This is a genomic window from Rhizobium sp. USDA 3886 (genome assembly GCF_056279785.1).
Map to the genome: position 1 here is coordinate 1,616,003 of NZ_JBWCDC010000001.1, position 114,526 is coordinate 1,730,528.

General features: G+C 60.7%; 102 protein-coding genes, 1 tRNA gene and 5 pseudogenes (2 of these 108 cut by a window edge). 40 read left to right on the top strand and 68 right to left on the bottom strand.

What is annotated here, in order from left to right:
- The 7 genes from ACZ9BX_RS08480 to ACZ9BX_RS08510 form a co-directional block, all read right to left on the bottom strand.
- Positions 1-106 carry the 5' end (the start) of an AAA family ATPase gene (locus tag ACZ9BX_RS08480; protein ID WP_476217108.1) on the bottom strand. The gene continues 608 nt to the left of window position 1, outside the view, so the window shows 106 of its 714 coding nt (coding positions 1-106); the start codon lies at positions 104-106; the stop codon falls past the left edge of the window.
- 226 nt (positions 107-332) lie between these two features.
- Complete coding sequence (locus ACZ9BX_RS08485) at positions 333-1,487, bottom strand: iron-containing alcohol dehydrogenase (protein ID WP_476217109.1); 1,155 nt, start codon at positions 1,485-1,487, stop codon at positions 333-335.
- Positions 1,484-2,869 (bottom strand): aldehyde dehydrogenase family protein, encoded by a 1,386-nt coding sequence (locus ACZ9BX_RS08490; protein ID WP_476217111.1) that lies wholly within the window; start codon positions 2,867-2,869, stop codon positions 1,484-1,486. Before ACZ9BX_RS08490 ends, ACZ9BX_RS08485 begins: the two co-directional genes overlap by 4 nt.
- Before the next feature lie 18 nt (positions 2,870-2,887).
- Entirely contained in the window at positions 2,888-3,073 is a 186-nt protein-coding gene (locus tag ACZ9BX_RS08495; RefSeq protein ID WP_476217113.1) for a PIN domain-containing protein, read from the bottom strand.
- Between the two features lie 228 nt (positions 3,074-3,301).
- Positions 3,302-4,672, bottom strand: coding sequence for a glutamine synthetase family protein (locus ACZ9BX_RS08500; protein ID WP_476217115.1), 1,371 nt, complete (start codon positions 4,670-4,672; stop codon positions 3,302-3,304).
- Between the two features lie 148 nt (positions 4,673-4,820).
- Complete coding sequence (locus ACZ9BX_RS08505; RefSeq protein WP_476217117.1) at positions 4,821-6,368, bottom strand: amino acid permease; 1,548 nt, start codon at positions 6,366-6,368, stop codon at positions 4,821-4,823.
- A gap of 124 nt (positions 6,369-6,492) precedes the next feature.
- Positions 6,493-7,260 (bottom strand): N-formylglutamate amidohydrolase, encoded by a 768-nt coding sequence (locus tag ACZ9BX_RS08510; protein WP_476217119.1) that lies wholly within the window; start codon positions 7,258-7,260, stop codon positions 6,493-6,495.
- Positions 7,261-7,440: 180 nt separating this feature from the next.
- On the opposite strand from ACZ9BX_RS08510, the gene ACZ9BX_RS08515 reads away from it, so the two are divergent.
- The 7 genes and pseudogenes from ACZ9BX_RS08515 to ACZ9BX_RS08545 all read left to right on the top strand — a co-directional run bounded on the left by ACZ9BX_RS08515 (position 7,441) and on the right by ACZ9BX_RS08545 (position 14,530).
- Positions 7,441-8,313 (top strand): MurR/RpiR family transcriptional regulator, encoded by an 873-nt coding sequence (locus tag ACZ9BX_RS08515; RefSeq protein WP_027508689.1) that lies wholly within the window; start codon positions 7,441-7,443, stop codon positions 8,311-8,313.
- A 191-nt stretch (positions 8,314-8,504) separates the two neighbouring features.
- The gene (locus tag ACZ9BX_RS08520) at positions 8,505-9,608 is read left to right on the top strand and encodes an ABC transporter substrate-binding protein (RefSeq protein WP_476217121.1); all 1,104 of its coding nucleotides are present in this window, start codon (positions 8,505-8,507) and stop codon (positions 9,606-9,608) included.
- A 78-nt stretch (positions 9,609-9,686) separates the two neighbouring features.
- Positions 9,687-10,580 (top strand): ABC transporter permease, encoded by an 894-nt coding sequence (locus ACZ9BX_RS08525; RefSeq protein WP_022714326.1) that lies wholly within the window; start codon positions 9,687-9,689, stop codon positions 10,578-10,580.
- Positions 10,577-11,362 (top strand): ABC transporter permease, encoded by a 786-nt coding sequence (locus ACZ9BX_RS08530; RefSeq protein WP_476217123.1) that lies wholly within the window; start codon positions 10,577-10,579, stop codon positions 11,360-11,362. The genes ACZ9BX_RS08525 and ACZ9BX_RS08530 overlap by 4 nt, the downstream gene beginning before the upstream one ends.
- 6 nt (positions 11,363-11,368) lie before the next feature.
- Positions 11,369-12,431 (top strand): annotated as a pseudogene (locus tag ACZ9BX_RS08535) (ABC transporter ATP-binding protein).
- Positions 12,432-12,819: 388 nt separating this feature from the next.
- Entirely contained in the window at positions 12,820-14,163 is a 1,344-nt protein-coding gene (locus ACZ9BX_RS08540) for an MFS transporter (protein ID WP_476217125.1), read from the top strand.
- 61 nt (positions 14,164-14,224) lie between these two features.
- Positions 14,225-14,530 carry an NIPSNAP family protein gene (locus ACZ9BX_RS08545; protein WP_027508683.1) on the top strand — a complete coding sequence of 102 codons (306 nt, stop codon included), beginning with the start codon at positions 14,225-14,227 and terminating at the stop codon, positions 14,528-14,530.
- Between the two features lie 26 nt (positions 14,531-14,556).
- Here the strand turns inward: ACZ9BX_RS08545 and ACZ9BX_RS08550 are convergent, their stop codons facing one another.
- The 5 genes from ACZ9BX_RS08550 to ACZ9BX_RS08570 all read right to left on the bottom strand — a co-directional run bounded on the left by ACZ9BX_RS08550 (position 14,557) and on the right by ACZ9BX_RS08570 (position 19,890).
- On the bottom strand, positions 14,557-15,558 hold the full coding sequence (locus tag ACZ9BX_RS08550) for an ABC transporter ATP-binding protein (RefSeq protein WP_132568770.1): 1,002 nt from the start codon (positions 15,556-15,558) through the stop codon (positions 14,557-14,559).
- An 11-nt stretch (positions 15,559-15,569) separates the two neighbouring features.
- Positions 15,570-16,634 (bottom strand): Gfo/Idh/MocA family protein, encoded by a 1,065-nt coding sequence (locus ACZ9BX_RS08555; protein WP_476217128.1) that lies wholly within the window; start codon positions 16,632-16,634, stop codon positions 15,570-15,572.
- On the bottom strand, positions 16,631-17,473 hold the full coding sequence (locus tag ACZ9BX_RS08560; protein WP_476217130.1) for a carbohydrate ABC transporter permease: 843 nt from the start codon (positions 17,471-17,473) through the stop codon (positions 16,631-16,633). Before ACZ9BX_RS08560 ends, ACZ9BX_RS08555 begins: the two co-directional genes overlap by 4 nt.
- A 12-nt stretch (positions 17,474-17,485) precedes the next feature.
- On the bottom strand, positions 17,486-18,430 hold the full coding sequence (locus ACZ9BX_RS08565) for a carbohydrate ABC transporter permease (RefSeq protein WP_476217132.1): 945 nt from the start codon (positions 18,428-18,430) through the stop codon (positions 17,486-17,488).
- A 200-nt stretch (positions 18,431-18,630) separates the two neighbouring features.
- Positions 18,631-19,890, bottom strand: a complete 1,260-nt coding sequence (locus tag ACZ9BX_RS08570; RefSeq protein ID WP_476217134.1) for an ABC transporter substrate-binding protein — start codon at positions 19,888-19,890, stop codon at positions 18,631-18,633.
- A 520-nt stretch (positions 19,891-20,410) separates the two neighbouring features.
- Between ACZ9BX_RS08570 and ACZ9BX_RS08575 the strand changes: the two genes are divergently transcribed.
- The 3 genes from ACZ9BX_RS08575 to ACZ9BX_RS08585 are packed head-to-tail and all read left to right on the top strand — an operon-like array spanning position 20,411 to position 22,382.
- Positions 20,411-21,295, top strand: a complete 885-nt coding sequence (locus ACZ9BX_RS08575; RefSeq protein WP_476217136.1) for a glucosamine kinase nucleotide-binding domain-containing protein — start codon at positions 20,411-20,413, stop codon at positions 21,293-21,295.
- The gene (locus tag ACZ9BX_RS08580) at positions 21,292-22,056 is read left to right on the top strand and encodes a GntR family transcriptional regulator (RefSeq protein WP_027508676.1); all 765 of its coding nucleotides are present in this window, start codon (positions 21,292-21,294) and stop codon (positions 22,054-22,056) included. Before ACZ9BX_RS08575 ends, ACZ9BX_RS08580 begins: the two co-directional genes overlap by 4 nt.
- Before the next feature lie 2 nt (positions 22,057-22,058).
- On the top strand, positions 22,059-22,382 hold the full coding sequence (locus tag ACZ9BX_RS08585; RefSeq protein WP_476217137.1) for a type II toxin-antitoxin system prevent-host-death family antitoxin: 324 nt from the start codon (positions 22,059-22,061) through the stop codon (positions 22,380-22,382).
- Between the two features lie 527 nt (positions 22,383-22,909).
- Here the strand turns inward: ACZ9BX_RS08585 and metH are convergent.
- Entirely contained in the window at positions 22,910-26,683 is a 3,774-nt protein-coding gene (gene metH, locus ACZ9BX_RS08590) for a methionine synthase (protein WP_476217139.1), read from the bottom strand.
- Between the two features lie 174 nt (positions 26,684-26,857).
- On the opposite strand from metH, the gene ACZ9BX_RS08595 reads away from it, so the two are divergent.
- A complete protein-coding gene (locus ACZ9BX_RS08595; protein ID WP_476217140.1) occupies positions 26,858-28,117 on the top strand; it encodes an AGE family epimerase/isomerase in 1,260 nt (419 codons plus the stop codon).
- 63 nt (positions 28,118-28,180) lie between these two features.
- Here ACZ9BX_RS08595 and ACZ9BX_RS08600 read toward each other — a convergent pair whose 3' ends face one another.
- The 4 genes from ACZ9BX_RS08600 to ACZ9BX_RS08615 all read right to left on the bottom strand — a co-directional run bounded on the left by ACZ9BX_RS08600 (position 28,181) and on the right by ACZ9BX_RS08615 (position 30,589).
- Positions 28,181-28,669, bottom strand: a complete 489-nt coding sequence (locus tag ACZ9BX_RS08600) for a heme-degrading domain-containing protein (protein ID WP_476217142.1) — start codon at positions 28,667-28,669, stop codon at positions 28,181-28,183.
- Between the two features lie 87 nt (positions 28,670-28,756).
- Positions 28,757-29,158 (bottom strand): DUF4174 domain-containing protein, encoded by a 402-nt coding sequence (locus tag ACZ9BX_RS08605; protein ID WP_027508671.1) that lies wholly within the window; start codon positions 29,156-29,158, stop codon positions 28,757-28,759.
- 95 nt (positions 29,159-29,253) lie between these two features.
- Positions 29,254-29,637 (bottom strand): BRA0787 family protein, encoded by a 384-nt coding sequence (locus tag ACZ9BX_RS08610; RefSeq protein WP_027508670.1) that lies wholly within the window; start codon positions 29,635-29,637, stop codon positions 29,254-29,256.
- Between the two features lie 241 nt (positions 29,638-29,878).
- Complete coding sequence (locus ACZ9BX_RS08615) at positions 29,879-30,589, bottom strand: SIMPL domain-containing protein (RefSeq protein ID WP_476219933.1); 711 nt, start codon at positions 30,587-30,589, stop codon at positions 29,879-29,881.
- A gap of 191 nt (positions 30,590-30,780) precedes the next feature.
- Between ACZ9BX_RS08615 and ACZ9BX_RS08620 the strand changes: the two genes are divergently transcribed.
- Positions 30,781-30,856 (top strand) — tRNA-Ile (locus ACZ9BX_RS08620).
- Between the two features lie 378 nt (positions 30,857-31,234).
- On the opposite strand, the gene ACZ9BX_RS08625 is transcribed toward ACZ9BX_RS08620, so the two are convergent.
- Positions 31,235-31,657: a hypothetical protein gene (locus ACZ9BX_RS08625; protein WP_476217145.1), complete on the bottom strand. Its 423-nt coding sequence runs from the start codon at positions 31,655-31,657 to the stop codon at positions 31,235-31,237.
- Between the two features lie 11 nt (positions 31,658-31,668).
- On the opposite strand from ACZ9BX_RS08625, the pseudogene ACZ9BX_RS08630 reads away from it, so the two are divergent.
- A pseudogene (locus ACZ9BX_RS08630) lies at positions 31,669-31,831 on the top strand (IS5/IS1182 family transposase); the annotation flags it as partial.
- A 76-nt stretch (positions 31,832-31,907) separates the two neighbouring features.
- Here ACZ9BX_RS08630 and ACZ9BX_RS08635 read toward each other — a convergent pair.
- The 3 genes and pseudogenes from ACZ9BX_RS08635 to ACZ9BX_RS08645 form a co-directional block, all read right to left on the bottom strand.
- Entirely contained in the window at positions 31,908-32,519 is a 612-nt protein-coding gene (locus tag ACZ9BX_RS08635; RefSeq protein WP_476217147.1) for a hypothetical protein, read from the bottom strand.
- Positions 32,520-32,936: 417 nt separating this feature from the next.
- Positions 32,937-33,282, bottom strand: a pseudogene (locus ACZ9BX_RS08640) (DDE-type integrase/transposase/recombinase); the annotation flags it as partial.
- Positions 33,283-33,314: 32 nt separating this feature from the next.
- Positions 33,315-33,575 (bottom strand): TFIIB-type zinc ribbon-containing protein, encoded by a 261-nt coding sequence (locus ACZ9BX_RS08645; protein WP_476217149.1) that lies wholly within the window; start codon positions 33,573-33,575, stop codon positions 33,315-33,317.
- Positions 33,576-33,799: 224 nt separating this feature from the next.
- Between ACZ9BX_RS08645 and ACZ9BX_RS08650 the strand changes: the two genes are divergently transcribed.
- Positions 33,800-34,735 carry a HEPN domain-containing protein gene (locus ACZ9BX_RS08650; protein ID WP_476217151.1) on the top strand — a complete coding sequence of 312 codons (936 nt, stop codon included), beginning with the start codon at positions 33,800-33,802 and terminating at the stop codon, positions 34,733-34,735.
- Between the two features lie 46 nt (positions 34,736-34,781).
- Here ACZ9BX_RS08650 and ACZ9BX_RS08655 read toward each other — a convergent pair whose 3' ends face one another.
- The 12 genes from ACZ9BX_RS08655 to ACZ9BX_RS08710 form a co-directional block, all read right to left on the bottom strand.
- Positions 34,782-36,947: a glycosyltransferase family 2 protein gene (locus tag ACZ9BX_RS08655; RefSeq protein WP_476217153.1), complete on the bottom strand. Its 2,166-nt coding sequence runs from the start codon at positions 36,945-36,947 to the stop codon at positions 34,782-34,784.
- Positions 36,932-38,236: a hypothetical protein gene (locus tag ACZ9BX_RS08660; protein WP_476217155.1), complete on the bottom strand. Its 1,305-nt coding sequence runs from the start codon at positions 38,234-38,236 to the stop codon at positions 36,932-36,934. The genes ACZ9BX_RS08655 and ACZ9BX_RS08660 overlap by 16 nt, the downstream gene beginning before the upstream one ends.
- A gap of 35 nt (positions 38,237-38,271) precedes the next feature.
- A complete protein-coding gene (locus ACZ9BX_RS08665) occupies positions 38,272-39,657 on the bottom strand; it encodes an HlyD family secretion protein (RefSeq protein ID WP_476217157.1) in 1,386 nt (461 codons plus the stop codon).
- 403 nt (positions 39,658-40,060) lie between these two features.
- Positions 40,061-40,333, bottom strand: a complete 273-nt coding sequence (locus ACZ9BX_RS08670; RefSeq protein ID WP_476217159.1) for a hypothetical protein — start codon at positions 40,331-40,333, stop codon at positions 40,061-40,063.
- A 481-nt stretch (positions 40,334-40,814) separates the two neighbouring features.
- Entirely contained in the window at positions 40,815-42,470 is a 1,656-nt protein-coding gene (locus ACZ9BX_RS08675) for a GMC family oxidoreductase (protein ID WP_476217161.1), read from the bottom strand.
- 14 nt (positions 42,471-42,484) lie between these two features.
- Positions 42,485-43,261: a 3-ketoacyl-ACP reductase gene (locus ACZ9BX_RS08680; protein ID WP_476217162.1), complete on the bottom strand. Its 777-nt coding sequence runs from the start codon at positions 43,259-43,261 to the stop codon at positions 42,485-42,487.
- Complete coding sequence (locus tag ACZ9BX_RS08685) at positions 43,261-44,766, bottom strand: GMC oxidoreductase (protein WP_476217164.1); 1,506 nt, start codon at positions 44,764-44,766, stop codon at positions 43,261-43,263. The genes ACZ9BX_RS08680 and ACZ9BX_RS08685 overlap by 1 nt, the downstream gene beginning before the upstream one ends.
- 30 nt (positions 44,767-44,796) lie before the next feature.
- Positions 44,797-46,305, bottom strand: a complete 1,509-nt coding sequence (locus tag ACZ9BX_RS08690; protein WP_476217166.1) for an aldehyde dehydrogenase family protein — start codon at positions 46,303-46,305, stop codon at positions 44,797-44,799.
- Positions 46,305-47,078, bottom strand: coding sequence for an enoyl-CoA hydratase/isomerase family protein (locus ACZ9BX_RS08695; protein ID WP_476217167.1), 774 nt, complete (start codon positions 47,076-47,078; stop codon positions 46,305-46,307). Before ACZ9BX_RS08695 ends, ACZ9BX_RS08690 begins: the two co-directional genes overlap by 1 nt.
- A complete protein-coding gene (locus ACZ9BX_RS08700; RefSeq protein ID WP_476217169.1) occupies positions 47,071-48,684 on the bottom strand; it encodes an acyl CoA:acetate/3-ketoacid CoA transferase in 1,614 nt (537 codons plus the stop codon). The genes ACZ9BX_RS08695 and ACZ9BX_RS08700 overlap by 8 nt, the downstream gene beginning before the upstream one ends.
- Position 48,685: 1 nt before the next feature.
- A complete protein-coding gene (locus ACZ9BX_RS08705; RefSeq protein WP_476217171.1) occupies positions 48,686-49,687 on the bottom strand; it encodes a Gfo/Idh/MocA family protein in 1,002 nt (333 codons plus the stop codon).
- A complete protein-coding gene (locus tag ACZ9BX_RS08710) occupies positions 49,684-50,721 on the bottom strand; it encodes a LacI family DNA-binding transcriptional regulator (RefSeq protein WP_476217173.1) in 1,038 nt (345 codons plus the stop codon). The genes ACZ9BX_RS08705 and ACZ9BX_RS08710 overlap by 4 nt, the downstream gene beginning before the upstream one ends.
- 126 nt (positions 50,722-50,847) lie before the next feature.
- Between ACZ9BX_RS08710 and ACZ9BX_RS08715 the strand changes: the two genes are divergently transcribed.
- Positions 50,848-51,048, top strand: coding sequence for a hypothetical protein (locus ACZ9BX_RS08715; protein WP_476217175.1), 201 nt, complete (start codon positions 50,848-50,850; stop codon positions 51,046-51,048).
- 64 nt (positions 51,049-51,112) lie between these two features.
- Here ACZ9BX_RS08715 and ACZ9BX_RS08720 read toward each other — a convergent pair whose 3' ends face one another.
- From ACZ9BX_RS08720 to ACZ9BX_RS08730, 3 genes are all read right to left on the bottom strand, one after another.
- Positions 51,113-51,427: a hypothetical protein gene (locus ACZ9BX_RS08720; RefSeq protein WP_476217177.1), complete on the bottom strand. Its 315-nt coding sequence runs from the start codon at positions 51,425-51,427 to the stop codon at positions 51,113-51,115.
- A 106-nt stretch (positions 51,428-51,533) separates the two neighbouring features.
- Positions 51,534-51,956: a secondary thiamine-phosphate synthase enzyme YjbQ gene (locus ACZ9BX_RS08725; RefSeq protein ID WP_476217178.1), complete on the bottom strand. Its 423-nt coding sequence runs from the start codon at positions 51,954-51,956 to the stop codon at positions 51,534-51,536.
- Positions 51,957-51,968: 12 nt separating this feature from the next.
- On the bottom strand, positions 51,969-52,322 hold the full coding sequence (locus ACZ9BX_RS08730; RefSeq protein WP_132568376.1) for a DUF1428 domain-containing protein: 354 nt from the start codon (positions 52,320-52,322) through the stop codon (positions 51,969-51,971).
- Positions 52,323-52,713: 391 nt separating this feature from the next.
- Between ACZ9BX_RS08730 and ACZ9BX_RS08735 the strand changes: the two genes are divergently transcribed.
- The 3 genes from ACZ9BX_RS08735 (at position 52,714) to ACZ9BX_RS08745 (ending at position 55,743) form a co-directional block, all read left to right on the top strand.
- Positions 52,714-53,712 (top strand): ABC transporter substrate-binding protein, encoded by a 999-nt coding sequence (locus ACZ9BX_RS08735; protein ID WP_132568377.1) that lies wholly within the window; start codon positions 52,714-52,716, stop codon positions 53,710-53,712.
- Positions 53,713-53,831: 119 nt separating this feature from the next.
- A complete protein-coding gene (locus tag ACZ9BX_RS08740; RefSeq protein WP_027508644.1) occupies positions 53,832-54,719 on the top strand; it encodes an ABC transporter permease in 888 nt (295 codons plus the stop codon).
- Complete coding sequence (locus ACZ9BX_RS08745; protein ID WP_086994908.1) at positions 54,712-55,743, top strand: quaternary amine ABC transporter ATP-binding protein; 1,032 nt, start codon at positions 54,712-54,714, stop codon at positions 55,741-55,743. The genes ACZ9BX_RS08740 and ACZ9BX_RS08745 overlap by 8 nt, the downstream gene beginning before the upstream one ends.
- On the opposite strand, the gene ACZ9BX_RS08750 is transcribed toward ACZ9BX_RS08745, so the two are convergent.
- The 11 genes and pseudogenes from ACZ9BX_RS08750 to ACZ9BX_RS08800 all read right to left on the bottom strand — a co-directional run bounded on the left by ACZ9BX_RS08750 (position 55,740) and on the right by ACZ9BX_RS08800 (position 66,031).
- On the bottom strand, positions 55,740-56,138 hold the full coding sequence (locus ACZ9BX_RS08750; RefSeq protein WP_476217182.1) for a DUF427 domain-containing protein: 399 nt from the start codon (positions 56,136-56,138) through the stop codon (positions 55,740-55,742). The two genes, ACZ9BX_RS08745 and ACZ9BX_RS08750, sit on opposite strands and share 4 nt — an antisense overlap.
- A 70-nt stretch (positions 56,139-56,208) precedes the next feature.
- Positions 56,209-57,099 carry a DMT family transporter gene (locus ACZ9BX_RS08755; protein ID WP_476217184.1) on the bottom strand — a complete coding sequence of 297 codons (891 nt, stop codon included), beginning with the start codon at positions 57,097-57,099 and terminating at the stop codon, positions 56,209-56,211.
- A 71-nt stretch (positions 57,100-57,170) separates the two neighbouring features.
- The gene (locus ACZ9BX_RS08760) at positions 57,171-57,977 is read right to left on the bottom strand and encodes an AraC family transcriptional regulator (protein WP_476217186.1); all 807 of its coding nucleotides are present in this window, start codon (positions 57,975-57,977) and stop codon (positions 57,171-57,173) included.
- A 64-nt stretch (positions 57,978-58,041) separates the two neighbouring features.
- Entirely contained in the window at positions 58,042-58,203 is a 162-nt protein-coding gene (locus ACZ9BX_RS08765) for a hypothetical protein (protein WP_476217188.1), read from the bottom strand.
- 86 nt (positions 58,204-58,289) lie between these two features.
- A complete protein-coding gene (locus ACZ9BX_RS08770) occupies positions 58,290-59,453 on the bottom strand; it encodes a DUF930 domain-containing protein (RefSeq protein WP_476217190.1) in 1,164 nt (387 codons plus the stop codon).
- Between the two features lie 170 nt (positions 59,454-59,623).
- On the bottom strand, positions 59,624-59,917 hold the full coding sequence (locus ACZ9BX_RS08775) for a GYD domain-containing protein (RefSeq protein ID WP_022714277.1): 294 nt from the start codon (positions 59,915-59,917) through the stop codon (positions 59,624-59,626).
- 219 nt (positions 59,918-60,136) lie between these two features.
- A complete protein-coding gene (gene rpoD, locus ACZ9BX_RS08780; protein ID WP_027508638.1) occupies positions 60,137-62,191 on the bottom strand; it encodes an RNA polymerase sigma factor RpoD in 2,055 nt (684 codons plus the stop codon).
- A 439-nt stretch (positions 62,192-62,630) separates the two neighbouring features.
- Positions 62,631-62,979: pseudogene (locus ACZ9BX_RS08785) on the bottom strand (GFA family protein).
- A 10-nt stretch (positions 62,980-62,989) separates the two neighbouring features.
- Positions 62,990-64,027, bottom strand: a complete 1,038-nt coding sequence (gene tdh / locus ACZ9BX_RS08790) for an L-threonine 3-dehydrogenase (RefSeq protein ID WP_476217191.1) — start codon at positions 64,025-64,027, stop codon at positions 62,990-62,992.
- Positions 64,028-64,048: 21 nt separating this feature from the next.
- Positions 64,049-65,236 carry a glycine C-acetyltransferase gene (locus ACZ9BX_RS08795; RefSeq protein WP_476217193.1) on the bottom strand — a complete coding sequence of 396 codons (1,188 nt, stop codon included), beginning with the start codon at positions 65,234-65,236 and terminating at the stop codon, positions 64,049-64,051.
- 66 nt (positions 65,237-65,302) lie between these two features.
- Positions 65,303-66,031 carry a class I SAM-dependent methyltransferase gene (locus tag ACZ9BX_RS08800; RefSeq protein WP_476217195.1) on the bottom strand — a complete coding sequence of 243 codons (729 nt, stop codon included), beginning with the start codon at positions 66,029-66,031 and terminating at the stop codon, positions 65,303-65,305.
- A 174-nt stretch (positions 66,032-66,205) separates the two neighbouring features.
- Here ACZ9BX_RS08800 and ACZ9BX_RS08805 point away from each other — a divergent pair, with 174 nt between their 5' ends.
- Positions 66,206-66,976: an SDR family oxidoreductase gene (locus ACZ9BX_RS08805; RefSeq protein ID WP_476217197.1), complete on the top strand. Its 771-nt coding sequence runs from the start codon at positions 66,206-66,208 to the stop codon at positions 66,974-66,976.
- Positions 66,977-67,036: 60 nt separating this feature from the next.
- Here ACZ9BX_RS08805 and ACZ9BX_RS08810 read toward each other — a convergent pair.
- From ACZ9BX_RS08810 to dnaG, 3 genes and pseudogenes are all read right to left on the bottom strand, one after another.
- Positions 67,037-67,497 (bottom strand): annotated as a pseudogene (locus ACZ9BX_RS08810) (cupin domain-containing protein).
- A 98-nt stretch (positions 67,498-67,595) separates the two neighbouring features.
- Positions 67,596-69,437: a DNA helicase RecQ gene (gene recQ, locus ACZ9BX_RS08815; protein ID WP_476217199.1), complete on the bottom strand. Its 1,842-nt coding sequence runs from the start codon at positions 69,435-69,437 to the stop codon at positions 67,596-67,598.
- A 14-nt stretch (positions 69,438-69,451) separates the two neighbouring features.
- A complete protein-coding gene (dnaG, locus tag ACZ9BX_RS08820; RefSeq protein WP_476217201.1) occupies positions 69,452-71,437 on the bottom strand; it encodes a DNA primase in 1,986 nt (661 codons plus the stop codon).
- Between the two features lie 665 nt (positions 71,438-72,102).
- Here dnaG and ACZ9BX_RS08825 point away from each other — a divergent pair.
- Positions 72,103-72,960 carry a hypothetical protein gene (locus tag ACZ9BX_RS08825; RefSeq protein WP_027508630.1) on the top strand — a complete coding sequence of 286 codons (858 nt, stop codon included), beginning with the start codon at positions 72,103-72,105 and terminating at the stop codon, positions 72,958-72,960.
- A gap of 1 nt (position 72,961) precedes the next feature.
- Here ACZ9BX_RS08825 and ACZ9BX_RS08830 read toward each other — a convergent pair whose 3' ends face one another.
- Positions 72,962-73,414 carry a GatB/YqeY domain-containing protein gene (locus tag ACZ9BX_RS08830; protein WP_027508629.1) on the bottom strand — a complete coding sequence of 151 codons (453 nt, stop codon included), beginning with the start codon at positions 73,412-73,414 and terminating at the stop codon, positions 72,962-72,964.
- Positions 73,415-73,688: 274 nt separating this feature from the next.
- On the opposite strand from ACZ9BX_RS08830, the gene carA reads away from it, so the two are divergent.
- A complete protein-coding gene (carA, locus tag ACZ9BX_RS08835) occupies positions 73,689-74,894 on the top strand; it encodes a glutamine-hydrolyzing carbamoyl-phosphate synthase small subunit (RefSeq protein ID WP_476219934.1) in 1,206 nt (401 codons plus the stop codon).
- 237 nt (positions 74,895-75,131) lie between these two features.
- On the opposite strand, the gene aspS is transcribed toward carA, so the two are convergent.
- On the bottom strand, positions 75,132-76,922 hold the full coding sequence (gene aspS, locus ACZ9BX_RS08840) for an aspartate--tRNA ligase (protein WP_027508627.1): 1,791 nt from the start codon (positions 76,920-76,922) through the stop codon (positions 75,132-75,134).
- Positions 76,923-77,180: 258 nt separating this feature from the next.
- Here aspS and ACZ9BX_RS08845 point away from each other — a divergent pair, with 258 nt between their 5' ends.
- From ACZ9BX_RS08845 to ACZ9BX_RS08860, 4 genes are all read left to right on the top strand, one after another.
- Positions 77,181-78,572 carry a multicopper oxidase family protein gene (locus tag ACZ9BX_RS08845; RefSeq protein ID WP_476217205.1) on the top strand — a complete coding sequence of 464 codons (1,392 nt, stop codon included), beginning with the start codon at positions 77,181-77,183 and terminating at the stop codon, positions 78,570-78,572.
- 470 nt (positions 78,573-79,042) lie between these two features.
- Positions 79,043-80,188, top strand: coding sequence for a ribonuclease D (gene rnd, locus ACZ9BX_RS08850; protein WP_476217207.1), 1,146 nt, complete (start codon positions 79,043-79,045; stop codon positions 80,186-80,188).
- A 92-nt stretch (positions 80,189-80,280) separates the two neighbouring features.
- Complete coding sequence (locus tag ACZ9BX_RS08855; RefSeq protein WP_132568392.1) at positions 80,281-81,345, top strand: adenylate/guanylate cyclase domain-containing protein; 1,065 nt, start codon at positions 80,281-80,283, stop codon at positions 81,343-81,345.
- 54 nt (positions 81,346-81,399) lie between these two features.
- Positions 81,400-82,758: an esterase-like activity of phytase family protein gene (locus ACZ9BX_RS08860; protein ID WP_476217209.1), complete on the top strand. Its 1,359-nt coding sequence runs from the start codon at positions 81,400-81,402 to the stop codon at positions 82,756-82,758.
- 108 nt (positions 82,759-82,866) lie between these two features.
- Here ACZ9BX_RS08860 and ACZ9BX_RS08865 read toward each other — a convergent pair whose 3' ends face one another.
- From ACZ9BX_RS08865 to ACZ9BX_RS08885, 5 genes are all read right to left on the bottom strand, one after another.
- Complete coding sequence (locus tag ACZ9BX_RS08865) at positions 82,867-83,745, bottom strand: aldo/keto reductase family oxidoreductase (RefSeq protein ID WP_476217211.1); 879 nt, start codon at positions 83,743-83,745, stop codon at positions 82,867-82,869.
- Between the two features lie 179 nt (positions 83,746-83,924).
- Positions 83,925-85,448 carry an exopolyphosphatase gene (gene ppx, locus ACZ9BX_RS08870; protein ID WP_476217213.1) on the bottom strand — a complete coding sequence of 508 codons (1,524 nt, stop codon included), beginning with the start codon at positions 85,446-85,448 and terminating at the stop codon, positions 83,925-83,927.
- A gap of 12 nt (positions 85,449-85,460) precedes the next feature.
- On the bottom strand, positions 85,461-87,665 hold the full coding sequence (locus tag ACZ9BX_RS08875; RefSeq protein ID WP_476219935.1) for an RNA degradosome polyphosphate kinase: 2,205 nt from the start codon (positions 87,663-87,665) through the stop codon (positions 85,461-85,463).
- Positions 87,666-87,731: 66 nt separating this feature from the next.
- Positions 87,732-88,430 carry a DnaA regulatory inactivator HdaA gene (gene hdaA, locus ACZ9BX_RS08880; RefSeq protein WP_027508620.1) on the bottom strand — a complete coding sequence of 233 codons (699 nt, stop codon included), beginning with the start codon at positions 88,428-88,430 and terminating at the stop codon, positions 87,732-87,734.
- On the bottom strand, positions 88,427-89,548 hold the full coding sequence (locus ACZ9BX_RS08885) for an AI-2E family transporter (RefSeq protein ID WP_476217214.1): 1,122 nt from the start codon (positions 89,546-89,548) through the stop codon (positions 88,427-88,429). The genes hdaA and ACZ9BX_RS08885 overlap by 4 nt, the downstream gene beginning before the upstream one ends.
- A gap of 240 nt (positions 89,549-89,788) precedes the next feature.
- Here ACZ9BX_RS08885 and purM point away from each other — a divergent pair, with 240 nt between their 5' ends.
- A complete protein-coding gene (gene purM / locus ACZ9BX_RS08890) occupies positions 89,789-90,862 on the top strand; it encodes a phosphoribosylformylglycinamidine cyclo-ligase (protein WP_476217216.1) in 1,074 nt (357 codons plus the stop codon).
- Positions 90,859-91,521, top strand: coding sequence for a phosphoribosylglycinamide formyltransferase (gene purN / locus ACZ9BX_RS08895; RefSeq protein WP_476217218.1), 663 nt, complete (start codon positions 90,859-90,861; stop codon positions 91,519-91,521). The genes purM and purN overlap by 4 nt, the downstream gene beginning before the upstream one ends.
- A 5-nt stretch (positions 91,522-91,526) precedes the next feature.
- On the opposite strand, the gene ACZ9BX_RS08900 is transcribed toward purN, so the two are convergent.
- The 4 genes from ACZ9BX_RS08900 to ACZ9BX_RS08915 all read right to left on the bottom strand — a co-directional run bounded on the left by ACZ9BX_RS08900 (position 91,527) and on the right by ACZ9BX_RS08915 (position 95,892).
- Positions 91,527-92,690 carry an alpha-D-ribose 1-methylphosphonate 5-triphosphate diphosphatase gene (locus ACZ9BX_RS08900; RefSeq protein ID WP_476217220.1) on the bottom strand — a complete coding sequence of 388 codons (1,164 nt, stop codon included), beginning with the start codon at positions 92,688-92,690 and terminating at the stop codon, positions 91,527-91,529.
- 178 nt (positions 92,691-92,868) lie between these two features.
- A complete protein-coding gene (locus ACZ9BX_RS08905) occupies positions 92,869-93,036 on the bottom strand; it encodes a hypothetical protein (protein WP_476217222.1) in 168 nt (55 codons plus the stop codon).
- Positions 93,037-93,163: 127 nt separating this feature from the next.
- Positions 93,164-93,757 carry an NUDIX domain-containing protein gene (locus tag ACZ9BX_RS08910; protein ID WP_476217223.1) on the bottom strand — a complete coding sequence of 198 codons (594 nt, stop codon included), beginning with the start codon at positions 93,755-93,757 and terminating at the stop codon, positions 93,164-93,166.
- Positions 93,754-95,892, bottom strand: coding sequence for a molybdopterin-containing oxidoreductase family protein (locus ACZ9BX_RS08915; RefSeq protein WP_476217225.1), 2,139 nt, complete (start codon positions 95,890-95,892; stop codon positions 93,754-93,756). The genes ACZ9BX_RS08910 and ACZ9BX_RS08915 overlap by 4 nt, the downstream gene beginning before the upstream one ends.
- Positions 95,893-95,975: 83 nt before the next feature.
- Here ACZ9BX_RS08915 and ACZ9BX_RS08920 point away from each other — a divergent pair, with 83 nt between their 5' ends.
- Both ACZ9BX_RS08920 and ACZ9BX_RS08925 read left to right on the top strand, forming a co-directional pair.
- Entirely contained in the window at positions 95,976-96,848 is an 873-nt protein-coding gene (locus ACZ9BX_RS08920) for a 23S rRNA (adenine(2030)-N(6))-methyltransferase RlmJ (protein WP_476217227.1), read from the top strand.
- A gap of 56 nt (positions 96,849-96,904) precedes the next feature.
- Entirely contained in the window at positions 96,905-97,501 is a 597-nt protein-coding gene (locus ACZ9BX_RS08925) for a glutathione S-transferase (protein ID WP_132568404.1), read from the top strand.
- Between the two features lie 51 nt (positions 97,502-97,552).
- Here the strand turns inward: ACZ9BX_RS08925 and ACZ9BX_RS08930 are convergent, their stop codons facing one another.
- Positions 97,553-98,188 carry an outer membrane protein gene (locus ACZ9BX_RS08930; RefSeq protein WP_132568405.1) on the bottom strand — a complete coding sequence of 212 codons (636 nt, stop codon included), beginning with the start codon at positions 98,186-98,188 and terminating at the stop codon, positions 97,553-97,555.
- A gap of 366 nt (positions 98,189-98,554) precedes the next feature.
- Here ACZ9BX_RS08930 and ACZ9BX_RS08935 point away from each other — a divergent pair, with 366 nt between their 5' ends.
- The 5 genes from ACZ9BX_RS08935 to ACZ9BX_RS08955 all read left to right on the top strand — a co-directional run bounded on the left by ACZ9BX_RS08935 (position 98,555) and on the right by ACZ9BX_RS08955 (position 103,036).
- A complete protein-coding gene (locus tag ACZ9BX_RS08935) occupies positions 98,555-99,322 on the top strand; it encodes an SDR family oxidoreductase (RefSeq protein WP_476217228.1) in 768 nt (255 codons plus the stop codon).
- Positions 99,319-101,358 (top strand): excinuclease ABC subunit UvrC, encoded by a 2,040-nt coding sequence (gene uvrC / locus ACZ9BX_RS08940; protein ID WP_476217230.1) that lies wholly within the window; start codon positions 99,319-99,321, stop codon positions 101,356-101,358. The genes ACZ9BX_RS08935 and uvrC overlap by 4 nt, the downstream gene beginning before the upstream one ends.
- Positions 101,359-101,469: 111 nt before the next feature.
- Positions 101,470-102,060, top strand: coding sequence for a CDP-diacylglycerol--glycerol-3-phosphate 3-phosphatidyltransferase (pgsA, locus tag ACZ9BX_RS08945; protein ID WP_132568408.1), 591 nt, complete (start codon positions 101,470-101,472; stop codon positions 102,058-102,060).
- A complete protein-coding gene (gene moaD, locus ACZ9BX_RS08950) occupies positions 102,057-102,311 on the top strand; it encodes a molybdopterin converting factor subunit 1 (protein ID WP_027507354.1) in 255 nt (84 codons plus the stop codon). The genes pgsA and moaD overlap by 4 nt, the downstream gene beginning before the upstream one ends.
- Before the next feature lie 263 nt (positions 102,312-102,574).
- Complete coding sequence (locus ACZ9BX_RS08955; RefSeq protein WP_476217234.1) at positions 102,575-103,036, top strand: molybdenum cofactor biosynthesis protein MoaE; 462 nt, start codon at positions 102,575-102,577, stop codon at positions 103,034-103,036.
- Here the strand turns inward: ACZ9BX_RS08955 and ACZ9BX_RS08960 are convergent, their stop codons facing one another.
- Positions 103,037-103,933 (bottom strand): branched-chain amino acid ABC transporter permease, encoded by an 897-nt coding sequence (locus ACZ9BX_RS08960; protein WP_476217236.1) that lies wholly within the window; start codon positions 103,931-103,933, stop codon positions 103,037-103,039.
- A 64-nt stretch (positions 103,934-103,997) separates the two neighbouring features.
- Here ACZ9BX_RS08960 and ACZ9BX_RS08965 point away from each other — a divergent pair, with 64 nt between their 5' ends.
- Together ACZ9BX_RS08965 and ACZ9BX_RS08970 are read left to right on the top strand one after the other, a co-directional pair.
- Positions 103,998-104,543, top strand: coding sequence for a CGNR zinc finger domain-containing protein (locus ACZ9BX_RS08965; protein ID WP_476217238.1), 546 nt, complete (start codon positions 103,998-104,000; stop codon positions 104,541-104,543).
- Positions 104,540-105,046, top strand: coding sequence for a hypothetical protein (locus ACZ9BX_RS08970; RefSeq protein ID WP_476217240.1), 507 nt, complete (start codon positions 104,540-104,542; stop codon positions 105,044-105,046). Before ACZ9BX_RS08965 ends, ACZ9BX_RS08970 begins: the two co-directional genes overlap by 4 nt.
- 74 nt (positions 105,047-105,120) lie before the next feature.
- Here the strand turns inward: ACZ9BX_RS08970 and ndk are convergent, their stop codons facing one another.
- From ndk to ACZ9BX_RS08985, 3 genes are all read right to left on the bottom strand, one after another.
- A complete protein-coding gene (gene ndk / locus ACZ9BX_RS08975) occupies positions 105,121-105,543 on the bottom strand; it encodes a nucleoside-diphosphate kinase (RefSeq protein WP_027507359.1) in 423 nt (140 codons plus the stop codon).
- 83 nt (positions 105,544-105,626) lie between these two features.
- Entirely contained in the window at positions 105,627-106,316 is a 690-nt protein-coding gene (locus ACZ9BX_RS08980; protein WP_132568414.1) for a glutathione S-transferase family protein, read from the bottom strand.
- A gap of 106 nt (positions 106,317-106,422) precedes the next feature.
- Positions 106,423-107,637 (bottom strand): RNA-guided endonuclease InsQ/TnpB family protein, encoded by a 1,215-nt coding sequence (locus ACZ9BX_RS08985; RefSeq protein ID WP_476217243.1) that lies wholly within the window; start codon positions 107,635-107,637, stop codon positions 106,423-106,425.
- Positions 107,638-107,974: 337 nt separating this feature from the next.
- Here ACZ9BX_RS08985 and ACZ9BX_RS08990 point away from each other — a divergent pair, with 337 nt between their 5' ends.
- The 4 genes from ACZ9BX_RS08990 (at position 107,975) to ACZ9BX_RS09005 (ending at position 112,634) form a co-directional block, all read left to right on the top strand.
- Positions 107,975-109,021 carry a GGDEF domain-containing protein gene (locus ACZ9BX_RS08990; protein ID WP_476217245.1) on the top strand — a complete coding sequence of 349 codons (1,047 nt, stop codon included), beginning with the start codon at positions 107,975-107,977 and terminating at the stop codon, positions 109,019-109,021.
- A 49-nt stretch (positions 109,022-109,070) separates the two neighbouring features.
- Entirely contained in the window at positions 109,071-110,954 is a 1,884-nt protein-coding gene (locus tag ACZ9BX_RS08995; RefSeq protein ID WP_476217247.1) for an ABC-F family ATP-binding cassette domain-containing protein, read from the top strand.
- A 118-nt stretch (positions 110,955-111,072) separates the two neighbouring features.
- Positions 111,073-111,999 (top strand): Gfo/Idh/MocA family protein, encoded by a 927-nt coding sequence (locus tag ACZ9BX_RS09000; RefSeq protein ID WP_476217249.1) that lies wholly within the window; start codon positions 111,073-111,075, stop codon positions 111,997-111,999.
- A gap of 83 nt (positions 112,000-112,082) precedes the next feature.
- A complete protein-coding gene (locus ACZ9BX_RS09005) occupies positions 112,083-112,634 on the top strand; it encodes a GrpB family protein (protein ID WP_476217251.1) in 552 nt (183 codons plus the stop codon).
- 10 nt (positions 112,635-112,644) lie between these two features.
- Here the strand turns inward: ACZ9BX_RS09005 and ACZ9BX_RS09010 are convergent, their stop codons facing one another.
- Both ACZ9BX_RS09010 and ACZ9BX_RS09015 read right to left on the bottom strand, forming a co-directional pair.
- On the bottom strand, positions 112,645-113,094 hold the full coding sequence (locus tag ACZ9BX_RS09010; RefSeq protein WP_476217253.1) for a DNA polymerase III subunit chi: 450 nt from the start codon (positions 113,092-113,094) through the stop codon (positions 112,645-112,647).
- A gap of 8 nt (positions 113,095-113,102) precedes the next feature.
- A protein-coding gene (locus ACZ9BX_RS09015) for a leucyl aminopeptidase (RefSeq protein WP_476217255.1) crosses the window boundary here: on the bottom strand, positions 113,103-114,526 show its 3' portion. 70 nt of this gene lie beyond the right edge of the window; 1,424 of the gene's 1,494 nt are visible here — the last part of the coding sequence; its start codon lies beyond the right edge, outside the window; it ends in the stop codon at positions 113,103-113,105.

Genomic DNA, 114,526 nt, shown 5'->3' on the forward strand with positions numbered 1-114,526 from the left:
GGATGGTGATCCGATAGCCTTTGCGGGCAAGTTCCGTCGCGAGCAGAAGAACGGCCGTGGTCTTGCCGGCCCCGCCCTTGGTGTTTGCAAATGTGATGACTGCCATATTCGTTCCTCGAAGATGTCGCGAGCCGGATATCGCTCTTTTGCGCACTCTCGGGTTCATCGTGCGGTTAACGTATCCTTTCCGATGATGGTTAACAAAATCCAAACAAACGTGCCGAAATTGCAGTCCGCATTTTTCACATCCCTAAAAGTTGGGATGCCGGAAAATGAAAAAAGCCCGGAAAGCTTGGGCTTTCCGGGCCAGTTTGACGGTCCGCCTTATGTGATCAGAAGCAGTCTTTGAAAAGCGTCTTGGTATTTTCGAGCGTCATCAGGACGGGATTACCGCCCGCGCTCGGATCTTCGATTGCCATCGCCGAGAGCTCATCGATCCTATCCGGTGCGATTCCCATCGCCGAAAGATTCTCCGGAACCCCGAGCTCGCCCCGAAGTTTCAGGACATAGTCGTAGAAGCCGTCGAAGCCGCCGGAAATGCCGAGATAGGCCGCGGCGCGTGCGATCTTCTCTTCGATGGCGGCGCGGTTGAAGCGCAGGACGGCCGGCATCACCACGGCATTCGTCATGCCGTGATGCGTGTTGTAGACAGCGCCGATCGGATGTGACAGCGCATGGATGGCGCCGAGGCCCTTCTGGAAGGCGACAGCACCCATGGCGGCTGCCGCCATCATGTTGGCGCGGGCTTCGAGGTCGGTTCCTTCCTTATAGGCACGCGGCAGGAATTCCTTGACGAGGCGCATGCCTTCCAGCGCGATGCCGGCCGACATCGGGTGGTAGAAGGGCGAGGAATAGGCTTCCAGGCAATGCGCAAAAGCATCCATGCCGGTGCCGGCGGTGATGATCTTCGGCATGCCGACCGTCAGTTCCGGATCGGAGATGACGACGCCCGGCAGGAACTTCGGATGGAAGATGATCTTCTTCACATGCGTGGCGGAATTGGTGATGACGCTCGCGCGGCCGACTTCCGAACCGGTGCCGGCCGTCGTCGGCACGGCAACAATCGGCGCAATGCCTTCGACGCTCGCACGCGTCCACCAGTCGCCGATATCCTCGAAATCCCAGACAGGGCGCGTCTGGCCGGCCATGAAGGCGACGCACTTGCCGAGATCAAGGCCCGAACCGCCGCCGAAGGCGACGACGCCGTCGTGGCCACCGTCCTTGAAGGCCTTCACGCCGGCGTCAAGGTTCTTCTCGTTCGGGTTCGGATCGACGTCGGCGAAGATCGCCCGGCCGAGGCCGGCGTCTTCCAAAATGTCGAGCGCATTCTTGGTGATCGCCATCGAAGCCAGGCCGCGATCGGTGACCAACAGCGGCTTTTTCATACCGAGGCTATTGCAGGCCTCCGCCAGTTCCTTGATGCGGCCCCGCCCCAGCTTGACGGCGGTCGGATAGCTCCAGTTGGCTGTGATGTTGCTGCTGCTCATGCTGTGACTTTCTTCAGGTGATAGGATTTCGGACGCGTCAGGTTGTGGAAGCCGATGATCGAGAGCGAGCCGCCGCGACCGGTTTCCTTGACGCCGGTCCAGCAAAGCGCCGGATCGAGATAGTCGGCACGGTTCATGAAGACGGTGCCGGTTTCGATTTCGCGGCCGAGCCGCCCTGCCCGCTCCGGATCCTTCGTCCAGAGCGACGCCGTCAGCCCGTACTGGCTGTCGTTCATCAGCGCGATCGCTTCCTCGTCGTTCTTGACCTTCATGATGCCGACGGCCGGACCAAAGGTTTCCTCGCGCATGAAGGCCATCGAGTGATCGACATCGACGAGGATCTGCGGTGCGAGATAGGCGCCGCCGTCATCGGCCGGGAAGAGCTTCGGATCGACCAGCGCCTTGGCGCCTTTCGAGACCGCATCGGCGATCTGCCCGCGCACAACCTTGGCGAAGCGCTTGTTCGCCATCGGCCCAAGCGAAGTCTCCGGATCGAGCGGATTGCCGAGTTTGTAATTGGAAACCCAGGCGACCGATTTTTCGACGAAACTGTCATAGAGCGACTCGTGCACGTAGATACGCTCGATGCCGCAGCAGCATTGGCCGGAATTATAGGTCGCGCCGTCCATCAGCGTATCGACGGCCGCATCGAGATCGGCGTCTTCCATGACGTAGCCCGGATCCTTGCCGCCAAGTTCGAGGCCGAGGCCCGTAAAGGTGCCGGCTGCAGCCCGCTCCATCGAACGCCCGCCTTCGACCGAACCGGTGAAGTTGATGAAATTGAAGCTACCTGCGGCAATCAGCGCAGAGGTCGTTTCGTGATCGAGGAACACATTCTGGAAGACATCTTCTGGAACTCCTGCCTCGACAAACGCCTGAACCAGCCGCTCACCGACGAGCAGCGTCTGCGATGCATGCTTCAGCACAACGGCATTACCGGCCATCAGCGCCGGAGCGATCGTGTTGATCGCCGTCATATAGGGATAGTTCCAGGGGGCAATGACGAAGACGACGCCATGCGCTTCACGCTCGATGCGACGTTCGAAACTCGCGCTGTCCTCGACCACCATGGGCGCCAGCGCATCGGCGGCGATCGAAGCGACATAGTTGGAGCGTTCGTTGAAGCCGCGATACTCACCGCCATACTTGACGGGCCGACCCATCTGCCAGGCAAGCTCCGGCACGACAATATCCGACATTTCGTTGAGCCGCGCGACACCCTTGAGCACGAGCTGGACGCGGTCCTCCAGCGGCCGTTTCGCCCAGGCCTTCTGCGCCTTACGGGCGCGGGCGACAGCTTCCTTTGCCGCCTCCAGCGAGAGCGCCGGGCGCTCCGCGTAAACCGATCCGTCGACCGGCGAAATGCATTGGATCATTGGCATTCTCTTCTAACTCCAGTTCTAACAGGCCAGGGTTTTCATATGGCCGGCGGCGCCATAGGCGAGGATCGCGCTATCGCGGGTCATGATGGTCAGGTCGTGCTCGCGTCCAGTGGCAATCATGATACGGTCGATCGGATCCTTATGCAGAGACTGCGGAGGGAAGGAGGACGCGATGAAGATATCGGCGGCGACCTGCTGCTCCATGACCTTCGCCTCCGAGTCATCCTGCGTTCATCCTTCAAAAGGCGCGATACGGCGCTCTCGTCGGGTCTGAGAGCACGTCCAGATCACCTTAGCTCATCGCCTGCTTGCTAAGCTGCTCGATAAACCAATCAGCATCGATTTCAACCTTCAGCATTGTCGCCCCCACTTATGCGAAAATCTCAACAAATATCGCAATTCATGGCAATTTCGACAACACGAATCGCAACATCACGCCCTTTCAAAGCCTCTCGCCACTTCCCAATCCGTCACGCGACGATCGTACTCCTCCTGCTCCCATTCGGCAGCGCGCGTGTAATGGTCGATGACGTCGTCGCCGAAAGCCTCGCGCAGCATCTTCGATTCCGTCATGGCGACTGCTGCAGCACGAAGCGTGTGTGGAATCTCGCGGATATCGCGCGCGCCATAGGCATCGCCAACGAATGGCGCTTCGAGTTCGAGCCTGTTCTCAATCCCGTCGATGCCAGCCGCAAGCAGTGCTGCGAAAGCGAGATAGGGATTGAGATCCGAACCGCCGACGCGGCATTCGATGCGGATCGCCTTGGTGTCGTCGCCGCATAGGCGATAGCCGGCCGTGCGGTTGTCCTTGCTCCAGATTGCCTTGGTCGGTGCGAAGGTACCGGCCATGAAGCGCTTGTAGGAATTGATATAGGGCGCGAGGAAATAGGTGATCTCGCTCGCGTGGGCGAGAAGGCCCGCCACATAGTTCCGCATCAGCGGCGACATGCCGTATGTACCCGCCTCGTCGAAGAACAACGGCGTCTTGCCGTCGGTGCTCCAGAGCGACTGGTGAATGTGCGAAGAACTGCCAGCGGACGTATAGCTCCATTTGGCGAGGAACGTGATCGCCTTGCCCTTCGACCAGGCAATCTCCTTGCAGCCGTTCTTGATGATGGCGTGGCGGTCGGCCATCGTCAGCGCGTCGGCGTAGCGAACGTTGATTTCCTCCTGCCCCGCCGAAGCCTCGCCCTTGGAATTCTCGACCGGAATGCCTGCGCCCTGCAGGCCGGTGCGGATCGCCCGCATCACCTCCTCTTCCTTGGTCGTCTGGAAGATGTGGTAATCCTCGTTGTAGGCGCTGGCGAGCTTGAGATTGCGGTAGCCGGCGGCATGCGCGGCTTCGTAGGTCTGGTCGAAAAGGAAGAATTCCAGCTCGGAGGCCATGAAGGCCTTCATGCCCATGTCTTCGAGGCGCTTCACCTGCTTCTTCAGGATCGCCCGCGGCGAATGGGCCACTTCTTCGTGCGTGTGATGATCGAGCAGGTCGCAAAGGACGAGCGCCGTGCCTTCGAGCCAGGGAATGCGGCGCAGCGTGGAAAGGTCCGGCTTCATCGTATAGTCGCCGTAACCCTTCTCCCAGCTCGTCGCCTTGTAACCGGAGACGGTTTCCATCTCCATGTCGGTGGCGACGAGATAATTGCAGCTATGGGTTTCCTTCCAGGCGCTTTCGATGAAATATTCCGCCTGGAAGCGTTTGCCCATCAGGCGGCCCTGCATGTCCACCTGGCATGCGAGAACCGTATCGATGCGCCCTTCGGCCACGTCCTGCTTGAGATCGTCGAGAGTGTAGCTGTTGCTCATGATTGTCCGCCTGAACTTTTGAATTGGAAACTCGGGGCAACGAAACGGCATGGCGCGACCGGCTTGGTTGGCCAGATGCCTTTTCGTTGAACCGGTGATGGGGCCGCTGAACGGCGGCCCCGCCACCTGAGGGGGAAGCCTCGGTTTATTAAGCTTCGCCGACCGCCTTTTCAGCAGCGACGATTTCAGCTTGGCGCTTGGCGACTTCCTCGCCGATCGGCGGGCCCTTGAAGCGGCGCTTTTCGAAGCCGTACCAGACGACGCCCGTCAGAATCAGGAAGCCGACGGTGATGTAGAGCGCCCAGTCGTTCGGCGGCTGGATGCCGAGGGCGAAAATCAGCACCATCGCAATGATCGAGAGCACGGCAAAGAGCTTGAACATCCCCTCGCCGAGGTTCCACGGACCCATCTTGTCCCACTTCGACGTGCCCCAGGCGAAGAGGCCGAGCGTGATCGGAATCGCGAAGGAGAAGAAGAGGAAGATGACAGTGCACGAGACGACGATGGTGTAAACCGGCGTTTCGCCGATCGAAACGAGCGACGACCCCCAGACGAAGAGGACGGAGAGAATAGAACCCGTCCAGATCGCGGCAACCGGCGTGCGGTGCTTCGGGCTGACCTTCGACAGCGCCTTGGATGCCGGCAGACCGCCGTCACGCGAGAAAGCGAAGATCATGCGGGAAACCGAGGTCACCGTTGCAAGGCCGCACAGCCACTGGCTGACCAGAATGGCAAGATACAGGATGTCCTTGACGATCGGGTTCACCTGGCTGTCCATCGCCCAAAAGAACACGTTCCAGCCCTGCTTGGCGGCTTCATCCATATTGGGCAGCATCAGGACGAACGAGCAAAGCATGATGTAACCGAAGAGCGCCGACCAGAGCACGGAGGAAATCATGCCGCGCGGCACGGAATGGGCCGCCTTCACGGTTTCTTCCGACGTATGCGCCGACGCATCATAGCCGGTGATCGTGTAGATCGGCAGCAGCAGCCCGAGCAGGAACACCCAGGTGCCGGATGTGGCAGGCCAGACATTGCCCCCGGTTTCGCCCGAATAGTTGGAGAAGGTGAAGAGACGGCCGAACTCGTAGGACGGAGCAGCGATCAGGCAAACCGCGGCAAGCGCGATCGCCGTTGCGAAGATCAGGTAGCCAGAGAAGTCCGTGAGCTTGGCAGTCAGGCCGATGCCCATATGGTTCACAAGCGCCTGCGCACCGGTGATGATGATCAGAAAGACGAGGCGAACGAGGGTCGTGTCCGTCAGCCCGAAATAGCTCGTGCCGAAGGAACCCATAAAGAAATAGTAGGTGCCGACGTTGATGGCGCCAAGCACCGTCACAAGGCCGAGTAGGTTGAACCAGGCGGTCAGCCAGCCGGTGAAGCGATTGCCGAGGATGGAGCCCCAGTGATAGAGACCGCCCGCGGTCGGATAGGCCGAGCTGATCTGCGCCATGGCGACGGCGAAGACGAGCGAAATGAAGCAGCCGAGAGGCCAGCCGATGCCGATCGCAGCGCCGCCCGCGCCGGCAGTCGCCTGCGCCAGCGAATTGATGCCGCCGGAAAGAATGCAGATGATCGAGAAGGAGACGGCGAAGTTCGAGAACGAACTCATTCGCCTTTCCAGCTCCTGGGCATAGCCCATGGAATGCAGGATGTTCATATCCTGCTTTTTATCAAGTTCGGTATAGTCCGACATGACTTCCCCCTGTTCGACGATCAGCAGCGGAATTGCCGCCGATCCAGTGCCAAAGTTGCCCGCGGCTGTTCGCCATACGGGCCGATCGCAGTTAGACTGCTCCCTGGGGTCTTTTCTTTTATAGTCAGGCTTCCAGGCTTTGCTGGAGGAGCCCTTTCAGATAGTCGGCCATGACCCCTTGGCCGGCATCGTCGCTGATAAGGTCATTGCGGACCTCGATCATTACATTGCGGAGCCCGTTCGAAAGCCCGTGCAGGATCAGCGTGTGCGTTACGCCGTCTTGAGGACCGTAGGGCTCGTTGCGTTCGGTTTTGTAGAGCGGCGCCTCGACCGCGCCTGCCAGCATAAGGTCTGCCAGGCGGCTGTCGGCATCGTGCAGGATGCCGAGTTCGACCGCGCGCTCCTTGCCATTATAGACCGGTGTAAAACTGTGAACAGTGACGATCACCGTCTCCTGCCCCCGTCCTTGCCTGTCCTTTATGAGGCCGCGCACCGCATCGTGAAAAGGAAGGTAGAGCGCTTCGGTGCGGGCTCGCCGCTCCTCCGCGCTCAGATTTTGATTGCCGGGAATGGCGTAAATCTCGCTTTTCTCTGGCATCGCGGCGGGCGATTCCGGCGGGCGGTTACAGTCGTAGATCAGCCGTGAGAAGCGCTGGAAGACAAGCGTCGCGTCGAGCGCGGTCGAGATGCCGCGCGCAACCGCCAGAGCGCCCGGATCCCAGGCGATGTGGCTCTTCAACGCTTCCTCGGAGAGGCCGAGATCGCCGAACTGCTCGGGCAGCGTCCACGAAGCGTGTTCACAGATGACCAGCAACGGGCTCTTGCCGTGCGGCCGCTCGATGCCGACGCAGTTTCCATCCGCTTCGCTTAGAATCTTGAACTGAGTGAGCACGTGCCCGCGCCTGCCATTCTCTTAATAAAATCCTACAAGAAAAGAATTCTTCAGTATTCCGGCAGTGTCAAGCGCGCGCTGAAAATTTCTTTTCACGATAGTAGTTGACATGGATTGTGACAGCGTTGTTAACTTTGGGTGGGAAAGTGGCACAAGACCAATCCCGGGGAGCAAGATCGAGTGAACGCTGCGTCGAAGACGGTTTCGGACGTCATCCATTCGCATTTCGAAGCGCTGACACGCGCCGAGAAGCAATTGGCCGAGAGTCTGCTGGATAACTATCCCGTTTCAGGGCTGGGCAGCATCACCACGATAGCCGAAAACGCCGGCGTCTCGACGCCGACCGTTGTTCGCATGGTCCAAAAGCTCGGTTTCAAGGGCTACCCGGATTTCCAGGCGCATCTGCATCAGGAAGTCGAAGCGACGATCTCCAACCCGATCGCCAAGCACGACCGGTGGGCCTCCAATGCGCCGGGCACCCACATCCTCAACCGTTTTGCCGATGCCATCATCGGAAACCTGCGGCAGACGCTGAGCGGTCTCGACACGGCAACCTTCAACAGCGCGGCTGCTCTGCTTTCGGATCGCAAACGCGGCCTCTATTTCGTCGGCGGCCGCATCACCGGCGCGCTTGCCGAATATTTCTTCACCCATATGCAGGTCATCCGGCCGAATACCGCTCTTCTGTCGTCCAACTCGTCGAGCTGGCCGCAATATGTTCTGAACATGAATGCCGGCGATCTGCTGATCATCTTCGATATCCGCCGCTACGAGCAGGAGATGGTGAGCCTTGCCCAGGCCGCCCGCACGCGCGGCGCCGAGATCATCGTCTTTACGGACCAATGGGGATCGCCGGCGGCAAAGCTCGCAAGACACGCCTTCCGCGTCCAGATCGAGGCGCCGTCGGCCTGGGATTCCTCGGTCGTCACGCTCTTCATCATCGAAGCGCTCATCGAAGCAGTCCAGAATTCGACTTGGGACGAGACGAAGGAGCGCATGAAAACACTGGAGGGCCTGTTCGAGCAGACCAAGCTCTTTCGAAAACCTGGCTAGGAGGAGAGAGCAGGAACCAACAAAGACAAAGAGGCTGCATGAAAGAAATAGAACAGCGTGTCGCAAACGAAACAGAGTTCGAGAAATGCTGAAAATCGTAAGAAGAACGAACGTCACGCAACCGTCATACAAGCTTCATGCAACGCCAGTAACAGCATCGCCGGACCACTAAAAACCGAAGGAGAACAACAGTGATCTCTAACATTTCTCGACTACTCTCGCTTTCTACTGCCATCGTCGTCGCTTCGACTGCGATCGCGGCAGCAGAACCGAGCGCCGAACTCATCGCTGCCGCCAAGAAGGAAGGCACACTGACGACCATCGCCCTCCCGCACAACTGGTGCGGCTACGGCGACGTCATTGCCGGCTTCAAGGCCAAGTACGGCATCGACGTCAACGAACTGAACCCGGACGCAGGTTCGGGCGACGAAATCGAAGCCATCAAGGCCAACAAGGGCAACACCGGCCCGCAGGCTCCGGACGTCATCGACGTCGGTCTCTCCTTCGGCCCGTCGGCCAAGGCTGAAGGTCTCATCCAGCCCTACAAGGTCTCCACCTGGGATTCCATTCCGGACTCCGCCAAGGACGCCGACGGCTTCTGGTACGGCGACTACTACGGCGTTCTCTCGTTCGTCGTGAACACAGACATCGTCAAGAACGTCCCGAAGGATTGGGCTGACCTGAAAAAGCCTGAATACGCCAACACGGTTTCGCTCGCCGGCGATCCGCGGGCGTCGAACCAGGCTGTTCAGGCCGTCTACGCCGCTGGCCTCGCCGCCGGCGAAAAGGATGCCACGAAGGCTGGTGAAGCAGGTCTTGCCTACTTCGCAGAGCTCAACAAGGCCGGCAACCTCGTTCCGGTCATCGGCAAGTCCGCGTCGCTCGCTCAGGGTTCCACCCCGGTCGTCGTCGCCTGGGACTATAACGGCCTTGCATGGCGCGACAGCCTCAATGGCAACCCGCCGGTTGAAGTCGTCGTTCCGGCGTCGGGCGTCGTTGCCGGTGTCTACGTCCAGGCGATCTCCGCCTTCGCTCCGCACCCGAATGCTGCCAAGCTCTGGATGGAATACCTCTATTCCGACGAAGGTCAGCTCGGCTGGCTGAAGGGCTATTGCCACCCGATCCGCTTCAACGATCTGGCTGCAAAGGGTAAGGTTCCGAAGGAACTGCTCGACAAGCTGCCGCCGGCTGAAAGCTATGCCAAGGCTGCCTTCCCGACGCTCGACGAGCAGGCCGCAGGCAAGACCGCCATCACCACCAAGTGGGACAGCGTCGTCGGCGCCAACGTTCAGTAAGGCATGACATCCTGCCTCCCCGCCGTTATGAGCGGGGAGGCATTTTCTTTCACTCCGACGCCCCCGGATGAGCTTCGCATGAGCACCGTTTCAACGCCTATGGCGAGCACCGCCCCGCTGATCAACAAGGATCGCGTGATAGACTGGCTGGGTATCGCGCCCTTCGTCATCTTCGCTCTGCTGTTTCTGATCATCCCCACGCTTTATCTCGTCGTCGGCGCCTTCCTCACGCCGGAAGGCGAATTCACCTTCAAGAATATCGGCGATCTCTTCACGCCGTCGATCATGAGCGCCTACTGGATCAGCATCCGGGTATCCGTGGCTTCCGCTCTCGGCGGCGCGCTGATCGGCTTTTTCCTGGCTTGGGCAGTCGTTCTCGGCGGCCTGCCCTCCTCGGTCCGCTCGACGCTTCTGACCTTCTCCGGCGTGGCCTCGAACTTTGCCGGCGTGCCGCTTGCCTTCTCGTTCCTGGCGACGCTCGGCCGCACCGGCCTCGTCACCATCTTCCTGCGCGACTGGTTCGGCTTCAATCTCTACGGCACCGGCTTCAACCTTTTGTCCTTCTTCGGTCTCACCATCACCTACATGTATTTCCAGATCCCGCTGATGGTGCTGATCCTCACGCCGGCGCTCGACGGCATGAAGAAGGAATGGCGCGAGGCCGCTGAAATTCTCGGCGCCACGAACCGCCAGTATTGGACGATGGTTGCCCTGCCGATCCTCTGGCCGAGCCTGCTCGGCACCACGCTGCTGCTTTTCGCAAACGCCTTCGGCGCCATTGCCACAGCCTATGCGCTGACCGGCAGCTCGCTGAACATCGTTCCGATCCTGCTTTACGCGCAAATCCGCGGCGATGTCCTTCACAATCCAAACCTTGGCTATGCGATCGCGCTCGGCATGATCGTCATCACCGGCGTCTCTAACGTCCTTTACCTGATGCTGCGCATGCGCGCTGAACGGTGGCAGAAATGAAAGCTCAACGTCTCGGCGCCTGGATCGCCATCTTTCTGGGTGCATCCTATTTCATCATTCCGCTGATCGGCACGATCGAGTTTTCGCTGCGAATGCGCCGCGGCGAATACAGCCTCGACGCCTATCAGTCGGTCTTTTCCGACATCCAGTTCCGCGAAACCTTCGGCTACTCCATGCTGATGGCTCTTTTGACGATCGTCTTCGGCATGTTGCTCGTCGTGCCGACGGCCTATTGGGTTCGCCTGCGCCTGCCGCAGATGCGCCCGATCGTCGAATTCGTGACGCTGCTGCCGCTGGTCATTCCGGCGATCGTCATCGTCTTCGGCTATCTGCGCATGTACAATTCATCATCGGTTCTGCCGTTGACGGGTTATACGACCGGCACGAACATCCTGCTCGTCTGCTCCTATATCACGCTGTCGCTGCCCTATATGTACCGTGCCGTCGACACCGCCATGCGCGCCATCGACGTGCGCACGCTGACGGAGGCCGCCGAAAGCCTCGGCGCAAGCTGGCCGACCATCATGTTCCGGTGCATCTTCCCGAATGTGATGAGCGGCGTGCTGTCCGGCGCCTTCATCACGCTCGCGATCGTCATGGGCGAATTCACGATGGCGGCACTCCTCAACCGGCCGGCCTTCGGGCCGTACCTACAGCTCGTCGGCGCCAACAAAGCTTACGAGCCGTCGGCGCTCGCCGTCATCGCCTTCTCGATCACATGGCTCTGCATGGGTCTGCTGAACCTCATCTCCCGCTTCCAAAAATCCGCCCCCGCAAGGTAACTGGCCATGTCATTCCTCACGCTGACCAATCTTCAGAAGTCCTTCGGCCAGGTTCAGGTCGTCCATAATTTCAACATGAGCATCGAGAAGGGCGAATTCGTCTCCTTCCTCGGGCCATCGGGCTGCGGCAAGACCACGGTACTGCGCATGATCGCCGGCTTCGAAACGCCGACCGGCGGCAGCCTCTTCATCAACGGCAAGGATCAGCGCCCGCTGAAGCCGAACCAGCGCAACATCGGCATGGTCTTCCAGGCCTACGCGCTGTTCCCAAACATGAACGTGCACGACAACGTCGCCTTCGGCCTCAAGGTCGCGGGCATGCCGAAGGCCGATATCGATGCGCGCGTGAAAGAGATGCTGAGCCTCATCCGCCTCGATCATCTCGCAGATCGCTTCCCCTACCAGATGTCCGGCGGCCAGCAGCAGCGCGTGGCGCTTGCCCGTGCGCTCGCGGTCAAGCCGCAGGTTCTGCTGCTCGACGAGCCGCTCTCCGCGCTCGACGCGAAGATCCGCGTCTCGCTGCGCGAAGAAATCCGCCTCATCCAGCAGAAGCTCGGCATCACCACCATCTTCGTGACGCACGATCAGGAAGAGGCGCTGTCGATCTCCGACCGTATCGTCGTCATGAACGGCGGCAAGGCGGGATCAGATCGGCACACCCTTCGAGGTCTACAATACGCCCGCGACCCGTTTCGTCGCCTCCTTCGTCGGCACGCTGAACATGATCGAGGCGCAGGTCATCGATCCGGCGGCGAACCGCATCCAGATCGGCGACCAGGGCGTGACGCTCAAGCAGTCGCTCGCAGCCTATAAGGCGGGCGATACCGTCTCGCTGGCGCTCCGTCCGGAAGCGGGCTCGCTTTCCGACAGCGTCAAGAGCGATACGGCGCTGACCGGCCAGGTCATCTCCGCCCACTTCCTCGGCTCCGTCATCCGCACCCGCATGAACGTCGGCGGCAACGTCATTTCCTTCGACATGTTCAACAGCCCGGGTATCACCCCGCCGCAGGCCGGCGAAACCGTCACGCTCCGCTTCATGGCCGCCGACCTGCTCGTCGTCCGCGATTGATCGTGCGAGCCGAAGGTCTGCTCGGCAAAGGCTTGATTGGCTGTTTCGATGTGTCCGTCTAATGCTATGTTGAAGGCATGCCCCGCGGCGCTGCGATAGCCAGAGCAGAGGCGCCTTTCGGGAGGATTTGGCACGTCGAGTAGAGATGCCGACCGAGAGCCAGAATCCCGACCGCGCGCCGGATCTGGGTGAACCCAGCGTCACCGGGAGATCAGAGATTGCTTAGACCACTGAGCGCTAACTGATATTCCCTTCCGGTGCGTCGCGCCTCCTTCATTTCCAAACATCTTCAACAATCGTGATGCCGCCATCAGTAAAAAGCGCTTGAACTGACGGGCGCCATGCCGCATGGACCGAACGATCCCCGTCCATCAAAAGGCGCAGCCTCATGTCTCCCACCACGACGCCCGCCGCGGCCCCTCGCCGTCTCACCTCCCAGGATTTCCGCACGCTCGGCCTTTCGGCTCTCGGCGGCGCGCTGGAATTCTACGACTTCATCATCTTCGTGTTCTTTGCCACCGTCATCGGCCACCTGTTTTTTCCGCCGGACATGCCGGATTGGCTGGTAACGATCCAGACCTTCGGCATCTTCGCCGCCGGCTATCTCGTCCGTCCGCTTGGCGGTATCGTGCTTGCGCATTTCGGCGACCGCTTCGGCCGGAAGCGCGTCTTCGCCTTCTCGATCCTGCTCATGGCGCTTTCGACCCTCGGCATGGCGGCCATGCCGACCTATGCCTCGATCGGGGTCGCCGCTCCCGTCCTGCTGATCCTGATGCGCATGTTGCAGGGTGCCGCAATCGGCGGTGAAGTACCGGGCGCCTGGACCTTCGTCGCCGAACACGTCCCCTTCCGCCGCGTCGGCTTTGCCTGCGGCTTGCTCTGCTCTGGCCTGACGCTCGGCATCCTGCTAGGTTCCTTCATCGCGACGATCATCAATTCGATCTTCACGCCGGAGGATGTCGCTGCCTATGCCTGGCGCATCCCCTTCTTCATCGGCGGCGTCTTCGGCCTCGTCGCCGTCTATCTCCGCCGCTGGCTGCAGGAAACGCCGATCTTCGCCGAAATGAAGCGGAGCCGTTCGCTGGTACCGGAACTGCCGCTGAAAGCGGTTCTCCGCGATCATCCGCGCGGCGTGGTCATCTCGATGCTGCTGACATGGATCCTGTCGGCAGGCATCGTCGTCACGACGCTGATGACCGCGACCTTCCTGCAGAAGCTTTACGGCTATACCGCCCAGCAATCGCTTGCCGCGACAAGCTTCGGCACGCTGTTTTTGATCTTCGGCACGGCAGCCGCCGGCGCGATCATCGACCGGATCGGCTCCGGCAGGTTCTTCACCGTCGCAAGCATCTTCTTCGGCGTCGCGACCTTCGCATTCTACACCTATGCCGCCGTCTCGCTGACCATACTCCTCGTGCTTTACGCGATCATGGGCCTTGCCGTCGGCATGGTTGGCGCCGTGCCCTACGTGATGGTCCGGGCCTTCCCGGCCCGCGTCCGCTTCACGGGCCTCTCATTTTCATACAACGTCTCCTACGCGATTTTCGGCGGTCTTACGCCGCTCGCAGTCGCTTCGCTTCTGCCGATCAACCCGATGGCGCATGCCTATTACCTGCTCTTCATCGCAGCGCTCGCCTTTGTTCTCGGGCTTTACCTGATGGCCAAGGGCGACAGCGTCGAAGCCGAAGTCGGCATCGAGGAACTCACCGAGCGGCTTGCGGCAAGCTCGTAAGCCACATCCCCAACGGCCGGACAGCAGTTTGCCCGGCAAATCATCATTCGAGGATATTTCAATGATTACCTGCCATTTGCGCTACGTCCTCGACCCTTACAAGGTCGCGGAATTCGAGGAATACGCCCGGCTCTGGATTCCGATCGTCAATCGGATGGGCGGCACTCATCACGGCTACTTCCTGCCGTCGGAAGGCGCCAACAACATTGCCGTTGCCCTCTTTTCGTTCCCGAGCCTTGCCGCCTACGAGGATTATCGCACGCGCATGGCGACGGACCCCGAATGCCAGGCGGCCTTCGAGCTCGACCGCCACAACCGCAGCATCATCAGCTACGAACGAAGCTTCATGCGGCCCGTCCTCGGATGAGCTGAAGATAACCGTATGAAGAAGCCCTAACGGATCGCCTGCTCGTTCTCATCAAAGCGATGCATATGCGCCTTGTCCGGCGTCGCGTAGACGATCTCGTCGGGCTCGTACTGGTGTTCGCCGAAGAGGCGCGCCGTCAGCAGGCCGCATTGGTCGGACTCCAGATAGACGATCGTATCGGCACCGAGATGTTCGACATGCACGATTTTCGCCTTCCAGGTCCCCTGCTCGCGCGAAAGCGTCAAATGCTCGGGACGAACGCCGATCGTCTTCGCCTCCCCGTCGCCGAGCTTTTCCGCCGGAATCAAGTTCATCATCGGCGAGCCGATGAAGCCTGCGACGAAGACGTTGGCCGGACGGTTGTAGAGTTCCATCGGCGAACCGACCTGCTCGATCGCACCGGCGTTCAGCACGACGATCTTGTCGGCCAGCGTCATCGCCTCGACCTGGTCGTGGGTGACGTAGATCATCGTCGCCTTCAGGCTGCGGTGCAACCGGGCAATCTCGAGGCGTGTCTGGACGCGCAACGCCGCATCGAGGTTCGACAGCGGCTCGTCGAAGAGGAAGAGTTCCGGTTCGCGCACGATGGCGCGGCCGATCGCAACGCGCTGCCGCTGGCCGCCGGAGAGTTCGGCCGGGCGGCGCGCGAGATAGGGCTCCAGCGACAACATTGACGATGCCTTGCCGACGCGCATCTCGATCTGGTCCTTCGGCATTCCCGCCTGCTTCAGGCCAAGACCCATATTGTCCTTTACGGTCAGGTGGGGATAGAGCGCGTAGGATTGGAAGACCATCGCGATGCCGCGTTTGGCAGGCGGCGTCAAGGTTTCGTCCTTGCCGTTGATGAGGACGGCGCCGGACGTCACGTCCTCAAGGCCGGCGATGCTGCGCAACAGGGTCGATTTTCCGCAGCCGGACGGTCCGACGAAGATGACGAATTCGCCGTCCTTGACCTCAAGGTCGATGCCCTTCAGCACTTCATGCGTACCATAAGTCTTGCGGATGGATTTGAGTTGAAGCGATCCCACTAGTCGTTCCCTTACAGTTTGACCGGTTGCCCGGTGCGCACGCTCTCATCGGCGGCGAGGCAGATGCGCAGCGACGCGACGGCATCTGCCATGTGGCGGTTGAGGTCGATATCCTCGCGGATGGCTTTCAGCACGAAGGCCTGCTCACGGTCGCAGAGCTCCTGATGGCCCGGTTCGCCCGCCATCGTCATGTCCTGATCCGGCGTAATGAACTTGCCGTCCGGCCCGGTCTCGGCGCTATGGAGCCGGATAACTGAGGTCTTGGTGTGCGTGTCGATATCATCCGATTTCGCGTTCGGATCCATGACGATGGAAACGGCACCCTTCGGGGACATGACATCCTTCACGAAGAACGCCGTCTCCGAGATCATCGGCCCCCAGCCGGCCTCGTACCAGCCGACGGAGCCGTCTTCGAAGATCACCTGCAGCTGGCCGTAATTGTACATATCCGGCGCGATCTCGTCGGAAAGCCGCAGGCCCATGCCGCGCACTTCGACCGGCTTCGCGTCGGTGATCTGGCACATGACGTCGACATAATGCACGCCGCAATCGACAATCGGCGACGTTGTCTGCATCAGCGATTTGTGCGTCTCCCAGGTCGGGCCGCTGGATTGCTGATTGAGGTTCATGCGGAACACGTAGGGCGGCCCAAGTTTCCGCGCTTCCTCGATCAGCTTTATCCAGGATGGATGATGGCGAAGAATGTAGCCGATCACCAGCTTCCGCCCGGATTTCTTCGCAGCCGCTACGACGCGCTCGGCGTCAGCAACAGTCGTTGCCAGCGGCTTCTCCACGAAGACATCGCAGCCCGCCTCGAACGCGGCGACCGCATAATCGGCATGGCTGTCGGAATAGGTGCAGATGGCGCAGAGATCGGGCTTCAGTTCGGCCAGCGCCGTCTCGAAATCCGGACGGATCGTGTAGCCCTCAAGCTCCTCCGGCAACGTCGGCTTCGATCGGTTGACGAGACCGGCGATCTCGAAGCCCGGATTGTTGTGATAGGCGAGCGCATGGCTGCGGCCCATATTGCCAAGCCCCGCGACGAGAACGCGGACTGGCTTCTGCGAAACGGTCATTTCACTGCTCCAGACGTGATGCCACGGATAAGCTGCCGCGAGAAGATGACGTAAAGCACGAGGATCGGCAGGATCGCCAGCGAAAGTGCTGCCAGAACGGCGTTCCAATTGGTGACGAACTGGCCGATGAAGATCTGCGAGCCGAGCGTGACGGTCTTGGTGGATTCAGCCGGCGCCAGGATCAGCGGGAACCAGAGATCATTCCAGATGGGAATCATCGTGAAGACCGCAACCGTCGCCATCGCCGGGCGCACGAGCGGCAGCACGAGGCGGAAGAAGATCGCATATTCTGAAAGGCCGTCGATGCGCCCAGCGTTCTTCAGGTCATCGGAAACGGTGCGCATAAATTCCGACAGGATGAAGATCGCCAGCGGGATGCCCTGCGCGGTATAGACGAGAACCAGCGCCGTCAGCGTATTGACGAGGCCGGCGGCCACCATGCCCTGGAGGATGGCGACGGTGCCAAGGCGGATCGGGATCATGATTCCGATCGCCATGTAGAGGCCCAAGAGCGTGTTGCCGCGGAACCGGTATTCGGACAAGGCGAACGCCGCCATCGCACCGAACAGCAGCACGAAGAAGATCGAAACGACCGTCACGATGAAGCTGTTCTGGAAATAGGTTGCGAAATCGCCCTGCCCCAGCACCGTCTGATAGCCGACAAGGCTGAAGGTCGAGGGCGTCGGCACCTGCAGCGGCGAGCGGAAGATCGCGTTGCGGTCCTTAAACGAGTTGATGATCGTCAGAAACACCGGAAAGATGGCGACGAGCGTATAGCCGATCAAAGCCAAATGCACGAGGCCGGCGCGGAGGGGGGATGTGCGTGCTCTATTGGACATGGACCACGCTCCTTAGAATTGATACCGGCGCATGCGCCGCTGGATTGCGAAAAGATAGAAAGAGACGCCGGCGAGGATGATCAGGAACATCACCGTCGCGATCGTCGCCCCCATGGACCGGTCGCCGAGCTGCAGCTGGAAGCCGAAGAAGGTGCGGTAAAGCAGCGTTCCCAGGATGTCGGTTGACTTATCGGGGCCGGCAAGCGCGCCCTGCACCGTGTAGATCAAGTCGAAGGCGTTGAAATTACCGACGAAGGTCAGGATCGAAATGATGCCGATCGCCGGCAGGATGAGCGGCAGCTTGATCTTCCAGAACTGTGCCCAGCCGGTGATGCCATCGCATTCCGCAGCCTCGATTACCTCTTCCGGAATGCTAAGCAGCGCCGCATAGATCAGCATCATCGGGATACCGATATATTGCCAGTTGGAGATCAGCGACACGGCGACCAGCGCCGGACCGGACTGGCCGAGCCAGGGCGCGAAGAAGGACTTCATGCCGACAAGGCCCATCAGCCAAGGCGCGACACCCCAGATCGGCGAGAGGATCAGCTTCCAGATGAAGCCGACGATCACGAAGGACAAGAGCGTCGGTAGGAACATCGCCGTGCGGTAGAAGGCAACAAAACGCAACCGCGGCGTCGAAAGCAAGGCCGCCAGAGCGATGCCGATCGGGTTTTGCACGCACATATGGATGGCGAAGAAGATCAGGTTGTTGACAAGCGCATTCCAGAAGTCATGCGCCCAGCGCGGATCGCCGAACAGCACCTTGTAGTTCGCAAGGCCGACGAAGGCGGGCGTGCCGTCGACGATGTTGTAGAACGAAAGCCTGAGCGTTTCGATCAGCGGCAGGACCATGATCGCCGAATAGACGACGATTGCCGGGAGAAGAAAGACGCCGATATGCCAGCGCACCGGGCGCCTGATCGGTATCGCGGTTGCCGCTGTCAGATCGGTCATTGTTCTGGCTCGCTTTGCTTTGTTCTCTCCCCTCGTCCCTGTCCTCGGGTTTATTTCCGGGAATCACACAGGGATCCAGTTGCGCCGCGTTGGCGGCACGGGAGACTCTTCTCACGCGAAAGACTTCGCGTGGCTGGCTTCCTGTGACGAGCACAGGAATGAGGGCGGCGAAATCGCCGCCCTGCCTAATCGACGCCGGCCTATTTGCTCGGCTTGTACCAGCCGTCGAGACCCTTCTGGAGCTTTTCGGCAGCCACTTCCGGCGTGTCGGTGCCGTTGATGACATTGGCCGATTCGACCCAGGTTTCGTTTTCCAGATTCGGCGTACCGCGCGACAGGATCTGGTAGGTCGAGCGGACGGTCGACTTGTACGGGCCGCGCCAGGAAACGAATTCCTGTGCCAACGGATCGCTCATTTTCACCGGGTTGGAGTTCAGGCTGAAGAAGCCCGGCAGCGAGTTCGCGTAGATGTCTGCGAATTCGGAGGAGGCAACCCAGCTCAGGAACTTCTTGGCTTCTTCGGCATGCGCGCTCTTCATGTTGAGACCGACGCCGATATCGGGATGATCGGAGATGTACCCGGTGTCGCCGGCCTTCGGAACCGGCGGCGGGAATGCGCCCATCTTGAACTGCGCCTGGCTGTTGAACAGCGAAATTTCCCAGGAACCAGCCGGGTAGATCGCCGCACGGCCGAGCGTGAAGAGGTTCTGGCTGTCGGAATAGGTCTGCGCTTCGAAGCCATCGCCGAGATAAGGCTTCCACTTGGCGAGTTCCTTGTAGGGCTCGACCCACTCGGCATCCGTCAGCTTCTTCTTGCCTTCGATCAAGGCCATGCGGCCCTCTTCGCCCTTCCAATAGTTCGGGCCGATGTTCTGGTAGCCCATGGTCGCGGCCTCCCAGAGGTCCTTCGTGCCCATTGCCATCGGAATGTAGGTGCCGTCCGCCTTGATCTTTTCGAGAGCGGCGTAGAACTCGTCCTGCGTCTTCGGAACGGCGATGCCGAGCTTTTCGAAGGCATCCTTGTTGTAGATGAAGCCGTGGATGACCGAAGCCATCGGTACGCAGAAGGTGGACTTGCCGTCGTCGGTCGACCAGGCAGCCTTCGCAACCGGCGTGAAGTTTTCCATGCCTGGCAGGCTGGTGAGATCGGCAAGCTGCTTCTTGTTGAAGAGTTCGAGCGAAGCGTCGAACGGACGGCAGGTGATGATGTCGCCTGCAGAGCCGGCATCGAGCTTGGCATTCAGCGAGGCGTTGTATTCCGTCGGAGCGGTCGGCGAGAAGACGAGCTTGATGCCCGGGTTCTTGGCTTCGAAGGCCGGAATGATCTTTTCCTGCCAGATCTGCAGGTCGTCGTTACGCCAGCTTTCGATCGTCAGCGTGACGTCCGCAGCATAGGCAAAGCCAGCAGACGTGAGCAGACTGGAGGCAAGCAGCAGGCTTTTCAGAGCAGTGTTTTTCATTTCCCTCTCCTGTTTTAAGCGCCGCAAGGCGCTATCTTGGTTCTGATACAAGCAGTTGGCGTGCCTGAGGTTTACACCCAACGCCACCTTGGTGGGGCCGCCAGCAACTGCCGGCCCCGGAAGTTCGACGGACACGGAAAGCAAAGACGCCCCCGGCCAGTATGCGCCCTCCCAATACGCTGAACTGGGCGCGATATTCTCGTAAGGAAAAAGCTGCGGCGGTCTGATCTCCCATGAAGCGCGCAATCGTGATGCGATCTTTCTTAAGACACCAGCAGATCATTTTAGCGCCGGTTTCTATCTGCCTCTAGGTGCTGTTCCCTTTTCCGGAATTAAGTCCAAAAAAATACCAATTGTCCAGCCAAATTTAACTTTTGGCGCATACAAATTTCGTTTAAAAATTTTATCATTTAAAATCAAATAGATAAAACGGCGAAATTTTCGAGCCAATTCTGCTTGGTAAATGGTATTTTTTTGGTATTGTAGTAAAAACCAAGGGAATGCGGCATTCGGAGGTTCGATGACGGAACTTGCAATCGGCATAGACGGAGGCGGATCTGGCTGCCGTGCTGCAGTTGCGGACGGGAGGGGCAACGTTCTGGGCCGCGGCAAGGCGGGGCCTGCCAACATCCTTTCCGATCTCGACAACTCTCTCCTCAATATCGTGGAGTCAGCGCGCGAGGCTCTGCGGGATGCGGGCCTGCCTGCTGAAACCGTTTCCAAGGTCTCCGCTGTCGTCGGCGTCGCGGGAGCCAATGTCGGCGACTACGCAACCCGCATCGACCGCGCCCTGCCCTTTGCGGACGGCCATGTCGTCACCGATGCTCTGATCGCGCTTCAGGGCGCGCTTGGCGATTCCGACGGCGTCATCGGCGCCTTCGGCACCGGCTCGGTCTATAATGCACGCCGAGACGGCAAATTGCGCGGCATTGGCGGCTGGGGATTCGTCGTCGGCGACCAGGCAAGCGGCGCGCGCCTCGGCCGCGACCTATTGGAAAGGTCCCTGCTCGCCTACGACACGGTGCGTCCGTCGTCGCCGCTGACCGCAAGGCTGATGTCTGAATACGGCGGCAACCCCGAACGCGTCGTCGAATTCGCCCATACCGCAAAGCCCAAGGATTTCGCACGCTATGCGCCGCTGGTCTTCGACTATGCCGCCCAAGACGACGAGATCGCAATTGCCATCGTTAAGGACGCCGCAGCGGCGATCGGCGAGAACTTGGACACCCTCCTCTGGCCGCAATGCCCGGCGATCTGCCTGCTCGGCGGCCTCGCAAAGGCCTATGGACCCTGGCTTGCGGAGCGGCATAAGGCACTGCTTGCAGAGCCGAAAGGCGACGTCCTCCAGGGCGCGATCGATCTCGCAGTAAAATTTCTCCAGGAGCGACAGAAGGGTGCGGCATGACGGATGATTTCGCCAGCATCCTTTCGCCCGAGCGCCTCCAGGCCGGCGGCAGCGGCCCGCTCTATGTCAAGCTGCGCCGCACCCTTGAAGAGGCCATCCGCGCCGGCACGCTCGGCCATGGCGATGCCTTGCCGCCGGAGCGCGACATCGCGGAGTTTGCGACCGTCAGCCGCGTTACAGTCCGCAAGGCGATAGACGAACTCGTTGCGGACGGCCTGCTCGTGCGCCGCCACGGCTCCGGCACATTCGTGGCCAAGCCGGTCTCGAAGGTCGAACAGCGGCTGTCCCAACTCACCTCCTTCACCGAGGATATGGCCCGCCGCGGCATGACCTCGCGCTCCGAATGGCTGCACAAAGGCATTCACACCCCCTCGCCCGACGAGATGATGATTCTCGGCCTCGCCGCCGATATCAAGGTCTCGCGGCTGAGCCGCCTGCGCATTGCCGACGATCAGCCTCTGGCGATCGAGAATGCTAGTGTTTCCGGCGAATTCCTGCCGGACCCTTTCGTGGTGACGACATCGCTTTATGCCGAACTCGAGCGGCGTCAAGTTCGTCCCGTCCGTGCGGTGCAGCGCATCTCGGCCACCAACATGAAGGAAGCCGACGCCCATCTCCTTGGCGTCCCCGTTGGTGCCGCCGGCCTGTCGATCGAACGTATCTCCTATCTCGGCTCGGGGCGGGCCGTCGAATTCACCCGCTCGCTCTATCGTGGGGACGCGTATGATTTCGTGGCAGAACTGACGATCGGGGCAAGCTGAGCTTGGGCGTAAAACATCTTCGCAGAAAATCCGGATTATACGATAATTCGGATTTAGAGCTTATTAGAAAGACCATGACCCAAACCACCGCATTGGAATTTCAGCGCAATATCGGCGAATTCCAGCATCAGGCGCAGCGGGAGCCCGTCGAGATCATCCGGCACGGACGCCGCGAATTCGTTCTGAAGTCAGCCGAACATTATGATTGGCTAAAGGCCGCCGCGAAACGCACGCACCGCACCGCCGACGCTTTTTCCATTGTCATCGACGCCGTCGAGCGCGCTGAAATGGATCCTGCTCATTCAGATCTCGATGAATTGCTGTAGACCCGCATGGCATCGATTCCGAACCGGAACCGGGACTTGTCATCCGTTACGATTATCTGTGGTCCCGTGAAGCCCTTTCTGGCAGACATCAAGGGAAGGACAGACCGCCATGTCTCGTCGCTGCAAGCGACAGCGGCAGCCAGCCCCGTTATGTCGTTCTCTTGCCAATCACTCATAAACCGCCATCCGGAAGCACGGTCGGTGTCGAAATACCGTTGAAAGTAAAGCAGGCAATCGGTCTCCACGATGAGCCGAGGTGGGTCATCGTCTCAGAATACAATGTCGACGAATGGCCGAATGGCGGACTGTCACCAGTGCCTGGCAGCGAGGAAACATTCGCTTACGGTTTCATTCCTCCAGGCCTCTTTGGCTCGGTCAAAGCCAAATTCCTCGAACTTGCGCGGGTAACGAGACAGCCTCGGTACGCCGGTGACCGAGACTTGTCTTCCGATTCAAATAGATAAACCCGTAAATGAATCACTTTCCGGATTTTTTGAATCGACGTCTGAACATAGCACGCTCCGCCCTTACGCCGCGTCGTCGATCTGCTCAGCCGCCTTGCGCGGCACATAGTTGAGCACCGGCCCTAGCCAGCGTTCCACTTCGGAAATCTCCATGCCCTTACGCGCAGCATAATCCTCGACCTGGTCACGCTCCACCTTGGCGACGCCGAAATAGTAGCTGTCGGGGTGGCCGATATAGAGGCCGGAGACCGAAGAACCGGGCCACATCGCGTAGCTTTCCGTCAGCTTCACGCCGGCTGCTTTCTCAGCGTCGAGCAGGCGGAAGAGCGTTGCCTTTTCAGTGTGGTCGGGCTGCGCCGGATAGCCAGGTGCGGGGCGGATGCCGGCATATTCCTCGGTGATGAGTTGCTCGTTGCTGAGCGTCTCGTCTTTGGCATAGCCCCAGTATTCACGGCGGACCCGTTCGTGCATGCGCTCGGCAAAGGCCTCCGCAAAGCGGTCGGCGATCGCCTTGACGAGGATCGAGGAGTAGTCGTCGTTCGCCCGCTCGAAGCGCTCGGCAATGGCGATTTCCTCGATACCCGCCGTCACCACGAATCCGCCGACATAATCCTCGACACCGCTCGAAACCGGCGCGACGAAATCCGACAGCGCCACGTTCGGGCGGCCGTCGCGCTTCGAAAGCTGCTGGCGGAGCGTATAGAAGGTTGCAAGCTCTCTGTTGCGCGCCTCATCCGTGAAGAGACGGATATCGTCACCGACAGCGCCAGCCGGCCAGAAGCCGATCACGGCGCGCGGGCGGAACCACTTCTCGTCGATCACCTTCTTCAGCATCGCCTGCGCATCTACCCAGAGCGCTCGCGCCGCTTCGCCCTGCTTCTCGTCTTCGAGGATCGCGGGATAACGGCCACGCAATTCCCAGGTCTGGAAGAACGGCGTCCAGTCGATGTACTTGGCGATTTCCGCCAGATCGTAGTCCTCGAACACCTTGGTGCCGATGAACTGCGGCCTGGTCGGCTTGTGGGCGGCCCAATCCACCTGCTGCGCATTCTCGCGGGCGCGAGGGAGCGGCAGGCGAACCTTCTCCGCTTCGCTGCGCGCATGGGCGGCAGCAACCTTGGCATATTCGCCGCGAATGTCATCGATATAGGACTGGCGCGTATCCGGAGAAAGCAAGGACGAGACGACGCCGACGGCACGGCTCGCATCCGTCACATAAACCGTCTGGCCCTTGTTGTAGCCCGGATGGATCTTCACAGCCGTATGAACGCGGCTCGTCGTCGCGCCGCCGATCAGCAGCGGGATATCGAAGCCCTCACGTTCCATCTCGGCTGCCACATGCACCATCTCGTCAAGCGAAGGCGTAATGAGACCCGAAAGGCCGATGACATCGACCTTCTCGGCCACCGCCGTCTCGAGGATTTTCGTCGCCGGCACCATCACGCCGAGGTCGATGATCTCGTAATTGTTGCAGGCAAGTACGACGCCGACGATGTTCTTGCCGATATCGTGCACATCGCCCTTGACGGTCGCCATCAGGATCTTGCCGGCAGTCTTCCTCTCATCGCCGCCGTTCAGGCGCTTTTCCTCTTCCATGTAAGGCAGCAGCACGGCGACCGCCTGCTTCATGACGCGCGCCGACTTGACGACCTGCGGCAGGAACATCTTGCCCGAGCCGAAGAGATCGCCGACCACGTTCATGCCGGCCATCAGTGGGCCCTCGATGACATGCAGCGGACGCGCCGCCTTCTGGCGGGCCTCCTCGGTATCGGCCTCGATATATTCGGTGATGCCGTTGACCAGGGCGTGTTCAAGACGCTTCTCGACCGTCCATTCGCGCCAGGAAAGATCCTGAACCCTGGCTTCCTTGGTCCCTGAACCGCGGAAACGTTCGGCGACCTCGAGCAGGCGCTCGGTACCATCCGGACGGCGGTTCAAAACGACGTCCTCGCAGGCCTCGCGCAGTTCCGGATCTATCTGGTCGTAGACCGCGAGCTGGCCGGCATTGACGATGCCCATGTCCATACCAGCCTGGATGGCGTGGTAGAGGAATACGGCATGCATCGCCTCGCGCACCGGCTCGTTGCCCCGGAACGAGAATGACAGGTTGGAAACGCCGCCGGAAATGTGCACCAGCGGCATGCGCTGACGGATCGTGCGCGTCGCCTCGATGAAATCGACGCCGTAGTTGTTGTGCTCCTCAATGCCGGTCGCGACCGCGAAGATGTTCGGATCGAAGATGATGTCTTCAGGCGGAAAGCCCGCCTTCTCGGTCAACAGCTTATAGGCGCGCGTGCAGATTTCCACCTTGCGCTTGTAAGAATCCGCCTGCCCCGTCTCGTCGAACGCCATGACGACGACGGCCGCGCCATAGCGGTGCAGCAGCTTCGCCTGGGCAAGGAAATTCTCCTCGCCTTCCTTCAGCGAGATCGAATTGACGATCGGCTTGCCCTGGACGCATTTCAGGCCCGACTCGATGATCGAGAACTTCGACGAATCGATCATTACCGGCACGCGGGCAATATCCGGCTCGGCGGCAATCAGATGCAGGAACTCGACCATCGCCTTTTCCGAATCGATCAGGCCCTCGTCCATGTTGATGTCGATGACCTGAGCGCCGTTTTCGACCTGATCGCGCGCCACATCGAGCGCCGCATTGTAGTCGGCATTGGTGATCAGCTTGCGGAAGCGAGCCGAACCGGTGACGTTGGTGCGCTCGCCGACGTTGACGAACGGGATATCCTTGGTCAGCTCGAAGGGCTCGAGGCCGGAAAGCGACATGAACGGCCGGTGCTCCGGGATCGGCCGCGGCTTGTACTTGGCGACCGTTTCGGCGATCGCGTGGATATGCTCCGGCGTCGAGCCGCAGCAGCCGCCGACGATATTGACGAGGCCCTCGCGCGCGAAGCTGTCGATCTGTGCGGCCATCAGCTCCGGCGTTTCGTCGTACTGGCCGAATTCGTTCGGCAGGCCGGCATTCGGATAGGCGCAGACGAAGACGTCGGCAACGCCCGAAAGCTCCTGCAGGTGCGGACGCATCGCATTGGCGCCGAGCGCGCAGTTGAGACCGATCGTAAATGGATTGGCGTGGCGCACCGAATTCCAGAAGGCCGATGGCGTCTGGCCGGACAGCGTGCGGCCGGAAAGGTCGGTGATCGTGCCGGAGATCATCACCGGCAGGCGGATGCCCTTCGCTTCGAACCGTTCCTCGCAGGCAAAGATCGCTGCCTTGGCGTTCAGCGTGTCGAAAATGGTCTCGATGAGGATGATGTCGGCGCCGCCATCGATGAGGCCGTCGATCTGCTCGCCATAGGCGATACGCAGTTCATCGAAGCTGATCGCACGGAAACCGGGATTGTTGACGTCAGGCGAAATCGAGGCGGTACGGTTCGTCGGGCCGATGGCGCCGGCGACGAAACGGCGGCGGCCATCCTCTCGCTCGGCTCGGATCGCCGCGCGGCGCACGATCTCAGCGCCCTCCTTGTTCAGCGCGTAGACTTCGCCTTCCATCTGATAATCGGCCTGCGCGATGCGGGTCGAGGAGAAGGTATTGGTTTCGAGAATATCCGCACCGGCCTTGGCGTATTTGTAGTGGATTTCCTCGAGCGCCTCCGGCTGCGTCAAGATCAGAAGGTCGTTATTGCCCTTCTGGTGACAGGCGCAGCCGATGAAGCGCTCGCCCCGGAACTGGTCCTCATCGTAGCCAAGGCCCTGGATCTGCGTGCCCATGGCGCCGTCAAGAACGAGGATTCGCTCGCTTGCGGCTTTCCGCAGAGCTGCAAAGACTTCGCTGCCGTCGCGTTTTGCCCCTTCGGGACCGAAAAGATTGTCGAACACGGGCGGACTCCTTGACGTCGTTTAAAGACCAAAGTGACCAAATCACATAAAGATATCTTTATGTCAATATATGCCTGGCGTTTAATGCTTTGCAAGGCTTGGCGGGTGACAGACTCGAGCGTGCCCTATATAGGCCTTTTCGCAAGGCGTTGTGCACGAAATGGGAGGAGTAACATGGCACCTGCAATCGGCGGCACCGGGCTCGGAAACTGGAGCGCCCGTGCCTATCACCGGAACTGGCTTCTTGCCCAGGCGAACGGCCTTTTCGATTTCTTCCAGCACAATTCTATCAATCCCAAAGGCGGCTTCTACGATCTCGACGATCATGGCAAGCCGCTTGATGCCGAGGGACAGGTTCGCAGCATCCATATCGCATCGCGCGCAGTCCATTGCTTCTCGATCGGCGTCCTTCTTGGCCGTCCGGGTGCCGCCGGCGTCGTCGATCATGGCATGGACTATCTCTGGAACCATCACCGCGACAAGAAGAACGGCGGTTATTTCTGGTCGCTGGACAACGATGGTCCCATTGATTCCAACAAGCAGGGCTACGGCCACGCCTTCGTGCTGTTGGCCGCATCCTCAGCGAAAACTGTCGGCCATCCGCTGGCCGACGGCATGCTGGCCGACATTACGGAAATCCTAAACACGAAGTTCTGGGAGGCGCAGCACGGCGCCATCGCCGAAGAATTCACCGCCGACTGGCAGCCGCTCGACGGCGGCGCCTATCGCGGCCAGAACTCCAACATGCATCTGACCGAAGCGCTGATGGCCGCCTTCGAGGCCACCGGCGACAAGGACTATCTCGCCAAGGCCGAAAGCATCGCCGATCTCGTCATCCTCCGCGCGGCCGGTTCCGTCGGCTGGCGCGTTGCAGAACACTTCAGCGCCGATTGGGCCCTCGACAAGAATTACTATCATCCGAACGAAATGTTCCGTCCCGCCGGCACCACACCCGGCCACTGGCTGGAATGGGCTCGCCTCATCCTGCAGCTGTGGTCGCTCGGCGGCAAGCGCCACGACTGGATGCCAGATGCCGCCAAGGGCCTCTTCTCGCAGTCCATGGCGCTCGGCTGGGACAGCAGCAAAGGCGGCTTCTTCTATACGCTCGATTGGGACGATAAGCCCGCCAAGCGCAACAAGCTCTGGTGGCCCGCCTGCGAGGGTGCCGCCGCCGCCCACTTCCTCAACGAGCACCTGCCGAGCGACTTCCACGAGCAAAGCTACCGCAAGATCTGGAATGTCATCGAACGCGCCTTCATAGACCACGAGAACGGCGGCTGGCACGAAGAGCTGACGGAAGACCTCGTTCCCTCCCACAGCCTCTTTCCCGGCAAGGGCGATATCTACCATGCCCTCCAGGCCTGCCTCATTCCGCTCTTCCCGGCGGCCGGCAGCCTGACCAAGGGGATTATCGAAGCCGGCGGGAGGGTTTGAAGCAAGTTGCGGCATAAGACCGGTGGGGTGCAAGGCATCCCCTGCGCCCCACAGTTAAATCCCTCAGCTCAACCGCAAGGAATCCAAATCCTTCGCCAGCATCAGCGATAGCGCCTCGACGACGAGATTGTGGTCGTCGCGTTGCGGCAGGCCCGAGACCGTGACGGCGCCGATGCAGCCGGTCCCTTTGACGTTGATCGGGAAACTGCCGCCATGCGGCGCGTAGTCGGCACCAGAAAGCCCGTTGCCCTCGACCGTCTTGCCGTCTTTCTGCAGCTTCAGGCCGCAGGCATAGCTGCTCTTGAAATAGCGGAACACCATGTTGCGCTTGCGGCGCACCCACTGGACGTTGTCGGGTGTTGCACCGGGCAGTGCCGCATAAAAGGCCGGCATTGAATGGAGCGTTACGTCGATTGCCACGCCGAGGCCGCGTTCGGTCGAAAGTTCCTGCAGCAGCTTGCCGAGCTGCCAGGCGGTCGCAAGATCGAAGGTATCGAAACTCAGCACCTTTTCCTGCTCCGCGATCCGGCCGAGATCCTCCTCGATGGTCATAGCCCTACTCCTCTTCTGCAATCGGACGGCAGAAAACATCCGCATGCGGAGCCGAAAAGTAAAGCAAAATCGTGGTGATACCGGCGATCAATGCGGCATCGACGACAGCGCCCCGATAATTTCCGCCGGTTGCATGGGTTCGCTGGAACGCAGCTTCACCTTGCCGTCGCGATCGAGCAGCACGAGCCCGAACTCGCCAGGCCGCGGTCCTTCGAGGCCGTCGCGGATGTCGTCGGCATCGAGCTCGTAGGAGCCTTCGAAAAGCGGGAACACCCCGCCGCCGGCAATGCTGAACACCTCGATATCCTCCTCGATGAAGCGCAGATGCGAGGTGCGCAGCAGTTCGTCCTGAACGGTCGCGCGATCATCATCCGCATCCGCGAATATGATGAGCAGCCGTTTGTAGCCGATGAACGGTTTGAGACAGTCCGGCGAAACGGGCGCACGCGGCGCCGGACCCATGATTTCGCGTATGATTGATTTTAGCATGGGGCTCACATCCTTCGTATCTGTCTTCAACGATTGGAAGTGAGACCGGTTCCCTGCCGGGTGGGGACCGCGGTCCGGCCGCGATCCCTCAAGGCTCATTCGGGCGGTTTGCGTTCGGCCGTGCGGCTGGTGACGGCGACGATATCGGCGCCGCCATTGGCAAGAAGGCGTTTGCGCACCAACACGCGCATGACGCGGGCGGCCGTCGAGAAGCTCATCTGATCGAGCGGACCCTCGCCTTCCCAGGGTTTGGTCAGTCTTTCGGTAACGGCGCCGACAATGTTCATCGGCACGATATCGTCGCATTCGCGCATGGCTTCGAAGACGAGGCTGATGGGGATGACCCGGCCTTCGAACGTGACGATCGGTTCGGTAAGTTCCGTATCCCATTCCTCGAAGGCATAGAGCGCTTCGCGGAAGAGTTCCTGAAGGGTGATCGGCGCGTGTCCGTTGTGAAGTGGCGGCAAGGCATTCGTCATGTCTGTCTCCTCTCGTGGATTAAGCCAGTTCCTCCTCATCGGCCGGGATCGAAGCAGGACACACAGAACCCCAGGGGTTCTCTCCGGACCGAATAACACGATCGATTTTATAGTGTAACACTCGCGTGATAAAGCGATTTATGCCCGCCGGGCTGCCTACAGCCCCATGGAAACGGATAAGCCGTTGATATCGCTCAAGGACGTCAACGGCTTTTTTTCACTTTGAAGTGGAGATTTGAGCTTACTGTTCGAGCGCGAAGGTCACGTTGACCGTAACATTATAGGTGTTTTCACCGCCCTGGACCGGCACGGCAGCGTCGCTCGCCTCCTTCATCATCGCCGCGCGATAGACCGGCTGCGGCAGCGGCCGAACGTTGTTTTCACTGATCTCGATGATGCGGCCGAGCTTCACGCCGGCAGCCTCCGTCAGCGTCTTTGCCTTCTTGATCGCCGCCGCAACGGCATCCTTGCGAGCCGCTTCGATCACTGCCTCTGGCTTGTCGTTGGTGAACTGGATGTCGCCGCCCTGGTTGATGCCGAGCGTCACGGCCTGGTCGATGATGCCGCCCAGCTCGCCAAGATCGCGCACACGCACCGTCAGCCCGTTCGAAACCTGGTAGCCGATCAGCTCCGGCGGTTTCGGCTGGCCATCGGTGTTCTGCGGATAGTTATACTGCGGCTGCACCGAAAAGCCCGATGTCTGCAGATCCTTGTCGGCAATCCCGCCCTTCTTCAGCGCTGCCAGGACACTCGCCATCGCCTTGTTGTTCTCGTCGAGCGCTTCGCGCGCCGTCTTCGCCTGCTTGACGACGGCAAGGTTGAGCACAGCCATATCCGGCGCCACCGCCGACTGGCCCTCGCCCGAGACCATGACCACCGCCTCGCGCGGCTTCGATTCGTCCGCCGCCGAAGCCGTAGCCCCCGCAAGCGCGGCCGGCATGCCGATCAGCATGCCGAAAGCCAGGTTCCTGATAGTCCGCAGCGCCATTTTTTCACTCCTTGGTTGTCGCCATTTCACCTCATTCTTTGCCGATTGATTGTGAAGCTATTGCGGCAGCGTCTTGTCGCTGCATGTGAATTACGCTAGAGCGAAACCGCACCGGGGAACCATTGCCCCGCTGCCCGCGCGGCAAAGCCACGCAAGGGCCTGTAGCTCAATGGTTAGAGCCGGCGGCTCATAACCGCTTGGTTGGGGGTTCGAGTCCCTCCGGGCCCACCATAATTCTCAATAAGCAGTTGATTTTCCTCCTCATTTTCCTTGTTTTTGTCCCACTTTTCAAAGTTGGCCTCCGAAAGTGGGACATTTCTGTTCTCGTTTTGGTCGGGTATCAAGAGCTTTTCGGCGTAGCCTGAGAGCTTCTTGCTGACCTCGTCGTCCAACCGAAGATCGATTTGAGCTGGTCGATGGTCGCTCCGTTTTCGGCGGCGATTGAAGCCCGCTTCTCGCAAGCCGTGCGCCGAGCAATGGAAATGGCAAGCCTCGTCGCACCATTGGCGCATCTTATTTCCCAATCCTTTGTCGGAGAACGGCTTGCTGTATTCAGTGACTAGGAACGTGAGTCGACTAGCCGGCACATGCGCGAGTTCGCCCAACAGATTAGGCAGTACCGGAATGTTGACATCCACGCGGCTTGCCGGGCCGAATCCCAATCCAGCCGTCGCTCAGGTGTTGCCGCCCTAATATGGCAGCATCAGATAGCCGCAGCCCGGTAAACATGAAAATTGCCAGCGCCAGGCGCGCAGTAGTCCCCGGCTGGTGACAAGCCTCGTATTGCTCTGTCTCCTCAAGCGTCCATGTGTGAAACCCGTCGCCGGACTTCAGCCGCTTGATGCCGTTACAGGGATGCGTCTTTGCCTCGCCAACCTCAATTGCCCCATCGAAAAGAGCGCTGATTGCCTTCACTATTTTGTTGCCCGCGCCGGGAGCATCTATGCGGGTGTCGCGGATCGCAGCCACATGCTTGCGCTCAAGATGCTCAAAGGGCTTGTCGCCGTGCTTGATGCAGATTGCATCTGGCACGGATGCATGGCGGCGAGATCATTGCCCATCCTCTGACCGACCAAGACACAGGCGATGCTTTTCAGGTGGACCACTGCTCGGCCAGATCGGGGTCCGACCGGACAGTTCACTGCCGACGACGCCTATGGCGGAAAGCCAACCTACGATGCCGTCATCAACCACAGCGCTGCTGCCCATCCGGCGAGGGGTCCCGCACCTGTGGGACACGGACCGCCGCGAACGTCGTCGGATTGGAGATGAAGAAGGTCCTTCAGAAATTGAACCGCACGCCGACGACATTTGCACTGGAGCCGCCGTGCATGTCGCCGAGCGTCCCCCAGGCTCCGGACCGGTGGTGTATCCGCCAGAAGAAATCGACGTCGGGCATGGCGTTGAAGGAAAGGTTCAACTCGGGGCCGAGATAGAACAGCGTTCTGGCGTCCCCGTTATCCTCCAGCTCGTTCTTGCGCTCCCGTCCCTCCTGGGTATGCGTCACATGGCTGATGCCAAACGTAAAGGCTGGTGAGATACGGACGGTATCACCAATCTCGAAACCGTCGTAGCGACCGACGACGCCGCCCCATAATTCCGCATTCGGATGCCCGCCGTATCTCCCGGCAAGCCCCGCTTCCAGTCCGAACCTGAAGGAGCCCATCCTAGCCGGGAAGTACTGGTAGCCGAGGCCGAAGATCGGGAGGTCTTCGTATGTGACGCCGAAAGGATTGGATGCCTGGAGGATGTCGGCGTCGACCATCGTGCCGCCGAAGGCGAATACCGACTGATTGACGTCGCGATTCTGCGCCTGCGCGTCGGTTGTTCCCAAGAACGGCATCGTGGCAGCGCCGAGCAGCAGAGCAAGCGGGATGGCGTTTGAAGGCTTCATATCGGATCGTTTCCTGGACTTCATTTTTTCTCTAGGGCGCGCATTCACCGAGAGCTCTGGAACGGCTCCTGACTGGGCGGAAGACACCTTCCGCTAGCCCCTGCATGCGGCCCCGCAGTATCGTCAACGGAGTCCTTCGGGGGATCGCGGAATTTTACCATCGACGTGCTCACGCCATTTTGCCATTCCCAATCTAGAAAATGTTCCATTTTGCAACGCGTTGCAAATCCCGTTTGAATGGCTGGAAGAACGACGTTTCAGAACTGCTTCTCATCGGGGTCTGTTGGCCAGGCAACCGACGATGAAAGCCCGGCCACGAAGTCGATTGACTGCCGGTGCGGCATGCTCTGCCGCCTGGCTTCAACAGACGTGCCGGCGATCGTCGGCGGAGAGGACCCGGTCGCTTTTGCCGCCCTTGAAGCGGGCCTGCTGCTGGAGGATGTTTTTGCCCGGTGGTCTGGTCGCCTCTTTCTTCAGCGTCAGGTGCATGCGCTCATGCCGGCCGTTTTGTTGGGGACGGCCCGGCCTGATGCGCTCCAGCGTGATCCCGAGCCTCAGCCACCACACCGACAGCTTCGACAGATTGTAGAGCCCGTTTGGGCTGGCGAAAGGCAAGCCGTTGTCGCTGCGGATCGCCGTCGGCAGGCCGCATTCGGTAAACAGCCGCCGAAACGCGTCGAAGACCAGCCCGTTCTCGCGTCGACTCAAAGGCTTCGCAGGCGAGAAGATAACGCGACGCCTGGTCGGTGACCGTCAGCGGGTACGCGGGTGTCACGGATCGCCGGAACCGGAGCCTTAAAAGTCGAAAATCTCTCCGAGAAAGCCGCCTTTTTTCTTCTTATAGGGCTGCGACGCGTGCGTGCTCCCGTGCGTCCCGTATCGCTCCTGTTCCCTCTGCGGCTCGCGGTACGGCGCAGGCTCACCACTAGAGCGTTCGATGATTTTGTCTAGCTCGCCGCGGTCCAACCAAACGCCTCGGCACTTCGGGCAGTAGTCGATCTCGATTCCCTGGCGATCACTCATCACCAAGTCGGACTGATCAATCGGACATTTCATCGCTAATTCCTTTAGATGTCAGGGGTTGAATATGGGGCTCCAACCGCCACACACAAGAGCACTACCTAAGCTTGGCGATCTCAAGTTTGTGGATGAGCATTTTTTTCTTAGGGGGGCGCGCGTTTTTGTCTTGCGACTTCCTGGTCAACAAATAGCAATTGGTTGCATTTATTAATGCATTCGCGTAAAGAGTTTAGATGCACAACAACCGATGAGCCGCTACGATGGATACGATTCCCACCGAAGGCTTCGACGCGGCAGTGACTCTGACAGACCATCTCGACCACCTGCCCGACAAGAAGCGCCGGGAGCTTGCCCGGGTTCTGCAGATCCTGTTTTTCGAGGTCGAGCAGTTCCGCGCCTTCAAGCTGTCCGGAAAGAAGGCGGCCGGCAAGGTCCTCAAGGTCATTCTTTACGGCTCGTTTTCCCGCGGTGACTGGGTCGAGGATCGCTCAAGCGGCTACCGCTCCGACTATGATCTTCTCATCGTCGTCAACACCAAGAGCTTTGCCGAAGAGCATGAGCTGTGGGAGGCGCTGGAAGAACGGCTGTTGCAGGAGCAGATCAGCCACCGGATCGAAACGCCGGTGATCCCGATCGTGCACTGCCTTTCGGACGTCAACGACCAGTTGGCACGGGGCCGGCCGTTCTTTACCGACATCGCCAGAGACGGCATCGTGCTCTACGAGGAGCCCGGCCATCCCCTCGCCCAGGCGAAGGCGCTGACACCGGAGGAGGCAAGGGTTGAAGCACAGCGGTATTTCGATGAATGGTTCTACGGCGCTCAACGGATGCTTCACCTCGCGCTAGAAGCTTGCCACAACAATTTCTCGAACGAAGCGGCCTTTCTTCTTCATCAAACAACCGAGCGCCTTTATCACTGCGTGCTTCTCGTCCGAACCCTGTACAGCCCAAAGTCTCACCGCATCAAGGTGCTGCGCTCGCAAGCCGAGAGCGCCGATGCGCGGCTGGTTTCCGCCTGGCCGCGCGACACGCGTTTTGCCCGCCGTTGCTTTGAGCTTTTGTCTCGCGCGTACGTCGAGGCGAGGTACTCGTCGAAATACACAATCAGCGATGAGGAGCTGCAATGGCTTGTCACTCACGTGAAGGACTTGCAGGCGCTCGTTGAGGAGATCTGCAAGGAGCGCCTGAACGGGTGAAACTGCCGTATAGTTCGATGCAACCGACTCCCCCGCGCAATCATATTCACTCCGCTAGCGGCGCAGCACTCGCCGCTCCGATCTGCAAAGGCGGCACCCTTGGTGCAAGGCCACGCGGCCTCTGCCACCGTCGCCGCGCCTGCCGCGATCTAACGCTGACGGCGTGCTTCTCGATGCCCTTGGCGAGTTTCGACGGGCGGTCGAACATACGGCGCCAGAGGCCGCGGATGGCGGCGATCGGATAGGCGCGGGCGGGCATAGCCTGCGGCATTTCGCTGAACAGGCGCTGGATCATCTTCCGGCGGATCTCTTCGGCGGTCTGCCGGATCTCCCAGTCATATCGGCGGTCGCGGACGGCGACGATTGAGATGGATAGGCCGAGGCGCACCCTGTCCGCGCCCGTCACCCTGCCTGCAACGTCGAAGTCAGCAAAAGGAGAAAAGATCAGGATGTCGCCCGGGCGAACCTGCCCTGCCGCCCGCCCGTCATGCAACGTGATCTCGGCCTTGCTGATTGAAATGGTGTCGACAGTGCAAGGGGTGGAATTGCCGTCGCGTGCAAGATTTGCCTGCCGGGCAAGCGGAAACTGGATGCTATCCAGCGGTTCGCGCGGAAGTTCGATGCAGACGAGCAGGGAAACGAAGGCATAGACCATGACGACCATGCCCCAGGCGACGCTGAAGCCGTCGAGGTCGTTGTAGGTGCCCATCAGGGGGCCATTCAGCATGCCCACGAAGGTCAGGATGATGACCAGGAGGAACGTGCCGGCGATCGGGTAGAGGATATCGACGCGCGCCCGGTCCTCCCCCTTAGCCGTAACCTTGAACGGCCGCCCGAACGGATGGATGAGGGCGTGAAGCAGGGCGATGGTGATGGGGATCGCCGACACCATCTGCGACACCTCGGTAAAGAGCGGCATGCTGCGCCGGCCGGAAACCCAGGCATGAAAGGCCCACATGCCGCCGACCATCGGCAGCGCATAGAGAAAGAAGGCTTCCGGCTCCATCTGGATCGCCGGCAGGCCAAGGAAATAATAGAGGATCGGCGCCGCCATCAAAAGCAGGATGAACGGGCGGCAGAACCAGAACAGCAGTCCGTGGAAATAATGCAGCCGCTGCAAGAAGGTATAGCCACGGCCGAAGAACGGGCCGTCCCGGAGCAGCGCGACCTGAATGGTCCCGAGGCACCAGCGGCAGCGCTGGGTAATATAGCCGGAAAGGCTTTCGGCCGAGAGGCCGACGCTGAGGCGTTCGTTCAGCCAGCGAGTCTTCAAGCCTTTCTGCAGCAGCCGATAGGTGAGATGGATATCTTCCGTCACCGTTTCCTGCGGCATGCCGCCGATCATGCCGAGCGCATCGCGGCGCACGATGCAGGAGGTGCCGACGCAAAAGGCAGCTCCCCATCCGTCCTTCGAGGGCTGCATGACATCGAAGAAAATGCGCTGATCATCGACCCATGCCTTCGATGCCAGGAGGTTATGTTGGACGGGGTCGGCATTGTAGTAGAACTGCGGCGTCTGGATGAGCCCGATTTCCGGATCGGCGAACTGACCGACGGTGCGCTTCAGGATGGCGCGCTGCGGCGCGAAATCGGCGTCGAGAATGAGGATATAGGGCGCGTTCGTCTCCCTGGCCGATTGCCGGATGGCATTGTTGAGATTGCCGCCCTTGGCGCCGACATTGTCGCTACGCCGCAGATATCGCACGCCGACCTCGGTGCAATAATCCTCCAGCCAGTCGCGGCGTCCGTCGTCCAGCACCCACACGGTGAAATTCTGGTAATCGATCGCCTTCGCGGCAAGGATCGTGCGCTCCAGAATGGAGAGCTCTTCGTTATAGGTACAGATGAAGACATCGACGGCTGGCGGCGATGCGGAGCCGGCGATGAAGAGCTCGCTCGCATCCGCAGCTGCACTGTGGTCGGTCCGCCGGAAGAAGAAGACGATCGAAAGCACCGTATAGAAGATGACGACGATCTCGAAGCAGAGATAGGCCCGCGGCCACAGCGCATAGGCGCTCCATTCGAAGTCCGGCAGCGTTTTGGTGACGCGGAAATAGAGATAATTCAACAACATGACGATGAGGATCGCGCCGAATATGACGCGGTCTTTACCCCGGCGGCTATCGAGCAGCCAGGCGCAGCCCATGATGAGCGCAAGCGCCAGAAGCGAGAAGAGAATGGCGTCCGATAGAGTCACTACTTCGGGGGACATGGGCTATCCTTGCTGATCAACGCCTGGCCCGCGCGGCCGAAGAAAGGGTTGAGATCGAGCGCGGCAAGCACGGCCCAGCCGGTCGCCCCGACATGCGGAAGACGGTAATATTTGAAATCGCCGGGCGAGGAGTTGGGGCCAACCTGAAGGCCGGTGGAAAGCTGCTCGTTGACCGTTGCATAGATAAGGCTGCCAGGCGTGAGCTGAGCGGCGATGGTCTTGAACAAAGGCTCGGCTTTTTCCGGCTGTCCGGCAAGACGCAGGACGAGTGCCGCCTGCGCGGTACCTTCGAGCCAGACGCCGTCCCGGTCACTGTTGAAGTCGAAACCGCCATCGACGCCATGGTTCAACTCAGTCCATTCCATGACTCGCCCGGCCTTTGTCTTGAAATCCGGCACGGCAATCAGCGGCCACAGTTCGGCATCGAGCCCCGACATTTCGACGTTCGGCGCGTTGCTGCCGGGCACGCTGCCGATGTAGAAGCGCCCCTCGTCGTCGTTCCACATCGCATGAAGGAACTTGAGCGCAGTGTCGCCGCGATGGGTCCAGTCGCCACCGGCGTCCAGGCGCGCAAGCCAGCTATCCGCGGCGTAGACGTCCAGATTATGTTCCGTCGATTTCCAGGTCAGGCGCTCGGGCGCCGGCTCGTGGCCGAAGAAGCCGCCGAAATAGCCCGGGTTTTGTGGATCTGCCGTGCTGCGGTGGATCCAGTCCATGATCTTGCGCGCGGTATCGAGATAGGCAGGCTGCTCCGTCTCCTCGTAGGCCATCAGCAGCGCCAGCGCGCCCCATGCCGTGCTGCCCGTCGCACTGCCGACCTGGTAGCCGTCCTCGATCCAGGAATTGCTGGCAGCGCTCCAATAGCCGGGCAGCAACATTCCCTCCTTGCCCGGCATGACCGGGCCGGACCGGTAGGCATTCCTCAGTCGCCCGTCATGATAGTGGCGGTCCGTCTCCACAGCGAGCACCAGAGCATCGGCGATGCGGCGGGCTTCGGCTTTCCGCTTGCAGCCGTAAAGCGCCATCAGTGCGAGCGCGTTGTCATAGGTGAAGCCGGTGTTTTCCAGAGCTGGATGCAGCGCCGAACCACCGTTTGCCGGTTCGAAACTGCGCAGGACGAAGGGCTGTCCCGGATCGCCGCCCATCTGGGCAGCCAGACCGTCGCAAAGCGTGCAGGCAAGCTCCTGATGTTCGCTATCGGCGAGCACAGGGAATGCCGGCAGGACGATCACGGTCGCTGCGAGCAGCAGCAAGCGTCCCTTGGTCATGGTCGATCTCAGATGCTTCATTGTTGACCCTCGTCAATGCAGCGGCGAAACCGGCGTTACGGATTGGCGGGTTCGGCGGCGGCGGAGCGCGGCGCCGTAGCCTTGTCGAAAAGCGTGGACGCGGAAAGCATGGCGCTCTGCGACGCCAGCCTGCTCATCGCCAGCGTCGAATAGCGGGTGATCCGTGAGACGATCGTCTCGCCCAATGAGACGATCACATCCTCGCCGACGTGGCACCCGAAGAATTTGTCGTTGTTCTGCTGCGCTGGACCGCCGCCCACGCCGGCAGGCTCGTCGATTTTGACGAGCACGTAGACCTCATGGCCTTCGGCTTCCGGAAATTTCGCATAGTAGCGATTTTCCGGGCCTGAGTTGAAGTAGCGCACGATCTTGTAGATATGGGCGTCGCGCTTGACGCCGAGGCTGCGGAAATTGACCATCGCCGGCATGCCGATTTCCAGCGATGTCACGTCGCGGCTGCGATAGACGGCGGCGGCAAAGGCCTCGTTGCAATCCAGCGATTTTGCCACCGGCTGACCCTGCATCACGAAATCGCCGAAGGATGCGTCGACGCTGACGATCTGGCCATGGCGTTCGGCGACGACCTCGGCCGCACCAGTCTTGCCGAGCCGCCCCTCCTCCCGCGCAATCAGGTTTTCGACCTGCTGCTTGCGTTCCGTCATCTGGTTGATCTCGATATTGTCTTCGGCGATCTCGCCGGCAAGCTTCGTGCGCTGCATTTCAAGCGTCAGCAGATTGGCGGCAACGGTACCGCCCGTGTAGATGTCGCGTTCGACGAGCGACAGGACAATCTCGTCGCGGCGCAGTTCGCCGCGTGCGGAGTCGAGTTCGTACTGCGCAGCGTTGCGCTTCTGGCGTTGTGGTTCGATGCTCGCCTCGGAGATCAGTTTCTTCGTGAGAAGCACCAGCTGCCTCTGCAGCAGAGCGTTCTGTTCATTGAGGCGCGCCTCGTAGGTCTGCACGTTGTAACGGGCATTTTCGATGACCGCCGAAAGCTCGCTGATCACGCCGTTCTTGACGTCCGCGATCTGGCCCTTGACCTTCTGGAGCTGGCCGGTGCGCTCCTGAACGACGCTTCTCGTATTGTTCAGCTTTTCGGTGAGATCGAGCTTCTCGAGCCGCAAGCCCGTCAGCGACGTCTGGTCCTGGTTGGGATTGGACACGGTCGCCATCACGTCGCCGAGCTTGACGACCTGTCCGACCTGCAGGGAAATCCTGTCCACCCTGCCGTAGATCGGCGAGGCGATCATTTGCACCGGCGCATTGATGACGGCGCGCGTGGAGACAATGAAAAACTGATTGGGGATCATCGCCATGGCGATAACGAAAATCAGCATAAAGGCAAACACATAACCAAGTGCCCTTGATACTGAAAGTATCTTATGATCACGCGGATCAAGCACTATAGTTTCGTCCTTCATTTTCGTCATTCCTGAATTTTTACACTGCAGGTCGAAGTGAAGGGCGTTTCCATGTATATTTTTTATTTCTTATGTTTTATATCGATGAAATTCTAGTATGCAAATGAATTTTTTTCTGCAATGCCGTTGCTTAGTTTCAGTATCAGTACGATCAACATCGGTGAGACTACTATGGACATATATTGTCTTAAGTAATTCACACAATTATTGCGCGCAAATTTGGATGGAATCGAATTTCATCCATCCAACCATTGTTTTAATTTGTCTTTGATTTTGCGGTGATTTTTGTGACGCACCTGAAGAGACAGCCGACACGGCGCCTCATCCCTCATCTGTCGAAGCGGGGCCGTACACAATCAGAAAAAGAGAAGCCCGCCATCTCAGAAAATTGGCGGGCTTTTTATTACTTTACTGCTGCGCCGGAGGCGTTGCCGGCGGGGTTGCAGGTGCCGGTTCCGTAGCCGGCGGTGTTGCCGGTGCCGGAGTTGCCGGGGCCGGAGTTGCCGGGGCCGGGGTTGCCGGGGCCGGCTCTGTGGCTGGCGGCGTTGCCGGCGCAGTTGACGTTGCCGGCGGCGTTGTCGTTTCGCCGGCTGGGGGTGCGCCCGCGCGCGGCCAGTAAATTGCGGCCAAGGCTATGATTACAACAACAGCCGCGATGCCGATCCACATCGCCCATGGTGAGCGGCGGTCGCTGCCCGGAGTGCCGCGGGCATCTTGGCCAGGCCTATTAAAATCATTGGTCATAGTAGTCCTCCTGTACACTCTAAAACTACCAAGTGCATAAAAGGTTCCATGCTGCGTTATGATGCGATGCTCGACTAGTGCAAGCCACCACAGTTCGGACGTTATACTTCTTCAGGCTTCCGGACAGGAGCGCCTGCTGCGCATCGCATCAGAAGCGATTATACCATCTTTTCGCCCTTCCCATCGCAAAAAGGAGGAACTCTATATTCGAAAGGTGATTTGCACCGGTACCGATGCCGTGGCAGCATTCACCTCCAGCGTTGCGGCCTAGCCGATAGCGCGACTGTCACCGAACAAGCATGAAACCGCGCCCGTGGGAGGGAACCATGTCCGATCAACTGCCGATGTTCATCCTGCAATCGATCGTCATCTTCGGTCTCGTCGGCGCGCTCTTCATTCGCGCCTGATCCCGTCTACCGGACCTCCGCCCTTGCTCTCGGCCGCGTATCGTTGCGTTCCCAGGAGAAGATGGCGCGTGGCAAAGGCGCCCGCCCGCGTATGATGTCGGCTCCTTTCTCGCCGACCATGATCGTCGGACCATTGGTGTTGCACGAGGGAACACGCGGCATGACGGAGCTGTCGCACACCCGCAGTCCCTCCAAACCCCTCACCTTCAGATCGAGCCCCACTACGGCCATCCCATCCGTGCCCATCTTGCAGGTGCCGACCGGATGGTGGTCCGTCTTGGCATTGGCGCAGCCATAGTCGAAAAGCTGCTCGTCGGTGACGGCGCCGGCTCCGGGGAGCTTCTCCTCCAGCACATAGGGCTTCAACGCCGCCTGCTGCATGATCTCCCGGGCGATCTTCAAGCCCTCGATCGACATCTTCCGGTCATGCGGATCACTCCAGTACTTCGGGTCGATCAACGGCGCAGCCGCCGGGTCGGCGGATGAGAGGCGCACTGTACCGCGCGAGCGGGGATGCAGATAAGCGGAATTCAGAGTCACCCCGGCATTCTTCAGCCGGGCAACGCCCGCCTCGATGCCGGAGCCGAGGCCGAGATGGAACTGGACATCCGGCGAGCGCGCGTTCGGATCCGCATACCAGAAACCACCGGTCTCGAAGAGCGACGAGGCCACCGGGCCTGAACGGAAGAGCAGATACTGCAACCCCGCCCAAAGCGTGCGGTGCAGCTTGGCGACGCCGTCGTAGGTGTGGTCGCCGGTGCATTCGGCAATGACGAAGAGATCGAGATGATCCTGCAAATTGCCGCCGACGCCGGGCAGGTCATGCTTCACATCGACGCCAACAGCTTTCAGATGATCCGCAGGCCCGATGCCCGATTGCAGCAGCAGCTTCGGCGAGCCGATCGCACCAGACGAAACAAGGACTTCACGCGCGGCCCGGATGATCTCGATGCCGTTGCGCGCGACAACTTCGACGCCGACCGCTCTCGTTCCTTCGATCACGATCCTGGCAACGCGGGCATTCATCCGGATGGTGAGGTTCGTTCGGTCCCTGATCGGGGACAAATAGCCGAGCGAGGCGGAAGAACGGCGGCGGTTTCGCTGCGTCAGCTGGTAGAAGCCGACGCCCGCCTGCTGCCGGCCGTTGAAATCCTGGTTGTAGGGAATGCCAAGTTCCTGCCCCGCACGGATATAGGCATCGCAGATCGGTAGCGTTGAAACCGGCATCGACACCCCGAGCGGCCCGCCATAGGAATGGTAGTCGTCGGCAAAACGCTCATTGTCCTCGGAGCGTTTGAAATAGGGCAGAACGGAGCGGTAGTCCCAGCCCTCGCAACCGTCCTCGCTCGCCCAGAGATCGTAGTCTGCGGCATTGCCACGGGTATAGAGCTGCGCGTTGATCGAGGAGCCGCCACCGATGACTTTGGCCTGGGTATAGCGCAGCACCCTGCCCTTCATGTGCGTTTGCGGCACCGTCTCCCAACCCCAGCTGGCGACGCCCTTCGTCATCTTGGCAAAGCCTGCCGGCATATGGAACAGCGGGCTCCAATCGCTGCCGCCTGCTTCGAGCAGCAGCACTTTGACGTCGGGATCCTCCGTCAGCCGGTTGGCGAGCACGCAGCCCGCCGGGCCTCCGCCGGTGATGATGTAGTCGTATGCCATCGCAACTCCCCCGCTCAAAGGCGGCCGATCGAAAGCCCGCCGCCGGCATCGATCACCGAGCCCGTGGCAAAGCCGAAACTTCCCGAAGCCAGCGCTGCGACGATCGCGCCGATGTCCTCAGCCTCTCCCCAACGTTTCATTGGAACGAGCCCGCCTGCAATCAGCGCATCATATTGTTCAGAAACCTTCTCGGTCATCGCCGTGCGGATGATGCCGGGCCGCACCTCGAAGACGCCGATGCCGCTTTCGGCAAGCCGCACCGCCAGCCCCTTGGTGAAGGCTGAAAGTCCGGCCTTGCTGATGCAGTAATCAAGACGCTCCGGCGATGTCAGCTCCGAGGATGCCGAGGTGATGTTGATGATCGAACGGGTCGCCTGCCTGGCGCCGCTCGTGAGCATCGCCTTGACGACCGCCTGCGTGAAGAACACCGTTCCCCGTAGATTGACGTCGAGCACAGTGTCAAAATTCTCCGGCTTCAGCTCGAGGAAGTCGCCGCGCACCACTGAGCCGATGCCGGCATTGTTCACCAGGCAGTTGATCGCCCCGAATGTCTGCAGGACTTCGTCGACCGTTGCAGCATACCCGCCAACGTCCGCCAGATCGGCCTGCAGATAGACGGCCTTGGCGCCGAGCGAGCGCAATGCCTCGACCACCGGATCGTTCGGCCGGTCATCCTCTATTCCGGTGATCGCGACGTCATGCCCCGTCTTCGCCAGTGCCTCGGCGATCGCCAATCCGATGCCACATCTCCCGCCGGTGACAAGCGCAACCGGCCGCCTTCTCTGCGCCATCACGCTAGATCCTTTTGCATGATATGTTCTCCGACGCGCAGCGCCTGTGCTGCCACCGTCAGTGCCGGATTGACGGCGGCGGACGTCGGCAGGTAGCTCGCATCGACGACGAAGAGGTTCGGATGGTCGTAGGCCCGGCACCAGATGTCGAGCGGCGCTGCCGCCGGATCGTTGCCGATCTTGATCGTGCCGCATTGATGCGACGGCGTCCGCTTGTCGAAGGGCCGGGAGAGAACCAGCGGAAAGCCTGCCGCCCGAAGCGCCTGCTTCAGCTTCTTCACCAGCATCAGATGCGCCGGCCAGTTCGTCCGCACCCACTGCAGAAGGATACGGTCGCCGTCGACCATAATGCGGCTTTCGGGATGCGGAACGTCCTCGCTCATCGCGTAGAAATCGATCGCGTGCACCGACAGTTGGTTCAGCATCCATTCCGGCACCGACGGCATATTGGCCTTCAGGATGGTGCCAGACACGCGGCCGAGCAGTTGTACGTTGCCGAGCGGCGGCCCGCCCTCGCCGTCCGAGAGGTAGTAGTCGTTGAAGCCGAAGGTCTTCTGATAGATGGACGTATTTCGAAAGCCTGGCGAGACCGCGATCACCGCGCTCGAATTGTGGTTCATGAAATTGCGGCCGACCTGATCCGAGCTGTTGGCGAGCCCTTTCGGATGCGTGTCATCTGCCGAGCGCAGCAGCAGGACGGCAGATTGCACCGCGCCTGCGGAAAGGATCACGAGCTTCGGAGAGACCGTCTCCTCGGCACCATCCTTTCGGTAATGAACCGTCTCGATGCGCTTGCCGTCCGCCGCCGTTCGAAGCCGCGTCACCTGCGATCCGGTCTGCAGCCGAACGTTCGGATGCTGCAGCGCCAGCGCGAGGCCGATCGTCTCGGCATCCATCTTTCCGTCGAAACTGTTCGGATGTGCGTCCCAGGGGGTCTTCGCCTTGGCAAGCCAGCGCTCGATATCGATGCCGAGCGGCAGCGAATAGGGATGCAGGCCGTTCCGCTTCATCCGCTCGCGCACAAGCGCGATCGGCGGCTCGTCAGGCACCGGCGGAAAGGCATAATTTTGCGAATGCACCGGTTCCGTAGGATCCTCGCCGACTTGCCCGCGCACTTGGTAGAGGTGCTCCGCCCGGCTGTACCAAGGCTCCAGCTCTTCATAGGCAAACGGCCATGCAGGCGAGATGCCCTCGAGATGTCGCATCTCGGAAAAGTCCTCGCGCCGGTAGCGCACCATGACCGCCCCGAAGAATTTCGAATTGCCTCCGACATTATAGTAGTTGCCGGGATTGAACGGCTTGCCGTCCATCTCGTACCAGGATTCCTTCGGCCGGAAGTGGCCGCGCTGGAAGATCGCGCGCTGGTCGCGGTTTTCCGGCCGGTCCTCGATATGCCCGCCTGCCTCAAGGATAAGGATGTCAGCGCCCGAAGGCGCAAGCGCCGCGGCGACGGTCGCCCCGCCGATTCCCGAGCCGATAATGACGATGTCCGCCTGCTTCACCAAGCGATCCTCCCAGAACGCAATGCCTGCGGCTCAGCGCGGCATCCACCAGCCCGTCCGGGCGCCGATATGCATGTTGAGCGTCTTGGTCTCCGTATAGTCCTCTACCGCATGCCGCCCGAGTTCGCGGCCAAGGCCGGATTGGCGATAGCCGCCAAACGGCAGTTCCGCCGCACCATCCATGAAGGTGTTCATCCAGATCGTGCCCGCCCTCACCTTGCGGCCGATCGTCAGGCAGGTGTCGAAGTCGCGGCTCCAGACGCCGGCCGAAAGGCCATAGTCGACGGCATTGGCGATGCGGATTGCATCCTCGACGCTTTCGAACGTCAACACCGAAAGCACCGGCCCGAACACTTCCTCACGGGCCACAGCCATATCCGGCTTGACGCCGGAAAGGATCGTCGGCGCCATGTACTGGCCGAAGCCGAAATCGATATGGCTGCCGCCAAGGGCGATACTTGCACCGCTGCCTGCCGCGGCAGAAACATAACCCTGAACCTTCTCCAGATGCTGCGGCGTGATGATCGCGCCCACCTGCGTCGACGGGTCCAGCGGATCACCGACCTTCACCTTCTGCGACAGAGCCGCCACGCGCGAAGTCACTTCTTCCGCAATGTCGCGATGCAGGATCAGGCGCGAACCGGCATTGCAGCATTCGCCCGCGTTGAAATAGGCGCCGAAGACGGCGGCATCAATGAAGGCGTCGAGATCGGCATCCGGGAACACGATCTGCGGATTCTTGCCGCCAAGCTCCAGCGAAACCTTCTTCAGGGTCTTTGCGGCATTTTCCATCGTCAGCCGGCCGACGCCGGTGGAACCGGTAAAGGAGACCATATCGACATCCGCATGCCCGGTCATCGTTCCACCGATGGCTACACCCGTGCCGACGATGATGTTGACGACACCTTCTGGAACGCCAGCCTCCATCAGGATTTCGCCGAGTACGAGCGTCGAGCCGGAGGTGAGCTCCGACGGCTTGACGACCGCGGTGCAGCCCGCCGCAAGCGCAAAGGGCAGTTTCTGGCTGACAATCAGGAACGGGAAGTTCCAGGGCGTGATGATCGAGACGACACCGACGGCCTCCCGCAACACGACGCCGAGCGTGCCGTCGCCGAGCGTATTGTAGCTCTCGCCGTGCAGATCGCGGGCAAGCGCTGCCGCATAGCGCCAGATGTCGGCGGCACCGGCGATCTCACCTTTCACCTGCGTGATCGGCTTGCCGGCTTCGATCGCATCGAGATAGGCAAGCTCACCGGCACGCGCGGCGATCATATCCGCGGCCTTGAGCAGAATACCGGAGCGTTCGGAGGCCGTCATGCGCGGCCAGGGACCGTGATCGAAGGCCTTTCGGGCGGCGGCGATCGCCTTCACCGCATCATCCCTGGTCGCCGCCTTGTAGCGGCTGACGACGACGCCATGGCTCGGCGCCACACGCTCGATCGTGCCTGCCTCAACGCCCTCCACCCACTTGCCGTCGATCAGCATGCTGAACTCGCGCACCTTCGCGTCCGCCAGCTTCTGCGGCTTCACCAGCACCGTCATCACCATTCTCCATTGAATTGAGCTGGGCGCTTTTCGGCAAATGCCGCAACGCCCTCTTTGAGATCGCCGGTCTTGGCAGCCAGGATCGACCCTAGCGCCTCGACGGCCGCGCCATTGTCCTCACCATTCGCCGATGCGATGAGAAGCTTCGAGATCTCAAGTGCGGCCGGACCACGCTGAGCAATCCGCGCCGCGTGGTCCTTCGCCGCGGCAAGCGAAGTGCCGGTCTCGACGACGGCATCGACAATACCGTTCGCTCGCGCCTCCTCCGCCGAAAACATCTCGCCGCCGAGCACCATTCGGCGAACGATCTGCGCGCCGAAGCGCTTGACCAGTCGCTGCGTGCCGGACCAGCCGGGTATCATGCCGAGACCCGTTTCCGGCAGGCCGATCCTGATCTGCGTTTCGGCGATGCGGATATCGGCAGCGCCCGCCAATTCCAAACCACCGCCGAGCGCATGACCGTTCAGCGCCGCAATCACCGGCATGCGCAGCGTCGCTAGCCGCTCGAAAACGCGGTGCCCGAAGCGCACCCAGGCATGACCGAATTCATTGGCCTCCATGCCGCCCCAGGCCTTGATGTCGCCGCCCGCAGAAAAGGCCTTGCCCTCGCCCGTCAGGATAGCGACGCGGACGGTGGCATTCGCCTCCACCTCGTCGCAGGCCGCGGCCAACGCCTTCAGCATGTCGATATCGAAGGCATTGAGCTTTTCCGGCCGCGAGACGGTCATGACCGCGATCTGACCTTCGATTGAAACCTTTACCTCACCCATGGAACGCCCCTTCCAGAACCCGCTGCGGCTTCTGCGAGAGCTTGAGACCGATCGGCGCCTCGCCGAACAGAGCGGCATCCATCACCTTCAGATTGTCGGAAACGACCAGCGGAAACTCCGACTGATCGAGAATGTGCGCCTGCAGGTCGACGCCGGGCGCGATCTCCGTCAGCACAACACCCTCCGGCGTCAGCTTCAGCACGCACCGCTCGGTGACATAGGTGACATCCTGCCCCTGGGTCACGCCGCGCGGACCGGAGAAGGTCACATGCTCCACCGTATTGACGAGCTTCTTCAACTTGCCTTCTTTCTCGATCACCAGCCTGCCGTTCTCGACGCCGAGCTTTGCACCAGCATTGAACATGCCCGAGAAGACGATCTTCTTCGCCCGCGCTGTAATATCGACGAAGCCGCCGGCGCCCGCCGTCACATGCGGACGGAAGGAGAGCTTGGAGACGTTGACCGAGCCGTCGCGGCCGATCTCCAGGAAGGACAGCAGCGAGGCGTCGAAGCCGCCGCCCTGGAAATAGGTGAACTGATAGGGCGACGGCATGAAGGCGTCGGCATTCGAGGCGCAGCCGAAGGCAAAGTCGAGCAGCGGAACGCCGCCGACGGCACCCTGCTCGATCACCCATGTCACCGCCCCGTGAAGTCCTTCTTCCAAGAGAATGCGCGGCACGTTGGCCGAAATCCCAAAGCCGAGATTGACGGCACTGCCGCCCTGCAGTTCTTGCGCGACTCGGCGTGCAATCGCCTTCTGGATATTGAATTCCGGCAAGCGGAACGTATCGAGCGGCCGGAAGATTTCGCCGGAGATCGCTGGATCGTAAAGCGTCTGCGTCGTCTGCTTCTGGTCGGGATCGACCACGATGTAATCGACAAGCACGCCGGGAACACGCACGTCATGCGGCTTCAGCGACCCTTCCTTGGTGATCCGCTTTACCTGCGCGATGACGATGCCGCCGTTGTTGCGAGCGGCGAGCGCCTGGTCGAGGCCGCCGAGATAGGCGCCTTCGTGTTCATAGCTGAGATTACCACGCTCATCCGCCGTCGTCGCCCGGATGATCGCCACCTGCGGCGCGAGCGCCTTGAAGAACAGCCAATCCTCGCTCTCGAAGCTGATCTTCTTGACGATTGGCTCAGCGGCAGCCTTCGCATTCATGGCGCAGCCTTCGCGCGCCGGATCAACGAAGGTTTCGAGTCCCACCTTGGTCATCACCCCCGGCCGCTTGGCGGCTGCCTCGCGGTGCATGTCGAAGAGGATGCCCGAAGGCACGTTATAGGCGGCGATCTCGTCGTTGCCGATCATCTGCCAAATCAGCGGCGGCTCCGCGCTGGACGGGCCGGAGGGATAGGAGCCGCCGATGATCTTCTTCAGCAGGCCCTTCTTCGCGATGTAATCCACGCCCTTGATGCCGCTCATGTCGCCCGCCGCAATCGGGTGCAGCGTCGTCAGATCGCGCGGATGGCCGGTCGCTTCGAAACGCTCGCCGATCGCCTTCAGCATCAGGTCCGGGCAGCCGAGGCCGCTGGACGACGAGACCGAGACGATTGCGCCGTCGGGGATCAGCGCTGCGGCTTCGGCGGGTGTTACGTGCTTGTCCATGTCAAAGCCCCGGCTCGATCTTGACTGCCTTGCCGGTTCTTGCGGACTCGACGATGGCAAGGCCCGTCGCGAGCGACCAGACGCCGTCTTCGCCCGTCGCCGCCGGCTTGCCCTTCCCGGCAACCGCATCGTGGAAGGCCCTAAGAGCCACCTCGTAGAGATTGGTGTTTTCGCATTCGAGTTCGGTTTCGCCGTCCGCATTCCGCAACGTCACGCGGCCGACCGGACGCTGGGTCATGACGTTATGGGCCACGAGCGATCCCTCGCTGCCATGCACCTCGAAACCGGTCTCGGCGTATTTCGTGGTGAAACCGTCATGGAACTGCGCGATGACGCCGGACTTGAAGCGCAGCACGCCCATGACGGCATCCTCCAGCCCGACCTTGCCCATGCCGCCGCTCTGGCCGAAGGCGATTGCCTCCACCGGATCGTCGCCGAGCACGAAGCGCAGCGTATCGGCATCGTGCACGCTGATATCAAGAATGACGCCGCCGCCCGCCTCCGGCCGGTCGAGCCGCCAGCCCTGCAGATGCGGAGGCAGATAGACCGCATGAAAAACGCGGGCGCCGAGCGACTTGCCGATCCTGCCCGCTGCAATCGCATCGCGCATGGCGCGGTGGGTGGAAGCATTGCGCAGGTGGTGGTTCGTCGCCATCACCACGCCCGCCTCCCTTGCCGCCTTCACCATGGCGTTCGCATCCGCCAGGCTGATCGCCAGCGGCTTCTCGCAAAGCACATGCTTGCCCGCCCGGATCGCCGCCAGCGCCTGGTCGCGATGCAGCTCGTTGGTGGTCGAGATGTAGACCGCCTCGACATCCGGGTCATTGACGAGGCCGGCGACGCTGGTCACCGATTTCTTGATGCCGTACTCGGCCGCGTGAGCCTTGCCGCGCGCCGCATCCGTGCTCATCACGGAGACGGCCTCGCCGCCGGCTGCGCGGATCGCATCGATCATCCATTCCCTGGCGATCGTGCTGGCACCGATCAAACCCCACTTCGTCATCGCACTCCTCCATGAATGCCTGTGCCGCAGCTTTGACGGACGACGAGGCGCACGCTGCTGACCAGCGCTTCCGGCTCCGCCGCCCCCGAATTGATCTGCTTCAGCAGCAACTGCGCCGCCCGGCGCCCCATGCCTTGCGGATCGACGGAAACGGTCGTCAGCGCTGGCACCGCCGTCTTTGCCTCGATAACATCGTCGAAACCGATCATCGCGAAATCGGCGCCCGGCTCCATCCTGCGGCTTCGAAGCCCGTCGCAAACGCCGAAGGCGACCGCATCGTTGAAACAGACCGCAGCCGTCGGCGGGTCGGCAAGCCGCATCGCCCGCTCGATCGCCTCGACGCCGCCCGCCCGCGAGGGCGCCGCCCCGATGAGCAGATCCACGTCGAAATCCAGTCCTGCCTCGATCAGCGCGTCGCGATACCCCGTAAAGCGCTCGGTGAAGACAGCGGTATCCGGAAAGCCGCCAAGAAAGGCGATGCTGCGATGGCCGAGCTTTGCAAGGTGCGCGACGGAGGCGGCCGCTCCCGCGTGATTATCCGATGTCAGCGACGAAACCCGCGCGCCGGGCACATTGCGCACAGCCATCACAACGGGAATCCCGGCATTGGAAAGCGGCCAGAAATCCGCAGCCTCAGTGCCTCGCGCCGGCGAAATGATGAGCCCGGAAATCCCATGTTCGCGCATCGATGCAATGACCTCGCGCTGCCGGTCGATATTCTCGCCGGTATTGGCGAGAAACTGCACGTAACCTGCCGATTGCATGACACTGTCGATGCCGACGGCGAGTTCGGCGAAGAAACTGTTCGTCAGGTCGTTGACGACCATGCCGACGATTTTCGACTTGGCATTTGCCTGCCTCAGATTGGCAGCGCCGCGATTATAGACATAACCAAGTTCGCGGATCGCGGCATTCACTTTCGCCCGCGTCGTCTCGTTGACGAGCGAGCTTCCCTGCAGCACGAGCGATACGGTCGACTTCGAAACGCCGGCGGCGTTCGCAATGTCGATGACGGTCGCCCGCTCCCTGCTCATGATTGCTCCTCCAAGAATACGCGAAGTAAATTGGAACGTTCCAAATTTGTCAAGAAATGAATTACTTTGCAGTCATATCTTTCTCAGATCGATTTGGAACGTTCTAAACCGAGGTGATAAGTCCGTGTGAAAAAAGATATCCTCGAACACAAAAGCGTACCGGAATTGACAAAAGTGCACTTTGCAGCCGTACTCGACGGTACTAGTGAAATGAGCGTCGCTTCTTCTTTTCCCCGAAGCGGCCTAGAACTCAGCCTCGCCCGTCGCGAGGCTTTTTTCATTTTTTGCAGCCGGAATCCCGGCAATAAAAAACCGCCCTTGCCATGATCCGAGGAGAATTGGCAAAGGCGGTTCTTGTGCCGCCGCGTCAGGAAAGACCGGCGGCTGCTACTTAGCGGCGGATCAGCGGGCAGCCGCGGACATTCGCAAAGGTCATGCGGTCCCAACCGCGGCGGTCACGGCCGGCAACGACGACGCGGCGCGGCGTGACATTGACGACGCGCACGTCGCGCAGGCCGGACCAGCGAGCCGCGCGGACAGCCATGACCGGCGAGCAGCCGCGGTAGACCGGCGGCGGACGATGGTACTGGGCGTCGACGATAAAGCCGCGCTCCGGCCCTGCCGCCGCAGCGGTGGAGACGGTGGCGGGGATCGAAGCAATGGCAAGAAATGCGGCAAACGACGCTTTGGCAATGAAATTGGTCATTGGAGACTTCCCTCGTTTCAATGGACGCTCAAACTCCCTTTCGGGGATGATTAGACCATAGAGGGCCAAAGCTGAACGATGTTCGAATTGCGCATTCAGGCTCTGTTCACGCGCTGAGATGCAGCACGATTTCGCGGTGATGGGGACGGTCTCGATGCTCGAAGAGAAAGAGACCCTGCCAGGTGCCGAGCACCATCCTGCCGTTCGTAACGGGAATGCCGAACGAAACCTGTGTCAACGCCGCCTTGATATGGGCGGGCATGTCGTCCGGGCCTTCAGTCGTATGGACGATCCAGCGCATCGACGGGTCCGATGAAGCCGGCACGAGCCGGCGGAAGAAGGCACTCAGGTCCGTCTGCACATCGGGGTCCGCATTTTCCTGGATCAGCAGCGAACAAGAGGTGTGGCGCACGAAGATCGTGAGCAGGCCTTCGTCCACGCCGCTTGCGCCGACGAAAGCTGCGGCCTGGTCCGTGAACTCGTAAAGACCCTGGCCGCGGGTCGGGATGCTGATCGTCGTCTGGGGCACCGAACTCCTCTTTCAAAGTTCGACGAGGGTTTCAAAACCGCCGTAGATCAACCGCTTGCCATCAAAAACCGTTTTCCATTCATCGCCCTGCAGGCGTGGATCGGACATGACCTTGGCGACTATATCGTCGCGTTCCTTCCTCGATCCATAGACGATCCAGGAAAACACGACCACTTCATCCTCCTTCGCCATCACCGCACGCGGAAACGAGGTGAGTTCTCCATAGGGCACGTCGTCGGCAAGGCACTCGACATATTTCTGTGCACCATGCTCCTTCCAGATCGAGCCGGCTAAATTCGACAATTTCTTGTAAGCCTCGATATTGGCTTTCGGAACAGCCACCAGGAATCCGTCGATGTAAGGCATTGTCGTTCTCCTATCTTCTGTTGACGATCATAGGACGAATAGCGGACGCAAAGGCCGACAGTCTCGATGAGAAAGTATGCGTGATCCGACTATGTTCCAGTCCTGCAGCGTCCCGACCTTGGCGAGATCAGGGAAAAGACCCGTCCCCGTCTGAAGGATCCGCTGGCCGACCGTGGTGAATGCGCAGGCGCAATTTTGCGACTAATGGAACGATTGTTCCGATCGCGACAACGCGCTCAAATGCTCATTGAAAGAAAGCGTCAATGCGCCATTTTCTGGCGTAAACGGAATGGTGCATGGCAACTGAAAACATGCTCAATAGGCGTGCTGGCGGACGCGGTGCCGCAGGCGCCCGGGTTCACGTTACACCGCGACCAGAGGGAACAAGAAAATGAAAGCACTTTTGGCCTCAACCGTCCTTGCTGCCGGCCTGTTCGGCCTTGGGGGCGTGGCTTCGGCCGCCGAATGCGGAAATGTGACCATCGCAAGCATGAACTGGCAATCCGCCGAAGTTGCCGCAAACCTCGACAAGATCATCCTCGAGGAAGGCTATGGATGCACCGCCGAGATCGTCAGCGGCGATACGGTACCGACGCTCACCTCCATGGCTGAAAAGGGTGAGCCGGACATCGCGCCGGAAGCCTGGGTCAGCCTTCAGCCGGAACTCGTGAAACGCGGCCTCGAAGGCGGCAAGGTGGTCGCTGCCGCGAAGATCCTTTCGGACGGCGCGATCCAGGGCTGGTGGATCCCCAAGTACATCGCTGAAGCGCATCCCGACATCAAGACGATCCCTGATCTCTTCAAACATCCCGAACTCTTCCCCGCCCCGGAAGACAAGAGCAAGGGCGCCGTCTTCAATGGCCCGCAAGGCTGGGGCGGAACGGTCGTGACCTCGCAGCTCTTCAAGGCCTATGGCGGCGACAAGGCCGGCTTCACGCTGGTGGATACAGGCTCGGCAGCGGGCCTCGATGGCTCGATCGCCAAGGCCTACGAAGGCAAGCAGCCCTGGGTCGGCTACTACTGGGCCCCGACCTCCCTGCTCGGCAAATATGAAATGGTAAAGCTCGGCTACGGCGCTGAATATGATGCGGCGGAATGGAAGCGCTGTACCTCAGTTGCCGATTGCGCCGATCCGAAGCCGAACGCCTGGCCGGCTGACGACGTTCAGACGCTTGTGAGCAAGACATTCGCCGATCGCGCCGGTCCTGCCATGGATTATCTCAACAAGCGCGCCTGGACGAACGATACCGTCAACAAGCTGATCGCCTGGATGACCGACAACCAGGCCACCGGCGAAGATGGCGCCAAGCACTTCCTCAAGGAAAACGAAGCCCTGTGGAAGGAATGGGTCTCTCCGGAGGTCGCCGAGAAGATCAAGGCTTCCCTCTGATCCCCGATGATCCGCAAGCAGGCGGCGCCTTGACAGCAAGGCACCGCCCGCCCGATCTTTTCAAGCGACGGCCATAAGAAGAACAGGCCCGCCGCCGCTTTAGCCATGGGGAACGAGACATGGACTGGCTCTGGAAATTTCCAACAATGGATGCCGATACGCTGCGTATCTTGAAAAAGAACGTGGACGAAGGCTTTCGCGCTTTTACCCGCGCTTACGGCGACAGCATCGAAGGGCTGTTCAGCCCGCTGCAAAGCTTTCTGATCTGGGCTGAAAGGCTGCTCACCGGCGCGCCATGGCCGCTGGTGATCCTAATTGTCGCCGGCATTGCCTGGCTTGGGAGCCGCAATTGGAAGATCGTCATCGGCTGCGCCGCGACGCTTCTCCTGATCGGCTGGTTCGACATGTGGGAAGACACGATGAAGACCGTTTCGATGATCTTCGTCTGTACTGTGATTTCAATCGCGATCGGCATTCCGATCGGCATCGGCATGTCGCGTTCCAACCGGCTCCAGAACGCCGTCAATCCGGTGCTCGACGTCATGCAGACCATGCCGAGCTTCGTCTATCTGATCCCCGTCGTCATGCTGCTCGGCATCGGCCGCGTGCCTGGGGTGATCGCCGTCGTTATTTACGCCTTGCCGCCGATGATACGCCTCACCAATCTCGGCATCCGCATGGTCGACAAGGACGTTCTCGAAGCGGCCGACGCCTTCGGCTCATCGAGCTGGCAGAAACTGCGCAACGTCCAGCTGCCGCTTGCCCTGCCGACCATCATGGCGGGCATCAACCAGACAATCATGATGGCGCTCGCCATGGTGGTCATCGCCTCGATGATCGGCGTCCAGGGCCTTGGACAGCCGGTCCTCAAGGCCATCGCCAACCAGTACTTCACCCTCGGCGTCTTCAACGGTCTCGCCATCGTCGGCATCGCCATCATCTTCGACCGCATCAGCCAGGCCTATGGCCTCAGGCTGCAGAAGCACCGGGAAATCGTGCATGGCTAGCCAATCGATCGAAATACGCAATCTCTACAAGATCTTCGGTCCGCGTGGCGACGATTTCATCCAGGCGGTCACCAAGGGCATGTCGAAAACCGAGCTCAACAAGAAGCACGGGCACGTCCTCGGCCTCAAGGATATCAACATCTCGATCCCCGGCGGCAGCATCACCGTCATCATGGGGCTTTCCGGCTCCGGCAAGTCGACACTGATCCGCCACATCAACCGCCTGATCGACCCGACGGCCGGCGAGGTGCTTTATGGCGATACCGACATCTGCAAGATGGGCGAAGAGGAACTCCGCGAATTCCGCCGCCGCAGAACGGCGATGGTGTTCCAGAAGTTCGGCCTGCTGCCGCATCGCAACGTGCTGCAGAACACCGTCTACGGGCTAGAAATCCAAGGCGTCCCGAAGGCGGAACGCGAAGAGCGCGCCAATGTCTGGATCAAGCGCGTCGGCCTCGATGGCTTTGCCGGACATTACCCTAACCAGCTTTCGGGCGGCATGCAGCAGCGTGTCGGCCTGGCCCGCGCGCTCACCAATGACGCGGAGATCCTGCTGATGGACGAGGCCTTTTCCGCCCTCGACCCGCTGATCCGCGTCGATATGCAGGGCGTTCTGCTCGACCTGCAGAAGGAGTTGAAGAAGACGGTGGTCTTCATCACCCATGATCTCGATGAAGCATTGCGGCTTGGCGACAAGGTCGCCATTCTGCGCGATGGCGAGGTCATCCAGCAGGGAAGTGCGGCCGACATCGTGCTCAATCCCGCGGACGGCTACATCGAGGCCTTCGTCAAGGAAGTGAACCGCAGCCGCGTCATCCGGATCGAGGCGCTGATGGAACCGCTCAGCAATCCTGCAAGCGACACGGTGATCCGCATCCCCGGCCAATCGACGGTAGAGGAAGGAATGCGGATGATGACCGAAAGCAATGTCACCCACGCGACCGTCACCGGCGCCGACGGGCGGCCAGCCGGCCGCGTCTCGCTGGAAGGTCTCGTGCGCTGTCTTGTTGGGACGGAACGCTAGAACTCGCCGGCCTCGGGCGCCTGCAGTTCCTCGATCGAATCCACGCGGTCCGGATAAAACGCCATGCGGTCCTTGATTTCACGCACTGCATCGTGCGGTTTTTCATAGGTCCAAATGGCGTTCTTCGAGCGCTCGCCGCCGGGCGTGATGCTGTAATAGGAGGCGTCGCCCTTGTACGGGCAATGCGTCGAATGATCGGTGCGTGCAAGCAGCGACATGTCGACGTCCTTGCGCGGAATATACTGCACCGGCGGATAGGAGGCCTCGCGCAGTGTCAGCGCATCGCGCGTATCGGCAATGACGCAGCCGCCGAGCCTGACGACGACGCGCGCGGGATTGTGGTCTATGGTGATCGGATGATCAGGCCCGGGAATCTTGATCGGCTTGTCTGACATGGGGTTCGCCTTCGAAAGATTGCACCGTCCTTAGATAGGGACGTGTCTGGCGCTTCCCAAGGGGGCGCCGTCACGCGCGCCGCACCCGGACAAGTGCGGAAAACCCGAGCCCCAGAATTGCGGCGAGCACGCAGGCGACGCCGAAAATCTGATGGAGGCCGACCGGTTCGCCGAGCAGCACGAAAGCGAGGATGACGGCTGAGACCGGGGCGATCGCCGTAAACAGCGAAGCCTCGCTGCCGCTGACGCGCTCGGCGCCTGCGTACCATAAAATGAAGCCGCCGACAGTCGGCACCAGCGCATAGTAGAGAACGGCCGAGAGCGCCGCTGCGGAAAACCCGCTTGCGGCATGGCTTTCGAAGAGAGCCGGAATACCGGCAACGAGGAAACCGATGCCGGTCATCAGCGATGACTGCGTGAGTGGCGGGATTTCGGTCCGCATGCGCTTGTTGAGAAGGATGAACAACCCTTCGCAGACGACGGCGCCGAGGATCAGCGCATTGCCTGCCAGCGAGCCGCCTGCGGATGCACCCGGCGTCACCGCGATCGAGAAGACGCCGAAAGCGGCGAGCGCGATGGCAACCAGCAGGAAGCGATGCGGCCTTTCGCCGAGAATGAGGATCGAGATCACCGCCGAGACGACCGGCAGCGTGCCAATGATGACGCCGGCATTTGCCGCCGACGTCAACTGCAGACCCGAGATCAGCAGCGTCGTATAGCCGACGCTGCCCGCCCCTGCCTGCGTCACGAGGATAAGCCAGTCGTGGCGCGACAGCCTCGGCAGCCGCGATCGGGTGAGATGCATCAAAATCAGGAAAAAGGGGAAGGCTGCGGCGAAACGCAGCGCCGTCGCCGTGAACGGCGCAAGGCCGGACGCGATGATCTTGCTGGCGATCACCGTGCTGCCGACGGTGATCATCGCCAGCGTCAGATAGATGTAGCCCTGAAATGCTCTTGTCATGGGATCCTCCGTTTCGATGAACGGAGAGAACCGCAAAGACGGCGAAGCTTCTTGAATGAAATTGCAGGCCGTCAGGCAAGCGCCCTGGCATAGACACGCGGCGACAGGCCGTATTTGGCGGTGAAGACCCGTGTCATGTGGCTCTGGTCGGCAAAGCCGCTGGCAAAGGCTGCCTCGGCAAGCGGCATGCCGGAAGCGATCAGACGGCGGGCCATGTGAATGCGGGCCTGGACGAGATAGGCATGCGGCGTCATGCCGGTCGCCTTTGCGAAACCGCGCAGCACCTGAAACCGGCTGAGGCCGCTTTCTTGCGCAAGATCGGCAAGCGAGACGTTGGCGAGAGGATCACCGTCGATCAAGCCTTGCGCCTTGCGGATCGCGCCCGGCGCCATGCGCGCCATTTCTGGCATCGGCTGTTCGCGCATCACATCCGCAACAACGCCAAGGAGCAGTTCTTCGCGTGCAAGATCATCCTGCGGGGAGCCGCTGGTGATTGCGGCAAAGAGGCTTGCGAAACGCGCTGCAAGGGTGGCATTTTGAATGACGGGGCGCGGAATTTCCGAGCGCATCGCCCTGCCCTCGCCAGCGTCCTGCATGAGATCGCTGATGATCGCCGGATCAAAATAAAGGATACTCCACGACCGACCCTCCCCGATCGGCGCGCCGTCATGGACCTCGTTCGGATTGACGGTGATGAGATCACCTGCTTCCGCCTCGACCATGCCGCGCCCGCTCAGTGACTTCTGCGCGCCGGAGATAATCAGGCCGATGCCGAATTGTTCATGCGTATGCCGCGCGAAGCTGTGGCGCGTTTCTGCCTCCACCGCCTCCACCCCGGCAATCGCCGAACGGCGCATCGTGAACTGACTTTTGGCCACGCAGCGTCTCCTTCCGGCCGGACTCTGCCAGCGGCAGGCGAAGCACGCAACGTCTTTACTGAGATCAGTGAAGGGTTTCAGGCCGGATTTCGTTGGAGAGAATTTTCAGGGCGTCTTCGAGCGCAGCGACCAGAATATCGGTCAGCTCATCACCTTTGTTTTCGAGGAACGCCAAGCTCACGGCCTCGTCCTGTGTTTCAAAGAAGTGCTCGATTTCGTTCGACATCATCGTCCTTTCATTCACCGGAACATTCAGCGATGTAAGCAGGATTACGAGAAGTCACTTGCGCAGGGCTGACGTAGCCGACACCGTCAGTATTCCGGGAAGCCGCGGCTCCGCCACTGGCTGCTTGGAATCGGATCGCCGACATCGACGGCGAAGGACACGATCTTGGTCACTCGTTCATCGACCTCGCAGCGGAATTGAACGTCATACCAGCCCTCGCGCGTGCGGAAAGCGCCACGCCGAACGTCCAGCACCGTGCCGCGCGGTAGCGCATAGGCTGGGACGATCACCGGATTGTAGGCGGGCGAGCCATGAACCAACTGCTCGCGAAGCTCGGTACTGCAAAGCTGGGCGGCCCGCCTGCTGCGCGGCATGCTGCCCATCGCGGTCCGGGCGATCGGGTCGTCCGTTTCGTTCTGCGAAAAGAGCGTCTTTGCTTCCTTTAGCTTTGTGGGCTTTTCAACGTTCGCCACTTCCGTCTGATCGGTGTTCGGCTTATCCGCGGGCTTTGTCTGTTCGAAGCCGGTCTTGGCGTCGTCTTCCGCGCCGGCCGCAGGCCCGTTATTCTCCGGATTGACAGCGGCGATATCCACCTGCGGCAGATCGACATCATCCGGCACTGGATTTGCCGGCGGCTTGTCGGTGACTGGCGGCTTTATCGCGGCTGTTTCCACCGGCTTCGGCTCCTCGGGTTTCGGCTCGTCCGGCGGCGTCACCGGTGGCTCGCCTGCTTCCGCTGAAGCATTGCCCGTTTCGGATTTGCGCTGGCCGCTATCCTTGTCGCCGAATTCGAAGACAGGCCTGAGAACTGGCATGGGCTGTCCCTTCCCTTCCTTGCCGGAGGGATCGTTCCTGGCTTCGGATTTCGGCGGTTCGGACGGCTTTTCTTCCGGCTTGGCTTCCGGCGGCGCCGGAGGTGGTGGGGGCGGAGGTGGTGGTGGTGGGGGCGGAGGTGGTGGCGGCGCCGGCGGTTTCTGCTCGGCCTTCTCCTCGATCTTCGGCAGTTCGGGAGGTTTCTCCGGCGGCTTTTGCTCTTCCGCCTTCTTTTCTTCGGCCTTCTTCTCCTCCGGCTGTTTTTCCTCTTCCGGCGGAGGCACGAGATCGACGTTCACCGTCTCCTCTTCTGGCGGCTGCGGAGCCTTGTCGGGCAGCTTCACCAGGAAAAACGCAACGACGGCAATATGCAGGGCGATCGAGGCTGTGACACCCCAACTGATTTCTCTCCAGCGCTTTCCGACGATCTTCTGCATGCCCGCGTATGATGCTCTCCGATAAGGTACGGATGTGGCCTTTTAAGAAGGCAGCATCAAGCCGTAAAACAAAAAAGTGCTTTGCCGCGCGACCAAGCGAAGGCCGCACGGCGGATGCTCCACATCTTTTCACCTTTACGAGGCTGCAATCCGCAGGCCGATCGCCACGGTTAGCCGAGCGAGCCTATGATTTCGCGATAGGCGGCCTCCGGAAACGCCTTCAGCGTTTTCGTGCGAACATTGCCGGCCGTCGCAAGCTGCAACGTGAACCGCGCCATCACGGCGTCGTCCGGCGCCTCGCATATGGAGACCATGTCGTATTCACCCATCGTCAGAAAGAAATCCTTGAAGGAGCCGCCCATCTCGCCGAGCGCCTTCTTTGCCGCGTCCAGCCTTTTTGCCGAGTCGCGTGCACTGCGAACGCCTTGATCCGTCCAATTGATAAGCATGACGTAAGTGGTCATTTCACACCTCCCTACGGAGGGTTTTGGTCCACGCAGGTATGTGGCGACCTTCGCTCACGCGCTGCGGCCGGTCCCGTCCCCCGTATCCTCCGGACTATACCATTGAGGCGCGCGGAAAGCGACGGAATGTCGGATGGCCCAAAAAGAAAAGAGCCGGGACCACCCGGCTCTTCTCTCATCAATCGGTCACCGCACGGCTGCATCGCAGCCGGTACGGTTTTAGCTGTCTAGGAAGCTGCGGAGCTTTCTGGAGCGGCTCGGATGCTTCAGCTTGCGCAGCGCCTTCGCTTCGATCTGGCGGATACGTTCGCGGGTAACCGAGAACTGCTGGCCGACTTCCTCAAGCGTATGGTCGGTGTTCATGCCGATGCCGAAGCGCATGCGCAGCACGCGCTCTTCGCGCGGCGTGAGCGATGCCAGAACACGCGTCGTCGTTTCGCGCAGGTTCGCCTGGATCGCAGCGTCGATCGGCAGCAGCGCGTTCTTGTCCTCGATGAAATCGCCGAGGTGTGAGTCCTCTTCGTCGCCCACAGGGGTTTCGAGCGAGATCGGCTCCTTGGCGATCTTCAGGACCTTGCGGACCTTTTCAAGCGGCATCGCAAGCTTCTCAGCCAGTTCCTCCGGCGTCGGCTCGCGGCCGATCTCATGCAGCATCTGGCGCGAGGTGCGGACGATCTTGTTGATCGTCTCGATCATGTGCACCGGAATGCGGATCGTGCGGGCCTGGTCGGCGATCGAGCGGGTGATCGCCTGACGGATCCACCACGTCGCATAGGTCGAGAACTTGTAGCCGCGGCGGTACTCGAACTTGTCGACCGCCTTCATCAGGCCGATATTGCCTTCCTGAATGAGGTCGAGGAATTGCAAACCTCGGTTCGTGTACTTCTTGGCGATGGAGATGACGAGGCGAAGGTTCGCTTCAACCATTTCCTTCTTGGCGATGCGCGCTTCGCGCTCACCCTTCTGCACCATGTGTACGATGCGGCGGAATTCCGAGATCGAGATACCGGTTTCCGTGGCGAGGTTCTGGATCTCCTGGCGGATGTCGCGGATCGTCGTGTTTTCGCCCTTGGCGAATTCCTTCCAGCCGCGCGCAGCCAGATTGCCGATCGACTTCATCCAGTTCGGATCGAGCTCGGCGCCCTGGTACTGCTCCAGGAAGCTGTCGCGCTTGACGCCGTAGGATTCGGCCAGACGCAGCAGGCGGCCCTCGTTCTGCACGAGGCGCTTGTTGATGTCGTAAAGCTGCTCGACCAACGCCTCGATGCGGTTCTGGTTCAGCGACAGCGACTTGACGGCCTTGATCAGCTCGTCCTTGAGCTCCTTGTAACGGCGCTCCTGGGCGGAGGACAGAGTGCCGGTCGCGGCAAGACGTTGCTCGACCTGCTGGTCCTGCAGCTTGCGCAGCTTCTTATAGGTCTCGGCGATGAGGTCGAGCGTCTCCATGACCTGCGGACGCAGTTCCGCTTCCATGGCTGCGAGCGAGAGGTTGGACTCGTCCTCGTCCTCTTCCTCTTCTTCCGCGGGCAAGCCCTCGCCGCCGACATCGGTGATGTCGTCGTCGCCGAAACGCATGCGCCGGGTCTTTTCCTTCTCTTCGGCAGCCTTGCGGTCAGCCTCGATCTTTTCCGGGCTCTGGAACTGCGGGGCGGCCTTGGCTTCCGGACCGGAATAGGTCGTTTCGAGATCGATGATCTCGCGAAGCAGGGTCGTGCCCTCGTTCAGTTCGTCGCGCCAGATGATGAGCGCCTGGAAGGTGAGCGGGCTTTCACAGAGCCCCGCGATCATGGTTTCGCGGCCGGCCTCGATGCGCTTGGCGATGGCGATTTCGCCTTCGCGCGACAGAAGCTCGACGGAACCCATCTCGCGCAAGTACATGCGAACCGGATCGTCCGTACGATCCGTCGGCTCTTTCTTCTTCGCCGTTGCGAGCGCAGTGCCGCCGGAAGGCGCGAGTTCGCCGCCTTCGCTCTCCTCGTCACCGCCCGCGTCGTCGTCGTCACCGCCGCCCGGGCTTGCCTCTTCGGCTTCCTCGTCTTCGACGACATTGATGCCCATATCGGACAGCATCGCCATCGTGTCTTCGATCTGCTCGGACGTCACTTCTTCTGACGGAAGAACGGCATTCAGCTCGTCCATCGTCACGTAGCCGCGCTTCTTCGCGGCCTTGATCATTTTCTTGACCGCGTCATCGGAAAGATCGAGAAGAGGGCCGTCGGATGCGCCGTCGCGTTCGACTTCCGCTTCTTCGTTCTCTTTGACCTTGGTTGCCATTTATATCGTCGCCTTCCTGACGCTATTCAAACTCGCTGCGATGAACGGCCTCGAAGCCTGGGTGCAGAACCCAAGCCTCGAATCACCTTATCCACCTAACGGGATGAGCTTTAAAGCCTGATTAACCACGATCGCTGATGCCGGACGACAGAGCTTTAGTGCTTCGAAATTTCCGGCCATGGTTATGTGCGATCCGCCTCGACCCAGTTCACCGCTTTTCAAGTCGAACGGTGATTCCCACATTTTTAGTTCTCGTCAAGCTTTTCCAGTAAAAAAGCCGCCGAAAACACGGAAAAAGCCTTATCCACAGGCTAGGAACCGCTCAAGCGATTGCTTCGCTTAGATAGGATGTCACCGCAAGAAGACAAGGGGAGCGAGAATTCTTGCCACGGCAGCAGGCGTTTTCCACTGCCGTTGCCAGGATACATGCAGCCCGTAGCTATCGGGACACACCATCGTAAGGCATGATTTCCAGAGAACCGAGATCGATCACGGAATACAACGGAGATTGATCGATGCCATGGGATCGCCGTCCGGCAGAACGCCTTCACCGAAGGGTGCAATATCGCAGTTGCTGCAGAAGTGATGTTTGATGACGTGGTTGTTGAAAGTATAGGTCGACAGGTCTTCTTTCGGCGTCCGCAGCTTCAGCTTGTCACGCGGAACGAAATCAAGCAGGCCGCCCCGCCGGCGACAGAGCGAGCAATTGCAATCGATCGCCCCTGCATGAGGTCTTTGTCCACCTCGAATGCGATCTTGCCGCAGTGGCAACATCCTTGGTAGATCATCGTTCGTCCCTTAATACCAATCCATCACGACCTTGCCGGAATTGCCCGAGCGCATCGCCTCGAAGCCGTCCCGGAATTCGTCGATCTTGATGCGGTGCGTGATGACCGGCGACAGATCGAGGCCGCCCTGCACGAAGGCGATCATCTTGTACCAAGTCTCGAACATCTCGCGGCCGTAGATGCCCTTCAGGTTCAGCATCTTGAAGATGACCTTGTTCCAGTCGATCTCGAAGCCGGCCGGCGCAATGCCGAGGATGGCGATCTTGCCGCCATTATTCATCTTGTCGATCATGTCGCGGAAGGCGGGTGCAGCCCCCGACATTTCCAGGCCGACATCGAAACCCTCTGTCATGCCGATCGCCTTCATGACGTCGGCAAGATTCTCCTTCGACGCATCGACGACGTAGTCGATGCCAAGCTTGCGCGCCAGATCCAGCCGATGCGGGTTGATGTCGGTGATGACGACCTTGCGGGCGCCGGAACGCTTGGCCACCAGCGCGCCCATGATGCCGATCGGGCCGGCGCCGGTCACAAGCACGTCCTCGCCGACGAGGTCGAAGGAGAGTGCGGTGTGAACCGCATTGCCGAAGGGATCGAAGATTGCGGCGATCTCATCGGGAATGTCGTCCGGGATCGGCACAACATTGCTTTCCGGAATGCAGACGAACTCACCGAAGGAGCCGGGACGGTTGACGCCGACGCCGAGCGTGTTGCGACAAAGATGCCCTCTTCCCGCGCGGCAGTTGCGGCACTTGCCGCAGACGATATGGCCCTCGCCAGAGACCCGCTCGCCGACATGGTATTTGGTGACGGCAGAACCGATCTCGGCGATCTCGCCGCAGAACTCATGACCGACTACCATCGGCACCGGAATGGTCTTCTGCGCCCACTGATCCCAATTCCAGATATGGACATCGGTGCCACAGATTGCCGACTTCTTCACGCGGATCAGAACGTCGTTCGGTCCAACCTCCGGCACCGGTACGTTTTCCATCCAGAGCCCGACTTCGGGTTTCGACTTGACCAGCGCCTTCATCATGTTCGACATGATTTTACTCCCCCAAACCCCTCAAATGACCCCGAGTTCTCGTCCCGCCTCAGCGAAAGCCGCAATCGCGCGCTCAACATCCGCCTTCGAATGCGCGGCTGACATCTGCGTGCGGATGCGTGCCTGGCCCTTGGGTACGACGGGGAAGGAAAAGCCGATCACGTAAACGCCCTTCTTCAGCATCAGAGCCGCCATATCCTGGGCGAGCTTGGCATCGCCGAGCATGACGGGGATAATCGGATGTCCCTCACCCGCCAGCGTGAAGCCAAGCTTGATCATCTCCGAACGGAAGAGCGAGGCATTGGACGAAAGCTTGTCGCGCAACGCATTGCCGTTCTCGATCAGGTCGAAAACCTTCAGCGATGCGGCGGCAATAACCGGAGCGAGCGTGTTCGAGAAGAGATAGGGCCGCGAGCGCTGACGCAGCCATTCGACGACCTCGGCCTTTGCCGAGGTATAGCCGCCCGAAGCCCCGCCGAGCGCCTTGCCGAGCGTGCCGGTGATGACGTCGATCCGGCCCTCAACGCCGCAATATTCCGGCGAGCCACGACCGTGTTTGCCGACGAAGCCGACGGCATGGCTGTCGTCGACCATGACCATCGCGCAGTATTTCTCGGCGAGATCGCAAACACCTTGAAGATTGGCGATAATGCCGTCCATCGAGAAGACGCCGTCAGTGGCGATCATCTTGAAGCGGCTGCCTTCGGCCTTTTTTAGCTCCTCTTCGAGCGCCTTCATGTCATTGTTGGCATAGCGGAAGCGCTGGGCCTTGGACAGCCGCACGCCGTCGATGATCGAGGCATGGTTCAGCGCATCGGAGATGATCGCATCTTCTTCACCAAGCAGGGTCTCGAACAGGCCGCCATTGGCATCAAAGCAGGACGAATAAAGGATCGTATCCTCCATGCCAAGGAACGACGAAATGCGCGCCTCAAGCTGCTTATGCTCCTCCTGCGTGCCGCAGATGAAGCGCACGGAGGCCATGCCGTAGCCGTAGCGGTCGAGCGCCTTCTTTCCGGCTTCCGTAAGTTCTTCGTTATCCGCAAGACCGAGATAGTTGTTGGCGCAGAAGTTCAGCACGCGCTCGCCGGATGCGACGGCGATTTCACCGGCCTGCTTGGACGTGATGACCCGCTCGGCCTTGTAGAGCCCGGCGTCTTTGAGGGCCGAAATCTCGGAGCGCAGATGGGAGAGAAACTGCGAGGTCATAGGCTGCCTTTCTTCTGATACTTCCCGTTGGCGGTCGAGTAGCACATCGACAAAGGCTTGTCTCGCTCAACGCTCGGCGGAAATCAGTAGGAACATCGGCCGGTCGAGCTCCTCCGCCCAGTCGGGATTGGCCGCGAGTTCCTCGGCATTCGGCGCCCATTCCTCTACATGGCGGATGGCAAAGCCGGCGCCGATCAGCGTGTTCAGCGTCGTCCCGAGCTTCCGGTGCTGTTTGACGACGCCTCTAGCGAGCCAATCGGTGGTGCGGGTGCCCTCCAAGGAATAGCCGGCGAGCGGCCAGATGCGCCGCCCTTCGGCATCCGTCGTCCAGGTCGGGCGGGTGGGCGCCATGTAGATCGGATGCTCGATTGTGAAGACGAATTGCGAACCGGGAACGAGGCTGCGATGGATGGTCGCAATCACCTGCGCGAAGTTCTCGATGTAATGAAGCGCAAGCGAGCTGTAGGCGAAATCGAAGACCGCCTTCGGCAGCTGCAGGTGTTCGAGGTCCGAGATCCGGTACGTGATCGCCGCATGGCCGTTATCCGCCTTCGCGCGGGCGATCATCTTTTCGGATATGTCGAGAGCCAGCACGCCTGCCGCGCCCCGCTCCATAGCATAACGCGAAAACCAGCCGAAGCCGCAGCCGAGGTCGACGACACGCTTGCCGGAAAGATCCGGCAGAAGCGCGCGGACCGCCGGCCATTCGGCGGCTCCCTCGAGGCCGAGCACGGACCGGCGCATGTTGCTGTAGCCTTCGAAGAATTCAGGCTTGTCGTAAATGTTCTGCGTCATCGGGCAGCCTCCCGGCCGATTCTTATAAACGGCCACGCCCCGATCTCAAGGATCAGGCCTCAGGCAATCTCGATAAATGCATTCTCCATCCTCGCACTATTGCCAAAATTACTTGACTCAGTCCATTATTGGAGCCGCCGGCGAACGGATATCGCTTTCAGCATGGAGAGAGCTATGAGCATTTTCCAAAGATTCTCCCTGAGAGGCCGGATCGCCCTCGTCACCGGCGCAGGGCGCGGGCTGGGGTTGGAGATGGCGCGGGCGCTTGCTGATGCCGGGGCACATGTCCTCGTCAACGGACGGACGGCTGCAACGCTCGACGAAGCCGTCGAGGCCATCCGGGCGTCTGGCGGCAGTGCCGAGGCTGCCGCTTTCGATGTGGCCGACCGCGATGCGCAGCGCGCAGCGATGATCGATATCGAAAAGAACCACGACCGGCTCGACATCCTGATCAACAATGTCGGCGCCCGCGACAGACGCCCGCTTGCCGATTTCGAAGACGAAGCGATCCTCCACCTCCTCCAAACGGATCTGGCCGCTGCAATGACCCTCTCCCGGGATGCCGCCAGGCTGATGAAGCGGCACAACCATGGGCGGCTGATTTCAGTGACGTCGATCAGCGGCCACGTCGCTCTTCCCGGCGACTGCGTCTATCCCGCTGCAAAACAGGGGTTGACCGGTCTGATGCGGGGGATGGCAGTGGAATTCGGCCCACATGGCATCACCAGCAATGCCATCGCGCCCGGTTGGTTCGCGACGGAAACGAACGCGGCGATGGCGGCGAACGAAGAGCTGATGCCCTTCGTGAGGCAGCGGATTCCGGTCCAGCGCTGGGGGCGGCCGGACGAGATCGCCGGAGCCGCCCTCTTCCTTGCCAGCGACGCCGCTTCCTTCGTCAACGGCCATGTCCTGACCGTCGATGGCGGCATGACCGTCAGGATGTGAAAGCTTGCTCCTCCGGCTGGCCTTCGCCCGGCGGTGGACCGCAAAATGCCGGTCCCGATCCTAGAGTTCGGCTTCCATTTCGACGTCCATGAGGCCAAAACGTTGCTGGATGAAAAGGATGGCCTCCGGCGTGCTGGCGCCGGTGCGTTCGAGCTCCATGAAGAAATGTTCGAAACCACCGGGCGTTACGACGGCCATCATGCGCCCTGGGGCATCGCTGATGTTTTTCCACGCATGCGGCACGTTCGGCGGCAGAACGACCGTGGTGCCTACCGGCGCATCGATCACCTCTTTGCCGCACCAGAAACGATAGGCTCCAGCAATCACGCGGAAAACCTCAGTCTCCCGCGTGTGCATGTGCGGCCCGGTCCTGTGCCGGGCGCCGAAAATGTCTCCCACATGCCGAGCACGCCACCCGTCTCTTCTGCCGTCGCATGAATGAAGACCTGCCCGTCATGCAGATGTCTGGCAATCCGCTCACGCCCGGGCAACGAAACCACCGCTTTATTGAAAGTTGTCATCGAAGCCCCCGAACCTTAGGAGGAACATATCAGAGGTCCGGAGCGCAGAATATCACCCGATTGCATTAGGCAGGCCTATGCAACCGCCTCATTCCGGTCTACTCGTCGTGGGCCAGAATGACATCCAGAAACGCATCGCCATAGCGCTCAAGCTTCGATTGCCCTACGCCGGATATGCCAAGCAGTTCCTTGCGGCTGCGCGGCCGTTCGGTGGCGAAGGCGATCAGCGTCGTATCGGGGAAGACGACATAGGGCGGAACGCCGATGGATTTGGCGATCGACGTCCGCTCCGCCCGAAGGGCCTCGAACAGAATGCCGTCGGCGCCGGAAAGGCCGGAGCGGCGCTCGCTACGTTCGGCTTTCTTGGTGCGGCGCTCCGAGGCCGGGCGGTCCTTGCGGAAGAAGACCTGGCGTTCATGCTTGAAGACGGCGCGGGCATCCAGCTCCAGTTTGATAGCGCCATGGGCGTCATGATCGACGCGGGTCAGACCCATGGCAAGAAGCTGGCGGAAGACGGATTGCCAGACGCGGGCCGGGATATCCTTGCCTGCGCCGAAGACCGGCATGTCGACATGGCCGAAGCGCTCCGTCTTTTCATTGATATTGCCGAGAAGCACATCGATCACGTGGCCGGTGCCGAAACGCTCGCCGGTGCGATAGACGGCGGCAAGCGCCTTGATCGCCGCTTCCGTCCCGTCCCAGGTTTCGACAGGCTTCAGGCAGGTATCGCAGTTGCCGCAATTGCCGGCATGCGCCTCGCCGAAATGCCCGAGGATCGCCTGGCGGCGGCAGGAAGCCGTTTCGCAGATGGCGAGCAGCGCATTGAGCTTGCCACGTTCGATGCGTTTGATCTCATCTGCCGCATTGCCCTGATCAATCATGCGGCGGCGCTGGATGACGTCGGCCATGCCATAGGCCATCCAGACCTCCGATGGCAGGCCGTCGCGCCCGGCGCGGCCGGTTTCCTGATAATAGGCCTCGACGGAGCCTGGCAGGTCGAGATGGGCGACATAACGCACATTCGGCTTGTCGATTCCCATGCCGAAAGCGACGGTGGCGACGAGGCAGAGTTCTTCCTCTTTCAGGAAGGCATCCTGATTGGCGTCACGCAGTGCCCGGTCCATGCCGGCATGATACGGCAGTGCGCGAATGCCCTGTCCGTTCAACCAATCTGCCGTGTCATCGACCTTGGCGCGCGACAGGCAATAGACGATGCCGCTATTGCCCTTGTGGCCCGAGAGGAAGCGTAGCAGCTGCTGGCGCGGCTGATCGCGCTCGACGATCTCGTAGGCAATATTCGGGCGATCGAAACTGGTGGTGAAGACCTTGGCGTTGTTCAGCGCCAGCCGCTCTATGATGTCGTCGCGCGTATGTGGATCGGCGGTCGCCGTCAAAGCGATGCGCGGCACACCGGGATAATGTTCCGCAAGCCTGCCGAGTTGGCGATATTCCGGGCGGAAATCATGACCCCATTGCGAGACGCAATGGGCTTCGTCGATCGCAAAGAGCGCGATCCTCGCCCTGCCGATGATATCGCGAAAACCGTCCATCAGGATGCGTTCAGGCGTGACGTAAAGCATGTCGAGCGCACCGGAAGAAAGCGCCCGGCGGATGTCCGCATATTCCTCTCGCGAAATCGACGAATTGAGCGCGGCGGCGCGGATGCCGAGCTGCCTCATCGCCTCCACCTGATCGCGCATCAGGGCAATCAGCGGCGAAACGACGACGCCGAGGCCGTCGCGGCAGAGCGCCGGGATCTGGAAGCAGAGCGATTTGCCGGCACCCGTCGGAAAGAGCACGACAGCATCGCCGCCCGCCACGACCTGTTCGATCACCTGCTGCTGCTTGCCCCGAAATGCCGGATAGCCATAGACGCGCTTCAGGATATCGAGCGGATCCCGGCTGCTGCCGAAGAGCGCGCCTGCGGCCGAAAATGCCATGTCGCCGCCGTCCATCAATGGCTTGCCGCGCCTTTGACGCGGCCGGAAAGCACGCCGAAGCCATCGATGATGGCTTCCTGGTTTTCCAGCCGAAGGCCTTCGAAATGGACTTCCTGCAGCGCGCGCATCAGCTGGTCGATGACGTCGCCGTCCCCGGCTTCCGTTGCCTCGGCGATCTCGCGTTCGAGCTCGATCTTCTGCCAGCGCAGCGCCTTGGTGCGCTTGTGGAAGGCAAGCGCCTGGCGGTAGCCCTCACGGGCATCCTCCATGGCCGCCTCCTCCGTCGCGATCCAGAGGCGGGCATTGCGGATCTGCTGCTCCAGGCCTTTGAGGAGCGCGCCGAAGCCCTGCTCATCCAGGCGCTCGATCAGATATTCGCGCGTCAGATGCTGTGCGGCGACTGCCGCCGCAGCGCCCAGCACGCCGGACCAGAGGCGCTGAAGCTCGCGATTGTCGTAGTCGATCGAAGCGATCTCGTCATACTCGTCCTGCATCAGCGCCGGATGATTGACGATAGTGAGGGCGAGCACGCTTTCCCGTAACGCCGGAATTTCCTGATGTCCGCGCACGAGGCCCGATCGCGCAAGGCGCTCGGAAATACCGCCGCCGGAGATGCGCGCACCACGCGCCTCCTGCTGCCCGCCACGCCCACCCGGCCGACCGCCACGATCGAAGCTCCGGCGTTCGCCTCCGCGGTTCTGGAATTGCGGCTGGAAGAATGCCTTTAGCCTGTCGCGGATATCCTGCTGATAATGGCGGCGGACATTTTCGTCGGCGATGACAGCAACCATCTGCTTCAGGCGCGCTTCGAGTTCGGCGCGCGCTTCCGGCGTATCGAATTTGCCCGTGTTGATCTCGCGGCTCCAGAGCATTTCGGCCAGCGCATTTGCCTGGCTCATCACCTTGTCGAACGGCGCGCGGCCGTCATGGCGCACGAGGTCGTCAGGATCCTTCCCGTCGGGCAGCAGCGCAAAACGCAAGGTTCGGCCGGGTTTCAGGTGCGGCAGGGCCAGATCCCCGGCGCGGTTGGCCGCGCGGATGCCGGCGCCGTCACCGTCGAAGCAGAGTACCGGCTGCGGCGTCATCTTCCAAAGCAGCTCGAGCTGGTTCTCGGTAAGGGCCGTGCCGAGCGGCGCGACGGCATTTTCGATGCCGGCCTGATGCAGGGCGATGACATCCATGTAACCTTCGACAACGATGATGGTCTGCGCGCCGTCCGCACCTTGGATCGCTCGCCGGGCGCGCGCGAAGTTGTAGAGTACGTTGCCCTTATGGAAGAGCTCGGTCTCATTGGAATTGAGATATTTCGCCGGCGCATCCGACGACATGGCACGGCCGCCGAAGGCGATCACCTTCTCCCGCGACGAGAGGATGGGAAACATGATGCGGTCGCGGAAACGGTCGTAGCTGACTGGCACGTCGGGGCCATGCACGACGAGGCCGCAGGCCTCGATCTGCTCCTTGACCACACCCTTGCCCGCTAGGAACTCCTTGAGCGCATTGCGGCTGTCCGGCGCAAAGCCCAAACGGAAGGTGTCGATTGTCCGACCCGTCAGCCCGCGGTCGCGAAGATAGGCCCGCGCCCGCGCGCCATTTGCCGTCTGCAGCTGGTCCTGGAAGAACTGCGTCGCAAGCTCCATCACATCCTGAAGCGAGCCGCGTTCCTTCTCGCGCTTTTCCATCACCGGGTCGGCGATCGGCATCGCGACGCCTGCCATATCGGCAATCTGCTGCACGGCTTCGGGGAAACTCAGGCCCTCAAGGTCGGTCAGGAAACGGAAATGGTCGCCCGTGACGCCGCAGCCGAAGCAATGATAGCGGCCCTTGCGGTCTTCACAATGAAAGCTCGGCGATTTTTCGCCGTGGAACGGGCAGCAGGCCCAGTAATCGCCGCGCGGCACGTTGGTCTTGCGCTTGTCCCAGCTCACACGACGGCCGATCACATCCGAAATCTGGACGCGGTCGCGTATCTCGTCGAGAAAGGAATTGGAAAAGCGCATATGAACCCTCGTGACCAACCATCATATACGCAGGTTTGGTGGAACGTGCCATGAACTTTGACGGAAAGACGCGCTATTCACAGGCTTTGGCCGCGCAGCGTACATCGAAAAATGTCAATCAAAGAAAGCGTGAACCACCAGGGAGACGGGCTGCGACAATTGTGCACAAAGATGCGCGCCGCCTCGTTTCCACAATTTTTCCAGACAGGAATAGGGATCTCATAAAAATCTTTAAAAACAAAACTTTATGATATTATTCCGGGAACGATAGAAGCGGCTACCGCCCGACCATTGTCTCTCATCCGCAGGTGCACAGGTAGCATGCGATCGAATTATTATATTTTTGTAATTTGAATCCCCTGCCGCACCGCAATACCGTCCATCCCAACAAGAGATCCCCGAGCGAGGCTCCATCCCTACCCCCGGCGCCGCCTCGCAAGGGTGCCTTTGCAAATACGCCGCTGGTTTGGGTTTCGGCCCGCGTCGCCAGCGACAGCAAAGAGCAAGAAGGCAGGAGCACCCCCCAGCTCCTGCCTTCTTTAATTTGCGCTTTAACCTTGCCGGTTAACTGACCAAAGCAATTTTGCAGCATCCTTGTGCAAAGTAACATTGACAGGCGCATCCTTCGTGCCAGATGGAATACGTGTGCCCGCCTGGATTGTTCGATGTCTAATACCGCAGAAAAACTTGCAGCCGATGATCGTTTTTTTGAAGCGGTACTGCTCTGCGCCAATGAAATGCTTGCAATTTATCGCGACAGCCCACGCATTGCCTCGATCTTTGCCGCGCAGCAGCGCTGGTTGATGGCGCACGCCGGGTTTGCGCTGCACTACGGCTATCCGGACGGCACGACGAAGGGGCTTTATTCCGGCCGCTTTGTGGAATTCGTCGTCGCCAACAAGATCGCCAGCCGCAATACCGCTGCCGCTTTCATGCAGGAAATGCTCGCCTATCGGTTTCTGAGGCCGGCAATCGGGCAGAGCGATCGGCGCACGCGGCTGCTTGAGCCGACGGAAACGGCCGAACAACATTTCCTGAAATGGCTGCTCGCCCATCTGTTTATCCTCGATGGGCTCGACGGTGGAAAGCGTGTCGAGCGGGCAAGTGCCGACCCATCGACCATCGGCAAAATTCAACCGCTGATTGCGAAGGCGATCATCGAGACCGATGCCGTGCGCGATCCCGGCAAGACCTTCAATCTCTTCAACTGGGCAAATTCGGGAGGCCTGGTCATGGATTATCTGATGACGCGCCTGCCGGGCTTCGACCGGTCGAAGGAGCGGATCGCTCTTGGTCCCGTATCGCTCGGCGAAATCCGCGCACAGTTCATGATTTCGAACACGCACCTGAAGCGCCTGCTTTCCCAGGCTGCCGAAATGGGGAGCGTCGGCTGGGAAGCGCCGCCGCGCAAGGGCGATCTCTGGCTCTCGCGCGGCTTCATTCTCGAATACTGGAATTATCAGGCCGCGAAGTTCGCGGTCGTCGATGCCGCGGCCGAAGCGGTGCTTGGCCCGGCTGTTTAGCCTACTTCAGCAGCTCCTTGACTGTGCCGGACGCCTTGGCGAAGTCCATCTGCCCGGCATAACGCTCCTTGAGCGCCGCCATGACCTTGCCCATGTCCTTCGGCCCTTCTGCGCTGGTTTCCTTGATGATCGCGGCGACATTCGCCCGCACTTCCTGCTCCGAAAGCTGCTTGGGCAGGAAGTCCTGGATGACAACGATTTCGGCCCGTTCCTTGGCGGCGAGTTCCGGACGGGCGTTCTCTTCGTAGATCTTCGCCGATTCGTCGCGTTGCTTCACCATCTTGGCGAGGATCTGCAGGATCTCGTCGTCCGAAGCCTCGCCTTTGCCTGTGCCGCGATTGGCGATATCGCGGTCCTTGATCGCCGCCTGGATCAGGCGGACGGTCGAGAGCCGTTCGGCATTCTTGGATTTCATCGCGTCCTTGAGCGCGGTGGCGAGCTGATCGCGCAGCATTATCTTCACTCCTGTTGAATGGCGCTTCATAAACCAGCCCGATGGCAGGGATCAAATAAATTGCGAGATTCGCGTAAGAAAGCGCAGGAAAAGCCCACCGATCCGCGCTAGAAAGATTGACGCCGGGGCATAGCGCGGCTATCTACCGCCACCTGCACCAAAATTCGTGATCAGGCCTGAGATGCGCTGCGACAAGCTGCGCTCATACGCTTGCGAACACAAATGGCAGTCTGACGGCCCCGAGACGTCGACACCTGCCGGAAACGGGATGAAGATGACCGCGACAGCACCCTGGACAACCGAAAAGCCGACCGCCCTGCTCGTTCTGGCAGATGGAACCGTGATCGAAGGCAAGGGCATCGGCGCGATCGGCAAGGTTCAGGCCGAAGTGGTCTTCAATACGGCGCTAACCGGCTACGAGGAAATCCTGACCGACCCCTCCTATCTCGGCCAGATCGTTACCTTCACCTTCCCCCATATCGGCAACATCGGCACCAATGACGAAGACATCGAAGACCTGACGCCGGCAGCACGCCACGGCGCGGTCGGCGTCATCTTCAAGGCCGACATCACCGAGCCTTCCAGCTACCGCGCCGCAAAGCACCTCGACACCTGGCTGAAGGCCCGTGGCGTCATCGGCCTCTGCGGCGTCGATACCCGCGCGCTTACCGCCTGGATCCGCGAGAACGGCGCACCGAACGCGGTCATTGCCCATGATCCGAACGGCGTCTTCGACATTGAAACCCTGAAGGCGGAAGCCAAGGCCTGGAGCGGCCTCGAAGGCCTCGATCTCGCCAAGATCGCGTCCTCCGGCCAGTCGTCGCAATGGGCTCAAACGCCGTGGATATGGAATGAAGGCTACGCGGAACTCAACGCCGACAAAACAAAATACCATGTCGTCTGCCTCGATTACGGCGTAAAGCGCAACATCCTGCGCCTCTTTGCCGGCCTCGATTGCAAGGTCACGGTCGTTCCGGCGACGACGAGCGCCGAAGATGTGCTTGCAATGCAGCCGGACGGCATCTTCCTGTCAAACGGCCCGGGCGATCCGGCGGCAACCGGCGAATATGCCGTGCCGGTGATCCAGAAGCTGATCAAAACGGACATCCCGGTCTTCGGCATCTGCCTCGGCCACCAGATGCTCGGCCTCGCGCTTGGCGCAAAGACCGAAAAAATGCATCAGGGCCATCACGGCGCCAACCATCCGGTGAAGGACCATACGACCGGCAAGGTCGAGATCGTCTCGATGAACCACGGCTTCGCAGTCGACACGAAGTCATTGCCGGAAGGCATTGAAGAAACTCACGTTTCTCTCTTCGATGGCACGAATTGCGGCCTGCGTGTTTCAGGCAAGCAGATCTTCTCCGTTCAGCACCATCCGGAAGCCTCCCCCGGCCCGCAGGACAGCCATTACCTCTTCCGCCGCTTCATCAACATGGTGCGCGAGAAGAAAGGTGAAGCAGCGCTCGCCGAGCGTTGAACCGCCCCTGACGGCCAAGTCAAAAGCCCGGATGCCCTCAAGACAGTTGCCTTTGCGTGACATGCTCTTTGCGGCGCCGCGCGTCTGAAGCCGGCGCTGATAGGCCGCATCCGGCGGTCCGGCCGCTGATCGGCGTGCGGGATCGGCCGTTCGTTGTTGCCGGCCGCCCCCGAAGCGGATGTCCAACTTTCGGGGGCCATTTCATGGCTGCGGGTGTTTTACTTCGTTACGAAGAACTCAGTCCTTCTTGATCGGCGGGATCGGCCGGATCGCCAGTTCGCGCAGCTGCGTCGGCGTTGCCGGCGACGGTGCGCCCATCAGGAGGTCCTGCGCCTGCTGGTTCATCGGGAACAGCGTCACTTCGCGCAGGTTCTTGGCGCCGACGAGCAGCATCACGATACGGTCGATGCCGAAGGCAGCGCCACCATGCGGCGGCGCGCCGTATTGGAAGGCACGATAGAGACCGCCGAAGCGATCCTCGACGTCCTGCTGGCTCAAGCCCACCTTTTCGAAGGCGGCGACCATCAGTTCCGGCGACTGGTTACGGATCGAGCCCGAAGCGATTTCGAAGCCGTTGCAGACGGCGTCGTACTGGAAGGCCTTGATTGTCAGCGGATCCTGGTTCTGCAGTGCCTCCAAGCCGCCCTGCGGCATGGAGAAGGGGTTGTGCGCGAAGTCGACCCGCTTCTCTTCCTCGTTCCATTCGAAGAACGGGAAGTCGACGATCCAGCAGAGCTCAAAACGGTCGCGGTCGATGAGGTTCAGCTCGTCGGCGGCGCGGTTGCGTGCTTCGCCTGCGAACTTGTAGAACTTGTCCGGCTCGCCGGCGACGAAGAAGCAGGCGTCGCCGTCATCGAGGCCGAGCTGGGTACGGATTGCATCCGTGCGCTCTTCGCCGATGTTCTTGGCAAGCGGGCCTGCGCCTTCGAGCTTGTCGCCCTCCTTGCGCCAGAAGATGTAGCCGAGACCGGGCTGGCCCTGGCTCTGCGCCCAGGCGTTCATGCGGTCGCAGAAGGCGCGGGAGCCGCCGGTCTTTGCCGGGATCGCCCAGACCTGAACCTTCGGGTTGGATGCGATCATGTTCGCGAAAACCTTGAAGCCTGAACCGGCGAAGTGTTCGGTCACGGCCTCCATGACGATCGGGTTGCGCAGGTCCGGCTTGTCGGAGCCGTATTTGCGGATTGCCTCGTCATAAGGAATGCGCGGCCACTCCTTGGTCACCGGCTTACCTTCGGCAAACTCCTCGAACACCTTGGTCATCAGCGGACCCGTGGCATTCCAGACGTCCTCCTGGGTCACGAAGCTCATTTCGAGGTCGAGCTGGTAGAATTCACCCGGCAGGCGGTCGGCACGCGGGTCTTCGTCGCGGAAGCAGGGTGCGATCTGGAAATAGCGGTCGAAACCGGCAACCATCAAGAGCTGCTTGTAAAGCTGCGGCGCCTGCGGCAGGGCATAGAAGGTGCCCGGATGGATGCGGCTCGGCACCAGGAAGTCACGTGCGCCTTCCGGCGAGGAGGCCGTCAGGATCGGCGTCGAATATTCGGTGAAGCCGATATTGCCCATTTCGCGGCGCATGGCAGAGATGACCTGCGTGCGCTTGACGATGTTCTTGTGCAGCGTCTCGCGGCGAAGGTCGAGGAAGCGGTACTTGAGGCGGACGTCTTCCGGATAGTCCGGCTCGCCGAAGACCGGCAGCGGTAGTTCCTTGGCGGCGGAGAGAACTTCGATCTCCTGCGCGTAAAGCTCGATCTCGCCAGTCGCCATCGCCTTGTTGACGGTGTCTTCGGTACGTGCCTTCACGAGGCCGTCGATGCGGATGACCCACTCGCCGCGAACGGTTTCCGCCATCTTGAAAGCCGGCGAATCCGGATCGGCAACGACCTGCGTGATGCCGTAATGGTCGCGAAGGTCGATAAAGAGAAGGCCGCCATGGTCGCGAACGCGGTGGACCCAGCCGGAAATCCGGACATTCGAGCCGACATCCGCCTTGCGGAGGGCTGCACATGTGTGGCTGCGGTAGCGATGCATAATGTCTAATCCTGGTATTTTGGCTTGAGACGGCAGCAAGGGGCTCGAATGGCTCTCCGGTGCCGACAAGAAAATCGGGCGGAAAAGCGCATGGACGGTCCGATTTGTCAAGGCTTGGGCCGCATCGAGTAGCACTTTGGCGCGGTTTATTCGGAAGCCCAATGCAAGGCAACTGCGGCAGTTTAGCCTTCACTTCTTTATTGATGAAACCTGCAGTCAACTTTAAAGATGACGCCATTGTTGTTGCCGGAGCGCCAGATGCCCCTACTCACCCGCCGCAATCTGCTGAAGGCGTCCGCCATCGCCGGCGCTTATGGCGCCGGCATGGCTGTCGCCGGCAAGTTCGGCTTTGCCGGCTCGGCGCCCGAACCGCAGGTGCTGAGGGCGGTGAAGACCGAGGCTTCGCTGACCGCTGCCGGGCCGACGAGGGGTGTGATGACCTGGGGTGACGGTGGTCCACCGCCGGTGCTGCGCATGACCCGTGGCAGGCCCTATGCCGCGCGCCTGACCAATGCTCTAGACGAACCTACGACGATCCACTGGCATGGCCTGCGCATCGACAACAGGATGGACGGCGTGCCCTTCATGACGCAGCCCTACGTCTATACCGGCGACAGCTTCGACTACACCTTCACGCCGCCGGATGCCGGCACCTTCTGGTACCATCCGCATTGCAACACGCTCACACAGATAGGGCGCGGCATGGCCGGCGCGATCGTCGTCGAGGATCCGGCCGATCCGGCGTTCGATGCAGAGATCGTGCTCAACCTGCGCGACTGGCGGCTCGGCGGAGACGGGCAGTTCATTGCGCCCTTCCGTCCGCGCGACGCGGCAAAGACCGGCACCTACGGAACAGTGCGCACCGCGAACTGGCAGCAGGAGCCGCAATATGATGCGCCGGCCGGCGGCCTTGTCCGCCTGCGCGTCGCCGTGACAGATGTCACCCGCGTCTTCTCGCTGCGGATGGAGGGCGCCGAGGCGACGGTGATCGCCATCGACGGCAATCCCGTGCCGCGGCGCTTTCCGCTTGACCTGCTCCAGATCGGCCCCGGGCAGCGGCTGGATCTTGCCGTCAGGATGCCGGACAGCGAGGGCGCTGTAGCGATCCTGGAGGATATTCGGGGGACTGCGCCGAAAACAATCGCCAGCCTGCGCGCCGTCGGACAGTCTCTGAAACGCGATGCGGGCGACCTTGCCCCACTTGCCGCCAATCCGGTCCCGCACGCCGATCTGTCCTCCGCCGAGAAGATCCCGCTGGTGCTCAGCGCCACGGCGGAAAACGCATCCACCGACAGCATATGCGGCACGCTGGGCTACACTTTCTGGGCGATCAACAGGGTGCCATGGCCGGGCGACATTGCCGGTGCGGCCGCTCCGATTGCCGAGCTGAAGCTCGGCAAGAGCTACGTCTTCCAGCTCGAGAACGTGACGCCGCACCTACATCCGATCCATCTGCACGGCATGAGCTTTACCGTTATTTCGTCCTCGACGCGACAGGTGATGCCGCTCGTTTCCGACACCTATCTCGTCCAACCCGACGAGAAGGTCCAGCTCGCCTTCGTCGCCGACAATCCGGGCGACTGGGTGCTGCATTGTCATATCATCGAGCATCAGAAAACGGGCATGACGAGCTATGTGCGGGTTGTTTAAGGTGGGGCGATAGCCCCTTCATCCGCCTGCCGGCACCTTCTCCCCGTAAACGGGGCGAAGGATATGCCGGCAACCTCTCCGCCCTTCTGGGCCATTGGCGAGGCAAGTCCCCTCGCCCCGCTTGCAGGGAGAGGGCGAGGGGCATCTTCGGGCATGACGAAACCTCTCTTTTACGTTGCATACAGCTTTCCGCCATAGTTGCATCACCTTTAGCGGTAAGTCGTGCACTGAGAGGCCTCCCGCTATGAGCGGTATCGAAATCTTCTCGTTCATTGTTCTGCCTGCGATGGTCGCTGCCGGAGGCTGGATTGCCATACTCGCCAACGAACGCAGCAATTGTAGTAAGCATCGTATCAATCCCGGCGAATAACCCGCCAGCCATGCCGCCACAGGCGCCTTCAACGTATTGACATATCGAACGTAAAGGAGAAGGAAGGTTAACCGATCTTTTTCCTTGCGAATGAATTGACATGATAGAAACAACCGCCGAATTGGCGGCCGCCTGCAAAGAGCTGGCCAAGTCCGACTTCCTTACAATCGACACTGAATTTCTGCGTGAGACGACATTCTGGCCGGAGCTCTGCCTGATACAGATGGCAAGCCCGACGACGGAAGTCATCATCGATCCGCTTGCCAAGGGCATTGACCTTGCGCCCTTCTTCGAGCTGATGGCCAATCCGAATGTGCTGAAGGTTTTCCATGCGGCGCGCCAGGACATCGAAATCATCTTCCATCGCGGCGGGCTGATCCCGCATCCGATCTTCGACACACAGGTCGCCGCCATGGTCTGCAGCTTCGGCGACAGCGTATCTTACGACCAGCTCATCAGCCGGACAAAGGGCGTGCAGATTGACAAATCCTCGCGCTTCACCGACTGGAGCCGGAGACCGCTTTCCGAAAAGCAGCTCGATTATGCGTTGGCGGACGTTACGCATCTGCGCGACGCCTATCTCTATCTCAAGGCTGAGCTGGAGCGCGAAGGCCGCTCGTCCTGGCTTTCCGAGGAGATGGATATTCTCGAATCGCGCGAGACCTACGACATGCATCCGGACGATGCCTGGCAGCGTTTGAAGATGCGACTGCGCAAACCGCAGGAACTCGCGATCCTCAAATATGTCGCGGCCTGGCGCGAGCGCGAAGCGCGCTCCCGCAATGTGCCGCGTTCGCGCGTATTGAAGGACGATGCGATCTATGAGATTGCCCAGCAGCAACCGAAGGACGCCGAAGCGCTGAGCCGCCTTCGTACGGTTCCAAAGGGCTGGGAGCGTTCGACTGCCGGCACCATGGTTCTCGAAGCTGTCAATACTGCCCTTGCCCTGCCGAAGGCCGACATGCCGCATGTGCCGCGCCAGACGCAGGCGCCGGAGGGTGCTGCAGCCGCGGTCGAACTGCTCAAGGTGCTGCTGAAGCTGATTTCGGAAAAACACGGCGTTGCGCCGAAGGTCATCGCCAACAGCGAAGATCTCGACAGGATCGCGGCGGAAGGCGAAAAGGCGGAGGTCGCCGCACTCAACGGCTGGCGCCGCGAACTGTTCGGCACGCCCGCGCTGCAGCTCATCAAGGGCGAGATTGCGCTTCGCTTCGCCGGCAAGAAAGTCGATACCGTTTCGCTTTGACGGCCGGCGCTCTTCCGTCGATTGGCAAAATCGCTTGACCGAGGCGCCTTGCGTGGAAGAATGCGCACGGGCGCCAAAACAGGTCGGACATCATGAAAGAGATTTCTCCAGCGCAAAACTGGCTTCTCTTAACGGCCGTGATGGCTGCGAGCGGCATCGCCTACGGCATGGTCGCCTATCCCGGGGAACCGCTCATCATCAGCGCGGTCTTCGCGATCTGCATCGGCATGCCGATTTTGGCCTTCGAGCGGAGAGCCTTCCTGCGCCCACTCTACCGGCGGCTCCAGAAACTTCCGACGGCGGCGTTCATCATTTCAGCTTTGCTGATCTACGAAACTCTCATGAACATCGGCTATGCGCTGGCCGCCTCGCTCCTTTCGGCGGTCGGGCTGATCAAGCCCGAGTCGCTCATGAACATCCTGGTAATGCCGTTCAATGTCTTCATGTATGCGCTGGGCGTCTGCGCCATCATCATCTTCGTGCTGCGCGTGCGCGAACTGCTCGGGCGCGACGTTTTTCTCAGCATGTTTTCCGGCCGCTACCGCAACCCCGTCCAGGAGGAACGCATCTTCCTCTTCATTGACCTCGTCGATTCGACCCCTTTTGCCGAGAGACATGGCGATCTTCGAGCACAGCAATTGCTGAATTCGCTGTTTGCCGCCTTTGCCGAACCGGTGCGGCGAAACAGGGGGATGATCGACGATTATGTCGGCGATTCCGCCATCATTACCTGGCCGCTCGCGCGCGGGCTGAAGGACGGCCGCTGTGTTCGCTGCGTCTTCGACATCCTGAACGATATCGAAGCCGATGCGGAAAGTTGGCTGAAACAATATGGACAGGTGCCCCGCCTGCGCGCAGCACTTCACGGCGGCTTCGTCATCACAGCGGAAATCGGCGTTGATCACCACAAGATCACCTATTTCGGCGACACGGTGAATACGACCTCCAGGCTTGAATCCCTCTGTAAGTCGCTGAACCGGCCGGTGCTGATCTCGAGCGAGCTTGCCCAACGCCTGACGCTGCCTGAAACGATCAGTGCGCAGGACCTCGGCGTTCATGCGCTCAAGGGCCGGGGCCAGGGGCTGGGCGTCATGGCGCTGGCGCAAGCCCTGCCCGCATCGGCAGCGTCACCAAAGCTTCATTCAACCTTCAATTAGACGCCATCAATGGACTGCTAAGCGAAACCGCCATTTCATTTTCTGGAGGTTTCCATGAAGGCTTCGCTTTTCACTTCCGTCTCCCTTTTCTTCCTCATTGCCGCCTCCGCTTCCGCCGGTGAGCAGGCTTTTCCGGCCAAGCTCGCCGGCCAGGCAATCCTGCCTGCCAACACGCTGGTTCCGGCGCCTGCGGACGCGCCAGAATTCCTCAAGCACTCCGGCAAGTTCACAACGGCGGACCGCAAGCGCACCGAGACACTCGGCACCGTTCCGGGCAAGGACGGCCAACGCGTCACCGACATCAAGCTACCGCTCGACGGCCAGCCTATCCAGGGCTTCTCCGGCATCAAGACGATGGAAGACGGCACATTCTGGACGCTTTCCGACAACGGCTTCGGTTCCAAGGGCAACTCCAGCGACGCCATGCTCTTCCTGCACCAGATGAAATTCGATTGGGAGAACGGCAAGGCCGACGTCGTCAGGAACGTCTTCCTCTCCGATCCGAACAAGATTGCACCCTTCCCGATCACCCTCGAAGGTGCCGAGAAGCGCTATCTGACCGGCGCGGATTTCGACATCGAATCCATCCAGCCGGTCGCCGACGGCTTCTGGCTCGGCGACGAATTCGGTCCCTATCTTTTGAAGGTCGATGGCGAAGGCCGGTTGACCGATGTGATCGCCACCACGGTCGACGGTAAGCCGGTGACGTCACCGGACAATGCGCTGCTCTCGGTCCCGGCAAACCCGGCCGCAAAGATGCCGGCCTTCAATCTGAAGCGCTCCGGCGGCTTCGAAGGCCTTGCCATGTCGAAGGACGGGACGAAGCTCTACGGCCTTCTGGAAGGCGCGCTCTACCAGGATGACGGCAAGATGGAATCGGTCGACGGCCACACCGCCATCCGCATCGTCGAGTTCGACGTCGCCTCCAAGAACTGGACGGGCCGCAGCTGGTTCTATCCATTCGAAGACAAGGGTGCCGCGATCGGCGACTTCAACATGCTGGACGACACGACGGCCCTCGTCATCGAGCGCGACAACGGCGCTGGCACGAAGGACAAGGCCTGCTCCGATCCCAAGCAGCCGAAGCCGGACTGCTTCCAAGCTCCGGCGGAATTCAAGCGCATCTACAAGATCGAATTCAACGACGCTAATGCCGGCAAGGCCGTGCGCAAAATCGGCTACATCGACCTGATGCGCATCGAGGACCCGAACAACAAGAAGAAACAGGGCGGTGGCGAAGGCTTCTACGACATGCCCTTCGTGACGATCGAGAACGTCGACCGCGTCGATGCCACGCATATCGTCGTCAGCAACGACAACAACCTCCCCTTCTCCGCCGGCCGCGCCGTCGACAAGGCAGACGACAACGAGTTCAGCCTACTGGAAGTGGGTGGTTTCCTGAACGCGAAGTAAATCGAATCCTGAACGACAATGGGCGCGCCCGGTAAAAGCCGGGCGCTTTTTTGCTTATGATGCGAGTGACGCCCGCAATACGCCGATGACACCCTGGGATCTATGAGATTAAGCAGCCTTAGCCGATACTATGCCGTCGAGTTTTTTTATGGCATCGGCCGGCAAGACGAGGTCGGCGACAGCCAGATTTTCCCTGAGGTGGATGCGTGATGAGGTACCAGGGATAAGCAGGATGTTCGGCGCGCGTTGCAATAGCCAAGCAAGAGCAACCTGCATCGGCGTTGCGCCAAGGCGCGTCGCAACATCTGAAAGCGTGGATGACTGTAATGGCGAAAAGCCGCCGAGCGGGAAGAAGGGCACGTAAGCGGTGCCCTCCGCCGCGAGCTGGTCGATCAACGGATCATCCTCGCGATGGACAAGGTTGTACTGGTTCTGAACACCGACGATGCTGGTGATCTTTCGCCCGTCGGCAACTTGTTTGGCGGTCACGTTGGACAGGCCAATGTGCTTGACAAGGCCTTGTCGCTGAAGATCGGCGAGAACGGTCAGCGGTTCCTCAAGGGATCCTTCCGCCGGACCGTGAGCATCGAACATGGCACGCAGATTGACCACCTCGATCACATCGAGGCCGAGATTGTTCAGGTTATCATGGATCGCCTGCGTCAGCGCTTCTTTTGAGAAGGCCGAATTCCAGGACGCATCCGCGCCTCGCGCTGCCCCTATTTTGGTGACGATCGCAAGATCGTTCTTGTATGGGTGCAACGCCTCCTTGATGATCTGGTTGGTGACATGCGGACCGTAGAAATCGCTCGTGTCGATATGGTTGACGCCACTTTCGACTGCTTCGCGCAATACGGCTATTGCCTCCGCGCGATTTTTCGGCGGACCGAAGACGCCCTTTCCAGCAAGTTGCATGGCACCGTACCCGAGCCGCTTCACGATGCGGTCACCAAGGGTGAATGTGCCCGACTTTTCGAGATTGAACATGATCTACCTCCGTTTCAAGACAGACTAGAGATAGACCAGGCTGGTTCTCGCGATAACTGGAGACAATCCGCACGGGCTGTTCGAATTTTCGGACAATGGAAGCATCGGGCAAGGAGCAAGGCGGCATGCTGACTGCTGCGATGCCCGGCCGTCGTCGCCCGCACCATACAGCAACGCCTCTATTCGAAAACGAAGGCTAGGCGCTTATTGGTCAGTTTCGAGAGCTGCTGCAGGCGGCCGTCGAGGCGTTCTCCGGCGAAGTCATGATATTCCGACGGCACGACAAATTCGAGGTCGATGTCCGGATTGGAGGACTTGCGGAACGTCAGGTTCTTCACCAGTCCCGGCATAGAGGCGGAGAAGAGATAGACGACACGCAGCATGCCGCCGAGAAGCTTGGCGCGCTCGACATATTGTGGGCCTGCGATAGCGGCAAGCGGTGCCGTCGAGCCGTCGTCGTGCAGGCCTTCGAAGCGGTAGTAATTGGCGAGCGCGATGAAGGCCCGGCCGGGGTGGCTAATGCCGACGAAGGAGGAATGGGCAATCAGGTTCAGCGCCTGCAGGCCGCGATAGTCCGGATGCGCACGCCAGCTGATGTCGGCGAGCAGGCACGCCGCCTGGCGGTAGCGCGCCTCCTCTTCCGTTTCAGTGATGCCAAAATACGGCATCATATAACCCGTCCATTCCGCAAGCTCGCGCGCATGCTCGGGAGAACGGGCGCGCAGGATCGCAAGCTCGCCGGCCGCCGAAAGCAGCGGATCGGCGCGGCGCTCGCCGTCGGATAACAGCGAATAGAGATAGCCTTCGCGGACGCCCTGAGCGGAGAAGGAAATGACGGCGGGCTTCATTGCGCTCAACACTTCCTGCATCGCAACGGCACCGAAGGGCAGCAGCGCGCGGCGATGCTTCGAGACCGCCTGGAACGCCGGATCCTTCGACTCCCTGGCCACTTCCACCTGGTCGAGAAACTGCATCATCGCCTCGAGCGAGACCTCGTAGCCCTGCATCATGTGAAGCGGATACTGGGTGAGTTCCATGTGCAGCTTGGCGACATTACGCCAAGTGCCGCCAACCGCGTAAAAGGTTCGCCCTGCGCCCTTTTCCAGGATTTTCGTAGCGCTTCGAACATGCTTGCGCGCGAACGTGCGGGCCCTCGCAAGAGACCCCCCGGCATATTCCGAAAGGCGCAAGCCGCCGAGCGGCAGGGTGATCCCCTTACCAATCTCGCGTTCCTTGATGTCGATGAGTTCCAGCGACCCGCCACCGAGGTCGCCGGCAATGCCATCCGGATGGAAAAAGCCGCTGATGATGCCGAGCGCGGAAAACTTCGCCTCCTCCTCGCCGGAAAGCACGCGGACCTTCCGCTGGAGGATCGTCTCGGCCTTGTGGATGAAATCAGGCCCGTTGGAGGCTTCGCGCGCCGCAGCCGTCGCCAGAACATACATGGTCGCAGCGCGCGCCTGGTCCGACAAAGCCTTGAAGCGATGCAGGGCGGCCAGCGCGCGGGCGACGCTTTCCTCATCCATCCTGCCGGTCAGCGCAATGCCCTTGCCGAGGCCGCAGAGCACCTTTTCGTTGAAAAGGATTGCCGGCGATCGGGACATGCCTTCGTAGATGACCACTCGGATCGAATTCGAGCCGATATCGACGACGGAGACCGGGGCAATCCCTGGCAGGCGCCCCTGGGCTTCTGATTCAACCATGCAGGTCCAGTTTTATCTCTTGGTCCGGCCGGAAAGCAGGCCGGCAATCAGCTTTGGCGCGCTGGATTTCAGGGCTTCACCGCGGCCGGAGAGGCTGGGGTTGGTCATGAAATACTGCTGCGCATTGAACGGCTCTTCGCCTTTGCGCACTTCCATGCGCCGAGACGTGCCGTCGGGCAATATCTCGTAGCTCTGCTGATTGTCAATGATATTGCCCAGCATGATCTGGGACAAAACCTGCTCGTGCACAGTCGGATTGGTGAGCGGCACAAGCGTTTCGACACGGCGGTCGAGGTTTCTGGGCATCATGTCGGCCGAGCCGATATAGACGAGCGCCTTATCGGAAGGAAGCCCGTGGCCATTGCCGAAGCAGAAGATGCGGCTGTGCTCCAGGAAGCGCCCGACAATCGACTTGACGCGAATATTGTCGGAGAGACCCGGCACCTGCGGGCGCAGGCAGCAGATGCCGCGAATGACAAGATCGATGTCCACGCCGGCCCGGCTTGCCGTATAGAGCGCATCGATGATTTCCGGGTCGACGAGCGAGTTCATCTTCATCCAGATCGCTGCCGGCGCGCCGTTCTTGGCGTGTTTGATCTCCTCATCGATATGACGGAGGATGCGCGAGCGCAACGTGTAAGGCGAGACGGCGAGCTTCATACTCTGCTCCGGTTCGCCATAGCCGGTGATGAAGTTGAAAATGTTCGCCATGTCATGAGCGATCACCGGATTGCAGGTGAAGAACGACAGGTCGGTGTAAATCTTCGCGGTGATCGGATGGTAATTGCCAGTGCCGAGATGGCAGTAGCTGCGGAGCCTGCCTTCCTCGCGGCGAACGACGAGCGACATTTTGGAGTGCGTCTTCAACTCGATGAAGCCGAAAACCACCTGAACGCCGGCGCGCTCGAGGTCGCGTGCCCAGCGGATGTTCGCCTCTTCGTCGAAGCGGGCCTTGAGCTCGACCAGAGCGGTCACCGACTTGCCCGCTTCGGCAGCATCGATGAGAGCGCGGACAATGGGGCTGTCATTTGAGGTGCGGTAAAGCGTCTGCTTTATCGCCAGAACGTCAGGATCGTGCGCAGCCTGGAGAAGAAACTGGACGACCACGTCGAACGATTCGTAAGGATGGTGGACCACCATGTCCTTTTCGCGGATGGCGGCGAAGCAGTCTCCGGCATGCTCGCGAACGCGTTCGGGAAATCGCGCATTGTAGGGCTGAAATCGAAGATCGTCGCGCGGCGCCTTGGTGATCTCGGAGAGCGTGTTGAGCGCCAGCAGGCCCGGCAGAACCGCCACGCGATTATCCGGAACGTTCAGCGCCTGCACGACGAATTGGCGGAGCGAGGCAGGCATCTCGGAATCCGTCTCGATGCGGATCACCTTGCCGCGGCGGCGGCGCTTCAGCGCGGTTTCAAAGAAGCGCACGAGGTCTTCTGCTTCTTCCTCCACTTCGATATCGCTATCGCGGATAAGACGGAACGTACCGGAACCCTGCACCTCATAGCCTGGATAGAGCCGATGGATGAAGATGTTCGCGACATCCTCGAGCGTGATGTAGCGGATTGTTGCGCCGTCATCCGGCAGGCGCACGAAGCGGTCCAGCGCCGGCGGCAGGCGCAGCAGCGCCGTCATCGGCTCGCGGCCATGCTTGCTGGTGAGCTGGAGGCCGATCGAAAAGCCGAGGTTCGGAATGAAGGGGAACGGGTGGGCCGGGTCGATCGACAGCGGCGTCAACACCGGAAAGATCGCCTGCTCGAACTCTGCCGCCAGCCACTGCCGGTCGGCGTCGCTGAGGGCGCCGGGGCGCACGAAAAGAATGTCTTCCTTGGCAAGATATTGCTGCAGGACGGCGAGCGAGGCCTGCTGCTCCATCTGCAGATTGTCAATCTCCCGCAGGATGGCATCGAGCTGTTCGGCGGGCGTCTTGCCGTCCGGCGTGCGGATTACGATGTTCTGGCGCACCTGGCCTTCGAGGCCTGCAACGCGCACCATGAAGAACTCGTCAAGGTTGGCAGCGGAAATCGACAGGAAACGTACACGCTCAAGCAGCGGGTGCTCGGTATTCAGCGTTTCCTCGAGAACGCGGCGGTTGAACTGCAGCCAGGAGAATTCGCGGTTGATGAAGCGTTCGGGACTTGCAAGGAGATCCTCAAGCGGCGAGACAGGGGCCGGTGTTGCCGGAATGACTTCCTGATGCTCTAGCGCTGCATTGTCCATGGTCCCGATCACCCCGTTTTCCTCGCCCATGCGCAGTATATCAGTTTCACGACGGAACTGTGACAGTCAATCAAGGGGCGCCGAATTACCCAATTCATTCAATACTTCGGCGGCTAGAGACCGGGTGATCTTCGTGCCCCGGGCAAGGGCCAGGCGGTCGAGCCGTTCGACGATCGTCTGGGCCGCGTTGAGCGACCGCTCCATCCGGTTCACGATATAAAGCACGAGTTTGTCATCTATATTAAGCTGCCGGTCGGAGAAGAGCTTGACGATGACCTGCGACAGGAGTTCCTCGTCGGGCTCGCCGATTTCGACAACGGTCGCCGCCTTGAGCCTCGAGCGCAGATCGGGAAGCTCCACCGGCCACGACATCGGCCAGAGGCGGCTCGTCATCAACAGGCTGTTGCCGTTTTCGCGCACGCTGTTGATGACGTGAAAGAGCTCGGTGTCGTCGAAGCCGTGACGATCGACATCCTCGAAAAGCACTGGGCCGTTTGCCGCGGCGACGGCAGCATCCGATCCCCTCTTCGGATGGATGCCGACGGCACCGGTATGCTCTTTCCAGATGCTTGCGAGATGCGACTTTCCGGAACCGACAGGGCCGGCCAGAATGACGACTGGCGACGGCCATTGCGGCCAGGCGTCGATGATGGTCACGGCGGCGCTCAGCCGGTCGGAGACCAGCAGATCGTCACGGCCGTTTGCCGCATCATGGGAAAAGACCAGCGGGAGCTGTTCCCCCGCCTTGCGCTTCACGTCGTTCATTTGGAATCGGCTTTTGTCTTCCGGGTGTCGGCAAGTTGCGAACGGCCCGCGTAAAGATCGCTTTGAAGGTAGCGCGAGAGCGCAAACCGGACAAGGACACCGACGACGGCGGCGGCCGGAACGGCAACGAGCAGGCCGACGAAGCCGAAGAGCGCGCCGAATGCAAAGAGCGCGAACATCAACCAGACCGGGTGAAGTCCGACGCTATGGCCGACGAGTTTCGGCTGCAGGATATTGCCTTCCAGGAACTGGCCGCTAAAAAAGACAACGAGGACCGCGCCGACCCAGAGATAATCCGGCCAGAACTGAACGAGCGCAACGCCGACCGCAAGGACTAGCCCGACGAGCGAGCCGACATAGGGGATGAAGCTGATCATGCCGGCGAAGAGGCCGATGAGCAGGCCGAAGTTCAAGCCGACGAGCGACAGGCCGACGGCGTAGAAGATTCCGAGGATCAGGCAGAGGGAGCCCTGCCCGCGAATGAAGCCGGCGATCGCCTGATCGATCTCGCCGGCTATCTGGCGAACGTCGCTCACATAGTCGCGCGGGATCCACTGATCAACCTTGGAAACCATGCGGTCCCAATCGAGCAGGATGTAGAAGGCAACGACCGGCGTCACGACCAGCAGCGAGATGAGGTCGACGATCGCCTTGCCGGAATTCCAGATCTGGGCGAAGAGACCGGTCAGGAAACCCATGCCTTCCGACAATATGCCGGAGAAATTGTCCTTGATCGTACCGAGCTGGCTCCTGATCCAGCCGGGCAGCAGCGAGTCCTGTAAGTTGGTGATGAAGGCCTGCAATTGGCCGATATAGCCGGGCAGCCGCTGGGCGAAATCGTTGAACTGATTGATCAGGACCGGAATGAGGATCATCAGCGCCAGCGCGAAGACGATGACGAAGGCGATGAGGATGACGATCGTCGCCATCAGGCGGCTGAGCCCCAGACGCTGTAGACGGTCGGCCACGGGATCGAGGAAATAAGCGATCGCCATGCCGGCGACGAAGGGCAGCAGGATCGAGCTGAAGATGTAGAGAAAGACAATGAAGAAGACGAGCACGCCCAGCCAGAAGAAGACCTGCCGTTTGAGACTTGCGCCGCTGACCTGATGTGGCATCGCTTTCCCCGTTCGTCCGCCCGTGACGCAATCGTTTCGCGCCGCTACTCGAAGCACATAGGATGCAGGCCGGAATATGGTCAAGTCTGCGGCGGAAAATCCAACTCTCCTGTATGGAAAGAGCGGGAAATTGGGGCTTTTCTCCGTGCGCCGCCTTGCATAAAGCGCACTCTCATGCAATTGCGACCCGCATGTGACAGCGGTTTATTTACCGCCCCCGAACCTGCATCGGAGATCAGCATGAGCCAGTCTGGAAAAAACGGCCTGACCTATAGCGACGCAGGCGTCGATATCGATGCCGGCAATCTTCTGGTTGAAAAGATCAAGCCTGCCGTACGCTCGACGCGGCGGCCCGGCGCCGACGGCGAAATCGGCGGCTTCGGCGGCCTGTTCGACCTGAAGGCTGCCGGCTTTACCGATCCGGTTCTCGTTGCCGCCAATGATGGCGTCGGCACCAAGCTGAAGATCGCGATCGACGCGGACTACCACGAAACGGTCGGCATCGACCTTGTCGCCATGTGCGTCAACGACCTCGTCGTCCAAGGCGCTGAACCGCTTTTCTTCCTCGATTATTTCGCGACTGGCAAGCTCGACCCGGACCAGGGTGCGGCGATCGTCGGCGGCATTGCGGCCGGCTGCCGTGAGGCGGGCTGCGCGCTGATCGGCGGCGAGACAGCGGAAATGCCCGGCATGTATTCTTCCGGCGATTACGATCTCGCGGGCTTTGCGGTGGGTGCTGCCGAACGCGGCCAGCTTCTTCCTTCTGGTGATATCGCCGAAGGCGACGTCATCCTCGGCCTTGCTTCCTCCGGCGTCCACTCGAACGGCTTTTCGCTGGTACGCAAGATCGTCGAGCTTTCGGGTCTCGCCTGGGATGCGCCCGCACCTTTCGCCGAAGGCAAGGCGCTCGGCGAGGCGATGCTGACGCCGACCCGTATCTATGTGAAGCCGCTTCTGAAGGCGATCCGCGAAACCGGCGCCATCAAGGCGCTGGCGCACATCACCGGCGGCGGATTCCCCGAGAACATTCCGCGCGTGCTGCCGAAGCATCTCGCCGCCGAGATCGATCTTGCCGCCGTCAAGGTTCCGCCGGTGTTCTCCTGGCTTGCCAAAACGGGGGGCGTCGAGGCGACGGAAATGCTCCGGACCTTCAATTGTGGCATCGGCATGATCGCCGTTGTCTCGGCTGAAAATGCCGCTGCAGTGACCGCCGCCCTGGAATCGGAAGACGAAAAGATCATCACGCTCGGCCGCATGATCGCCCGCGCAGAAGGTGCTCCGGGGACGGTTTACAAGGGCACGCTCGCTCTATGACCATGCCGCGCAAACGCGTCGTCGTCTTCATTTCCGGCGGCGGTTCCAACATGATGGCGCTCGTTGCGGCAGCGAAAGCTCCGGACTTTCCCGCTGAGATTGTCGGCGTGATTTCCGACAAGGCGGATGCTGGTGGCCTTGAGAAGGCCGCTGCGGAAGGCATTTCCACGTTTGCTTTCGTCCGCAAGGACTATACCAGCAAAGAGGCCCACGAGGCGGCGATCTTCGAAGCGCTCGACCGGCTTTCGCCGGATATCCTCTGCCTTGCGGGCTACATGCGGCTTTTGAGCGCGACATTCATCCAGCGTTACGAAGGCCGAATGATCAATATCCACCCTTCTCTTCTGCCGCTTTTTCCGGGGCTGCGCACGCATCAACGCGCCATCGACGCCGGCATGCGGATCACAGGCTGCACCGTGCATTTCGTCACCGAAGGCATGGACGAAGGTCCGGCGATCGGACAGGCCGCAGTGCCCATCCTTTCCGGCGATACAGCCGATACGCTCGCCGCGCGCGTCCTCACGGTCGAGCATCAGCTCTATCCGCAGGCGCTGCGGCTCTTTGCCGAAGGCACGGTGAAGATGGAAGGCGGCAAGGCGGTTAGCACGGGTGTGTCCGCTCAGCCGAACTCCAATCACATCATCTCCCTGATCGCCTGACTGCCTCAGGCAGCGAGCGCCCGAAGCTGATGCAAGGTGCCGTCGCTGTAGACGAAACGTCCGCCGCGGAACGTGGCGCGGATGCGGTGCACGTCGCCCGGCTCAACGACAACCAGATCGGCACGCTGGCCGACGGCAATCTCGCCGCGGTCTGTCAGACCCGCGGAACGAGCAGCGTTCTTGGTCGCCATGGCGACTGCGACCGGCATTGCGCTTTGCTCGGCGATCTTGAAGATGCCCGGTACGAAAGCCGCCGGGTGATAATCGGCGGCAAGCACTGTCAATAGCCCGGCCTTGGCGGCATCAAGGGCGCTGAGATTGCCGGACATGGACTGGCCGCGAAGCGCATTCGGCGCGCCCATGAGCGTCCAGAGCCCGCGGCGACGCGCCTCCTCGGCAGCGGGCAGCGTGACTGGAAACTCGCTGATCGTCACGCCGAGATCATGCATCTCGGCCACCTTTTCGGCACTGTCGTCATCGTGGGAGGCAAGCGATAGCTTCCGCTTCAGTGAGAGGGCGACAATCTCCTTCAGCTTTGCCTCGATCTCGGGATTGCTTCGCATGGCAATGCGTTTGGCAACCATTTCCGCCGCCATTTCCTCCGAAATCGCCCGGCGCTCGGCGATGCTCAATACGTAGCTCTGGATATTGTTGTACTGTCCCTGCCCCGGCGTATGGTCGGTTAGCGAGACCATGTCGATATGACCGGCTTCAAGCAGCTTTTGGAGCTCAGGAGCGGCACCCACATTGGTGATCTCGTAGCGGGCATGGACGCGATGGTCGACCAGCAGATTGTGCTTGAGCCGGTTGATTCCCTCGATGACAGCGCCGGTGGTCTCTAGGGAGCGGACATGGCCGTAAACGCTCTCGGTCGCGAAGGAAATCGCCGCAAAAGCCGTCGTCACGCCTGCGGCGGCGAGCTTTTTGTCAAGCTCGTGGATGCCGAAATCGATCGGCATCGTAGCGTTCGGCCGTGGTGCGATCTCGCGCTCGATCATGTCGCCATGCAGATCGACGAACCCCGGCATCAGCAGCCGCCCGCCGCCGTCGATCGCAGCATTGGCGACCGGCTCAGGCCTTATCTCGGCGATCACGCCGTCCTCGACCCTGATCGAGCCTTGGCCCACCACCTCTTCGGGGAGAACGAGCGTGAAATTGCTGAGCCACATGACTTTTCTCCTGACGGCAACGATGATCGGCAAACAGCAGCGGATAGGCCTGCTTCGTGACAGCTGCATGAAGGGGAAGTGCGCTTTCTTGGGATTTTCGTGCTTGCTTGACCAAGCGGTTGAGCAACCTTTGATCAGAGCCGAGCTTATCATCAGGCAAGGAACTCGCCTATGACCATCAAAGTGAAAGTTGCAGAAGCAAAAAACTCCAGACCTCATCTGGCATGAGATTCGCAACATTCTGATTTCCGCGGAGCGCCGCAAGCGCATCGTCGGCGAAGACGTACTCACTTGTCTCATGCGGCTCGATAGCCTGCCGATCCGAATCATAGCCGATAGCGATCACGTTACGATCATCCGGCCTTCTCGCGCCAACGAGTTGTCGGCATACCATGCCGCATATCTTGCGCTCGCGATGTCCGAAGGGACATCAATTGCGATCTCGATGCGAAGCTGATCGCGCTGGTTACGGCTTAGATCAAGCTATCCCTATTCATCGCCGCCCAATGCAGCAGGATGATCGTTTTCATGTCGCGGATTTCGCCAGTTTCGATCATGGCGATCGCCGTGTCGAGCGGAACCTCAAGCACTTCGATATCCTCATGCTCCTCTTCCAATCCGCCGCCGTTCGAGACGCGGTCCGTCGTATCGATCAGTGCGGCGAAGAAATGCACGACTTCGCTGTTGGAGCCGGGTGAACTGTAGGCCTTGAAGAGAAAACGGACGTCACGGATGCGGAATCCGGTTTCCTCTGTCGCTTCGCGACGGATCGCCGCTTCCGGCTCTTCGCCGTCGAGAAGCCCTGCCGGCGTTTCGATTATGAAGGCGGGTTCGCCCTGCAGATCGGGCGGCAGGCGGAACTGTTTGACGAGGACGACGAAGCCGCGCTTCGGATCATAAAGCAGGATCGTGGCGGCCGGCGTGCGGTGATAGACTTCGCGATGAAGGCGATGGGTGACGCCGTTCGAATCCGTATAGTCGAGCTTGTAAACGCTCAGCCGCGTCCAGCCTTCGGCAAGCGTCGTTTCGCCGACGACTTCGGCCTTTGCCTTCGCGAACTTCGTCATGCGGCATCCTTGTGCAGCCAGACCTTGTTGTCGTGGATTGCAGCCCCGCCATAGGGCGCTACAGGGTCCGCGCCGGTGAGCACATTGATGCCCTCCCCGTCGACATGCGCCTTGTTCGGCCACAGGCCCTCGGCGATCACCACCCCCGGCTTGACCTCGGTCGTCACGCGGGCGTGCAGGCGCACCTCGCCGCGCCGGTTTCCGACCTGGACGAGATCACCGTGGGCGATGCCGTTCGCCTCGGCGTCCTGCGGATTGATCATCAGCTCGGGACGCCCCTCCTTTTGCCGCGAGGTTTTCGTTTCCGAAAAGCTGGAATTCAGGAAATTGCGCGCCGGCGAGGTCGCCAGGCGGAAGGGATGCTCGGCATCGGCCACTTCGATGACATCGACCTGATCGGGAAAGGTCGGCAGCTCGGGATGCGGCCCGAGCAGACCGACGGAATCCGGTGGGCGGTTCGGCGCCGGCTGGTTTGCCCAATCCGGCCGGAAGCGGAACTTGCCGTCCGGATGCGCGAAACCGTTGAGAAAATGCGCATCCTCGAAGACGGGCTGGCGGTCGAACCATTTGTGTTCGAGGAAGTAATCGTAGCCCGGAAGGCCGCTTGATTCGAGAATGCGATCGACCATTTCCCGCGCGGTAAAGCCGAAGCCTGGTCGATCTGCGACGCCGAGGCGCTTTGCCAGCTCCTCGATGACGAAAAGGTTGGTGCGCACCGTCGGCGGCGGCTCGACGAGTTTCGGGCCGAGCAGGATGTGGTTCTGGCCGCCGGCGCGATAGATATCGTCATGCTCGACGAACATCGTCGCCGGGATGACGATATCGGCCATCTCGGCCGTGTCGGTCATGAACTGCTCGTGCACGGCAACGAAGAGGTCGTCGCGAGCGAAGCCGCGTTTCACCAACCGCTGCTCGGGCGCGATGTTTACCGGATTGGTGTTCTGGATCAGCATGGCGGTGACCGGTCCGCGATGGCGGAGAGCCACTGGATCTCCGGTCAGCACGCGGCCGATCTGCGACTGGTCGAGCATGCGGACATCCGGATCCTTCATCGGTTTGCCGGTGAGCTCCGCATTGTTCATGCGGAAGATATCGCTGTTTGAATGGAAGGCGCCGCCGCCTTCATATTGCCAAGAGCCAAGCACGGTGGCGATCGAGGCTGCTGCGTGCATGGCGACTGCGCCGTTGCGCTGCCGGGTAAAGCCGTAGCCGAGGCGGAAATAGGTCTTCTTCGTCGTGCCGACGAGCTTCGCGAAGGCCTCGATCTCTTCAACCGGGAGCCCGGTGATCGCGGCTGCCCATTCCGGCGTCTTCGTCTGGAGGTGCGCTTCGAGGCCGGCCGGGTCATCCGCATATTTCGCCATATAGGCGCAGTCGGCATGGCCGTCGCGGAAGGCGATGTGCATGACGGCGCACGCGAGCGCCGCATCGGTGCCGGGCCTGACGATGAGCGCCATGTCCGCCTGCTTCATCGTCGGATTGTCGTAGATGTCGATGACGACGATCTTGGCGCCGCGCTCCTTGCGGGACTTGATCGCATGCGTCATGACGTTGACCTGCGTCGAAACCGCGTTCGTTCCCCAGATGACGACGCAATCGGTACGGCCCATCTCGCGCGGATCAGGACCCCGGAGCGTGCCCGTTGCCATAGTGAAGCCGGTCCAGGCCGGGTTGGTACAGATCGACGAGAAGAAGCCGGAATAGCGTTTGGCATGGCGCAGGCGTTCGATGCTGTCCCGCTGCACCCAGCCCATGGTGCCGGCATAGTAATAGGGCCAGACCGCCTCGCTGCCGTTCTTCGCTTCGGCCTTCACGAAGGCTTCGGCGATCTCGTCCAGAGCCTCGCCCCAGGAAATCTGCTGCCAGCGCCCCTCGCCTTTCGCGCCGGTGCGGCGCAAAGGGTGCATCAGCCGGTCCGGATGATAGAGTCGCTCGGCATATCGCGCGACCTTGGCGCAGATGACGCCGGACGTATAGCTGTGATCGTTGGCGCCGCGCACGCGGCCGATGCGGCCGTCCTCCGCGATCTCCACCTCCAGCGCGCAGGTGGAGGGACAGTCGTGCGGACAGGCGGTGTGCCCGACCTTCTTGCCGGGATCGGCGGATTTGGCGTGAATGGGGGTCGCAATGTTCATGGCTTTTCTATATTCCAAGCCTTCATCCGCCAAAAGCCGGAAATGACGGCGATGACACAAATTCATAGCAGGCATCAGCGAAAATGAACTACCGCCATATCTATCACGCGGGCAATTTTGCCGATGTGCTGAAACACGCCGTTCTGGCGCGGCTGATCCGTTACATGCAGAAGAAGGATGCGGGTTTCCGCGTGCTTGACACGCATGCAGGCGTCGGACTCTACGACCTTTCTTCGGAAGAGGCGCAAAAGACCGGCGAGTGGCAGGACGGCATCGGAAAGATCATGGAAGCTGAGCTTGCGCCGCAGGTGGCTGACCTGCTCGCGCCCTATCTTTCCGCGATCCGGGAACTCAACCCGGAGGGCGGCATGCGCTTCTATCCCGGTTCGCCGAAGCTTTCGCGCATGCTCTTCCGACCGCAGGACCGGCTTTCGGCGATGGAACTGCATCCGGAAGATTATGCCCGCCTTCACCGGCTGTTCGAAGGCGATCACCATGCCCGTATCACAGAACTCGACGGCTGGCTGGCGCTCGGCGCGCATCTGCCGCCGAAGGAAAAGCGCGGCATCGTGCTCGTCGATCCGCCCTTCGAGGAAGACGGCGAATATGAGCGCCTGGTCGATGGCCTGGTGAAAGCCTACCGGCGTTTTCCGGGCGGCACCTATTGCCTCTGGTATCCGCTGAAGAAGGGGGCACCCATCAAGGAGTTCCACGAGACGCTGCAGGAAACCCAAATTCCGAAAATGCTGTGCGCCGAACTCAGCGTGCGCAGCGACCGCGGCGGCGTCACCGGGCTGACGGGCTCCGGCCTCGTCATCGTCAATCCGCCTTTCACGCTGAAGGACGAACTGCACACGCTGCTGCCGGCGCTCAAGGATCAGCTTGCCCAAGACCGGTTCGCCTCACAACGCACCTTCTGGCTGCGCGGCGAGGCGAAGGCCGGAAAGGCAGATTGACCGCCTGCTGCACTTGCGAAATAGTCCCGCGCCGAAACCGCTTTCCGAGGTGAACCATGAAGCTGCTTTGCTCTCCGACATCGCCCTATTCCAGCAAGGTGCTCATGGCCGCGCACTATCTGGAGCTCGGCGTCACCGAAATCCGCGTCGATACCAATGCCGGCCCGGCGGTCCTCGTCGACAACAACCCGCTCGGCAAAATCCCGACGCTTTTGACCGATGAAGGGCTTTCGGTCTTCGACAGCGTGACGATCATGCATTATTTCGGGCGGCTCAAGAACAGCAAGCTCTACCCTTCGAAGAACGGCAAGCGAACCGAGGCGGAAATTCTGGAAGCGCTCTGCGACGGCATTTGCGATTGCCTGCTGGCGATCATTTATGAGCGCCGCTTCCGCGAGGAGGAGAAAGTGCACCAGCCTTGGATCGACCGGCAGTGGAAGAAGGCCGTCAGCGGCCTGAACCATATCAGTGCGCATCCGCCGAAGATCGGAAAGAGACTGAACGGCAGCCATTTCGCGCTTGCGGCGACGATCGGCTATCTGGAACTACGCTTCAAAGACCAGTGGGAAGCCGACCATCCGGAACTGATCGACTGGGCACGCAAATTCGAGAAGAAATTCCCTGCATACCGGGAACTCAAGCCGCACGGCTGAGGCGAAAAAGCCGGGCGCGAGGCCCGGCTTTCATCATGTATTTTCGGCAACTTAGAACTTGACGCCGATACCGACTTTGACGCTGTGTTCGTCATAGCCGCGCGATACGTTCGTAGCGCCGAGATCGAAGTCCTTGTTCTGATAGTCGCTGAAGCGGTATTCGACACGTGCCGTAATATTGTTCGTCACGAGGGCTTCCGCACCCGCGCCGACGGTGTAGCCGAAAGCCGTGTTGGTGTCGGATTCGCCGAAGCCGCTGACCTTGTTGTTCGCCGCAGCGGCACCAGCCGTCGCGTAGAGCAGGAACGGGTTCAGGTCGTAACCGACGCGGCCACGCACGGAGCCATTGAAGCGGTTCTTGTTGGTGATGCCGTCCGACGTGCTGTCGAGGCCGGAATAACCGAGATCGGCTTCGACACCATAGACGATCTGGCCGCTCTGCCAGTTGTAACCCGTGTAGAGCTGGCCGCCCAATGCGTAACCGTCGCGGTCTGCACCGAAGTTGCCCTTATTATAGGTGCCCGCGCCGCCGAGATAGAAGCCTTCCCAGTTGCCTGCCGGAGCGGCCGGCTCGGCCTGCGCTACCGGAGCTTCCGGAACCTGGTCGACCGCGTCGGCAGCGTTGGCGGCGGAAAAACCGGCGATCACGAAGGCGGATGCCATCAGGCTGGCAATAAATGTACGCATACTTATTCTCCTTTCGATCCCGCGCCCTGCGTAAACTATCCTACGCCGAAGCATTCGCGAGAAATTACTAGATGTCCCTCTCGGATCGAGGTCGAAAGTGGAGCGCAATTGCGGATTTGAGAGAGCCAAATTGTGAAATGATTGTGGCGGAGAAGCGGCTGAAATTCGATGTTGCTACAGAGCAACAGAATACTTGTTAACCATAACGATTGGTTAATCTGACAATACTTAGTTTATGAACTTCATTTCTCAAATACTACATAGAATAAACCGGCAACAGAGGCAACCGTCACGGCCTATTTATATAGTCTGTGCCTGCCCCTATATAGAAACGCACCGAGAATCGCAGGACCAGAAGGCACGCTTTTGAACGAGAAAAGACTTAAGGCGGCGCTCATAACCGGAGCTGCCAAGAGAATAGGCCGGGCGATAGTCGAGGATTTGGCGGAAAACGGCTTTTCCGTTGCCATTCATGCCAATAGCTCGATCGACGAGGCCGAGGCCGTTGCGGCGGAATTGCGGCGCCAAGGCAAAAACGCCGTCGCAATGCAAGGCGACCTCACGAAAATAAACGAGACGGAAGCCCTTATAAAAAGAGCCGTAGACCAGCTTGGCCCCATCGATCTGCTCGTCAACAATGCCTCGGTCTTCCGCGAAGATTCGCTGAGAAAGATGGATGCCGGTGTCTGGGACGAACATTTCGCCGTGCATGTCCGGGCGCCTTCGATCCTCGCCGCGCAATTCGCCGCCCAGCTGCCGGAAACGTCCACCGGCCTCGTTGTCAATGTCATCGACCAGCGCGTCTGGGCGCTGCGGCCGAGCTTCTATTCTTATACTCTGTCGAAGTCGGCGCTTTGGACCGCAACGCAGACGATGGCGCAGGCACTTGCTCCGAAGATTCGCGTCAACGCCATCGGGCCTGGTCCCTCGATCCCAAGCGAACGGCAGTTGCAGGAAGACTTCCAAGCGCAGGTCGCAGCCCTTATCTTGAGGCGAGGACCTGCGTTGGAGGAATTCGGCCGGACGATTCGCTTTCTGTTCGAGACGCCCTCGATCACGGGTCAGATGATTGCACTCGACGGCGGCCAGCATCTCGCGTGGCAGACGCCGGATGTGCTGGAGATCAAGGAATGAATGCCAAGAAGCTGCCCGATGGCGGTGTTCTTTACGATGAAACCGACGAAAACGAAGACGATATCGAGGTGGAAAGCGACCTTTCCGCCGCGCCGGTGCCGGCTGCGATCGACTGGAATGAAGGCGGCGGCAACGAGAGCGGGCTTGCCGGCGCGGAACTGATCGGCGAATTCGTCAAGCGGCTGCCGAACAGCCCCGGCGTCTACCGCATGTTCAATGCCGACGGTGACGTGCTCTACGTCGGAAAGGCGCGCAGCCTCAAGAAGCGCGTCGGCAACTATGCGATGGGCCGGGTCCACTCCAACCGCATCGCGCAGATGGTCCGCCTGACCTCGCATATGGAATTCGTGACGACGCGCACGGAGACCGAGGCGCTGCTTCTGGAAGCGAATCTGATCAAGCGCTTACGGCCGCGCTTTAACGTGCTTTTGCGCGACGACAAGTCCTTTCCCTATATCCTCATCACGGGCGACCATCGCGCCCCGGCGATCTTCAAGCATCGCGGCGCCCGCGCCCGCAAAGGCGACTATTTCGGCCCCTTCGCCTCCGCCGGCGCAGTGGGCCGCACGATCAATTCGCTGCAGCGCGCCTTCCTGATCCGCACCTGCACAGATAGCGTTTTCGAGACGCGCACGCGACCCTGCCTTCTCTATCAGATCAAGCGCTGTTCAGGGCCTTGCACCCGCGAAATCAGCGACGAAGGCTATGCCCAGCTGGTGCAGGAGGCGAAGGATTTCCTTTCCGGCAAGAGCCAGAAAGTGAAGGCGCATATGGCGGAGGAAATGAACGCGGCTGCCGAAGAGCTCGATTTCGAACGCGCCGCGGTCTATCGCGATCGCCTGGCTGCACTCTCACACGTCCAGAGCCATCAGGGCATCAATCCGGCAGGCGTCGAGGAGGCGGACGTCTTCGCGATTCACCACGAGGGTGGGATTTCCTGCATCCAGGTCTTCTTTTTCCGCACCGGGCAGAACTGGGGTAATCGCGCCTATTTCCCGAAGGCCGACCCGCAGCTTTCGGGCGCCGAGGTTCTGAACGCCTTCCTGGCGCAGTTTTACGACGACAAGCCGGTGCCGAAGCAGATCATGCTGTCGGAAACTGTCGAGGAAATAGAACTCCTGGCGGCGGCACTTGGCGAAAAGGCCGGACACAAGGTTTCCATCCTGGTGCCTCAGCGCGGCGAGAAGCGCGATCTTGTCGATCACGTCGTTGCCAACGCGCGCGAGGCGCACGGCCGAAAACTTGCCGAAACTGCGTCGCAATCACGCCTGCTCGAAGGCTTCAAGGAAACGTTCGGTCTCCCCTACGCCCCGCAGCGGATCGAGATCTACGACAATTCGCACATCATGGGCACGAATGCGGTCGGCGGCATGGTCGTCGCGGGGCCGGAAGGCTTCGTGAAGAGCCAGTACCGCAAGTTCAACATCAAATCGACCGACATCACGCCCGGGGACGACTTCGGCATGATGCGCGAGGTAATGACGCGGCGGTTCTCGCGGCTGATCAAGGAGGACGGCATTCCGGACAGGTCGCAGCCGGTATCCAGCGCTGAGGCCGCCGATATGCCTTTCCCCGCCTGGCCGGACGCAATCCTGATCGACGGCGGCCAAGGTCAGATGACAGCGGTGCGCGCGATCCTCGAAGAACTCGGTATCGCGGACAGCGTCATTGCCATCGGTGTTGCCAAGGGCGTCGACCGCGATGCCGGGCGTGAGCGTTTCTTCCCGCCGGGGCGCGAAAGCTTCACGCTGCCGCCGCGCGATCCCGTGCTCTATTTCATCCAGCGCATGCGGGATGAAGCCCACCGCTTTGCCATCGGCTCGCATCGCGCACGGCGCAAGAAAGAAATGATCAAGAACCCGCTCGACGAGATCGGCGGCATCGGCCCGTCGCGCAAGCGGGCGCTGCTGCAGCATTTCGGCACTGCAAAGGCGGTTTCGCGCGCAGCGCTTTCCGATCTCATGGCGGTCGACGGCATTTCCGAAACGGTCGCAAAACAGGTCTACAACCATTTTCACGAAGATGCCGCGAAATAGGCGGCTGCGGTCGCAAATTCCACGCAAAGGCGGCAGAAAAACAGAAAGAATGTTGACGGCTTGCGGTCAAACCCGTCATCTACGGGCACATACATTCAGAGAAACGGTTTCATGGCATCGCGCGCATATAGTCTTCCCAACTTACTGACCTACGGCCGTATTCTCGCGGTACCGCTGATCGTCCTCTGCTTCTTTATCGAAGGACGGCTCGCCATCAGCAATACGGCGCGATGGGTTGCCCTCTGGATCTTCATCATCGCCTCGCTCACCGATTTCCTGGACGGCTATCTGGCGCGCATCTGGAACCAGACCTCGAATATCGGCCGCATGCTCGACCCGATCGCCGACAAGCTGCTCGTCGCCTCGATCCTGCTGCTGGTGGCCGCGGATCAGACAATCGCCGGCTGGTCGATCTGGGCGGCGATCACCATCCTTTGCCGCGAAATCCTCGTTTCCGGGCTGCGGGAGTATCTTGCCGCGCTCAAGGTTAGCGTTCCCGTCACGCGGATCGCCAAATGGAAGACGACGTTGCAGTTGGTGGCGATCGCGTTTCTGCTCGCAGGTCCGGCGGGCGACGAGATTTTCCCCTACACTACGCGGGTCGGCATCGGCCTTCTGTGGATCGCGGCCATTTTGACCATATATACCGGCTACGACTATTTCCGCGCCGGCGTGAAGCACATCGTGGACAACGAAGAATGACACGGCTTGTCTATTTCGCCTGGGTGCGCGAACGGATCGGCAAGAGCGAGGAAGACATCGCGCTTCCTTCCTCCGTCGTCACCGTTGCCGATCTTCTCGGCCACCTGAAGACGCTAGGCGAAGAATACGAGACGGCGCTTCAATACGAAAACGTCATCCGCGTGGCGCTCGACCAGGAACATGCCGAACACGACGAGCCGATCGGCAATGCCCGCGAGATCGGCATTTTTCCGCCGATGACGGGCGGGTGAGATATCTCGGGCAGAACGGCCGAGTTTCCGAGAAGACGAATGGAAACACTGCGTATAGAGACGACTGCCGCACACTCCTCCCTCATTCCTGTGCTCGTCACAGGAATCGAGTGCGCCCAAGTCCTTGGGCGCGGGAGAAGTTCTTGCAAAAGTGAAAGAATCATTCAAGGCGCGGACGCGCCGTCGCCAGATTCCTGTGACGAGCACAGGAATCTGGGAGCATGCGGCAACCTCGTCGTCCGTCATCGAGCGGAGAGTGTGCTGTGACCATCTCCCCCACCATCCGCGTCCAGCGCGAAGATTTCGACCTGCAGACCGAAGTCGATCGGCTGACGAAGGCCGAGCCCGGTATTGGCGCGATCGTGACCTTCTCCGGCCTCTGCCGTGACGAAGGCGGCATGCTCGCCGCGCTCGAACTCGAGCATTATCCGGGCATGGCCGAGGCGGAGATGACCCGCATCGCAAATCTCGCGATCGAGCGTTTCGGCCTGCTTGGGCTCACCGCCATCCACCGCTTCGGAAAAATCGCCTCGGGGGAAAATATCGTGCTGGTGATCGCCGCCGCCCCGCACAGGCAGGCGGCATTCGACGGCGCGAACTTCGTCATGGACTATCTGAAGACCGCCGCGCCCTTCTGGAAGAAGGAGCATGGCACGGACGGCTCGGCAGGCGATTGGGTCTCCGCCAAGGATGCGGACGACGCGGCACGCGACAAGTGGAAATGATCAGGGAATGGCCCGCTCGCGCCTGCTCAGCACCAGCAGGAAGACGAGCAGCGAGAAGATGACGAGATCCCGCCAGAGAATCGGTCCGTAAGCGGTCCACAGGGTTTCGGCAAAGCCGATGCCGGCCGCGCCGCCCGCGGATCTCAGCGGATCGGAATAGCCGCCCGCCGCAGCGATCATCAGCACTTTAAGGCCGAAGAGCAGGCCCGCGCCGAAATTCATCGAGCCATAGTAGAAGGTCGTCAGGATGCCGCAGCATGTGGCGACGAAGACGGCGGCCACGTAGGCACCCAGGAAGACGCGGCTTGCGCTGACGCCGCAGAGTTCGGCGGCGAGCGGATCATCCGTCACCGCGCGCCAGATACGGCCCCAGGTGCTGCGGCGGAGCACCAGGCCGCCAATCGCGATCAGCGCGCACATGAGCGCCGTATTGATGAGCTGAATATAGGTCAGCGTCACCTTGAACGACGCGTCGCTCCAGAAAACGACGGTGCGGTTGAAAAAGGGCGAGAGCCAGAGTTCCCGCGTATCGGACGCCAGCCGCGCCGTCTCCATGAGCAGGATGGTCACGCCGAGGGCTGCGACGATGACCGTATTCGGCGAACGGCGCACGAGCGGCTGCATAACGGAGCGGCCGATCCAGAAGCCGGTGCCGAGAGAATAGACGAAGGACATGAGGACGCCGATCGCCATCGATGCGGGCAGGACGAGCCAAAGCCGGTTATAGGCAAAATCGGTGAACAGCAGCAGGATCTGCCCGGCGAAAGCAAACATCGCACCATAGGTGATGTCGGCGCGTTTGGTGACGCCGAAGGCCAGTGCATAGCCGAAGGCAAGTGCCGCATAGAGCGCTGCCAACGGTACCGCGTTTGCCAGCTGCTGCAAAAGATAACCCATCGAGAACTCCGGATCCTTTGCAAATATAACTGGCAAAAACCATTTTGCCAGTTATATTTTCGCCATGACCTTTGCCTGGACCGCACATCGTTTTTCCAGCGGCGCGCTGGCGCTGGATGTCGCCAACAGCGTCGTTCTGCGCCATAATACATCACGCCGCATCGACCGTTTTGCGACGCTTGAACAGCTGGAGAGTTTTCCGCTGGCGGCGGCAAAATTCTGCGCCGAGCGCGCGCTTTTCGGCAACGTGCTGCCGGTGGCTCCGGAAAACAGGCCGAACTTCATTGCGCTGCGCGAGGCGACGGACCGCTATTTCCGGCAGAAGGTGCTGACCGGCAACGACGATCGTCTTCTCGCGGAACTGCTCGAGACACTTGCCGTGACGCTGCGCGATGTAAAGCCCAACGGGCTCGACGCCGCGACCGCGCATTCGGTGCTTCGGCTCATTGCTATGCCCGATCCGGAGCGCATGAAGATATGCCGCAATTGCGGCTGGCTGTTCATCGATCGCAGCAAGAACAAAAGCCGTGCCTGGTGCGACATGGCCGTCTGCGGCAACCGCGCCAAGGCGAGCCGACACTACCGCCGGAAGAAGGAGGAAGCCATATGAAGATCAAGGCTGTTACGGCGCTGGCGCTGGGTGCGGCGCTGATTGCCGGGTGTCAGCGCGAAGTGGAAAAGATGGTCGAAGTCAGCGGCCATATCTTCGTGTTCAACTACCGCGTCGCGACCGCCACCTATCTCGTCACGCTCAAGAAGACGTCGCCTATTCCAGACGGCACCGTGGCGATCGCGGAATTCGAGAATCCGGCCGGCGGCGATCCGATCATCCTCAAGGAGAAAGTCTTCCCGGCCTGGGACAAGATCACGCTGCAGAGCCCGAGCCTGCACTGCGTCCGCAAGGACAGGCCCTATTCCGTTAACATCCGCCTTGTCGATGCCGAGGGCACGACGCTGCAGGAGTTGAAGACGCAGTTGGTCTCGGACGTCGATCAGTCGGTGCTGCCGAGCAAGCCGCTCGTCGTCGGGCCGCTCTATACGCAGAACCCGGAGGTCTTCAAGCCGGACGGAACGACCGACTTCAGCAATGCCGACAAGTGTCCAGCGGTATAATGAAAAAGCCGGAGCGAGGCCCCGGCTTTCGAGAGTCATTTCAAAGGCTTCAGCCTTACGGCTGAGCTTCCGATTCAGCCGACGATTTCAGTGTCGGAGAACCAGTACTTGATTTCCTGGGCAGCCGTTTCCGGAGCGTCGGAGCCGTGCACGGAGTTTTCGCCGATCGAAAGAGCATGGACCTTACGGATGGTGCCTTCGTCAGCGTTTGCCGGGTTCGTCGCACCCATGATTTCGCGGTTCTTGAGGATAGCATCTTCGCCTTCGAGAACCTGAACGACCGTCGGGCCAGAGGTCATGGTTTCGACGAGTTCGCCGAAGAACGGACGCTCCTTGTGAACGGCGTAGAAGCCTTCAGCTTCGCGCTTGCTCATCCAGACACGCTTGGAAGCAACGACGCGCAGGCCGGCATCTTCCAGCATCTTGGTGATAGCGCCCGTCAGGTTGCGCTTCGTTGCGTCCGGCTTGATCATCGAAAAGGTGCGTTCAATCGCCATTGGGTCAAATCCTCTGGTTTAGCGGGAAAAGTGGGCGGTCTTTACCCGCCCGCAGCCCCGAAAACAAGGGGGACGCGGCAATTTCACGCCGCTGTCATAGTGCGGCCCCTGCCCTCATGCAGATCAAGGCAGCGCTCGAACCACGTCATCACCGAATCGTCCGCCGCAAGCATGGAGAGACCGGCGATGACACGCAGCCACTGCAGCGCACCAAAGACGATATAATCGGCAAAGAGCGGGCCCTCGCCGCCGATGAAAGGCTGGAACTTCAGCATATGCCGTATGGGCTCGAGCTTAGCCGGGAATGCGGCCTTCTCCGCCTCGCGATCGGCGGCGATCTCCTCCAGTGTCTTGCCGAGCCGCTGCTCGCGGCTTTCGCGGAAATAGGCCTTATCGCCTTCATCGAGAACCGCATGAATGTCGAGCAGCGCGATGCGCATGATCGCGGTGTGAATCACCATCTGGGAGTAGCCTTCAACCATGCGCGACAGCGCCTTGCCGCCCTCGCCCCTGAAAAGCGAGGGACGATCCGGATAGGCCTCCTCCAGATAAAGCGCAATTGCAAAGCTGTCGGAGACCAGACGGCCGTTGTCCTCCAGCACAGGAACCGTCGGCGAAAAACCGCCGCCGATCTGGCGGATGCGGGCATAGGTCGTCGGAATCTCCTCGAAACTCAGCCCCTTGTGGGCCAGCGCCATGACAGCTTTCCAGCAATGCGGGGAAAAGAAATTCTGCGGGTCGGCACCGCACAGGGAATAGAGCGCTCTGGTCATCGTCTGCCTTTTCAAAAAGGGGGTTTCGGTTTTGCATTTCACGACAGATGCTGGCCGCGATCAAGTGACTTCTCCCCGCCGTGAAGGACGGGGCTTCCGGTCTTGATCACGCCGCATTCGCGCGGGGACTGCTACCGTCTTCTTCCTGCTTCCGACCCGCAACCGGGTTCGATTCACAGGCCATCTCCGGATGTCCTCCGGTTCGGGCCTTGCGGCCCAGGTGAAGGATGTTCAGCGCCGCATTGTGGTCGGCGCAGGCGGCGTGGCCGCAGGAGAGGCACTTGAAAGTGTCCCTGTCGGGACGGTTGGCCGCCTCGATGTGTCCGCACGCGTGACACCTCTGCGAGGTGTAGGCGGGGTTGACGTAGTAGACGCCGCCGCCGGACCGGCGCATCTTGTATTCGATCTGCCTGACGGTCTCGCCCGGCGAGACGTCAAGCATGGAGCGGTTCGATCCCGCCTTCCGGGCGACGTTGGTCCCCGGCTCCTCGACGGTACCCTTGGCCGAGGCTGTCAGGTTCTTCACCTTGAGGTCCTCGAGATAGATGACGTCGCAGCGGCAGACGACGGCGGTCGTCACCTTGTGCTTGGCGTCGCGGCGACGTCTTGCGATCCTCGCCCTGAAGTTCCGGAGGTCCCGCTGCGCCTTGGCGCGGTTCTTCGACCCTTTCTTGCGCCTCGAGACGACGCGCGCGAGGGTCTCCTCCCGGCGCTTTTCCTCGTCGGTCATGCGCGGCAGGTCGTAGACCGCGCCGTCCGACAGCGCCAGCGCGTTGACGACTCCGAGGTCGCCGCCGAGGTCGATCCCGTCGCGGACGGTCGGCTCGGCCACCTCCCGCTCCACCTGGATCGAGGCGTACCAGTGGTCGCCGCTGAGCGAGACTGTGACGTTCTTCACCGTCCCAACGACCTCGCGGTGAGCGACCATCCTCACCCATCGAGCCTTCGGAAGAAGGATTTCTCCCTCGCGAAAGGCGATTTGTTTGGCGTCCGGATATCGGAAGCTCTCGTTTTCGTACTTGCGCCGTGGCTTGGGATAGGCCGCGCGGCCCTCGAAGAAGTTGGCATAGGCGCGGTGCAGGTCGATGACCGCCTGCTGCAGGCAGTGGTGCGGAACCTCGCGGAGCCATGGCAGCTCCGCCTTGAGGTCTGCGAGCTGCTTGCTCTGGTCGATGGCGCTCAGCCGCCTCGGATCGGAACGGTGTCTTTCCAGGCGTTTCTGTTCGAGGCAGGTGTTGTAGACGAGGCGGCAGCACCCGATGGTGCGGCGGAACAGGCGGGCCTGCCCCCCGTCGGGGTAGATGCGGAATTTGTACGCCATGCGCTCTTTCATCGCAGACGACGCTACCGCGTTCACCTTATGTTCGCAAGCCGCCGACAGCGGAATGATTAACGGTTCCCGGATGTTGCCAGGAAGATGCCTTCCCGACCGCGCCTTACCTCACCTGAAGGAAAGGTTTGCGGCGCGAGTGTGATCAGGCAATTTCATGGGCGCCATTGTTTCGAGTTGCAGCGCTTCAAGGTTGCATTAACTTCATTTCAGTGATCCGTAATAAGCGAGACAAAACAACTGAAAATTCAAGATATTTTAAAATATTGACGGCATAACGGAGATCAAGGCCGCAGCCGGATTAGGGCTGGCACAGCGAGGGACCGTCATGCAGAATGCAACTAGAAATGCAATGCAGCACGAGGGCGCCCGCCCTGCCCCCTTAACCGATACCCAGAAGATCGCGCAGCACATGGCGCGGCTGAGCATTGCCGGCCTGCCGCGGAACTACGAACTGCTCTACGAGGCGGTTGCCGGTCACAATGCGGCGCTTGCCAGCGACATCGCAGCACTCGGCTCCCATCCGCAGCAGGCGAAGCTCGATGCACTCGGCCTGCAATATCGCCTCGTCAGCCATTGCGGGCTTGCAGCGGAAGCCGCCGGCAGCGAAGCTGGCAAACTCCTTCGGGAAGCCGCCGAACGGCTGGCGGATGGCGTCAGGCAGAAGCACGCCTTTTTGCGCGCCGCGGAGGCCCTGCTGGAATCGATCTCCGGCAATGGCGACCAGAGTCTTGCAGCCTTCATGAGCGAGATGGAATTCCTCGCGGCATCGCTCACGAGCGTGCTTTCGTCCGAAGCGGGACTCGAGGCCAAGCTGCTTGCCGATGTCGAACGCATCGAGACGCTGGAGCGCGGGATGTCCGCCGTGCAATCGGCATCGGTGACTGATGCGCTGACGGGCCTGCCAAACCGAATCGCGCTGACGAAGGCGATCGGCGAGCTTTACGAGCCCAACGAAGGCGTCGCCGGCAGTGCGCTCATCATGGTGGATATCGACGACTTCAAGCAGCTGAACGCCAAATATGGCGTGCAGGCCGGCAATAAGCTGATGAAGAAGCTCGCCGACCTTTTCCGCAAGTCGATCAAGAAGAACGACCATGTCTCGCGCACCGAAGGTGACGAGTTCGGCTTCCTGTTTGCCAATGTGGGCATGCGCGAGGCGCTGTCGATCGCCGAGCGGCTGCGCCATTCGGTGGAGGACAACATGGTTTTTGCGACCTCCGACAAGGGTGACCCCGGCAGGCTCACCATTTCTCTCGGTATCGCGCTGAGTTCTGACGCGGCGACGCCCGCGCAACTGGAGGCCAATGCCCGCGTCGCGCTTCTTGCCGCCCAGTCCAATCGCCGCCAGCCTGTACAAGCTTTCGGCCGCTAACATCCGCACGGTCTTGCCTTGATCGCGGCTTTCGGCCAAAACGCCGCGCATGATCACGATTACCGACATCTCCGCCCGCATCGCCGGGCGCCTTCTCCTCGACAATGCCAGCGTGACGCTTCCGGCGGGCACGAAGGCTGGCCTTGTGGGGCGCAACGGCGCGGGCAAATCCACGCTCTTCAGGATCATCACCGGCGATCTCGGTGCGGAGACCGGCTTGGTTTCCATACCGAAGAACGCCCGTATCGGCCAGGTGGCGCAGGAAGCGCCGGGCACGGAAGATTCGCTGATCAATATCGTACTTTCCGCCGACAAGGAGCGCGCAGCACTTCTTGTCGAATCCGAGACCGCGACGGATCCGCATCGCATTGCGGAAATCCAGATGCGCCTTGTCGACATCGACGCGCATTCGGCGGAGGCGCGTGCGGCGAGCATTCTCGCGGGTCTCGGCTTCGACCAGGAGGCCCAGCAGCGCCCGGCCTCGGCGTTCTCCGGCGGCTGGCGCATGCGCGTTGCTCTTGCCTCCGTGCTCTTTGCCGAACCGGATCTGCTGCTTCTCGACGAGCCGACGAACTATCTCGACCTTGAAGGCACGCTCTGGCTGGAAGACTATGTGCGGCGCTATCCGCACACGGTCATCATCATCAGCCATGACCGGGACCTTCTGAACAATGCCGTCAATTCGATCATCCATCTCGACCAGAAGAAGCTGACCTTCTACCGCGGCGGCTATGATCAATTCGAGCGGCAGAAGGCGGAAGCTGACGAACTGCAGACAAAAGCGAAGGCCAAGAACGAAGCCGCGCGCAAGCATCTGCAGAGCTTTATCGACCGCTTCAAGGCAAAGGCTTCCAAGGCGCGCCAGGCGCAGAGCCGCGTCAAGGCGCTCGAGCGCATGGGCACCGTCGCCGCGGTGATCGAAAGTCACGTCCAGCCGATTACTTTCCCGGAGCCGGAAAAGCAGCCCGCGTCCCCGATCGTCGCGATCCAGGGCGGCGCCGTCGGTTATGAGCCGGGCAAGCCAATCCTCAAGAGCATCAGCCTCCGCATCGACAACGACGACCGCATCGCGCTGCTCGGCTCCAACGGCAACGGCAAGTCGACCTTCGCGAAATTCATCGCCGGTCGGCTTTCCGCCGAAAGCGGCGACATTAAACTCGCACCCAGCCTGAAGATCGGCTTTTTCGCCCAGCACCAGCTCGACGATCTCGTTCCCGACGACTCGCCGGTCGCGCATGTGCGCCGCCTGATGCCCGCGGCGCCCGAGGCCAAGGTGCGCGCCCGCGTTGCGCAGATGGGGCTTTCGACGGAAAAGATGTCGACCGCCGCCAAGGATCTCTCCGGCGGCGAGAAGGCTCGCCTGCTGATGGGGCTTGCCGCATTCCACGCGCCGAACCTGCTCATCCTTGACGAGCCGACCAACCACCTGGACATCGATAGCCGCCGCGCGTTGATAGAAGCGCTTAACGACTACGATGGCGCGGTCATTCTCATCTCGCACGACCGCCATCTCATCGAGGCGACGGTCGATCGTCTCTGGCTGGTCAACAACGGCACGGTTTCGGATTTCGACGGCGATATGGAGGAATACCGCAACCTCGTTGTCTCTTCGGGCAAAAAAAAAGACGAAAAGCCTGAGCTGAATGACGAAGCGTCCTCCAAGGCGGATCAGCGCAAGGCGAATGCCGGCAAACGTGCCTCGCTTGCACCGCTTAGGAAAAAGATCAACGAAATCGAATCCTTGACGGCGAAGCTGGAGAAACAGATTCAGGCTCTCGATGCCGAGCTCGCCGATCCGGCGCTCTACGACAAGACACCGGCAAAGGCCAGCGAGAAAGCCAAGCAGCGTGGCGAGGCAGCAGCAAAACTCGCAGCCGCCGAAGAACAGTGGCTCGAGCTTTCCGCCGAATATGAGGACGCCATGTCGGACTAACCGCAGCGCCTTGTCGATCTGCAGGTGACAACGCCGCTTGCCCGGCGGTAACATTCTGATAAAACACCGCGCAATAAATCATACTTTTGAGCGAAACACCGAACGCGAGCTTTATCCCATGTCACCCATCAACCTCGCCATCGTCGGCGTCGGCAAGATCGTCCGCGACCAGCACCTTCCCTCGATCGCCAAGAACCCGGATTTCAAGCTTGTCGCGACGGCGAGCCGCCACGGCACCGTCGATGGCGTCCAGAGCTTCACGTCAATAGAAGCCATGCTCGACGCGGTGCCGGCGATCGATGCGGTGTCGCTTTGCATGCCGCCGCAATATCGCTACGAGGCAGCCCATAAAGCGCTTTCCGCCGGCAAGCATGTCTTCCTCGAAAAGCCGCCGGGCGCGACATTGAGCGAGGTCGCCGACCTCGAAGCGCTGGCCGCCGAAAAAGGCGTCTCGCTGTTCGCAAGCTGGCATTCACGTTACGCGGCTGCGGTCGAGGCCGCGAGAGCATTCCTCGCCTCGACCAAGATCGAAAGCGTTCACGTCCTCTGGAAGGAGGACGTGCGCCACTGGCATCCGAACCAGGACTGGATCTGGCAGGCCGGCGGGCTTGGCGTTTTCGATCCCGGCATCAATGCCCTGTCGATCGTCACCCATATCCTGCCGAAGGCGATCTTCCTGACGAGCGCCACGCTGGAGTTCCCGGAAAACCGCGACGCGCCGATTGCCGCCGACCTGCATTTCAAGAATGCGGACGACGTTTCGGTTCACGGTGAATTCGACTGGCGCCCGACCGGAAAGCAGAGCTGGGACATCATCGCCGAGACGGCAGCCGGGACGATGGAGCTTACGGAAGGCGGATCGAAACTCTCCGTCAACGGCGAGCTGAAGTTCTCCGCGCCGGAGGAGGAATATCCTCAGCTCTACCGGCGCTTTGCGGAAATCGTCAAGGCGGGCAAATCCGACGTCGATCTCGCGCCGCTGCGCCACGTCGCCGATGCTTTCATGCTCGGCAAACGGAAGTTCGTCGAGGCGTTTCACGACTGACCGGCAGATCGCCGGCCAGATGCCAAACCGGCCGTTGAATGTTAGAGTGACGGGATCGACCCTCGCCAAGGACGTCCAATACCATGCCGCAGGAGCAAGACGAGTCTTTTGGATTGGGCGTGCGGCATCTGACCGTCACGCTCGCCGCTCCCAACGCGAGATGGCAGAAAGCCTATGCGCTGGAAGAGGTTAGAATCCGAGGTGCGCTCGGATCTCTGGCGCTCGACATCCAGCATTTCGGCAGCACCGCCATCCCGGCGATCAAAGCAAAACCAATCATCGACATTCTGATCGGCATCAGACGTTTCGAAGACGGGGCGACCTGTATCGGACCGATGGAGCGGATCGGCTACGACTATGCTGGAGCAGATGTCGTGCCCAACGATCACATCTTCGGCCGCGGCATCAAGGGCGAAACGCGTACGCATCTTGCCCATATCGTCGAACATAACGGTTATAACTGGAAGCGGAATATTCTTTTCCGCGACAGGCTTCGGAGCAATCCAGCTCTCGTCAAAGCCTACGAAGAGCTGAAGATCGATCTTGCGCGGAAGTATGCCGAAAATCGCGCCGCTTATACCGCGTCGAAGAAGGCCTTCATCGACAAAGTCGTAACGGACGGTGATCTCGCCTGACCTTCGGCGGTCAGGCCTTCTTCTCCCAGCGTCCTTCCGGCGTCTGCTGCCAATAGGTGAGGCTGTGCCCCTCGCCTTTCAGCTTCTTCCATTGGGCGCGCGCGGCTTCGAGTTGTTCCTGGTCGTATCCGTCGAACATGAAGACGATCCGTTCATAGGTGTCGACCGGCGGCGGTTCGGCCGCGTCGACGACGAAACGCACGGTCGCGGCGTTGGCGTTTCCAGCGGATGCCGTCAGCAAGACGGGCTGGTCTTCGGCAAGTTCAGCCTCATCCGTGCCATGCGGCAGAAAACTGTCTTCACGGAACGTCCAGAGATGCGAATCGAGCGCGTCCCTTCGGGCCGGCTCCTTCACCTGGATCGCGACACGCCAGCCGCGCCCGACGCTCTTGTCGACGAGTGGCGGCAGGGCGTCTTCCAGCTTGGATTCGGTCAGATGATAGAACAGGACTTCCGTCATGCGCGCGATCAGGCTTCGTAGTGGTCGCGTACGAGGCGATCCAGCAGCCGGACGCCAAAGCCGGAACCCCAGGACTGGTTGATCTCATCCAGCGGCGAACCCATTGCGGTGCCGGCGATATCGAGATGCGCCCAGGGGGTGTCCTGCACGAAGCGCTTCAGGAAATGCGCCGCCGTGATCGAACCCGCGTAGCGGCCGCCGGTGTTCTTCATGTCGGCGAACTTGCTGTCGATCATCTTGTCGTATTCCTTGCCAAGCGGCATGCGCCAGACCTTCTCACTCGTGGAGAGGCCGGCCTCCGTCAATCGGCTGGCAAGCGCGTCGTCGTTCGAAAACAAGCCGGCATGGACGCTGCCGAGCGCCACGACGACGGCACCCGTCAGCGTCGCGAGGTTGATCATGAACTGTGGCTTGAAGCGGTCGTTGCAATACCACAGCGCGTCGCAGAGCACGAGACGGCCTTCGGCATCAGTGTTGATGACCTCGATCGTCTGGCCAGACATTGAGGTGACGATATCGCCCGGGCGCTGGGCATTGCCGTCCGGCATGTTTTCTACGAGGCCGATGATACCGACGGCATTGACCGCTGCCTTGCGGGCGGCGAGCACATGCATCAGGCCGGTGACAGCGGCTGCACCGCCCATGTCTCCCTTCATGTCCTCCATGCCTGCCGCCGGCTTGATCGAGATGCCGCCGGTGTCGAAGACGACGCCCTTGCCAACGAAGGCGACGGGACGCTCCTTGGCCTTTCCGCCCTTCCACTGCATGATGGCAAGGCGCGGCGGGCGAGCGGAACCTTGGGCGACGCCGAGCAACGCCCCCATGCCGAGACGCTTCATCTCGCGCGCCGTCAGGATTTCGACCTCGACGCCGAGTTTTTCCAGCTGCTTTGCCTTTGCCGCGAACTCGACGGGGCCGAGCACGTTCGGCGGTTCGTTCACGAGATCACGCGCAAGGTTGACGCCATCGGCGACAACTTCAGAATCGGCAAAGGCCTTCGTTGCGCCGGCTGCATCGGCGGTAATGATGGTGACCTTGGTTGCCTTGCCGTTCGCCTTGTCCTCGTCGTCGGTCTTCTTCGTCTTGTAGGTATCGAAGCTGTAACCCCGCAGCAGAATGCCGAGCGCGAAATCCGCGGCAATCTTTGCATCGATATCAACGCCTGGGGCATCAATGAAGATGGTCGCCTTCTCGACGCCCTTGATCTTCGAGGCAGCCGTACCGCCGGCCTTCAGCCAGTCATGCGCCGTCAGTTCTTCGGCCTTGCCGAGACCGATCACGATAAGGCGTTCGGCCGGCGAGCCTTCGGGGGCGACAAGATCGAGCGTGCTCACCGGTTTTGCCGAGAATTTCGCAATTTTCATGGCCCTAGCGATGACGCTGGCCGGGTCGGCGATCTCGGCTCCCGCAGCCAAATCGGCGTCGCTTGCCT

Coding starts and splice junctions, on each gene's coding strand:
- ACZ9BX_RS08970 (WP_476217240.1), top strand. CDS start 104,540: ATGAAGATCAAGGCTGTTACGGCGCTGGCGCTGGGTGCGGCGCTGATT.
- rpoD (WP_027508638.1), bottom strand. CDS start 62,191: ATGGCAACCAAGGTCAAAGAGAACGAAGAAGCGGAAGTCGAACGCGAC.
- ACZ9BX_RS09010 (WP_476217253.1), bottom strand. CDS start 113,094: ATGACGGAAGTCCTGTTCTATCATCTGACCGAATCCAAGCTGGAAGAC.
- ACZ9BX_RS08545 (WP_027508683.1), top strand. CDS start 14,225: ATGATTACCTGCCATTTGCGCTACGTCCTCGACCCTTACAAGGTCGCG.
- ACZ9BX_RS08580 (WP_027508676.1), top strand. CDS start 21,292: ATGACGGATGATTTCGCCAGCATCCTTTCGCCCGAGCGCCTCCAGGCC.
- ACZ9BX_RS08765 (WP_476217188.1), bottom strand. CDS start 58,203: ATGTCGAACGAAATCGAGCACTTCTTTGAAACACAGGACGAGGCCGTG.
- aspS (WP_027508627.1), bottom strand. CDS start 76,922: ATGCATCGCTACCGCAGCCACACATGTGCAGCCCTCCGCAAGGCGGAT.
- ACZ9BX_RS08605 (WP_027508671.1), bottom strand. CDS start 29,158: ATGCTAAAATCAATCATACGCGAAATCATGGGTCCGGCGCCGCGTGCG.
- ACZ9BX_RS08675 (WP_476217161.1), bottom strand. CDS start 42,470: ATGGCATACGACTACATCATCACCGGCGGAGGCCCGGCGGGCTGCGTG.
- ACZ9BX_RS08570 (WP_476217134.1), bottom strand. CDS start 19,890: ATGAAAAACACTGCTCTGAAAAGCCTGCTGCTTGCCTCCAGTCTGCTC.
- ACZ9BX_RS08720 (WP_476217177.1), bottom strand. CDS start 51,427: ATGACCAATTTCATTGCCAAAGCGTCGTTTGCCGCATTTCTTGCCATT.
- ACZ9BX_RS08555 (WP_476217128.1), bottom strand. CDS start 16,634: ATGACCGTTTCGCAGAAGCCAGTCCGCGTTCTCGTCGCGGGGCTTGGC.
- ACZ9BX_RS08925 (WP_132568404.1), top strand. CDS start 96,905: ATGAAGCTGCTTTGCTCTCCGACATCGCCCTATTCCAGCAAGGTGCTC.
- ACZ9BX_RS08855 (WP_132568392.1), top strand. CDS start 80,281: ATGAAAGAGATTTCTCCAGCGCAAAACTGGCTTCTCTTAACGGCCGTG.
- ACZ9BX_RS08845 (WP_476217205.1), top strand. CDS start 77,181: ATGCCCCTACTCACCCGCCGCAATCTGCTGAAGGCGTCCGCCATCGCC.
- ACZ9BX_RS08490 (WP_476217111.1), bottom strand. CDS start 2,869: ATGCCAATGATCCAATGCATTTCGCCGGTCGACGGATCGGTTTACGCG.
- ACZ9BX_RS08805 (WP_476217197.1), top strand. CDS start 66,206: ATGAGCATTTTCCAAAGATTCTCCCTGAGAGGCCGGATCGCCCTCGTC.
- ACZ9BX_RS08500 (WP_476217115.1), bottom strand. CDS start 4,672: ATGAGCAACAGCTACACTCTCGACGATCTCAAGCAGGACGTGGCCGAA.
- ACZ9BX_RS08730 (WP_132568376.1), bottom strand. CDS start 52,322: ATGCCTTACATCGACGGATTCCTGGTGGCTGTTCCGAAAGCCAATATC.
- ACZ9BX_RS08745 (WP_086994908.1), top strand. CDS start 54,712: ATGGCTAGCCAATCGATCGAAATACGCAATCTCTACAAGATCTTCGGT.
- rnd (WP_476217207.1), top strand. CDS start 79,043: ATGATAGAAACAACCGCCGAATTGGCGGCCGCCTGCAAAGAGCTGGCC.
- ACZ9BX_RS08915 (WP_476217225.1), bottom strand. CDS start 95,892: ATGAACATTGCGACCCCCATTCACGCCAAATCCGCCGATCCCGGCAAG.
- ACZ9BX_RS08560 (WP_476217130.1), bottom strand. CDS start 17,473: ATGTCCAATAGAGCACGCACATCCCCCCTCCGCGCCGGCCTCGTGCAT.
- ACZ9BX_RS08525 (WP_022714326.1), top strand. CDS start 9,687: ATGAGCACCGTTTCAACGCCTATGGCGAGCACCGCCCCGCTGATCAAC.
- ACZ9BX_RS08565 (WP_476217132.1), bottom strand. CDS start 18,430: ATGACCGATCTGACAGCGGCAACCGCGATACCGATCAGGCGCCCGGTG.
- ACZ9BX_RS08965 (WP_476217238.1), top strand. CDS start 103,998: ATGACCTTTGCCTGGACCGCACATCGTTTTTCCAGCGGCGCGCTGGCG.
- ACZ9BX_RS08700 (WP_476217169.1), bottom strand. CDS start 48,684: ATGGACAAGCACGTAACACCCGCCGAAGCCGCAGCGCTGATCCCCGAC.
- ACZ9BX_RS08830 (WP_027508629.1), bottom strand. CDS start 73,414: ATGCTGCGCGATCAGCTCGCCACCGCGCTCAAGGACGCGATGAAATCC.
- ACZ9BX_RS08655 (WP_476217153.1), bottom strand. CDS start 36,947: ATGTCCCCCGAAGTAGTGACTCTATCGGACGCCATTCTCTTCTCGCTT.
- ACZ9BX_RS08740 (WP_027508644.1), top strand. CDS start 53,832: ATGGACTGGCTCTGGAAATTTCCAACAATGGATGCCGATACGCTGCGT.
- ACZ9BX_RS08960 (WP_476217236.1), bottom strand. CDS start 103,933: ATGGGTTATCTTTTGCAGCAGCTGGCAAACGCGGTACCGTTGGCAGCG.
- ACZ9BX_RS08610 (WP_027508670.1), bottom strand. CDS start 29,637: ATGACGAATGCCTTGCCGCCACTTCACAACGGACACGCGCCGATCACC.
- ACZ9BX_RS08705 (WP_476217171.1), bottom strand. CDS start 49,687: ATGACGAAGTGGGGTTTGATCGGTGCCAGCACGATCGCCAGGGAATGG.
- ACZ9BX_RS08860 (WP_476217209.1), top strand. CDS start 81,400: ATGAAGGCTTCGCTTTTCACTTCCGTCTCCCTTTTCTTCCTCATTGCC.
- ACZ9BX_RS08825 (WP_027508630.1), top strand. CDS start 72,103: ATGTCTAATACCGCAGAAAAACTTGCAGCCGATGATCGTTTTTTTGAA.
- ACZ9BX_RS08600 (WP_476217142.1), bottom strand. CDS start 28,669: ATGACCATCGAGGAGGATCTCGGCCGGATCGCGGAGCAGGAAAAGGTG.
- ACZ9BX_RS08980 (WP_132568414.1), bottom strand. CDS start 106,316: ATGACCAGAGCGCTCTATTCCCTGTGCGGTGCCGACCCGCAGAATTTC.
- ACZ9BX_RS08800 (WP_476217195.1), bottom strand. CDS start 66,031: ATGACGCAGAACATTTACGACAAGCCTGAATTCTTCGAAGGCTACAGC.
- purN (WP_476217218.1), top strand. CDS start 90,859: ATGACCATGCCGCGCAAACGCGTCGTCGTCTTCATTTCCGGCGGCGGT.
- ACZ9BX_RS08645 (WP_476217149.1), bottom strand. CDS start 33,575: ATGAAATGTCCGATTGATCAGTCCGACTTGGTGATGAGTGATCGCCAG.
- ACZ9BX_RS08995 (WP_476217247.1), top strand. CDS start 109,071: ATGATCACGATTACCGACATCTCCGCCCGCATCGCCGGGCGCCTTCTC.
- ACZ9BX_RS08770 (WP_476217190.1), bottom strand. CDS start 59,453: ATGCAGAAGATCGTCGGAAAGCGCTGGAGAGAAATCAGTTGGGGTGTC.
- ACZ9BX_RS08885 (WP_476217214.1), bottom strand. CDS start 89,548: ATGCCACATCAGGTCAGCGGCGCAAGTCTCAAACGGCAGGTCTTCTTC.
- ACZ9BX_RS08495 (WP_476217113.1), bottom strand. CDS start 3,073: ATGGAGCAGCAGGTCGCCGCCGATATCTTCATCGCGTCCTCCTTCCCT.
- ACZ9BX_RS08990 (WP_476217245.1), top strand. CDS start 107,975: ATGCAGAATGCAACTAGAAATGCAATGCAGCACGAGGGCGCCCGCCCT.
- ACZ9BX_RS08680 (WP_476217162.1), bottom strand. CDS start 43,261: ATGGCGCAGAGAAGGCGGCCGGTTGCGCTTGTCACCGGCGGGAGATGT.
- ACZ9BX_RS08670 (WP_476217159.1), bottom strand. CDS start 40,333: ATGGGCGATGTGGATCGGCATCGCGGCTGTTGTTGTAATCATAGCCTT.
- ACZ9BX_RS08865 (WP_476217211.1), bottom strand. CDS start 83,745: ATGTTCAATCTCGAAAAGTCGGGCACATTCACCCTTGGTGACCGCATC.
- pgsA (WP_132568408.1), top strand. CDS start 101,470: ATGGCATCGCGCGCATATAGTCTTCCCAACTTACTGACCTACGGCCGT.
- ACZ9BX_RS08595 (WP_476217140.1), top strand. CDS start 26,858: ATGGCACCTGCAATCGGCGGCACCGGGCTCGGAAACTGGAGCGCCCGT.
- ppx (WP_476217213.1), bottom strand. CDS start 85,448: ATGGTTGAATCAGAAGCCCAGGGGCGCCTGCCAGGGATTGCCCCGGTC.
- uvrC (WP_476217230.1), top strand. CDS start 99,319: ATGAATGCCAAGAAGCTGCCCGATGGCGGTGTTCTTTACGATGAAACC.
- ACZ9BX_RS08505 (WP_476217117.1), bottom strand. CDS start 6,368: ATGTCGGACTATACCGAACTTGATAAAAAGCAGGATATGAACATCCTG.
- hdaA (WP_027508620.1), bottom strand. CDS start 88,430: ATGAACGACGTGAAGCGCAAGGCGGGGGAACAGCTCCCGCTGGTCTTT.
- ACZ9BX_RS08665 (WP_476217157.1), bottom strand. CDS start 39,657: ATGAAGGACGAAACTATAGTGCTTGATCCGCGTGATCATAAGATACTT.
- ACZ9BX_RS08985 (WP_476217243.1), bottom strand. CDS start 107,637: ATGGCGTACAAATTCCGCATCTACCCCGACGGGGGGCAGGCCCGCCTG.
- ACZ9BX_RS08930 (WP_132568405.1), bottom strand. CDS start 98,188: ATGCGTACATTTATTGCCAGCCTGATGGCATCCGCCTTCGTGATCGCC.
- ACZ9BX_RS08875 (WP_476219935.1), bottom strand. CDS start 87,665: ATGGACAATGCAGCGCTAGAGCATCAGGAAGTCATTCCGGCAACACCG.
- tdh (WP_476217191.1), bottom strand. CDS start 64,027: ATGTCGAACATGATGAAGGCGCTGGTCAAGTCGAAACCCGAAGTCGGG.
- ACZ9BX_RS08920 (WP_476217227.1), top strand. CDS start 95,976: ATGAACTACCGCCATATCTATCACGCGGGCAATTTTGCCGATGTGCTG.
- ACZ9BX_RS08755 (WP_476217184.1), bottom strand. CDS start 57,099: ATGACAAGAGCATTTCAGGGCTACATCTATCTGACGCTGGCGATGATC.
- dnaG (WP_476217201.1), bottom strand. CDS start 71,437: ATGCGCTTTTCCAATTCCTTTCTCGACGAGATACGCGACCGCGTCCAG.
- ACZ9BX_RS08540 (WP_476217125.1), top strand. CDS start 12,820: ATGTCTCCCACCACGACGCCCGCCGCGGCCCCTCGCCGTCTCACCTCC.
- ACZ9BX_RS08710 (WP_476217173.1), bottom strand. CDS start 50,721: ATGAGCAGGGAGCGGGCGACCGTCATCGACATTGCGAACGCCGCCGGC.
- ACZ9BX_RS08575 (WP_476217136.1), top strand. CDS start 20,411: ATGACGGAACTTGCAATCGGCATAGACGGAGGCGGATCTGGCTGCCGT.
- ACZ9BX_RS09005 (WP_476217251.1), top strand. CDS start 112,083: ATGCCGCAGGAGCAAGACGAGTCTTTTGGATTGGGCGTGCGGCATCTG.
- ACZ9BX_RS08485 (WP_476217109.1), bottom strand. CDS start 1,487: ATGAGCAGCAGCAACATCACAGCCAACTGGAGCTATCCGACCGCCGTC.
- ACZ9BX_RS08735 (WP_132568377.1), top strand. CDS start 52,714: ATGAAAGCACTTTTGGCCTCAACCGTCCTTGCTGCCGGCCTGTTCGGC.
- carA (WP_476219934.1), top strand. CDS start 73,689: ATGACCGCGACAGCACCCTGGACAACCGAAAAGCCGACCGCCCTGCTC.
- ACZ9BX_RS08695 (WP_476217167.1), bottom strand. CDS start 47,078: ATGGGTGAGGTAAAGGTTTCAATCGAAGGTCAGATCGCGGTCATGACC.
- ACZ9BX_RS08750 (WP_476217182.1), bottom strand. CDS start 56,138: ATGTCAGACAAGCCGATCAAGATTCCCGGGCCTGATCATCCGATCACC.
- ACZ9BX_RS08530 (WP_476217123.1), top strand. CDS start 10,577: ATGAAAGCTCAACGTCTCGGCGCCTGGATCGCCATCTTTCTGGGTGCA.
- ndk (WP_027507359.1), bottom strand. CDS start 105,543: ATGGCGATTGAACGCACCTTTTCGATGATCAAGCCGGACGCAACGAAG.
- ACZ9BX_RS08635 (WP_476217147.1), bottom strand. CDS start 32,519: ATGAAGCCTTCAAACGCCATCCCGCTTGCTCTGCTGCTCGGCGCTGCC.
- ACZ9BX_RS08690 (WP_476217166.1), bottom strand. CDS start 46,305: ATGACGGTGCTGGTGAAGCCGCAGAAGCTGGCGGACGCGAAGGTGCGC.
- purM (WP_476217216.1), top strand. CDS start 89,789: ATGAGCCAGTCTGGAAAAAACGGCCTGACCTATAGCGACGCAGGCGTC.
- recQ (WP_476217199.1), bottom strand. CDS start 69,437: ATGGCATTTTCGGCCGCAGGCGCGCTCTTCGGCAGCAGCCGGGATCCG.
- ACZ9BX_RS08650 (WP_476217151.1), top strand. CDS start 33,800: ATGGATACGATTCCCACCGAAGGCTTCGACGCGGCAGTGACTCTGACA.
- ACZ9BX_RS08660 (WP_476217155.1), bottom strand. CDS start 38,236: ATGAAGCATCTGAGATCGACCATGACCAAGGGACGCTTGCTGCTGCTC.
- ACZ9BX_RS08910 (WP_476217223.1), bottom strand. CDS start 93,757: ATGACGAAGTTCGCGAAGGCAAAGGCCGAAGTCGTCGGCGAAACGACG.
- ACZ9BX_RS08615 (WP_476219933.1), bottom strand. CDS start 30,589: ATGCTGATCGGCATGCCGGCCGCGCTTGCGGGGGCTACGGCTTCGGCG.
- ACZ9BX_RS08900 (WP_476217220.1), bottom strand. CDS start 92,690: ATGTGGCTCAGCAATTTCACGCTCGTTCTCCCCGAAGAGGTGGTGGGC.
- ACZ9BX_RS08775 (WP_022714277.1), bottom strand. CDS start 59,917: ATGACCACTTACGTCATGCTTATCAATTGGACGGATCAAGGCGTTCGC.
- ACZ9BX_RS09000 (WP_476217249.1), top strand. CDS start 111,073: ATGTCACCCATCAACCTCGCCATCGTCGGCGTCGGCAAGATCGTCCGC.
- moaD (WP_027507354.1), top strand. CDS start 102,057: ATGACACGGCTTGTCTATTTCGCCTGGGTGCGCGAACGGATCGGCAAG.
- ACZ9BX_RS08795 (WP_476217193.1), bottom strand. CDS start 65,236: ATGACCTCGCAGTTTCTCTCCCATCTGCGCTCCGAGATTTCGGCCCTC.